This window comes from Thiorhodovibrio litoralis (assembly GCF_033954455.1).
GTDB lineage: Bacteria > Pseudomonadota > Gammaproteobacteria > Chromatiales > Chromatiaceae > Thiorhodovibrio > Thiorhodovibrio litoralis.
Map to the genome: position 1 here is coordinate 2,495,900 of NZ_CP121473.1, position 115,343 is coordinate 2,611,242.

Annotated in this window: 95 protein-coding genes, 1 tRNA gene and 4 pseudogenes (1 of these 100 cut by a window edge); 59 read left to right on the top strand and 41 right to left on the bottom strand. The window is 61.3% G+C overall.

Annotation, left to right across the window (positions count from 1 at the left end):
- Window positions 1–78 precede the first annotated feature (78 nt).
- From hisB to Thiosp_RS11120, 4 genes and pseudogenes are all read left to right on the top strand, one after another.
- A complete protein-coding gene (gene hisB / locus Thiosp_RS11105; protein ID WP_201068544.1) occupies window positions 79–705 on the top strand; it encodes an imidazoleglycerol-phosphate dehydratase HisB in 627 nt (208 codons plus the stop codon).
- 51 nt (window positions 706–756) lie between these two features.
- Entirely contained in the window at window positions 757–1,242 is a 486-nt protein-coding gene (locus Thiosp_RS11110; protein ID WP_201068558.1) for a cyclic nucleotide-binding domain-containing protein, read from the top strand.
- A gap of 63 nt (window positions 1,243–1,305) precedes the next feature.
- Window positions 1,306–2,718 (top strand): glycosyltransferase, encoded by a 1,413-nt coding sequence (locus tag Thiosp_RS11115; protein WP_201068543.1) that lies wholly within the window; start codon window positions 1,306–1,308, stop codon window positions 2,716–2,718.
- Window positions 2,679–2,855 (top strand): annotated as a pseudogene (locus tag Thiosp_RS11120) (IS4 family transposase); the annotation flags it as partial. The gene Thiosp_RS11115 and the pseudogene Thiosp_RS11120, both read left to right, overlap by 40 nt.
- A gap of 209 nt (window positions 2,856–3,064) precedes the next feature.
- On the opposite strand, the gene Thiosp_RS11125 reads toward Thiosp_RS11120, so the two are convergent.
- The 3 genes and pseudogenes from Thiosp_RS11125 to Thiosp_RS24715 form a co-directional block, all read right to left on the bottom strand.
- Entirely contained in the window at window positions 3,065–3,517 is a 453-nt protein-coding gene (locus tag Thiosp_RS11125) for a CBS domain-containing protein (RefSeq protein WP_323697063.1), read from the bottom strand.
- 2 nt (window positions 3,518–3,519) lie between these two features.
- A complete protein-coding gene (locus tag Thiosp_RS11130) occupies window positions 3,520–3,870 on the bottom strand; it encodes a P-II family nitrogen regulator (RefSeq protein WP_201068542.1) in 351 nt (116 codons plus the stop codon).
- Window positions 3,871–4,006: 136 nt separating this feature from the next.
- Window positions 4,007–5,526 (bottom strand): annotated as a pseudogene (locus tag Thiosp_RS24715) (DUF1538 domain-containing protein).
- Window positions 5,527–5,695: 169 nt separating this feature from the next.
- On the opposite strand from Thiosp_RS24715, the gene nadC reads away from it, so the two are divergent.
- Window positions 5,696–6,583 carry a carboxylating nicotinate-nucleotide diphosphorylase gene (gene nadC, locus Thiosp_RS11145; RefSeq protein ID WP_201068541.1) on the top strand — a complete coding sequence of 296 codons (888 nt, stop codon included), beginning with the start codon at window positions 5,696–5,698 and terminating at the stop codon, window positions 6,581–6,583.
- An 81-nt stretch (window positions 6,584–6,664) separates the two neighbouring features.
- Here nadC and Thiosp_RS11150 read toward each other — a convergent pair whose 3' ends face one another.
- The 3 genes from Thiosp_RS11150 to Thiosp_RS11160 form a co-directional block, all read right to left on the bottom strand.
- On the bottom strand, window positions 6,665–7,024 hold the full coding sequence (locus Thiosp_RS11150; protein WP_201068540.1) for a chaperone modulator CbpM: 360 nt from the start codon (window positions 7,022–7,024) through the stop codon (window positions 6,665–6,667).
- A gap of 2 nt (window positions 7,025–7,026) precedes the next feature.
- Entirely contained in the window at window positions 7,027–7,992 is a 966-nt protein-coding gene (locus Thiosp_RS11155; protein WP_201068539.1) for a DnaJ C-terminal domain-containing protein, read from the bottom strand.
- A gap of 107 nt (window positions 7,993–8,099) precedes the next feature.
- Window positions 8,100–9,572, bottom strand: a complete 1,473-nt coding sequence (locus Thiosp_RS11160) for an AAA family ATPase (RefSeq protein WP_201068538.1) — start codon at window positions 9,570–9,572, stop codon at window positions 8,100–8,102.
- A 335-nt stretch (window positions 9,573–9,907) separates the two neighbouring features.
- Here Thiosp_RS11160 and Thiosp_RS11165 point away from each other — a divergent pair, with 335 nt between their 5' ends.
- The 3 genes from Thiosp_RS11165 to Thiosp_RS11175 all read left to right on the top strand — a co-directional run bounded on the left by Thiosp_RS11165 (window position 9,908) and on the right by Thiosp_RS11175 (window position 16,166).
- Window positions 9,908–11,524, top strand: coding sequence for an NADH-quinone oxidoreductase subunit L (locus Thiosp_RS11165; RefSeq protein WP_201068537.1), 1,617 nt, complete (start codon window positions 9,908–9,910; stop codon window positions 11,522–11,524).
- 22 nt (window positions 11,525–11,546) lie between these two features.
- Window positions 11,547–14,249 carry a YbcC family protein gene (locus tag Thiosp_RS11170; RefSeq protein ID WP_242518876.1) on the top strand — a complete coding sequence of 901 codons (2,703 nt, stop codon included), beginning with the start codon at window positions 11,547–11,549 and terminating at the stop codon, window positions 14,247–14,249.
- Window positions 14,250–14,549: 300 nt separating this feature from the next.
- Complete coding sequence (locus Thiosp_RS11175) at window positions 14,550–16,166, top strand: methyl-accepting chemotaxis protein (RefSeq protein ID WP_201068536.1); 1,617 nt, start codon at window positions 14,550–14,552, stop codon at window positions 16,164–16,166.
- 89 nt (window positions 16,167–16,255) lie between these two features.
- Here Thiosp_RS11175 and Thiosp_RS11180 read toward each other — a convergent pair whose 3' ends face one another.
- Complete coding sequence (locus Thiosp_RS11180) at window positions 16,256–17,185, bottom strand: exopolyphosphatase (protein WP_201068535.1); 930 nt, start codon at window positions 17,183–17,185, stop codon at window positions 16,256–16,258.
- Window positions 17,186–17,572: 387 nt separating this feature from the next.
- Here Thiosp_RS11180 and Thiosp_RS11185 point away from each other — a divergent pair, with 387 nt between their 5' ends.
- From Thiosp_RS11185 to Thiosp_RS11200, 4 genes are all read left to right on the top strand, one after another.
- The gene (locus tag Thiosp_RS11185; RefSeq protein ID WP_323697064.1) at window positions 17,573–18,193 is read left to right on the top strand and encodes a DUF2796 domain-containing protein; all 621 of its coding nucleotides are present in this window, start codon (window positions 17,573–17,575) and stop codon (window positions 18,191–18,193) included.
- Between the two features lie 40 nt (window positions 18,194–18,233).
- The gene (locus Thiosp_RS11190) at window positions 18,234–18,962 is read left to right on the top strand and encodes an ABC transporter ATP-binding protein (protein ID WP_201068533.1); all 729 of its coding nucleotides are present in this window, start codon (window positions 18,234–18,236) and stop codon (window positions 18,960–18,962) included.
- Between the two features lie 3 nt (window positions 18,963–18,965).
- Complete coding sequence (locus tag Thiosp_RS11195; protein WP_201068532.1) at window positions 18,966–20,225, top strand: ABC transporter permease; 1,260 nt, start codon at window positions 18,966–18,968, stop codon at window positions 20,223–20,225.
- Window positions 20,226–20,314: 89 nt separating this feature from the next.
- Window positions 20,315–21,450 (top strand): IS630 family transposase gene (locus Thiosp_RS11200; RefSeq protein WP_323697065.1). Its coding sequence is split into 2 segments (ribosomal slippage): window positions 20,315–20,741 and window positions 20,741–21,450, totalling 1,137 coding nucleotides; the frame shifts between segments, so codons are not numbered across the junction.
- Window positions 21,451–21,559: 109 nt separating this feature from the next.
- Here Thiosp_RS11200 and Thiosp_RS11205 read toward each other — a convergent pair.
- The 9 genes and pseudogenes from Thiosp_RS11205 to Thiosp_RS11245 all read right to left on the bottom strand — a co-directional run bounded on the left by Thiosp_RS11205 (window position 21,560) and on the right by Thiosp_RS11245 (window position 28,963).
- Window positions 21,560–21,904: a hypothetical protein gene (locus Thiosp_RS11205; protein ID WP_323697066.1), complete on the bottom strand. Its 345-nt coding sequence runs from the start codon at window positions 21,902–21,904 to the stop codon at window positions 21,560–21,562.
- Window positions 21,905–21,949: 45 nt separating this feature from the next.
- The gene (locus Thiosp_RS11210) at window positions 21,950–22,432 is read right to left on the bottom strand and encodes a hypothetical protein (RefSeq protein ID WP_323697067.1); all 483 of its coding nucleotides are present in this window, start codon (window positions 22,430–22,432) and stop codon (window positions 21,950–21,952) included.
- Between the two features lie 262 nt (window positions 22,433–22,694).
- Window positions 22,695–23,900 (bottom strand): TMEM43 family protein, encoded by a 1,206-nt coding sequence (locus Thiosp_RS11215; protein WP_323697068.1) that lies wholly within the window; start codon window positions 23,898–23,900, stop codon window positions 22,695–22,697.
- Between the two features lie 189 nt (window positions 23,901–24,089).
- Window positions 24,090–25,253 (bottom strand): annotated as a pseudogene (locus Thiosp_RS11220) (IS4 family transposase).
- Between the two features lie 140 nt (window positions 25,254–25,393).
- The gene (locus Thiosp_RS11225; protein WP_323697069.1) at window positions 25,394–25,882 is read right to left on the bottom strand and encodes a YbjN domain-containing protein; all 489 of its coding nucleotides are present in this window, start codon (window positions 25,880–25,882) and stop codon (window positions 25,394–25,396) included.
- Between the two features lie 134 nt (window positions 25,883–26,016).
- Window positions 26,017–26,325, bottom strand: coding sequence for a hypothetical protein (locus Thiosp_RS11230; RefSeq protein WP_323697070.1), 309 nt, complete (start codon window positions 26,323–26,325; stop codon window positions 26,017–26,019).
- A 69-nt stretch (window positions 26,326–26,394) separates the two neighbouring features.
- On the bottom strand, window positions 26,395–26,874 hold the full coding sequence (locus tag Thiosp_RS11235) for a hypothetical protein (RefSeq protein ID WP_323697071.1): 480 nt from the start codon (window positions 26,872–26,874) through the stop codon (window positions 26,395–26,397).
- A gap of 37 nt (window positions 26,875–26,911) precedes the next feature.
- Window positions 26,912–27,697, bottom strand: coding sequence for a hypothetical protein (locus Thiosp_RS11240; protein WP_323697072.1), 786 nt, complete (start codon window positions 27,695–27,697; stop codon window positions 26,912–26,914).
- A gap of 51 nt (window positions 27,698–27,748) precedes the next feature.
- Window positions 27,749–28,963: an IS110 family RNA-guided transposase gene (locus Thiosp_RS11245; RefSeq protein ID WP_323697073.1), complete on the bottom strand. Its 1,215-nt coding sequence runs from the start codon at window positions 28,961–28,963 to the stop codon at window positions 27,749–27,751.
- Window positions 28,964–29,901: 938 nt separating this feature from the next.
- Between Thiosp_RS11245 and Thiosp_RS11250 the strand changes: the two are divergent.
- A pseudogene (locus Thiosp_RS11250) lies at window positions 29,902–31,038 on the top strand (IS630 family transposase).
- Window positions 31,039–31,255: 217 nt separating this feature from the next.
- Here the strand turns inward: Thiosp_RS11250 and Thiosp_RS11255 are convergent.
- A tRNA-Leu gene (locus Thiosp_RS11255) sits at window positions 31,256–31,342 on the bottom strand.
- A 232-nt stretch (window positions 31,343–31,574) separates the two neighbouring features.
- Between Thiosp_RS11255 and recD2 the strand changes: the two genes are divergently transcribed.
- Window positions 31,575–33,848, top strand: coding sequence for an SF1B family DNA helicase RecD2 (gene recD2, locus Thiosp_RS11260; protein ID WP_201063125.1), 2,274 nt, complete (start codon window positions 31,575–31,577; stop codon window positions 33,846–33,848).
- Window positions 33,849–33,952: 104 nt separating this feature from the next.
- Window positions 33,953–34,996, top strand: coding sequence for a tRNA preQ1(34) S-adenosylmethionine ribosyltransferase-isomerase QueA (gene queA / locus Thiosp_RS11265; protein ID WP_201063184.1), 1,044 nt, complete (start codon window positions 33,953–33,955; stop codon window positions 34,994–34,996).
- A gap of 11 nt (window positions 34,997–35,007) precedes the next feature.
- Here queA and Thiosp_RS11270 read toward each other — a convergent pair whose 3' ends face one another.
- Entirely contained in the window at window positions 35,008–36,075 is a 1,068-nt protein-coding gene (locus Thiosp_RS11270; protein ID WP_201063126.1) for a trypsin-like serine protease, read from the bottom strand.
- Window positions 36,076–36,489: 414 nt separating this feature from the next.
- Between Thiosp_RS11270 and Thiosp_RS11275 the strand changes: the two genes are divergently transcribed.
- Both Thiosp_RS11275 and Thiosp_RS11280 read left to right on the top strand, forming a co-directional pair.
- Window positions 36,490–37,755: an efflux RND transporter periplasmic adaptor subunit gene (locus tag Thiosp_RS11275; RefSeq protein ID WP_201063127.1), complete on the top strand. Its 1,266-nt coding sequence runs from the start codon at window positions 36,490–36,492 to the stop codon at window positions 37,753–37,755.
- Between the two features lie 68 nt (window positions 37,756–37,823).
- Entirely contained in the window at window positions 37,824–40,940 is a 3,117-nt protein-coding gene (locus Thiosp_RS11280; RefSeq protein WP_242518177.1) for an efflux RND transporter permease subunit, read from the top strand.
- 74 nt (window positions 40,941–41,014) lie between these two features.
- Here Thiosp_RS11280 and Thiosp_RS11285 read toward each other — a convergent pair whose 3' ends face one another.
- Window positions 41,015–42,280 carry a nickel-dependent hydrogenase large subunit gene (locus Thiosp_RS11285; protein WP_201063128.1) on the bottom strand — a complete coding sequence of 422 codons (1,266 nt, stop codon included), beginning with the start codon at window positions 42,278–42,280 and terminating at the stop codon, window positions 41,015–41,017.
- A gap of 136 nt (window positions 42,281–42,416) precedes the next feature.
- Entirely contained in the window at window positions 42,417–43,853 is a 1,437-nt protein-coding gene (locus Thiosp_RS11290) for a DUF4139 domain-containing protein (RefSeq protein WP_242518178.1), read from the bottom strand.
- 274 nt (window positions 43,854–44,127) lie between these two features.
- Here Thiosp_RS11290 and Thiosp_RS11295 point away from each other — a divergent pair, with 274 nt between their 5' ends.
- The 8 genes from Thiosp_RS11295 to truD all read left to right on the top strand — a co-directional run bounded on the left by Thiosp_RS11295 (window position 44,128) and on the right by truD (window position 52,601).
- Window positions 44,128–45,705, top strand: coding sequence for a lipopolysaccharide biosynthesis protein (locus Thiosp_RS11295; protein WP_201063130.1), 1,578 nt, complete (start codon window positions 44,128–44,130; stop codon window positions 45,703–45,705).
- 159 nt (window positions 45,706–45,864) lie between these two features.
- Entirely contained in the window at window positions 45,865–47,526 is a 1,662-nt protein-coding gene (locus Thiosp_RS11300; protein WP_201063131.1) for a CTP synthase, read from the top strand.
- A gap of 13 nt (window positions 47,527–47,539) precedes the next feature.
- The gene (kdsA, locus tag Thiosp_RS11305; protein ID WP_201063132.1) at window positions 47,540–48,397 is read left to right on the top strand and encodes a 3-deoxy-8-phosphooctulonate synthase; all 858 of its coding nucleotides are present in this window, start codon (window positions 47,540–47,542) and stop codon (window positions 48,395–48,397) included.
- A gap of 46 nt (window positions 48,398–48,443) precedes the next feature.
- Window positions 48,444–49,724 (top strand): phosphopyruvate hydratase, encoded by a 1,281-nt coding sequence (gene eno / locus Thiosp_RS11310; protein ID WP_201063133.1) that lies wholly within the window; start codon window positions 48,444–48,446, stop codon window positions 49,722–49,724.
- Between the two features lie 90 nt (window positions 49,725–49,814).
- The gene (gene ftsB, locus Thiosp_RS11315) at window positions 49,815–50,159 is read left to right on the top strand and encodes a cell division protein FtsB (protein ID WP_201063134.1); all 345 of its coding nucleotides are present in this window, start codon (window positions 49,815–49,817) and stop codon (window positions 50,157–50,159) included.
- Window positions 50,159–50,914 (top strand): 2-C-methyl-D-erythritol 4-phosphate cytidylyltransferase, encoded by a 756-nt coding sequence (gene ispD, locus Thiosp_RS11320; protein ID WP_201063186.1) that lies wholly within the window; start codon window positions 50,159–50,161, stop codon window positions 50,912–50,914. The genes ftsB and ispD overlap by 1 nt, the downstream gene beginning before the upstream one ends.
- Complete coding sequence (ispF, locus tag Thiosp_RS11325; protein WP_201063135.1) at window positions 50,908–51,396, top strand: 2-C-methyl-D-erythritol 2,4-cyclodiphosphate synthase; 489 nt, start codon at window positions 50,908–50,910, stop codon at window positions 51,394–51,396. Before ispD ends, ispF begins: the two co-directional genes overlap by 7 nt.
- Window positions 51,384–52,601: a tRNA pseudouridine(13) synthase TruD gene (gene truD / locus Thiosp_RS11330; RefSeq protein ID WP_242518179.1), complete on the top strand. Its 1,218-nt coding sequence runs from the start codon at window positions 51,384–51,386 to the stop codon at window positions 52,599–52,601. The genes ispF and truD overlap by 13 nt, the downstream gene beginning before the upstream one ends.
- 73 nt (window positions 52,602–52,674) lie before the next feature.
- On the opposite strand, the gene Thiosp_RS11335 is transcribed toward truD, so the two are convergent.
- Window positions 52,675–53,232 (bottom strand): Smr/MutS family protein, encoded by a 558-nt coding sequence (locus tag Thiosp_RS11335; RefSeq protein ID WP_201063136.1) that lies wholly within the window; start codon window positions 53,230–53,232, stop codon window positions 52,675–52,677.
- A 103-nt stretch (window positions 53,233–53,335) separates the two neighbouring features.
- On the opposite strand from Thiosp_RS11335, the gene surE reads away from it, so the two are divergent.
- The 5 genes from surE to rpoS all read left to right on the top strand — a co-directional run bounded on the left by surE (window position 53,336) and on the right by rpoS (window position 57,362).
- Window positions 53,336–54,118, top strand: a complete 783-nt coding sequence (gene surE / locus Thiosp_RS11340; RefSeq protein ID WP_201063137.1) for a 5'/3'-nucleotidase SurE — start codon at window positions 53,336–53,338, stop codon at window positions 54,116–54,118.
- An 11-nt stretch (window positions 54,119–54,129) separates the two neighbouring features.
- On the top strand, window positions 54,130–54,786 hold the full coding sequence (locus tag Thiosp_RS11345) for a protein-L-isoaspartate(D-aspartate) O-methyltransferase (protein ID WP_201063138.1): 657 nt from the start codon (window positions 54,130–54,132) through the stop codon (window positions 54,784–54,786).
- Entirely contained in the window at window positions 54,786–55,364 is a 579-nt protein-coding gene (locus Thiosp_RS11350; protein ID WP_201063139.1) for a YqaA family protein, read from the top strand. The genes Thiosp_RS11345 and Thiosp_RS11350 overlap by 1 nt, the downstream gene beginning before the upstream one ends.
- Before the next feature lie 3 nt (window positions 55,365–55,367).
- The gene (locus Thiosp_RS11355) at window positions 55,368–56,282 is read left to right on the top strand and encodes a peptidoglycan DD-metalloendopeptidase family protein (RefSeq protein WP_242518180.1); all 915 of its coding nucleotides are present in this window, start codon (window positions 55,368–55,370) and stop codon (window positions 56,280–56,282) included.
- A gap of 78 nt (window positions 56,283–56,360) precedes the next feature.
- Window positions 56,361–57,362, top strand: a complete 1,002-nt coding sequence (rpoS, locus tag Thiosp_RS11360; protein WP_201063140.1) for an RNA polymerase sigma factor RpoS — start codon at window positions 56,361–56,363, stop codon at window positions 57,360–57,362.
- Window positions 57,363–57,577: 215 nt separating this feature from the next.
- Here rpoS and Thiosp_RS11365 read toward each other — a convergent pair whose 3' ends face one another.
- The 4 genes from Thiosp_RS11365 to Thiosp_RS11380 all read right to left on the bottom strand — a co-directional run bounded on the left by Thiosp_RS11365 (window position 57,578) and on the right by Thiosp_RS11380 (window position 61,758).
- A complete protein-coding gene (locus Thiosp_RS11365) occupies window positions 57,578–59,110 on the bottom strand; it encodes an ATP-binding protein (protein ID WP_201063141.1) in 1,533 nt (510 codons plus the stop codon).
- Window positions 59,100–60,449, bottom strand: coding sequence for a KGGVGR-motif variant AAA ATPase (locus tag Thiosp_RS11370; protein ID WP_201063142.1), 1,350 nt, complete (start codon window positions 60,447–60,449; stop codon window positions 59,100–59,102). The genes Thiosp_RS11365 and Thiosp_RS11370 overlap by 11 nt, the downstream gene beginning before the upstream one ends.
- 2 nt (window positions 60,450–60,451) lie before the next feature.
- The gene (locus Thiosp_RS11375) at window positions 60,452–60,835 is read right to left on the bottom strand and encodes a hypothetical protein (RefSeq protein ID WP_201063143.1); all 384 of its coding nucleotides are present in this window, start codon (window positions 60,833–60,835) and stop codon (window positions 60,452–60,454) included.
- 527 nt (window positions 60,836–61,362) lie between these two features.
- Entirely contained in the window at window positions 61,363–61,758 is a 396-nt protein-coding gene (locus Thiosp_RS11380) for a transposase (protein WP_201063144.1), read from the bottom strand.
- Window positions 61,759–62,384: 626 nt separating this feature from the next.
- On the opposite strand from Thiosp_RS11380, the gene Thiosp_RS11385 reads away from it, so the two are divergent.
- The 11 genes from Thiosp_RS11385 to Thiosp_RS11435 all read left to right on the top strand — a co-directional run bounded on the left by Thiosp_RS11385 (window position 62,385) and on the right by Thiosp_RS11435 (window position 80,156).
- A complete protein-coding gene (locus Thiosp_RS11385) occupies window positions 62,385–62,726 on the top strand; it encodes an EAL domain-containing protein (RefSeq protein ID WP_242518184.1) in 342 nt (113 codons plus the stop codon).
- 918 nt (window positions 62,727–63,644) lie between these two features.
- Window positions 63,645–65,846, top strand: a complete 2,202-nt coding sequence (locus tag Thiosp_RS11390) for a putative bifunctional diguanylate cyclase/phosphodiesterase (protein ID WP_201063145.1) — start codon at window positions 63,645–63,647, stop codon at window positions 65,844–65,846.
- Window positions 65,822–66,736: a response regulator gene (locus Thiosp_RS11395; protein WP_201063146.1), complete on the top strand. Its 915-nt coding sequence runs from the start codon at window positions 65,822–65,824 to the stop codon at window positions 66,734–66,736. Before Thiosp_RS11390 ends, Thiosp_RS11395 begins: the two co-directional genes overlap by 25 nt.
- 280 nt (window positions 66,737–67,016) lie before the next feature.
- Window positions 67,017–71,558, top strand: a complete 4,542-nt coding sequence (locus Thiosp_RS11400) for a PAS domain S-box protein (RefSeq protein WP_201063147.1) — start codon at window positions 67,017–67,019, stop codon at window positions 71,556–71,558.
- 375 nt (window positions 71,559–71,933) lie between these two features.
- Window positions 71,934–73,385, top strand: coding sequence for a cytochrome-c oxidase, cbb3-type subunit I (gene ccoN / locus Thiosp_RS11405; protein ID WP_201063148.1), 1,452 nt, complete (start codon window positions 71,934–71,936; stop codon window positions 73,383–73,385).
- 27 nt (window positions 73,386–73,412) lie between these two features.
- The gene (gene ccoO / locus Thiosp_RS11410) at window positions 73,413–74,153 is read left to right on the top strand and encodes a cytochrome-c oxidase, cbb3-type subunit II (protein WP_201063149.1); all 741 of its coding nucleotides are present in this window, start codon (window positions 73,413–73,415) and stop codon (window positions 74,151–74,153) included.
- Window positions 74,146–74,370: a cbb3-type cytochrome c oxidase subunit 3 gene (locus tag Thiosp_RS11415; protein ID WP_201063150.1), complete on the top strand. Its 225-nt coding sequence runs from the start codon at window positions 74,146–74,148 to the stop codon at window positions 74,368–74,370. Before ccoO ends, Thiosp_RS11415 begins: the two co-directional genes overlap by 8 nt.
- Entirely contained in the window at window positions 74,363–75,289 is a 927-nt protein-coding gene (ccoP, locus tag Thiosp_RS11420; protein WP_201063151.1) for a cytochrome-c oxidase, cbb3-type subunit III, read from the top strand. Before Thiosp_RS11415 ends, ccoP begins: the two co-directional genes overlap by 8 nt.
- A gap of 21 nt (window positions 75,290–75,310) precedes the next feature.
- Complete coding sequence (gene ccoG, locus Thiosp_RS11425; protein ID WP_201063152.1) at window positions 75,311–76,771, top strand: cytochrome c oxidase accessory protein CcoG; 1,461 nt, start codon at window positions 75,311–75,313, stop codon at window positions 76,769–76,771.
- A 256-nt stretch (window positions 76,772–77,027) separates the two neighbouring features.
- Complete coding sequence (locus Thiosp_RS11430; protein ID WP_201063153.1) at window positions 77,028–77,567, top strand: FixH family protein; 540 nt, start codon at window positions 77,028–77,030, stop codon at window positions 77,565–77,567.
- 30 nt (window positions 77,568–77,597) lie between these two features.
- Window positions 77,598–80,156 (top strand): heavy metal translocating P-type ATPase, encoded by a 2,559-nt coding sequence (locus tag Thiosp_RS11435; protein ID WP_201063154.1) that lies wholly within the window; start codon window positions 77,598–77,600, stop codon window positions 80,154–80,156.
- 30 nt (window positions 80,157–80,186) lie between these two features.
- On the opposite strand, the gene Thiosp_RS11440 is transcribed toward Thiosp_RS11435, so the two are convergent.
- Entirely contained in the window at window positions 80,187–81,155 is a 969-nt protein-coding gene (locus Thiosp_RS11440; protein WP_201063155.1) for an MBL fold metallo-hydrolase, read from the bottom strand.
- Between the two features lie 98 nt (window positions 81,156–81,253).
- On the opposite strand from Thiosp_RS11440, the gene ccoS reads away from it, so the two are divergent.
- Window positions 81,254–81,445 (top strand): cbb3-type cytochrome oxidase assembly protein CcoS, encoded by a 192-nt coding sequence (ccoS, locus tag Thiosp_RS11445; RefSeq protein WP_201063156.1) that lies wholly within the window; start codon window positions 81,254–81,256, stop codon window positions 81,443–81,445.
- Window positions 81,446–81,497: 52 nt separating this feature from the next.
- On the opposite strand, the gene Thiosp_RS11450 is transcribed toward ccoS, so the two are convergent.
- From Thiosp_RS11450 to Thiosp_RS11460, 3 genes are all read right to left on the bottom strand, one after another.
- A complete protein-coding gene (locus Thiosp_RS11450) occupies window positions 81,498–81,962 on the bottom strand; it encodes a peroxiredoxin (RefSeq protein WP_201063157.1) in 465 nt (154 codons plus the stop codon).
- 176 nt (window positions 81,963–82,138) lie between these two features.
- The gene (locus Thiosp_RS11455; protein WP_201063158.1) at window positions 82,139–83,590 is read right to left on the bottom strand and encodes an ATP-binding protein; all 1,452 of its coding nucleotides are present in this window, start codon (window positions 83,588–83,590) and stop codon (window positions 82,139–82,141) included.
- Complete coding sequence (locus Thiosp_RS11460; protein WP_201063159.1) at window positions 83,587–84,324, bottom strand: response regulator; 738 nt, start codon at window positions 84,322–84,324, stop codon at window positions 83,587–83,589. The genes Thiosp_RS11455 and Thiosp_RS11460 overlap by 4 nt, the downstream gene beginning before the upstream one ends.
- Before the next feature lie 356 nt (window positions 84,325–84,680).
- Between Thiosp_RS11460 and Thiosp_RS11465 the strand changes: the two genes are divergently transcribed.
- The 3 genes from Thiosp_RS11465 to nhaD all read left to right on the top strand — a co-directional run bounded on the left by Thiosp_RS11465 (window position 84,681) and on the right by nhaD (window position 88,889).
- Window positions 84,681–84,818 carry a hypothetical protein gene (locus tag Thiosp_RS11465; RefSeq protein ID WP_201063160.1) on the top strand — a complete coding sequence of 46 codons (138 nt, stop codon included), beginning with the start codon at window positions 84,681–84,683 and terminating at the stop codon, window positions 84,816–84,818.
- A gap of 547 nt (window positions 84,819–85,365) precedes the next feature.
- Complete coding sequence (locus Thiosp_RS11470) at window positions 85,366–87,324, top strand: SLC13 family permease (RefSeq protein WP_201063161.1); 1,959 nt, start codon at window positions 85,366–85,368, stop codon at window positions 87,322–87,324.
- A gap of 98 nt (window positions 87,325–87,422) precedes the next feature.
- Window positions 87,423–88,889 carry a sodium:proton antiporter NhaD gene (gene nhaD / locus Thiosp_RS11475; protein ID WP_201063162.1) on the top strand — a complete coding sequence of 489 codons (1,467 nt, stop codon included), beginning with the start codon at window positions 87,423–87,425 and terminating at the stop codon, window positions 88,887–88,889.
- Between the two features lie 168 nt (window positions 88,890–89,057).
- On the opposite strand, the gene Thiosp_RS11480 is transcribed toward nhaD, so the two are convergent.
- The 9 genes from Thiosp_RS11480 to Thiosp_RS11520 form a co-directional block, all read right to left on the bottom strand.
- Window positions 89,058–91,796, bottom strand: a complete 2,739-nt coding sequence (locus tag Thiosp_RS11480; protein WP_201063163.1) for a cation-translocating P-type ATPase — start codon at window positions 91,794–91,796, stop codon at window positions 89,058–89,060.
- Window positions 91,797–91,971: 175 nt separating this feature from the next.
- Window positions 91,972–92,622 (bottom strand): hypothetical protein, encoded by a 651-nt coding sequence (locus Thiosp_RS11485; protein ID WP_201063164.1) that lies wholly within the window; start codon window positions 92,620–92,622, stop codon window positions 91,972–91,974.
- A 108-nt stretch (window positions 92,623–92,730) separates the two neighbouring features.
- On the bottom strand, window positions 92,731–94,209 hold the full coding sequence (locus Thiosp_RS11490) for a cryptochrome/photolyase family protein (RefSeq protein ID WP_201063165.1): 1,479 nt from the start codon (window positions 94,207–94,209) through the stop codon (window positions 92,731–92,733).
- An 89-nt stretch (window positions 94,210–94,298) separates the two neighbouring features.
- Entirely contained in the window at window positions 94,299–94,541 is a 243-nt protein-coding gene (locus Thiosp_RS11495) for a dienelactone hydrolase family protein (protein WP_323697074.1), read from the bottom strand.
- An 8-nt stretch (window positions 94,542–94,549) separates the two neighbouring features.
- Complete coding sequence (locus Thiosp_RS11500) at window positions 94,550–95,122, bottom strand: dienelactone hydrolase family protein (RefSeq protein ID WP_323697075.1); 573 nt, start codon at window positions 95,120–95,122, stop codon at window positions 94,550–94,552.
- Between the two features lie 94 nt (window positions 95,123–95,216).
- Window positions 95,217–96,677: a glycoside hydrolase family protein gene (locus Thiosp_RS11505; RefSeq protein WP_201063167.1), complete on the bottom strand. Its 1,461-nt coding sequence runs from the start codon at window positions 96,675–96,677 to the stop codon at window positions 95,217–95,219.
- A gap of 183 nt (window positions 96,678–96,860) precedes the next feature.
- Window positions 96,861–97,058 (bottom strand): hypothetical protein, encoded by a 198-nt coding sequence (locus Thiosp_RS11510; RefSeq protein WP_201063168.1) that lies wholly within the window; start codon window positions 97,056–97,058, stop codon window positions 96,861–96,863.
- Between the two features lie 77 nt (window positions 97,059–97,135).
- Window positions 97,136–98,596, bottom strand: coding sequence for an NAD(P)/FAD-dependent oxidoreductase (locus Thiosp_RS11515; RefSeq protein ID WP_201063169.1), 1,461 nt, complete (start codon window positions 98,594–98,596; stop codon window positions 97,136–97,138).
- 119 nt (window positions 98,597–98,715) lie between these two features.
- The gene (locus tag Thiosp_RS11520) at window positions 98,716–99,591 is read right to left on the bottom strand and encodes a TauD/TfdA family dioxygenase (protein ID WP_201063170.1); all 876 of its coding nucleotides are present in this window, start codon (window positions 99,589–99,591) and stop codon (window positions 98,716–98,718) included.
- Between the two features lie 135 nt (window positions 99,592–99,726).
- Between Thiosp_RS11520 and Thiosp_RS11525 the strand changes: the two genes are divergently transcribed.
- Window positions 99,727–100,422: a cytochrome b/b6 domain-containing protein gene (locus Thiosp_RS11525; RefSeq protein ID WP_323697076.1), complete on the top strand. Its 696-nt coding sequence runs from the start codon at window positions 99,727–99,729 to the stop codon at window positions 100,420–100,422.
- Window positions 100,423–100,490: 68 nt separating this feature from the next.
- Here the strand turns inward: Thiosp_RS11525 and Thiosp_RS11530 are convergent, their stop codons facing one another.
- Both Thiosp_RS11530 and folD read right to left on the bottom strand, forming a co-directional pair.
- Entirely contained in the window at window positions 100,491–100,958 is a 468-nt protein-coding gene (locus Thiosp_RS11530; RefSeq protein ID WP_201063171.1) for a c-type cytochrome, read from the bottom strand.
- 314 nt (window positions 100,959–101,272) lie between these two features.
- Window positions 101,273–102,130 carry a bifunctional methylenetetrahydrofolate dehydrogenase/methenyltetrahydrofolate cyclohydrolase FolD gene (gene folD, locus Thiosp_RS11535; protein WP_201063172.1) on the bottom strand — a complete coding sequence of 286 codons (858 nt, stop codon included), beginning with the start codon at window positions 102,128–102,130 and terminating at the stop codon, window positions 101,273–101,275.
- 246 nt (window positions 102,131–102,376) lie between these two features.
- Here folD and Thiosp_RS11540 point away from each other — a divergent pair, with 246 nt between their 5' ends.
- The 10 genes from Thiosp_RS11540 to Thiosp_RS11585 all read left to right on the top strand — a co-directional run bounded on the left by Thiosp_RS11540 (window position 102,377) and on the right by Thiosp_RS11585 (window position 112,532).
- The gene (locus Thiosp_RS11540) at window positions 102,377–103,591 is read left to right on the top strand and encodes a glucose-1-phosphate adenylyltransferase family protein (RefSeq protein ID WP_201063173.1); all 1,215 of its coding nucleotides are present in this window, start codon (window positions 102,377–102,379) and stop codon (window positions 103,589–103,591) included.
- A gap of 245 nt (window positions 103,592–103,836) precedes the next feature.
- Window positions 103,837–104,193, top strand: a complete 357-nt coding sequence (locus tag Thiosp_RS11545; protein WP_201063174.1) for a high-potential iron-sulfur protein — start codon at window positions 103,837–103,839, stop codon at window positions 104,191–104,193.
- 327 nt (window positions 104,194–104,520) lie between these two features.
- Window positions 104,521–105,312, top strand: coding sequence for a hypothetical protein (locus Thiosp_RS11550; RefSeq protein ID WP_201063175.1), 792 nt, complete (start codon window positions 104,521–104,523; stop codon window positions 105,310–105,312).
- A gap of 29 nt (window positions 105,313–105,341) precedes the next feature.
- Window positions 105,342–105,989, top strand: coding sequence for a 23S rRNA (uridine(2552)-2'-O)-methyltransferase RlmE (gene rlmE, locus Thiosp_RS11555; RefSeq protein ID WP_201063176.1), 648 nt, complete (start codon window positions 105,342–105,344; stop codon window positions 105,987–105,989).
- A gap of 92 nt (window positions 105,990–106,081) precedes the next feature.
- Window positions 106,082–108,013 carry an ATP-dependent zinc metalloprotease FtsH gene (gene ftsH / locus Thiosp_RS11560; RefSeq protein WP_201063177.1) on the top strand — a complete coding sequence of 644 codons (1,932 nt, stop codon included), beginning with the start codon at window positions 106,082–106,084 and terminating at the stop codon, window positions 108,011–108,013.
- Window positions 108,010–108,834, top strand: a complete 825-nt coding sequence (gene folP / locus Thiosp_RS11565) for a dihydropteroate synthase (protein ID WP_242518182.1) — start codon at window positions 108,010–108,012, stop codon at window positions 108,832–108,834. Before ftsH ends, folP begins: the two co-directional genes overlap by 4 nt.
- Window positions 108,835–108,909: 75 nt before the next feature.
- Window positions 108,910–110,250, top strand: coding sequence for a phosphoglucosamine mutase (glmM, locus tag Thiosp_RS11570; RefSeq protein ID WP_201063178.1), 1,341 nt, complete (start codon window positions 108,910–108,912; stop codon window positions 110,248–110,250).
- 54 nt (window positions 110,251–110,304) lie between these two features.
- Window positions 110,305–111,672: a sodium-dependent transporter gene (locus Thiosp_RS11575; protein WP_201063179.1), complete on the top strand. Its 1,368-nt coding sequence runs from the start codon at window positions 110,305–110,307 to the stop codon at window positions 111,670–111,672.
- A 49-nt stretch (window positions 111,673–111,721) separates the two neighbouring features.
- Window positions 111,722–112,108, top strand: coding sequence for a type II toxin-antitoxin system RatA family toxin (locus Thiosp_RS11580; RefSeq protein WP_207187970.1), 387 nt, complete (start codon window positions 111,722–111,724; stop codon window positions 112,106–112,108).
- Window positions 112,101–112,532, top strand: coding sequence for an RnfH family protein (locus Thiosp_RS11585; protein ID WP_323697077.1), 432 nt, complete (start codon window positions 112,101–112,103; stop codon window positions 112,530–112,532). Before Thiosp_RS11580 ends, Thiosp_RS11585 begins: the two co-directional genes overlap by 8 nt.
- A gap of 10 nt (window positions 112,533–112,542) precedes the next feature.
- On the opposite strand, the gene Thiosp_RS11590 is transcribed toward Thiosp_RS11585, so the two are convergent.
- On the bottom strand, window positions 112,543–113,049 hold the full coding sequence (locus Thiosp_RS11590) for an outer membrane protein assembly factor BamE (protein WP_201063181.1): 507 nt from the start codon (window positions 113,047–113,049) through the stop codon (window positions 112,543–112,545).
- Window positions 113,050–113,178: 129 nt separating this feature from the next.
- Here Thiosp_RS11590 and fur point away from each other — a divergent pair, with 129 nt between their 5' ends.
- The 3 genes from fur to Thiosp_RS11605 form a co-directional block, all read left to right on the top strand.
- Window positions 113,179–113,637, top strand: a complete 459-nt coding sequence (gene fur, locus Thiosp_RS11595; RefSeq protein ID WP_201063182.1) for a ferric iron uptake transcriptional regulator — start codon at window positions 113,179–113,181, stop codon at window positions 113,635–113,637.
- A gap of 111 nt (window positions 113,638–113,748) precedes the next feature.
- Window positions 113,749–115,230, top strand: coding sequence for an AMP-binding protein (locus Thiosp_RS11600; RefSeq protein ID WP_323697078.1), 1,482 nt, complete (start codon window positions 113,749–113,751; stop codon window positions 115,228–115,230).
- Window positions 115,231–115,294: 64 nt separating this feature from the next.
- Window positions 115,295–115,343 carry the start of an SCO family protein gene (locus Thiosp_RS11605; RefSeq protein WP_201066227.1) on the top strand. The gene runs 563 nt beyond the window's last position, so the window shows 49 of its 612 coding nt (coding positions 1–49); it begins with the start codon at window positions 115,295–115,297; its stop codon lies off the right edge, out of view.

Sequence of the window (115,343 nt, forward strand, 5' to 3'; positions counted from 1 at the left end):
GAATGGCTATTGGCCTAAGCGCTCACAATCTCCACCGCGCAATTCGTCGCACGAGCACCGTCCTCTGGAAATCTTGTCATGAGCGAGTCCGATCCCTCCAAAGCCCTGATCACCGCCCCGCGCACCGCCGAGGTCACGCGTCAAACGGCCGAGACCGAGGTGCGCATCGCGCTCAACCTCGACGGCGTCGGGCAGTCCGCCATCGCCACAGGCGTGCCATTTCTCGATCACATGCTCGATCAGGTCGCCCGGCATGGCCTGATTGACCTTAGCATTGCCGCGCGCGGCGACCTGCACATCGACGCCCACCACACGGTCGAGGACGTCGGCATTACGCTCGGCCAAGCGCTGAAACAAGCCCTGGGCGACAAGCGCGGCATCAACCGCTACGGCCACTCCTATGCGCCCTTGGACGAAGCCCTGTCGCGCGTGGTGATCGACCTGTCCGGCCGGCCCGGCCTGACCTATCAAGTGGCTTTCACCCGCGCGCGCATCGGCGACTTCGACGTGGATCTGTTTCAGGAATTCTTCCAGGGCCTGGTGAATCATGCCGCCCTGACGCTGCACATCGACAACCTGCGCGGCATTAACGCCCATCATCAGGCGGAGACGGTGTTCAAAGCCCTCGGGCGCGCCCTGCGCATGGCGCTCGAGCCCGACCCGCGTATGGCGGGAAGGCTGCCGTCGACCAAAGAGCAGCTTTAGCCCGATGCCGCGGCTAACCGGTTTTTGTTGTTAAAGATTGAGGTATCTATGATGACTGCGAAAGACGACTTCGCCTCCCTGCGCCGCTCGCCGCTGACGGCCAATCTCGACGACGATCAGGTGCGCGCCCTCGCTGGCATTGCCTGTTGTCGGCGGCTTGAGGACCAGGAGATTCTGATTCAGGAGGGTCGCGTCGACAACAGCCTGCATATCATCACCGCGGGTGCGCTGGCCGTCACCCGTGATCTCGGCCGCGGCGAGTTCACCACCATCCATGTGCTGCGCGCCGGCGACATGGCAGGCGAGATGGGCTTTATCAGCGGGCGGCCCCACACCGCCTCGCTGCGCTCGCTCGGCATGACGCAGGTGTGCAGCATCGAGCGCGAGGCCTTCGAGTCCCTGCTGCTTGACTATCCGTGGATGGTCTACCGGGTGATGCAGAACATCGTCCAGGTCGGCCAGGACATTCTGCGGCGCATGAACTCGCAATATGTGGAGCTGACCAAGTACATCCATACCTCTCATGCCCTCTATTGAGTTTGCGGATGTTGATTGTCAGACGAGCGTCCATCATGGCAGCAGAGGGGCCGGTTGCTCTCAATGAGAATTCTGATTGTTTCGGCGTATTTCCCGCCGCTCAATTCCATTGCCTCTCTGCGACCCTACACCTGGGCGAAATACTGGTCACAAGCCGGTCATGATGTCAGCGTATTGACGACGGAAAAAGCGCCATCAGTCTCAGACCTCCAGCTGGTTCTCGATGATTCAGTCAAGTGCCTTGAAGTACCGATTCCCGAACTGGCCTTATTGAAGCGATTCAAAGCTCCGGAAGACACGCGCCGTGCGGTCACTCAAGGCGCCGCGGAAGAACATAGCAACAGCGTTCCCGCTGAAAAAGCGCATTTGTGGAGAAGCCTCAAAGTTTCCGTTACCCGCCCGCTTGACAGATTCCGTAAGTCTCGCGGCATATTCCTGACCGCTCGGATGCCGGACCACCATGATTTATGGATCAAACCGGCATTCAGGGCGGTCGCTCAGACGCATTGGGATCTGGTGGTCAGCACCTATGGTCCATACGCCTGTCACCTTGTGGCAATGCGACTTAAGCAACGCCGGCGCGCGAATTACTGGATCGCCGACTTCCGCGATATGTGGACGCAGAATCATATCTTTCCCGGTCTTTGGCCTTTTACTCACGTGGAGGAATGGCTAGAGCGGCGAGTGTTACGAACCGCCGATGCCGTGACAACAGTCAGCGCTGGGCTCGCCCGCCAGATAGAAAGTAAGCACGGGTGCAAAGCGCATGTCATCGAAAATGGCTTTGACCCGGATGATTATCGGGAATTGTCGCCAGTGCGAGCTTTTCCGCAGGACGAAAAATTTCGGATTCTCTATACCGGAACCCTCTATCCTGGCAGGCAGGATCCGGCCCCGCTTTTCCAAGCAATCAACGAGCTAAGACGCGAGGGCTTCGCGCAGGCAAATCGGTTGCGTGTGATTTTTGCCGGTTCACGGCTGGATAATATCGATTCTCTCGCAAAGCAGAACCAAGTATCCGATCTGGTCGAGTGCAATGGGCTAGTCCCACGGGACCGTGCGCTAAGAATGCAGCGCGACGCTGACCTGCTGCTATTCCCTGAGTTCGACGCCGGCAGGCGTGAAGGCATACTCACTGGAAAGCTGTTTGAATACCTTGCATCAGGAACTGACATTCTCGGAATCGGCATCGAACCGCATTCAGAGGTTGGCCTCATTATCCGGAAATATGACAGCGGTGATTTTTTTGGAGCAGATTCTTCAGCGATTGGAGCTTTCTTGATAGGCAGGTTAAGTAATAGCAATCAAGAGATTAAACGCGACCTTAACCAACGTCGCGCCGAGCTTGCGCAAGAATACGGGCGGGATGTGCTTGCGGCAAGGATGTTAGCGCTGTGCCCTGTCACGACCAATGAATTGGGGTCATTGGCGAGTCTAAATCGCAAATTTGGATGGCGATCTCGACATATGTATTAGTAGCAATTGTAAAGAAACGATTGAATATCAATGAAAGTCTGTATAATTTGCTACAGGTTCTGAGCCTGACGTTGTTCGAGCGTGTGCATATAAATCAATTACTTAACCATGTTTCCGTCAAATACACGGATCAGTAAAACGCTAAGCAATTGAATTTAATCGATTAAACGTTGGGGCACTTGTGACTATTAGTACTAATGACATTGCTTTGATGGCAAGCTTGATTTTCTCGCCGAAGAAGCGTTGAAAGAATGTAAAGCCGGCCAGGCAAGAGAAATTTGAAGCATTACGCATCAAGCCTGTTTTGGCATTGCTTTACCTAGTTTGCTCTGCGTGCGACTGGTTCTCAGTCGGGCGTCAGCATGCCTTTCACCACCAGGTCAGTCAGGCTGACGATGCCAATGACTTCGCTGTTTTCGACCACCGGTGCGCGGGAGAGGTTGAAGCGGTCTAGCAGGCGCGCGCAATAGCGGATGTCCATCTCGGGTGGGACGCTCAGCAGAGGTTTGGACATGATCTCGTAGATGTTCACCCGCTCGGCGGAGCGATCTTGGGCGAGGACTTTGCGGGCGATGTCTGACATCAGCACCATGCCGTATTCGTCATCGGGGTGGCGCTTTTTGACGATCAGGCATTTGGTTTCGACATGGAGCATCTGTGCCAGGGCATCGGCGACGGTTTCCATGCCGTCGACGATATCGAACTGACGTTTCATGACGTCGCGCACGCGTATCGTGGCCATGCCAGGGGGACGCGAGTCGGGTTCCAGCGGGAGGGGATCGGTGTTGGTATCTGTCACGGTCAAATCTCTTTTTCGACGGTTTCAATCAGACGCTCGACCTGATGTCGAACGCCAACGGCGTCCTCGACATCGATCTGGAAGGCGATGCCGCAGCCGGGTTTGTCCTCAAAGCGGGCGACCTCGCTAATGGTTTCGAGAATCTTGCGGCTCAGATGTTCTTCAACCAAGAGGAGCAGCAGGTCGCGGGGGGCATCGAGCGTCAGCCCGAAAAAGGTCTTCTGCTGCTCGACGCCTTCGCCGCGCGCCTGGCTGATGACAGTCGAGCCAGTGGCCCCGGCATGGCGTGCGGCTTTTAGCACTTTTTCGGTTTCGGCGCTCTGTACCAGGGCGATGATCAGTTTGAAATGCATGGCTGTTGGACTCGCATTGTCATTGGGGCTTAGTGTTTGTTGAGTTGCCTGCGCCAGTCAAGTAGCTTCAGTCAAGCAACGCCAGTCAAGCAGCGCCAGTTAAAAGGCTGCGCATTGTGGTGAAGCACAAGAGGCATCAGTCGGGATGCTCCTGGCGATGGGCCTTGGCGGCCAGCCGCTGGCGGCGATGAATCAGCCATTGGCTGATTTGAGCGTAGCCGATCACGGCAATGATCGGAAAAAGGCTTGCGAAGGCAATCAGGCCAAAGCCATCGAGCAGCGGGTTTCGCCCGGGGATGCTTGATGACAGCCCGAGCCCGAGTGCGGTCACCAGGGGCACGGTGACGGTGGATGTGGTGACGCCGCCGGAGTCGTATGCCAGCGCGATGATGGCTTTGGGCGCAAAGGCGGTCTGAATCAGCACGATGACATAACCGCTGATGATGTAGTAATGCAGCGGCGTGCCCGCGACGATGCGATGGGTGCCGAGCGCAATGCCAACAGCGACCCCGAAGGCGACGGCCATGCGCAGCGCGAAGGGCTTAATTGCCCCGGCAGAGACTTGCTCGGCCTTGAGCGCGACGGCGATGAGCGAGGGCTCGGCGACTGTGGTGGCAAAGCCGAGTGCGAAGGCGAACAGATACACCCACAGATAGGTATGCCAGTCCGCGCCGGCCTGGTGGGCCTGGCTGTCGAGACCGAGAAAGGCCGGTGCGGTGAGCTGCTCGGCCATCAGCTTGCCGAGCGGAAACAGAGCCCGCTCCAGCCCGGCGATGAAGAACGCAAGGCCCAGGAGCACCATGCCAAAGCCCAGCGCCAAGCGGCCGGGGTTCGGAATAGGCCGCCGCAGCACCAACACCTGAAAGACAATCAACACGGCCAGAATTGGCAGCACGTCGGTGAAGGTGGCGCACAGCGGTACCACCTGCTCGAAGGGGCAGAGAATCTCGATCATTGCAGCAGGCCGTAAGTCATCACCCCATAGCCCATCACGAAAATCATCGGGGTCAGAGAGGCGAAGGCGATCAGCCCGAAGCCGTCTGTCAACGGATTGCGCCCCTCGATGCTGGAGGCGAGTCCGACGCCCAGTGCAGCGACCAGTGGCACGGTGATGGTGGAGGTGGTCACGCCGCCGGAGTCGTAAGCGATGCCGATAATTTCGCGCGGTGCGATTAGCGTCATCAGCAGCACGCCCATGTAGCCGCCGATGATCAGATATTGAATCGGCCAGCCGCGCAGAATGCGCAGCACGCCAATCATGATGGCGATGCCGACAGCGAATGCGACGCTGTAGCGCAGGCCATCGGAGTAGCTGGCGCGGGTGTCAGCATTGTCTGTAATCATGCCGCCATCGGCGGCGATTGCGGCGGCTTCATCGGCGACGGCGATTAAGGCCGGCTCGGCCACGGTGGTACCGAAGCCGAGCGCGAAGGCAAAGCACAGCAGCCACGGCAGGCTGCCTTTGCGCGCGAGGCCCCAGGCCATCATCTCCCCCAGCGGAAAGAGCCCGAGTTTAAGGCCCTGCACGAAGAGCGTGAGCCCCAGCACGATAAAGACCATTCCTTCGAGCAGGCCGGCGAGGTCGGGTATCGGCTGTTTCAGGATGGCGAGCTGAAAGAAGGCGATGACTAGCACAATAGGTGCCAGGTCAAGCAGGCTTTCAGCAAAGGGGCGCCATAGCCGGGTCAGTAAAGTTTTGAACAAGTGGCGCCAATGCTCGGGTGCGGGGGTCGCGGCGGCTGCGCGCGTGCGACCCGGGGTGAAAACAACGGGTGATAATAATGGAGTATAGTCAGGCTTTCAGTCACGCCGCATTGAGAAGGCCATGTCGCTGAGCGATCTCGCAACCCCTGATTCTGAATTTTTGGCGCAGCATCTGCCGCCGCAGGAGACCATTGCGCAACTGGTGCAAACCGCGCTGCGCGAAGATCTTGGCAGCGGCGACATCACCGCAGCGCTGCTGCCGGCTGAGCAGCGCGGACGGGCGGAACTCATCACCCGCGAGGCTGCGGTGCTTTGCGGTCAGGCCTGGTTCGATGGCGTCTTTCGCGCGCTGGACCCGAGTTACGGCGTCACCTGGGAGGCACGGGACGGAGATCGCCTGGCGGCGGGGCAGCGCCTGTGCGTGATCGAAGGCCGGCTGCGTGAGCTGTTGAGCGGCGAGCGCACGGCAATGAATTTCTTGCAGAGCCTGTCTGGCACCGCGACCCGCGCGCGCCGCTATGCCGATGCCGTGGCCGGCTTGCCGACGCGCATTCTGGACACCCGCAAGACGCTGCCGGGTTTGCGCGCGGCGCAGAAGTACGCGGTGCTCTGCGGCGGCTGCGACAATCACCGCATGGGGCTGTTTGATGCGATCCTGATCAAGGAAAACCACATCATGGCCGCGGGCTCCATCGCCGCCGCGGTGGCAGCTGCGCGCAAAACGGCGGCTGGTGTGCGGGTGGAGGTGGAAGTCGAAAGTCTCGACGAACTGGAGCAAGCGCTGGACGCCGGTGCCGAACGCGTGCTGCTCGATAACTTTGGGCTGCATCTGCTGCGCAATGCGGTGGCGCTGAATGCCGGTCGCGCGCGCTTGGAGGCCTCCGGAGGGATTTCGCTAAACGCGCTGCGCGCCATTGCCGAGACGGGGGTGGACGATATCTCCGTCGGTGACTTGACCAAGAGCGTGGAGGCGGTGGATCTGTCCCTGCGCTTGCAGACTGATCCGTAAAGCCTCCGGCTGCCAATTTCGCCGGGTCCAGGGCTTGAGCGCCTCATCTGGCAACGCGCGCGGCATGTCGATGGCGTGCGCTTAGGTCTCCGCGTCGCTCAGGCGGCCAAGGTGTTGCTCCAGGCGGCGCACGCGGCTGCGTAGCTGCTCGATCTCATCGAGCAGGTCGAGTGCCAGGGCGGCGCCGGCCAGGTTAAGCTCCAAGTCTTGCTGTAGGCGCTGGGCGCGACGGGCGCGCTTGATCTCCAAGCCGGTAAAAGACCAGTGCTCCGGCTGGCTGCCGCGTGGGTGCAGCATGCCTTCACCCACCATCAGCTCGACCTGCGCGCGACTCAGTTGGCAGACCTCGGTCAGCTCGGTGACTGTGATCACCACGCCTTCATCGAGCAGGGTGCCTTCGATGCCGGGTGCTCGTTCGCTGTCCCTGATTCTCTGTGCCATGTCTAAACCCCCAGCTTTACGCGCGGGTTGAAGTCTTCGAACTGCTCGGCGAGCTTGCGATACGCTTTCTTGGCTTTGTCGCTGTCTGCCGGTGGGCTGACGATTTCAAGCTGCACAAAGGCGTCGCCCGCCGTCTTGCCGGGCAGTCCGCGGCCTTTTAGGCGCAAACGCTGGTTGCTCTGGGAGCCGGCCGGAATGCGCAGGCTCACCGGACCACCGAGCGTCGGCACCTGCACGGTGGCGCCCAGTGCCGCCTCCCAGGGTGCCATTGGCAGGGTGAGATGAATGTCCTTGCCCTCGGCGCGATAGATCGCGTGCGGGGCGAAGTCGACCTCCAGAAACAGGTCGCCGCTTCCGCCAGGTCCGGCGGCGCCCTGACCGGCGAGGCGTATCTGCTGGCCTTGGGTGACGCCGGCTGGAATGCGCACATTGAGCGTGCGGCTGGAGTCGGCGCCACCCTCGGCGCGCATGCGCGGATCTTCCAGACGGATTTGCTTGGTTGTTCCCTGATAGGCGTCTTCCAGAGAGATCTGGATGCGAGTGTTCTGGTCCATGCCACGCTGCCGTTGCTGAGGGCGTTCGCGGCGGAAGCCGCTGCCGAAAATGCTGGAGAAGAAGTCGCTGAACTGATCGATGTCCTCAGGGCTGAACTCCCGTTTGAAACCGCCAGTGCCGCCACCAAAGCCGCTCTCGAAGCCTCCGGGGCCGCCCCTAAAGCCACCTGGTGGTGGTCGGAACTCCTGCCCGGCGCGCCAGTTGTTGCCAAGGGCATCGTAGGCGGCGCGCTTTTCCCGGTCTTTCAGCACTTCATTGGCCTCGTTCACCTCCTTGAAGCGCTTTTCAGCTTCCTGCTCCTTGCTGACGTCAGGGTGATACTTGCGCGCCATTTTGCGATAGGCGCTCTTGATCTGGTCCTTACTGGCATCACGCGGGACGCCGAGGATTTTGTAGTAGTCCTTGTATTCCATACTGTCTGGCTTGGCTGTGTGACTGGCCTGTCGGGCTGTGCTGGGCTGACTGGGCTGGGTTCTTAGGATTTAATGCAATTGCGCCGACTTGGCAAGTGCCGCGCGCGTCAGGCTGGCACGGTGCGCTTGCGCGCCCAGGCGCGCAGACGGGCGATTTGCTCGTCCATCACCACCGACAGCGGCTGGGTGCGCTGCAGCTCGGCAGCAATGGCGCGGGTGTTCACACCGCTGCTGTCCCGGGAGCGCGCGGCATAGAGGGCGGAGACCACTGCTTGCTCAATGCCGGCGCCGGAGAAACCCTCGGACATGGCGGCGAGCTGGTCGAGATCGAAATTGTCCGGGTTGAGGCCGCGTTTGCCCAGATGGATGCGGAAGATTTCGCGTCGCACATTGGTGTCGGGCAGATCGACGAAGAATATCTCATCGAAGCGGCCCTTGCGCACCAACTCGGGTGGGAGCTGCTTGATGTCGTTGGAGGTGGCGACCAGAAACACCGGCGCCTTGCGCTCGGCCATCCAGGTGAGCAGGGTGCCGATGATACGCCGCCCAGTGCCTTCGTCGCCGCTGCCGCCGGCCAGGCCTTTCTCGATCTCATCCAGCCACAGCACGCAGGGTGCCATGACCTCAGAGGTTCTGAGCGACTCGCGCAGATTGCGCTCGGTCTCGCCGATGTACTTGTTGTAGAGCGCGCCGAAATCCAGCCGCAGCAGCGGCACGCCGAAGCGCCCGGCCACGGCCTTGGCCGCGAGGCTCTTGCCGCCGCCCTGCACGCCAAGCAACATGATGCCGCGCGGGCGCTCGGCGTCCGGCTCGTCGGACAGGAAAGGCGCGCGGCGCAGATCAATCCAGGCTTTCAGGTTCTCGAGCCCGGCCACTTCGCCGAAGTTGGCCGTGTCGTACTCAAAGGAGATACTGCCTTCCGCACTCAGCAATTGCGCCTTGGCGCGCGTGATCTCCTCGACGTCGGTCTCGGTGATGGCGCCGTCGCGGTGAATGGCGTTGCGAATCAAGCGCCGCGCGTCGGATTCGGTCACACCAAGCAGGGTGCGGGATAGCCGATCGACCGCCACGCGGTTGGCGCGAAAGGCGCGGCGCGGCCCGGCATGCTGCCAGCTTTGGGCTTCCTCGCGGATGAGCGCCAGCAGCCGGCTGCGGTTGGGCAGGCGCAGGCTGAATCGTGCGCTGAGATGGCGAAACTCGGGCGGACTCTCAAGCGCGTGACTGACCAGCACCATGCGCCGCGCCACTTCGCCGAAGTCCAGCGCGATCTCCTTAATCAGCCGCACATGCAGCGGGTCGTCGAGAAATGGATGGAAGTCGAGCAGCAGATAGATACCGGGCTGGGAGCTGACCTTCACATGCCGCAGCATTTCCGCAGGCTCGGCCAGATCAGCCTGAGGGCGGGCGGCATACTCGGCCCGTCGCAGGCCGTCGGTCATGGTCCAGCAGAACAGCGGCACGCCAAGCTGAATAGCTAGCCGGCTGAACAGCTCGATGATGCGCTTTTCCTCCAGGGACTCGATCAAGAGCACCGGTGTTTCGGAGCGCAGAATCAAGTCGAGGTCGTGCAGATCAGTCATGGCGGCGGCTGCTCGAATCGGTCGCTGGGTGACGAAAGGCCCAGTTTACCCGATCCGCTTTTCGCACCATGCCCCCGATTGCTTCCGCAGCCGGCAGACAGCTGTGATCTTCGGCAAATGGAAGGCATCTTGCGGTGAACGCAAATCAGATCGCTGTCCGCCAACACAGGTGGTTGAGGCCGGTCGGTGAGCAGAGTTGTGGATCAGATATAGATAAAAGGCTATCAATTAACTAATAAAGATCGACTTTTACTGAATAAAAAACGCCCCCACACTCTGCCTGGTACGCATAGATGTTGGTTCATCGTGAGGGAGAAATCTCCCGGGAGGTGTGCATGTCATTCTCGCTGACTACAACTGCCGCGCTGGCGGCGCCGCTCGTGCTCTGGGCCGTCGCACTCGTGCCGGATGCCTGGACGCAGCGTTTCGGGCGGCGCATGGCAGTGCTGACCAACGCGCTGGCTTGGAGTGCCTTCGGCTTGGCGCTGATCGCGCTGGTGCTGCATGGCTTTGGGTCGGCCCAGACGCTGACCTTGCTCTCGATTCCCTTGCCCTTCAACATCGGTAATTTTACCCTCGGCGTCTATGTCGATGCCGTCACCGTCATTATGCTCGCGCTGGTGTCCCTGGTCGGGGCGGTGGTCTCGACCTATTCGCGCAATTACATGGCGGGGGATGCGCGCGAGGGATACTTTCACAAGTGGCTGATGCTGACGCTGGCTGCCATCCTCACGGTGCTGGTGGCGAGCAATCTGCTGATGTTCTCGCTCGCCTGGATGGCGACCAGCCTGTGTCTGCATCGGTTGCTGGTGTTTTATCCGGAGCGTCCGGCGGCGGTGCTGGCCGCGCATAAGAAGTTTGTCTTCAGCCGCATTGGGGATGTGAGCCTGTTCGTCGCCAGTCTGCTGATCGGCGCGACCTTGCACACCATGGAATTCCCCGGAGTCTACGCCGCCCTGGCCGGTCAAACCGGGCCACTGCCGGGCACCCTGCAGACCGCAGCCTGGTTGATCGTGCTGGCGGCAGTGCTGAAATGCGCACAGTTCCCGTTCCATGGCTGGATTCTGCAGCTCATGGAAGCGCCCACGCCGGTCTCGGCGCTGCTGCATGCCGGTATCGTCAATGCTGGGGCCGTTCTCATCATCCGCATGAGCCCGGTGATGTCGCTCTCTGGCCCGGCGCTGGACACCCTGGCCGTGGTCGGGCTGGTAACCCTGGCGATCGCCTCCCTGGTGATGCTGACCCAGACCAGCATCAAGGTGTCCCTGGCCTGGTCGACCTCGGCGCAGATGGGCTTCATGCTGCTTGAGGCCGGTTTGGGTCTCTATAGCTTGGCGCTGCTGCATCTGGTGGCGCACTCGCTCTACAAGGCGCATGCCTTTCTGGCCTCGGGCAGCGGTGTCGACGGCTTTCGCGCGCCTGTTCTGCCGTTCGGGCATGGTGCTCCCCAGGGTTGGCATTGGCTGGTGGCCTTTCAGAGTGCGCTGTTGATGACGCTGATCGCCGGATTCCTGTTCGGCATCGATCCGCGCGAGCAGCCGGCGTTGATCGTCACCGGCGCCGTGGTGGCCATCGCAACCACGCAATTGCTGTTACAGGCCCTGGTGCTGGAAGACAACGCCAAGTTATTGATTCGCGCCACTGCCATTGTCGGCTTTGTCTGTCTGGCCTATTTCGGACTGCACACGGCGTTCGAGCATGCCATTGCTGGCAGTGTTGTGCCCGCGCAACCGGCCAGTGCCGCGTTCGAGATTGCGTTCGGCGCAGGGGTGGTCGTTGTGTTCGTCGGGCTGCTGCTGCTTCAGCATCTGTTTACCCATCTGCAGGGGCCGCTGCGACAGGCCATTCAGGTCCATCTCTACAACGGGCTCTATGTCGACATTCTGGTTACACGTCTGATCACCCGGCTCTGGCCCGCGCCCAAACGCTCTGCCAGTGCCAGCCTGGGTTAACCGCATGCGGAGGAGGAAACTCATGAAGATGAACGATGTCCGCTTTGATGATCCGAAACTGGCGTCCCAGCAAATGATGGACGATTCCCTGAAACAACGCATCCAGACCGCCTGTAACCGCATCGCGCCAGTGTGGCCGTTGGACCGCTTCGTCGCGGTCAACCCCTTCCACGGATTGGTCGATCAGCGCTTTCAGCAGGCGGCTGCGACACTGCGCCGCATCAGCGGGTCGCGCATGTACATGCCGCGGGCGTATTACCGCGAGCAAATCGACGCAGGAAGGATCATCGATGCCGATTTGCAGGCAGCGGCGCGCCACTGTGGCAGTGAGCTGAGCCCGGCAAAGCTGCGCGAGGCGGCCACGGAAGAACCCACGCCCACGCCGCAGGTGCCGCTGCTGACCGCCATGCTCGACGAGCAGGATGCCGATGACTGGTCGAGCTTTGTGGTGGAGCGCATCAGTCACCATTGCGCCGCCTTCTACGACATGGGGCAGGCGACCTGGAAGCGACCCTGGACCGATCAGTCGCTCTATGCCGCCTGGCGCAGCTTTGCCGCGCTCGACTACAGTGCTGCCATGATGGGCCAGCCTGGCATCCGCGCGCGTGTCAAGGCGCTGCCGGAATCACCCTGGGTATGTATCGCCGCAGCGCTGCGTCGACTGGGATTGCCGCGGCAGGCGCAGCTCGACTACATGCACGCGGCTCTGCTCGATATCGGCGGCTGGGCCGCATGGACCCGCCTGCTGCGCTGGGAGGCCGAACTGGGCGGTGAGCAAGACGACAGCATCGTCGAACTGCTGGCCATTCGCCTCGCCTGGGACATGCTGGTATTTGAGCACAAGGCCGGGCCCAAGCTGCTCGCGCGCTGGGGAAATGTCTGCGAACAGCTCCGCTGCGAGGCACAAGCGGATGCCGGGGAACAGGCCTCTGGTTGCGATCCGCACGGCGAGGCCGAGCGCGCTGTCGACCATATGCTGCTCACAGCCTTCGAGATTGGCTATCAACGCCGGCTGCTCGCCGCTTTAGCCGACAACAAGCAGGCCGTCGATGGAACAGCAGCGGCGCGACCAGCCGTGCAGGCCGCCTTCTGCATCGACGTGCGCTCCGAGGTCATCCGCCGCGCGCTCGAGACCATCTGCCCGCAGGGCCAGACGCTCGGGTTCGCTGGATTCTTCGGGCTGCCGCTCGAGCATGTCCCGCTCGGCGCGGTCGCTCCGCGCTCGCATCTGCCGGTGCTGCTAAGCCCCAAGTACCGGGTTTGCTCCACTCTGCAGGGCAGCGATGACGATGACGCTGTTCATGCGCTCGCGACCCAACGGCGGCGAAACGGTCTCACCAAGACCTGGAAGGCGTTCAAAATGGGGGCATCGTCGTGCTTCTCGTTCGTCGAGGCCGCCGGCCTGTTGCTCTACACGCCCAAGATCCTCGCCGACAGCTTCGGCTTTGGTCGACCGGTGCCGGCACCCGATGACCTGCGCCTGGACGCGGAGCAGACCCGGCAGGTTGGGCCGACGCTGAACGCGTCGCCGCATAGCGCCTGCGCCGGCCATGACCACCAGTTGCACGAGCACCGGGGGCATGACCACCAGTTGCATGACCACCCCATTGCTGGTGACCAAGCCCATGATGAGGGTTCCCAGGATGGCTGTACACATGGTCAGGGCGAGCAGGCTATGGCAATCGGCGGCATTCCGGAGGAAGACCGCATCGGTCTGGCCGAGAACATGCTGCGTGGCATGTCGTTGACGACCGGCTTCGCGCGTCTGGTCCTGCTGGTCGGCCACGGCAGCACGGTGGTCAACAACCCGCATGCCGCCGGGCTTGACTGCGGTGCCTGCGGCGGCTTGAGCGGTGAGGTCAGTGCCCGCGTCGGCGCGGCACTGCTCAACGATGCCCAAGTGCGTGCTGGGCTGGCGGAGCGGGGGATTTTTATCCCGGCCGATACCTGGTTCCTGGCCGCGCTGCACGATACCTGCGTCGACGATATTCGGCTATTCGATACGCATATCTTGCCGGGCGAATATGCCGAGGAACTCGCCGAGTTGCAGAGCTGGCTGGCGCAGGCCGGCGAGCTGACGCGGCTGCAGCGGTCCGCCTTGCTGGGGCTCGATGGGCGCTCGCGCCGGGCAATCACGGCCAATATCCGCCATCGCAGCCGCGACTGGTCGCAGGTGCGCCCTGAGTGGGCACTGGCCGGCTGCGCGGCCTTCATCGCCGCGCCGCGCGAGCGCAGCCGTGGGATCGATCTTGGCGGACGGACCTTTCTGCACGACTACGACTGGCAGGCCGATGAAGGCTTCGCGGTGCTGGAGCTGATTATGACCGCGCCCATGGTGGTGGCCGGCTGGATCAACCTGCAGTATTACGGCTCCACCACCGACAACCGGCGCTTCGGCAGTGGCAACAAGGTGCTGCACAATGTCGTCGGCGGCGCCATCGGCGTGCTGGAAGGCAACACTGGCGACTTGCGCGTCGGCCTGCCCATGCAGTCGCTGCATGATGGCAAGCGCTGGGTACACGAGCCAGTGCGCCTGTCGGTGGTGCTCGAAGCCCCGCAGGAGCCCATCGACGCCATCATCGACCGCCATGATCTGGTGCGGCAGATGCTCGACAACGGCTGGTTGCATCTGTTCCGCATCGATGAGCAGGGAGCTGTGACCCAGCGTCTACCCGCAGGCGATGCTGACGCCAGTTGGCAGACACCGCTCGCTGCTGCAGCCTGACCTCTCTCCATCTTGCCCGCAACAGGGCAGTCCCCGAAAGCGCCCGACCGCCGCGGTCGGGCGCGCCTCCAGCCCCGATGGCGACGGGTGCGCAGCGTCCCTCCACGCAAACGATTCTGCAATTGGGGGAAGTAGGTCACTTTCCTCCGCTCAAAGTTTCGCTAGACTTTCGAGAAGGTTTGCGGAAATTGTTGTCCGCGCTTGAATGTTCGACGCGCGTCTGTCAACTTTAGTACCAATGCAATGTCTAGCGCATGGGGGAGTCGCGCCCTTGCGCTACCACAGGGGACACTTTCATCTATGCGCAAGATTCACGATCTTCCCATCTGGCTGCGGCTGATTGCCGCGTTGTGGCTGATTCTCCTGCCGGCTTGGACGGGAATGATTTTCTGGGCCTCGCATGAGCAGCGCGCGACCGCCATTCAGGAAGCAGAAGCCTTTTCCGAGACCCTGCACGAGATCACCATGGCTGGTCTGACCACCCTGATGATCACCGGCATGATCCACCAGCGCGCCGAATTCCTTGACCAGATCATCGAGCTGCGTAACTTAACCGATCTGCGCGTGCTCAGGGGGGAGAATGTCGCCAGCCAATACGGCCCAGGGACTGAGGCCGAGCGACCGCGCGATCGCATCGAGCGCCGGGTGCTGGAGACGGGCGAGCCCTTCGGGGAGCTGTCAGAGGACGGCAACCGATTGCGCAAGGTCATGCCGGTGGTCAGCAGCAAGGATTATCTCGGCAAGAATTGCACCATGTGCCATACGGTGGCGCCGGCGGGGTCGGTGCTCGGGGCGGTGTCGCTCGAAATCAGCCTGGAGGATGTCAATCGCCACGTCAATCGCTTCCGGCTTGAGATTTTCGGGGTCGCCATGGCGCTAAGTGTACCGGTGCTGCTGATGATGTATTTCTTTGTCAAATACTTTGTCACCAAGCCGCTGCACCAAATGACCGAGGGGCTCCAGGGCATTGCCGAGGGCGATGGCGATCTGACTAGGCGGCTGCAGGTGCGCGGTCAGGATGAAATCGGCCGGGCCTCGGCCGCCTTCAATGCGATGATGGATAATTTCCGCGAGCTGATCGCCCGAGTGCTGGAGGCGACCCGGCAGCTTGCCGGTTCCGCGGCGGATCTGGCCAGCATCACCGAGCGCACCAACGAGGGCGTGAGTCGCCAGCGCAACGAGGTTGACCAGCTTGCCACGGCAATGAACGAGATGAGCGCCACCGCGCAGGAGGTTGCTCGCGGCGCGCAGGAAGGTGCTCAGGCAACCGGCGAGGCCAAAACGGCTGCGGATAATGGGACTCAGGTGGTCTCGGGAGCGATGCACAAGATCGAGCAGCTCGCCGCTGAGGTGCAGCGGGCGGCCGACGTGATTGCGGAGCTTGGCAAAGATAGCCAGCAGATCGGCAGCGTGCTCGATGTGATTCGCGCCATTGCCGAGCAGACCAACCTGCTTGCGCTTAATGCGGCGATCGAGGCCGCGCGTGCCGGTGAGGCCGGACGCGGCTTTGCGGTTGTGGCCGACGAGGTGCGCTCGCTGGCAACGCGCACCCAGACGTCCACCGAGGAAATCCAGACCATGATCGAGCGCCTGCAACAGGCAAGCACCCGTGCGGTCAGGGTGATGCAGGAAAGCCAACGCCATGCCCACTCGAGTCTGGAGAGCTCGGCCGAGGCCAATCACTCACTCGAGGCCATCACCAGCTCGGCCACCACCATCAATGACGTCAATCTGCAGCTTGCCAGCTCAGCCGAAGAGCAAAGCGCCGTGGCCGAGGAGATGAACCGCAATGTGACTAGAATCTCGGATGCGGCTGAGGGCAACGCTCGATCCGCCGCCGAGACCAAGGCCGCCTCCGAGCAGTTGACGACCTTGGCCGCGGAGCTCGAGGCCCTGGTCGAGCGCTTCAAAACCTGAAGTTTATCGCGCTTGCAGCGCGGTTTCGGTTTTCGCCCGTCATGAGCGGGGGCGGGTGCGGGTGGTGATCCCCGCCCGCGCAGCGATGCTCAGCCGTCGGCGTTGATGCGAGCGATCAGCTCCTGCAAGACCGCTTCCGCGCGGTCGTTGTCGATCTGACAGGTTCCCGCAGCCTGATGGCCGCCGCCGCCGTGTTCCAGCATCAGCTCCCCGACATTGGTCTTGGAGCCGCGGTCGAAGATCGACTTGCCGGTAGCCATCACGGTGTTCTGCTGTTTGAGACCCCACATCACGTGAATCGAGATGTTGCACTGAGGGTAGAGCGCGTAAATCATGAACCGATTGCCGGCCCAGATGGTTTCCTCGCCGCGCAGGTCGAGCACCACCAGATTGCCGTGGACGCTGGCGCAGCGCTGAATCTGCTCCTTGAATTTCGGCTCCTGCTCGAAGTAAAGATCGACCCGCTCCTTCACGTCCGGCAGCTTCAGGATGTCGTCGATGCCGTGGTTCTTGCAGTAGTCGATCAGGTCCATCATCAGCGCGTAGTTGGAAATGCGGAACTCCCGGAAGCGCCCGAGCCCGGTGCGCGCGTCCATCAGGAAATTCAGCAGCACCCAACCGGTGGGATTCAGCACCTCCTCCTGGTCGAACTTGGCCGCGTCGCCCTTGTCCACCGCCGCCATCATCTCGTCCCATTCGCGCGGAAAGGCGTCATGCCCGCCATAATGGCGCCACACCACGCGCGCGGCTGAGGGTGCGTCCGGGTCGATGATGTGATTCTCGCGCTTCTCATTGCGTAGCGTCTCGGACAGGTGATGGTCGAACGCGAGATTCACGCCCTCGACGTAGGGCAGGTTGGTGGTGATGTCCTGGTCGGTGATCTCGATCTTGCCGTCCTGCATGTCCTTGGGATGGACGAACTTGATGTCGTCGATCAAGTTCAGATGCTTGAGCAAGACCGCGCAGACCAGACCGTCGAAATCGCTGCGGGTGACAAGTCGAAATGGCTGTTGGGGCATGAAGATTCTCCGGCTGCCGCTTATTGGATCGGTAAATATTGCTGGGGATCGCTGGGATGTTGCCGGCAATGATACCCAGTCAGCCGCACCGAGGCGAACGGAGCGCGCCGATCGGCCGTGCGAATCGCGGATAGCTCGTCCATTGGCTGGTTGCTGGCTCGACAGCGGCGTAGTTGATATGGGGAACCAAATGCCAAGCGTGCCCGGGCGCCAAGGCGCACGCGCTGCTGTCCGACTCGGGCCTTGGCTCCTTTAGCCGCGCGCTGGAGGAACTCGCCCCGGTCGTGTAACCTTAAATGTTTTCGGGTTTTCCGCGCTGGAGAATGAGCGATGCACCCCCGCCCAAGCTTGTTATTGCTGCTGTTGGTCGCGCTGTCAGGAACTTCTGTGTCCAATGATTCTCGAGCCGGAGATGATGATGCCGGCCATCGCTATTCAAGCGATGCAGGGCATCACGGCGCGCATCGCCAACACGATGCCCATGTCCATGGCATCGCTCGCTTGAACCTCGTGCTTGAGGTAAACGAACTGCACATGGAATTGCTCAGCCCCGCGGCCAATCTGGTCGGTTTCGAGCATCCGCCTGCGTCCGCGGCCAATCAGGCAGCGCTCGATAACGCCGTCGCTGCGTTGCGCGATGGCGACCAGCTGTTTCGACTGAATGCGGCTGCGCGCTGCGAGTTGCAGACGGTCGAGATCGTCTCGGATTTACTCAAAGCCGATTCTCCCGTGCCCGCCGCGCCTCACGTAGATGTCGGCAAGGACCACAGCCATAATGACGAGAATCACGGCCATGATGGCGAGAATTACGAACATGTCGCCAGCGCCCATGCCGACATTGACGCCCGCTACCAGTTTGCCTGCGTCAAGCCGCAATCGCTAAAGTCCCTCGATGTGGTGCTGTTCGAGGTCTTTCCCGGAACCCAAGAACTTCAGGTTCAATTTGTGATCAATGAACATCAAGGTGGCGAAACCCTGACTCGCGCAGACGACGTTCTCCGGTTCTGACCGCCGTTCTGCAATCATCTTTCGGGCAAATTGCCAAGCTTTGGTCATTGATATTCAGAATCTCGAATTCCGCTGGCACCCGCTCGATGCTCCGGTGCTGCGGATTCCGACGCTGCAGGTGACTGCTGGCGAGCATCTTTTCGTGCGCGGGCCAAGCGGCAGCGGCAAGAGCACGCTGCTGGGGCTGCTCGCCGGGGTGAGCACGGCGGAGACTGGCTCGGTGCGAGTGCTCGACGGTGCGCTCGAGCGGCTCGGGCAGGTTGAGCGCGACCATTTTCGCGCCGACCATATCGGCTACATCTTTCAGATGTTCAATCTGATTCCCTTTCTGTCGGTCATCGACAATGTGCTGCTGCCTTGTCGCTTCTCACGCCGGCGCCGGGAGCGGGCGCTGCAGGCGTCCGGCAGCTTGACGGGCGAGGCACGGCGCCTGCTCGCGCATCTTGACCTGGACCATCCTGAATTGCTCGGCCGCGCGGTCACCACCCTGAGCGTAGGTCAGCAGCAGCGGGTCGCGGCGGCGCGTGCGCTGATGGGCGCGCCCGAGTTGGTGATCGCCGATGAGCCGACCTCGGCACTGGACGCGCATCGGCGTGAGTCCTTCATCGAGTTGCTGTTCGATGAATGCCGTCGCACCGGCGCGACTCTGGTGTTTGTCAGCCACGATGCCGGACTCGAGCCCTTGTTCGATCGCAGCTTTGCGCTGGATGAGCGCCAACCGGGTGGCGCGGTACCAATGGCCGGTGAGCCAGGTGAGCCAGGTCGCTGAGCCATGCCAATCCTGATTCTGGCCTGGAAAAGTCTGCTCAATCGGCGCGTCACTGCCTTGCTGACCATGCTTTCGATCGCACTCAGCGTGACCCTGCTGCTCGGCGTCGAGCGCCTGCGCACCGAGGCCAGAGCGAGCTTTGCCAGCACCATCTCCGGCACCGACCTCATCGTCGGCGCACGCACCGGGCCGGTGCAGCTGCTGTTGTATTCGGTCTTTCGCATCGGCGATGCCACCAACAACATCTCCTGGCGCAGCTATCAAGACATCGCCGAGCTGCCGGGAGTGGCCTGGAGCGTGCCACTGTCACTGGGGGATTCGCATCGCGGTTACCGAGTGCTAGGCACGACTCAGGACTACTTTGAGCGCTATCACTATGGACGCGATCACCCGCTCGCCTTCGCAAAGGGGAAGCCTTTCAGCGATCTGTTCGACGCGGTGCTAGGCGCCGAGGTGGCCACCAAGCTCGGCTATCGTGTTGGGGATGCAATCATCGTCGCGCATGGGGCCGCAGATGTCAGTTTCGCGCGCCACGACGACAAGCCCTTTCGGGTTTCCGGCATCCTTGCACCAACCGGCACGCCCGTGGATCAGACCGTGCATGTCAGCCTGGAGGCGATCGAAGCGATACACCTCGGCTGGGAAGGCGGAGCGCCCACGCCGGGCCAGGCGATTTCGGCCCAAGAAGCCCGCGCTGCGGACCTGACGCCCGAAACTATCACCGCAGCCTTGATCGGGCTCGAGTCCAAGATCGCGACCTTTCAGGTACAGCGCGCCATCAACACCTACCCGCAAGAGCCCCTGCTGGCGATTCTCCCCGGTGTCGCCCTCAGTCAGCTGTGGTCGCTGATCGCTATGGCCGAGAACGCACTGCGGGTGGTTTCCGCCTTTGTTGTGCTGGTGGGTCTGGTCGGCATGCTGACGGCGCTGCTGACCAGCCTGAACGAGCGCCGCCGAGAAATGGCCATCCTGCGTTCCGTCGGCGCCCGTCCCTGGCACATCTTCGCCCTGATCATGGGCGAGACCGGCGCACTGATGCTACTCGGTATGGGGTCTGGCCTAGGCCTGCTCTACGCCATGCTGCTGGCGGCCCAACCCTTGCTGCAAAGCGCCTTCGGCATCTCCATCACCCTCGGCGCGCCGCCGCCCGGCGAATGGCTGCTACTGGCATCCCTGCTCGCAGCCGGCGTGCTAGTCGGCGCGATTCCCGCCTATCTCGCCTATCGCCGCTCGCTTATCGATGGCCTGTCCATCCGCTTATGACGATGACCACTAGTACCTTATTTCGGCTTATGTTGCGAAAACAAGCCGCTAGTGGTATCTCTTAGAGCATTGCAGAAGGAGATACCGCTATGGCAAAGAAATATGTAGTCCGTCTCAGCGATGAAGAGCGTGGTTTGTTGGAAGACCTGGTGAGCAAAGGGCAAGCGGCGGCGCAGAAGATCAAACATGCGAATGTATTGCTCAAGGTCGATGCCGAAGGTGCGAATTGGAGCGATGCACAAGCCGCTGAGGCGTTCGGTTGCGCGCCGCGCACGGTCTTCAGCATTCGCGAGCGGTTCGTCGAACAAGGATTTGAAGCGGCGCTTTCACGCAAGCAACGTGAGCGCCCGAGCTGCGAGCCCCTGCTCGATGGGGAAAAGCAGGCGCGGTTGGTGCAAATTGCCTGTAGCGAGCCGCCTCCCGGATACGCGCGCTGGACGTTGAATTTACTCGCGGGGAAGTTGGTGGAACTGGATGTCGTTGAGAGCATCTCGGCACCCACGGTGATGCGCGCACTAAAAAAAACGCACTCCAACCGCATCGGCGCAAGTGCTGGGTGATTCCCCCCGGGGAAGACGCCGCCTTTGTGGCGCAAATGGAAGATGTCCTGGAGGTCTACCGCCGCCCCTACGACCCCAAGAAGCCAGTTGTCTGCATTGATGAACAACCGACCCAGTTGATTGCCGAGACACGCCAGCCCCTGCCGATGCAACCGGGCCAACCCGAACGCTACGATTATGAATATGAGCGCGCCGGTACGGCGGTGAACTTCATGATCACAGAACCCTTGGGGCAATGGCGCAAAGTCAGTGTGCGCGAAACCAAAACCGCGATCGATTTAGCCCAAGAAATCAAGACATTGCTGGACGTGGACTATCCCGACGCCGAGAAAGTCGTTATCGTCTGGGACAACCTCAATACGCATACGCCCGCCTCTCTGTACAAAGCCTTCCCACCTGAGGAAGCGCGGCGGTTGATCGAGCGCTTGGAAATCCACTACACCCCAAAGCACGGCAGCTGGTTGGACATTGCCGAAATCGAACTCAGTGTCATGACCAAGCAGTGCCTAGACCGCCGCATCGGCGATATCGAAACGCTTCGCCGCGAAACCGCCGCCTGGGCAGAACAACGCAACGAGGCCCAAATCGGCGTCGACTGGCAATTCACCAACGACAAAGCGCGTGTGAAGTTGAAGCACTTATATCCGCAAGTTAAGCTGAAATGAGGTACTAGCCCAAATTGATCTGCCGTGTCTGCGGCCCAGAACGAACCGAAATCTCAAAAGGTTTCGGCTTAGCAGCAGGCTGCGGAGCTTATCCGCATCCATGTCGTGATCAGCCGTTTAGTAGATGTGAAAAGGTGATCACGGGTTTCCAATTCCATCCCGCTTGGGTGATGATCGCGACAAGCGGCTGCTTCATTTCCTGGATATTGAATTTCCAGTGATAGGTGGCGCTGACTGTCGGCTGACCATCGTTAGCAAGAATCAGCCCGCCGATAAAACCGGTGTCGTACTGAGCAAATGCAATCCCTCTGAACCAGGATGCGCTCAGGCGCGCTGAAGCTGTGCTCCCGCTTCCCGCCGCGCCAGTCCAGCGAAGGCGGCACAGAGTGTCTTGAGATCGGACTTTGCAGGATTTCCCATCCAGGCGCAGCTTGATCCGGGCGACGGATTTCAAACCTCCAGCAGCCATGATGCCAACCCACTTGGCGTCAGCGTACTTTCACTCCGCGATCAATTCATTTTGCTGTTTCCCCGGCTGGAGCATAAAAGGCGCGTCGGTTTCATTGATAGCGAGCAGTCGCGCGCGCAGGCTTTCGACAGGCAGGCGTTGAATGCCCGAGGCGCGATCAATGGCTGCGGCCCAACTCGCCATTCTCAGCCATAGCAGGACGAGCAGAGCGCAGTAAATGCCGACGACTCCAAAGAGCATGCCCAGATTGCCTTCCGTCAGCGCTATGAAGCCGCTCTTGGGCTGCTCCTCCAGTACGGCGATTTGTCGAAGCTGCTCATCAATCGCTTGTTTAGTCTTTGCTTCGCTGATCAGAATCCATGGTGCATCATAGAACAATACCCCGAACAAGTCGTTGTCACGGCGGTGGTAAGTCAGATAGCGTCCTAAGACAAGTACTTTTGAGTCAGTCGGGATGCCGGCGGTGATCGCAGAGAACCGCTCGGGCATGTCGGCAAGGGCAGGGAATTCCATCAAAACCACGCGACCGCCGTCGGGAAACTGGACAGAGATCGACTGGACTGGACAGGTACAGAAATATCGGCAGCGCGCAAACTTATCCTCGAGGGGCACGGCCGGCTGCGCGTCGAGGGCGCGGGCAGCCGGTCGAGCCTGGCACCATGATGAATGTGCATGCTTCCTGCGAACATGCGTTTTTTGAGGTCGAGTAAAGCATCACCGCCCTGGCCTTTTTGGGCACTGCGGTTCAGCTTGGCGGGCAGGATGCTTAACCGCCTCAGGCTGGGGGCGGCGGAGGCGGCGGTGGACTTCCCGCTGCCGCTGGCATGTGGGGAGCAGCCGGTGCCTTCGCTTTGCCTGCACGCTTGAGCCCAAACAGAAGAGCCAAACCCAGCACCAGCATGCCGCCGCCGAGCAAGGGTCGATAGAATATCCAGGCCAAGGCGACCGTGACCAAGGAGATGGTGGCGGTCAGAATGCCTGCAACCAGCCCAATTGCCCCGCCAACCAGGCGCCCAAACATGGGAACCACCGCCGCCAGAACCCTCAGGGTACCGAACAACAGCGTGAAGCCGATAAACATCGCCACCACGCCCACCAGCCGCAGTATCCAGGTTAGCTGCCGGTTGCTATCCTGCGCCTTCTGGAACATTTCCTGCGCGGAATAGGTGCCAGATTCAAGCAAGGACACCTCATTGCCGTTCGACGCCTGATAGGGAACGAAACTGTTTCCCTTCTGCACAGCGACCAGACTGATATCTTGAGGTGTTACAACGGCAAACTGAATCCGCGCATCGCCAATTTCGGGCGCGCCCGGATTTTGCCCAAGATAGATTTCCGACCCCGAAAGCTCCGCGCCTGCTGGCAGAGTCAGCCCCGGGGTTGCGTCGTTCAGATCGACAGGATTGAAGTCACTGAGACTTGCCAGTTGATCGCGCGACAGCCGAAAGGCACCAACCTCCACGTTATTCGCTGTCTGACTCCAGTCTTCATAAGGCATGCGCCCCGGATTGGCATGTCCACCGGGCTTTTTGAAGTTGCTCGAACTGATTAAGCTCGATTCCCAGCCGCGATTATAGGTGTAAGTCGTGACTGTCTCGGTCCCACCGCCTAACTTTTCGCGCGTTTCTGATTGACTGTGCTCGCGCCATTGGTACATCTGCACCGCTCGGCGCAACTTGATTGCCTGCTCCGTCACGCCAAAGACCGGATCGGTTAAGCTCTCGTCGGTGTCGGCATGCCCTGACAGATGCACGAGCAAGCCCTGATTGGCCGCGTCAACCCGATCTGCGGCTACCGAAACGACCTGCCCCAGACCTTCCTCCAGTGCGCGGGCACGGTTGACCGCACGCCCCTCGTTCCACCACAGCAGCCCCACGGCCACTGCCACCAGCACGATACCCACAAGCATGCCGGTTAAAGAGCTAACCAGACGGCTGCCCCAGGATTGCGAACTGACTTCTCTATAGCTATTTTCAGACATAAGCAACTCCCCCTCTTAGTGAAACACGCGAGACAAGTCTGGCTGTCAAGTCAGCAGGAGATCATGGACGCAGCAGCTTCTGCTATGCCGAAGGTCGACTGTGACAGATCCCGCTCAAACCCAAAGAACACTCAAAGTCAGGCACGTGGAACTATTTTTCCTCATTTTCGTCCACTAGTGTCCCAACGTTTAATCAAATAAATTCAATTGCTTAGCGGTTTCCAGATCTGTGTATTTGTCGGGAAAATGGTTAAGTAATTGATTTATATGCACACGCTCGAACAACGTCAGGCTCAGAACCTGTAGCAAACTATACAGACTTTCATTGATATTCAATCGTTTCTTTACAATTGCTACTAACATATGTCGAGATCGCTATCCAAATTTGCGATTTGACTGCATTTTCAGTCGTGCCAAAGAAAGCTTTTATGCGCAGGTGTTGCTTGATCCATTTAAAAAACAGTTCTACGTACCAGCGATTCCGATAAAGCTCTGTGATCGTGAATGCGGGCAAAGCAAAGTTGTTTGTTAAGAAAACCAGTTCTTTATTCGTTGCCGGATCGATGAACTTAATGCGGCGAAGATGCTGCGGATAACGCAAGGCCGTATTGACACCTGTTAGAGAGACAGTTTGGTCGCATCTTAATCCGGTTGTCTTGTCGACCGGGCGAGAGTGCAATCTTCGCATCTTTGTATTCGACTTGGCGCGTATAACAAAAAAGGCCCCGGCGAGTTGAAAGCGATAAAGACGCTCAAAATCTAGATACGCACGATCCATGATATAGAAAGCGCCCGGCTCAATAGTCAGCAAATCTAGCGCCTTGACGTCATTCAGTTTTGCGTCGGAAATTGCGATAAAACTCGGTATGTTACCGCGCAGGTCCAGTAATGTATGAAGTTTTATGCCCGCTTTCGTGCGCCGAAAAGGCGCCCATGGGAAAACAGAAAGACAAAGATCGATTGTGGATGAGTCAAAGGCGTAAACTGTCTGCTCAAGGTCAAGCGCGAGTTTTTCGTTGCTATAGAGGTCACGGGCGATTTGAATTAGCGTGCTAGTGAAGTCAGCATAAATCCGCCAGTCACGGACCTGGTTAGCGTTAGCAAGGGTATTCCGCGATATCCCTCCACGAATGCCCATGTGGTAAAGCTTGCTCGAATGCGCACGCAGAGTCGTTTCAATATCTCGAAGGCTTTCCGATAGGTCAGTTGCGCGAACATCATGCTTAGGAACTGATCGAGACACGAGAATGATTTGATCTTATGGTTGCCACGATAACGCGTCACGCACTGCCGAAAAGCCGGCAAAGGAAGATGCTCGGTTAACTGTGAGAAAACGAGTTTGCCGGTATACATTCGCAATTAGCCTCCAGTCAAAGATTCCGGACGGAGGCTGGGCGAAATGAGCCGACGCGTTCAAGTCGATTTTCTCGAAAAATCCTAAATGTATAATAAATCTAGCAACTTACGGATCTCGTGTACGAAACGTTGGGACACTAGTGATTTTCGTCCATGAATTTTTTAAACTTCTTGACGATTACCGCCCACCAATCCATGGTATCTTCCATATTCTCAGAGGTGACACCGTAGCGAATATTCACCGGAAACCTGAGCCCAGGATCTCCCTCCTGATCGATTAATGCCTTGCAAAAGCGTTGAGTTCGATTCCATTCGTTGATCGTCTCCAGCGACAACTTCACACCTGACCAGCCAGATATAAACTGTATATCTTTACATTCTTTTCCTTCCTCGCAGCCGTGAAAGTAAATCCCGTATTTGATGCCGTTAGTCCGACCGATAATCAGTGGGTTTCCAAGGCTATCAGTGTCCAACTCAACTTCACCGAAGCCCTTGGCAAGACTTAGAATGGCATCCACGCTATTTGCGTCAATTATGGTAGGTGAATCAGCCGCAACTGCCGGCGTCACAAAAGCCACCGTTAGAAAGACTGCTCGCAGAACAGCTCTAAACGCATGATTTTTCATGATTTTTAAGTAAGCCCCCTAATATCGCTGTCGCAAATGAGTTTTCTATTTTTTTATGACCGGGTAGCGCTCCCGAGGGCTCGGCGGCAGGGAGGCCGCCGTGAAGCCCCCATGCAACGGTGTCCGGCTCATTTTCATAGGTACGCCGCCAATAATGGCCGCAATTTGGCCTCATAGAGCGCAGGAGACGCTGGCGAGAGAAGCGAGTGTTTGAAAAACCTCAGCACCTGACGGCTGATTTTCGACGTATAGCGGAACAGCGGGACCGTCCAGTCTGGTCGCTCGGTGCCATCTGGCGCACCGGGGGCTTTGCGCTGACGTTGCTCCTGTTTGCGCAAGGCTTTGTGATCACGCGCGCCCTCGGCACCGAACTGGCGGTGCAGCAACAGCGTCACTAACGCATGGGTGATGATCGCCAGGCAGACCTGATTGTCGATGGCCACCGGGCTTTTGCCCCAGGCTTTGGCATGGGCGAAATCATTTTTCCAGGTGCAACGGTGTCCGGCTCATTTTCATAGGTACGCCTCCAATAATGGCCGCAATTTGGCCTCATATAGCGCAGGAGACGCCGGCGAGAGAAACGAGTGTTTGAAAAACCTCAGCGCCTGACGGCTGATTTTCGACGTATAGCGGAACAGCGGGACCGTCCAGTCTGGTCGCTCGGTGCCATCTGGCGCACCGGGGGCTTTGCGCTGACGTTGCTCCTGTTTGCGCAGAGCCTTGTGATCACGCGCGCCCTCGGCACCGAACTGGCGGTGCAGCAACAGCGTCACTAACGCATGGGTGATGATCGCCAGGCAGACCTGATTGTCGATGGCCACCGGGCTTTTACCCCAGGCTTTGGCATGGGCGAACTCATTTTTCCAGGTGTCAAAGCATTTTTCCTCATCCCACCTGCGGGCATAAAGAAACGCGACAACACCGGGCAAGAGACTGAAATCATTGGTCAGAAACTCCAAGCGCCGGCCCTGGCGGGTGCGCAAAGTGATCAACCGCTATTCCTGGGAAGAACTCAACAAGGTGATGCGCTCATCGCGCAGCACCCCGGCGTTCTCCGGTGTCTTGGCAATGGGGCATGGCGGCACGCGAGTCCACCACCAGATTGGACTTCATGCGCGTGATCAGGGTACTGCCCTGGGTGCGTTTCTTCCGATCCCAGAAGGCGGCATCAATGAAGGCGCGATCAACCACCCACAGCGTGCGCGCCTCCTGTGTCTGCGCGCCCGGGCGCGCATCGTAGTCCCGCAATAGGTTGATCTCATGGCGGCTACGCGTCTCCACCAACGCATCCTCGGCCAACCCCAGGCGCAGGTTGTAGAACACCAACTCGCCATGTCCCTTGGGATTGTCCTCCCCGCCTTGCTTGGGCGTGCAACGGCGATAATGCGCACTTTCTTCCTGATAGGTGCCATCCATCGCCCGCACCGGGCGGCCATCCAGTCCAGGAATTCCCGCCAGATGATCAGGCAGCACCGCCCCCACCTCGCGCATCAGCACCGGAATCATCGCTTGCAGCACTGCGCGGCGTTCAGTGGAGGCCAAGGCATTGGACCAGGTCGAGCGCGCCAAGGGCACCACCGACTCTGCCTGCGGGGCCAGCTGATCACGCAGATGATCGAGCGCTTGCACCTGCTCGCGCAGCACCCCCATCCCCTGCAACTGGCGCCACACGCCCAAGGCAATAAAGCGCTCCATGCTCAACACCCGCCCCACCGAGGCTGCCCGGCGCACAAACGCCAGTGCGTGCTGCACGGGCGCCACCAGGTCGGCGAAAACAGTGTCATTACCGTGAAAGATGCAGGTAGCTTGAGGCAAACCACCCCCTGACCGCTTGGCGGCCTGAAAAAAACGGATTGTCGCGGCGGCTCAGGCTGGAATGTAGTGGTACTTCCTGAGCATCCGAATCCAACGCGGTGCGTTGCGTTCAACGCTGATGGCTTCGTAGTTGACCGTGGCATCCCGGTAATAATCGCCACGGTGGATCAACACGAAGACGATTTTCAAAATTTTGTGGGCCAGCGCGAAGATCGCCCGTTTTCGCCCACGACGAACGAGCAAGACCTTGAACTTCTCAGCCAACGCACAGCGGGTGCGGCTGGCCGCATGGGCGGCCTCGCAGAGAATCCGTCGGACATAGGGATTGCCCTTGCGCGCGCGTGCGCTCTTGCGCTTGCCGGCCGATTCGTTGTTGCCTGGACAAACACCCGCCCAGGCGGCGAGCTTCTCGGGAGAGCCGAACGCGTCCATGTCGGTGCCGATTTCCACCAACAGCATGGCCGCGCCGGGCGCGTCGAGCCCGGGAATGGTCTGCAAGGCATGCAGCAGCGACTCATGGGGCTGCAGAGCGCTGAGCAAGTGGTGTCGAAACACCTCGATGCGCGCTTCGAGCTCTTCGATGTGGGTGAGAATCTCCCGTAGAACAAACCGATGGGTGTCGCTGAGTTCCCCATCGAGCGCATCGAGCAATTCCTCTTGCGTGGCCTTCAGCCGCTTGCTTGCGTAGCTCAAGACCTGTTGTGGCGTCTCCCCGGCCAACAGCCCCTTGATCATCGCCCGCGCCGAGGTGCCGTGGATGTCACTGACCACCGCCGAGAGGCGAATGCCCCCGTCAGTGAGCACCTTGTGCAAGCGGTTCTTCTCCCCGGCCAGAATGCCGGTGAATTTCTGCATCTGGCGCGAGACCAAGCGCAGTTCGCGCAGATTCTGCGGCGGCACGAAGCTGCCCGTGAGCAGCCCGCTGCGCGCGAGGATCGCCAACCATTGTGCATCGGCGATGTCGGTCTTGCGCCCAGGCACCTGTTTGACATGACGGGCATTGACCACCAAGGCGGCTATGCCCACCCGTTCCAGGGCCGCATAGGGGCTCTTCCAGTAGATGCCGGTGCTTTCCATGACCACCACCTCGGGCGCGAAGGAGGCCACCCACTCGGCCAGGGCGCGGCGGTCACGTTTGAACCCGCCAAACTCCTTCAACTCAACCCGTACCTCACCATCGGCGTCCGCAATCAACGCACAGGCGGTGATCTTCGCATGATGAATATCCAACGCCACAACGCTGTTAAAGATCGGTGTCAGTTCCATGCGCGCTCCCCAACGATTACACTGACGACAGGGAGCCCGCGCAGGCCGCCACCGACATCCCTCTCAGGCGGTGTGCGCCTGGACCTCTTTACCGTGCGCTCTGTGGCGATGCATTCCGGGGTTCGGAGCAGCGGCGGCGGGTCACGTTAGGAATCAGGATCAAGTCGCCAAATAGTTGACCGACCTCGCTGCGCGGGCTCCCCCTTAGCATCTTTCATTTTCCGGGGTGCCGCTACCCCTGCATGACCGTTAAGCAGGCCATTCATCAGGGCATCGAGTCGGTTGGGGATCATGACAAGCACTCCAGTGTGGTATCTTTGAGACACCCACGTTTTGCGCACACTAAATGTGCTTGTCAAGTCTTTTTTTCAGTTTTCCCCAGCGGTTTTCTATTTCGCGGACCGCTACAGCGGCCCTGTCCAACGAGACAAAAAACGCATTCCAACTGCAACACGCTTGCACAGGACTGCATGGCGCTTCTGTATGGTGGAATTATGCGTCATGGTGGAAATTTGAACCGGACACCGTTGAGTTGAAAGGCACCGTAACCTTTCGCTAAGGTATCTTGGATTCAGCGCCAGCAATTCGTCGTGACCAGAGAGTTGCCGAAAGTATAGTTCAGAGTTTGGCGTGTGGGCAACCTTAAGTTTCCAAGAAATTAGCATCCGTTGCGGATTGTCTAATTTTGCGGTGGGGCTCGGTTGTAGGTTCGGGTATCAAGACGTGGGTGGTCATTACCCGCGTTCTCCAGACGGGTGAGTGGAAACAAAAGCGCGTCACTCTGGGAGCCGATCCGGCGTTGCCATTGTCTGAAGCGCGAGCAAAAGCGAACGAGCCGAAACCTCGGTAGCCTTCCGGCTAGTACCTTATTTCGGCGTATGTTGCGAAAACAAGCCGCTAGTGGTATCTCTTAGAGCATTGCAGAAGGAGATGCCGCTATGACAAAGAAATATGTAGTCCGTCTCAGCGATGAAGAGCGTGGTTTGTTGGAAGACCTGGTGAGCAAAGGGCAAGCGGCGGCGCAGAAGATCAAACATGCGAATGTATTGCTCAAGGTCGATGCCGGAGGGGCGAATTGGAGCGATGCACAAGCCGCTGAGGCGTTCGGTTGCGCGCCGCGCACTGTCTTCAGCATTCGCGAGCGGTTCGTCGAACAAGGATTTGAAGCGGCGCTTTCACGCAAGCAACGTGAGCACCCGAGCTGCGAGCCCCTGCTCGATGGGGAAAAGCAGGCGCGGTTGGTGCAAATTGCCTGTAGCGAGCCGCCTCCCGGATACGCGCGCTGGACGTTGAATTTACTCGCGGGGAAGTTGGTGGAACTGGATGTCGTTGAGAGCATCTCGGCACCCACGGTGATGCGCGCACTAAAAAAAACGCACTCCAACCGCATCGGCGCAAGTGCTGGGTGATTCCCCCCGGGGAAGACGCCGCCTTTGTGGCGCAAATGGAAGATGTCCTGGAGGTCTACCGCCGCCCCTACGACCCCAAGAAGCCAGTTGTCTGCATTGATGAACAACCGACCCAGTTGATTGCCGAGACACGCCAGCCCCTGCCGATGCAACCGGGCCAACCCGAACGCTACGATTATGAATATGAGCGCGCCGGTACGGCGGTGAACTTCATGATCACAGAACCCTTGGGGCAATGGCGCAAAGTCAGTGTGCGCGAAACCAAAACCGCGATCGATTTAGCCCAAGAAATCAAGACATTGCTGGACGTGGACTATCCCGACGCCGAGAAAGTCGTCATCGTCTGGGACAACCTCAATACGCATACGCCCGCCTCTTTTGTACAAAGCCTTCCCACCTGAGGAAGCGCGGCGGTTGATCGAGCGCTTGGAAATCCACTACACCCCAAAGCACGGCAGCTGGTTGGACATTGCCGAAATCGAACTCAGTGCCATGACCAAGCAGTGCCTCGACCGCCGCATCGGTGATATCGAAACGCTTTGCCGCGAAACCACCGCCTGGGCAGACCAACGCAACGAGGCGCAAATCGGCGTCGAGTGGCAATTCACCAACGACAAAGCGCGTGTGAAGTTGAAGCACTTATATCCGCAAGTTAAGCTGAAATGAGGTACTAGTATCCGGCGGCAGGATTTGCAAGGGCATCGGTGAAAGAGAGCGCAGGTGCAAAGATGGCACAATTGAGCGTCAGGGATTGGGTTCAGGGGAAGATTGTGAGGGGCTTGAACGTGCCTTTTTGCGCCCGAGGGCGCCGTCAGTCCATCACAATAGTCTGCAAGCAACAAAAAAGGGGCTGAGCACTATGCTCAACCCCTTGATCTTAAAATGGTACCGGGAGCCGGACTCGAACCGGCACGGTGTTGCCACCGTCAGATTTTGAGTCTGATGCGTCTACCAGTTTCGCCACCCCGGCAAGGAACCTGGCTGTTGGCATCCTCTGAATGGGATGCTGCTTGATCAGCGCTGACAAGCATAGCTCAGGCGGCGTTGGCAGACAATGGGGGGAGAAGGCTGGTGTTGGTTCGTTGGGCCTTTTCGGGGCGAAGGGGTGGCGGAGGGTGGGGCTGTTACACTGGAATCTGGCGTTATTCATTTGGCGTTGAGGGGCCGGAGCGGTGGAGCAGGATCAGAAACGGCTGTCCGGCATGGTTGATCGGTCTGAGACGGTTGCGCTGACCGGCACCGTGGAGAGCATCGGGTTTCACAATCCCGAATCGGGCTTTTGCGTGCTGCGGGTGCGCACGCGCGATGATTGGGAGCCGGCAGCGGTGGTGGGGCAGGCGTTGCGGGTGAATGTCGGCGAGTGGGTCGAGGCGCGCGGGCGCTGGGTAACGGACAGGCGCCATGGCCGGCAGTTCAAAGCCGACGAGCTGCGGCTGAAGCCGCCCGGCACGCGCGCGGGCATTTTGCGCTATCTGAGTTCCGGGTTGGTTGAAGGGATCGGACCACACCTGGCCAAGACCCTGGTGCGGGCTTTCGGCGAGCAGGTGTTCGACGTCATCGAGCACCAGCCCGAGCGCCTGCTTGAGCTGCCGGGTATCGGGCGCAAGCGCCAGCAGCGGGTGGTCAGGGCCTGGCGCGAGCAGCATGGGGTGCGCGACATTATGGTCTTCTTGCAATCCCATGGCGTTGGCACGGCGCGCGCGGTGCGCATTTACAAGACCTATGGCGATCAGGCAATTGAACGGGTGCGAGAGAATCCCTATCGCCTCGCGCTCGACATCAGCGGCATTGGCTTTCAGACCGCCGATCGGCTTGCGAGTTGTTTAGGAATCGCGCGCGATGCGCCGGTGCGCATTCAGGCCGGGGTGCGGCATCTGTTGCAGCAGGGCGCCGCAGGCGGTCATTGTGCCGCCTGGCGCGATGAATTGACCGCTCGCGCATCGGCCTGGCTGGGCGCCAGCGCGGCGGCTGTCGATGCGGCACTCGCTACCGAACTGGACGCTGAGCGCCTGATCAAGGAGACGGTCGCTGGGCGCGAGCTTTTGTTCCTGACCCATCTGCACCGCGCCGAGCTGGGCGTGGCCCGCCATATCCGGCGCCTGCGCGAGGGGCGCCTGCCTTGGGGGATTCTGGGGGGAACCCTGGATGTCGATCAGGCCTGGCCCTGGGTGGAGCAGCGTGCGGGGCTCATGCTGGCGGCGTCACAGCTCGAGGCCATTGCTGCGGTGCTCGGAAACAAGGTCAGCATCATCACCGGCGGCCCTGGTGTCGGCAAGACCACGGTGGTCAATGCGCTGCTGCTGATGCTGCGCGCCAAGCGCATCAGCATTCGCCTGTGCGCGCCGACCGGCCGCGCAGCCAAGCGCCTGGCCGAGACGACCGGGCAGGAAGCCAAGACCATTCATCGCTTGTTGGAGTACGATCCGCGGCGTCAGGGCTTCAAGCACGACGCGAGCGAGCCGCTGGACGCCAACCTGGTCGTCTGCGATGAGGCCTCCATGGTGGATGTGAGCCTGATGCACAAGCTGGTGCAGGCGCTGCCTGATCATGCCGCGCTCTTGCTGGTGGGCGATGTCGATCAGCTGCCGTCGGTCGGCCCGGGTGCCGTGCTGGCCGATCTGATTGCCTCGGGCGCCATTGCGACGGTGCGCCTGCGCGAGATTTTTCGTCAGGGCCAAAGCTCGCGCATCGTGCTGAATGCGCATCGGGTGAATGCGGGCCAGCTGCCCGAGGTGCCCGAGCCTCAGCCGCCGGACGGAGATTTCTTTTTGATCCGTTGCGAAACGCCTGTGCAGATCGGCGAGCGACTGCTACGCACCGTGACCGAGCGCATCCCGCAGCGCTTCGGGCTCGATCCGTTGCAAGACATTCAGGTGCTCACGCCGATGAATCGCGGCGATCTTGGCACCCGCGCGCTCAATGCCAGCCTGCAGCGGGCGCTGAACGGCGCTGCCGAGCCGCGCGTCGAGCGCTTCGGCTGGGTGTTCGCCCCAGGGGATAAGGTGATACAGACGGTCAATAACTATGATAAAGAGGTGTTCAACGGCGATATCGGCCGGATTCTCAGCATCGACACCGACGCACGCGATCTGCGCGTGGCCTTCGACGGTCGGGTGCTGGTCTACGAATTTGGCGAGCTCGACGAGCTGGCGCTGGCCTATGCCATCAGCGTCCATAAAGCGCAAGGCTCGGAGTATCCCGCCGTGGTTATTCCGCTGTCGACCCAGCATTTCATGATGCTCAGGCGCAACCTGCTCTACACCGGCATGACGCGTGGCAAACGCCTGGTGGTGCTGATCGCCCAGCCACAGGCGCTGAGCATGGCTGCTGAGCAGACCGGGGAGGCGCGCTTGACCCGCCTTGCCAAGCGCCTGACAGCTAAAGCCCCGGCTACCCCAGAAGACCAATTTGTGGAATTTTCACCCCCTGCCCAGCAAAGCAACCCAACTGGCGAATCGGGAGAATGCGTATCGTGAGCGGCCCCCATGCAATTGAGCCTGCTGCCGAGCCCGGCGAGCAACCAGTAGTCGCCGGGCCTTGGGATCGACCAGCGACTGAATCCGAAACCAGGCAGCGCCCGCTGCAGCGCTCCGACTTTCATTTCGATTTGCCGCCCGAGCTGATCGCCCAGCGCCCCTTGCCGGAGCGCGGTGCCAGCCGTCTGCTGGCGCTCGATGGCCAGACGGGCGCGCTGCGCGACCTGCACTTTGGCGATCTCCCGAGCCTACTGCGCGCTGGCGATCTGTTGGTGTTCAACAACACCCGCGTTATCCCGGCGCGGCTTTATGGGCAAAAGGAAACCGGCGGCAAGGTCGAGGTGCTGATCGAGCGCCTGACCGGCGTGCGCGAGGCCATCGCGCAGGTGCGCGCTAGCAAACCACCACGGCCCGGCACGCGCATCCGGCTCGCCGATGGCCAGACTCTCATTGTGAGCGCCCGCCAGGACAGCTTCTACCAGCTTCAAGCCGAGCAGGAAGACATCACCACGCTGCTCGCACGCCACGGCCATGTGCCGCTGCCGCCCTATATCGAGCGCGCCGACGACACCAGCGACCTCGAACGCTATCAGACGGTCTACGCGCGTCGAGCCGGTGCCGTGGCGGCGCCGACCGCCGGGCTTCATTTTGATGACGGGATGCTAAAGCAGCTTGAGGCCATGGGCGTCGACTTTGCCGAGCTGACACTGCATGTCGGTGCCGGCACCTTTCAACCGGTGCGGGTGGACAATCTCGACGAACATCAAATGCACGCCGAATGGCTTGAGGTCAGCAGCGAAGTGGTGGACGCGATCACCCGCGCCAAAGCCAGAGGCGGACGAGTAGTCGCGGTCGGCACCACCAGCGTGCGCAGCCTGGAAACTGCTGCCGCCGATGGCCAGCTCAGGCCCTTCTGCGGTGATAGCCGGCTCTTCATCCGCCCCGGCTATCGCTTCCGCGTTATCGATGCCATGGTGACCAACTTTCACCTGCCCGAGTCCACGCTGCTGATGCTGGTGTCCGCCTTTGCTGGATACCGGAATATTCTGGCCGCCTACCAGCACGCCGTCGCCGAGAGGTATCGGTTTTTCAGCTATGGGGATGCGATGTTTCTGACGCCACTGAGGCACTCGTCATCGTCATCCTGAAGCATCTGCCGTTACTGACTTGCCGGTATCCAGCAGGCGTTCATCCATTGCCGCATTTCCTCGCGGGTGTTGCGCAAATTGGCCCTGGCATCCATGCGGGTGATCCGGCCATCGCCATTGACGTCTCCACAGGCCGCTCGGGGCAAGTAGCACTCTTGGATCCAGATGCGATGCTCGTTGATTCGTTCAGCTTTAAACGTGCTGATGTCACTTGAATCGACTTGTCCGTCGCCGTTCACATCGGCGCAGGAAAAGTAGTCCATCGTGATCGTATTATCAATGAAGTCAAGGAAACTGCTCACGCGCGTGTAAACGCCGTACTTTCCGGGTTCGGCGCAGCCAATGCCCCAGCTGGTGATTCCTGCGAGCGTCCAATCGCTTCCCACAGGAATCATCAAGGGTCCGCCGCTGTCGCCTTGACAGGCATCCTTACCCCCGGCTGCGTAGCCCGCGCACAGATTGGACGCGACAATGTCCTCGCCGTAGTAGGCCCTCTGGCAAGTCTGGTTACTCACAACAGGCAATGCGACCTGTTGCAGAATGTCGGGATAAGAGGTGTTCCAATCCCGTGGGTTGGTATCTCCCCATCCGATAACCGTTGCCATTGACCCCGCTGCGATTTCCGGTGCCTGGTAAAGCGGGAGCGCAGGGTAGCCGCTAGCAGGGGTTTCGAGCTCGATCAGAGCAATGTCATTGATGTCACCGTCGTAGTCAGGATGATTGACAATGCGTTTGGCGCCAATTCTGACCCCGATGCCCTGGCTGAGGTCTGTTCGCAGATTATCCACGCCTATAACGACGTCGACCGTCGCCGGGGACTCGCCCTCCGTGCAGTGCGCGGCGGTGACCACCCAGTAGGGATCGATGAGAGTGCCGCCGCAGAAGGCGCCGTCGGCAGGGTTTGCATCGGAAGCGGAGATCAGAGCGGCCATCCAGGGCCAGGTCCCGCGAGGTGCGTCCTGCCCCCCGATAATCCTTGTCTGTGCATTCTGACTGTTGGGTGGCGGATTGTTGGCCGCAGGTGCGGCCGCGGCCAGCGCAACAGAAGCCAAGAAAACCGATAAAGATATTTTCTTCATTTTGTGCCTACACATGTTCACGGTTGAGGCTAACGCGCACCTGGCAGTCAGGGCGACGATTGCGAAACGTACTGATTTGGGCCGACACACCGATGCGCAAGGTGGCCTAAGGCTCTTGCGCAGGCGTTTGCTCTTTGACTATAGCAGAAGCAGTTTGACTTTAGAGCTGAGGTTTCGTTCCTGCTCAATGCGCGGGTTGCACCGCATGCGCCTGAGGTGGATGCGCAGTCGAATCTCACGCGCAAGGCGAATATCATGCCATGCTTGCTATCGGGGAAGGCGCCCGCACCCTGGTGAGTGGCCACGTTGCCCGCCCTAAATTATCCACACCCGAGCCCTCACCCAATCCAACCGCAAGAATTGCTTGCACACGGCGATTAACCGCTCAGATTCCTCGCGTCCACAGGCGTGTCTATGACCATTTCTGTTAGAAAACTCGTGCCATTTCTGCTGCCGGTGCTCATCATCGGCCTGGCGCTCGGTCTGTTTCGCTTTCTCAAGGCGACCAAGCCCGCGCAGACGCCACCGCAGGTGCAGGAGCGGGTGTGGCGGGTCGCGGTCGAGACGATCAACCCGGAGCCGCTCGCCCCCGAGTTGACGCTCTATGGCCAGGTGGGAACGCCCGACCTGCTCAATTTGACCGCCTCCGCCACCGCCTGGGTGGAGCAGGTGGCAGTGCGCGACGGCGACCGGGTGCGCAAGGGCGATCTGCTGCTGGAGCTGGATTCGCGCGACTTCCTGCCGCGCATCGAACAGGCGCGCTCGGAGATTCAGGGGCTCGACGCGGAGATCGAGAGCGAGAACAACCGCCACGAAACCGACCAGCTTGCGCTTGAGCAGGAGCAGGAGCTGCTGGAGCTGGCCGACCAGGGCGTTGCGCGCCAGCAGCGGCTAAAGACGCAAAAGGTCGGGGCCGAGCAGGCGCTCGACGATGCTAAGCAACAGCAGGCGCAGCAGGCGCTGGCGGTATCCAATCGCAAGATGAGCATCGCCGATCATCCCAGCCGTTTGCGCGGTTTGCAGGCCAGGTTGGCCAGCGCTAAGGCGAAGCTCGCGCAGCTTGAGCTGGAATACGAGCGTGCGAGCCTGAAAGCGCCTTACGATGGTGTGATCGCCGATGTGGAGGTGACCGCAGGAGATCAGGTTGCGCGCGGGGAAGTGCTGCTGACACTTTATGCCATTGGTAGTCTGGAGGTGCGTGCGCGCATCCCGGCGACCTATCAGGAGGAGATTCTCGCCGCTCTCAATGCGGGAGAGGTGCTCTCCGCGTCCTCCGAGGTCGCCGGGGCCGACGTTAGTCTGCGCCTTGCGCGGCTCGACGGCGAGGCGCAGGCAAGCGGCATCGACGGGCTCTTTAAGGTTGCGAATCATGCCGAGCTGCTGCGCATCGGTCAGCTCCTGACCCTTCGCATGGCGCGCGAGCCGCAGGCCGATGCAGTGGCTGTGCCCATGGCGGCGGTTTATGGCGGCGAGCGGGTCTATGAGATCGAGGAGAATAAGTCCCCTGAACCGGTGCTGCGCATGCGTGGCGTGGCGGTGGAGATGCTCGGCACCCGTCGCGAACCTGACGGCCGCGAGCTGGCCCTGGTGCGCTCCCCGGAGCTGACCGCGGGTGACCGTCTGGTTATCACTCACCTGCCCAATGCCATCAATGGGCTGCGCGTGGAGGTTGTCGAGTGAGCGCCAGTGACCGGGCTGGACCCGCGGGTCGTCAGACCGTTGCGAAGGGGCCGGGTATGGGGCAGGCGATGGGGCATAAGTCAGACCTGATCGGCCTGTTTGCGCATCACAAGGTCGCGGCCAATCTGCTGATGGTCATCATGCTGATGGCCGGTGCCTTTGCCATCGATCGGCTGAACGTGCAGTTCTTCCCGAGCTTCGATCTTGAGATCGTCACGGTGCGGGTGGTCTGGACCGGCGCCAGTGCCGAGGACATCGAAGACGGCATCACCAATCCGCTCGAGCAGCGACTGCGCACGCTCGACAATCTCGACAAGATGACCTCTACCTCCAGCCAGGGGTTGTCGTCGATCACGCTGGAATTCAAAGAAGACGCCGACCCACTGCTGGCGCTCGATCAAGTCCGTCGCTTTGTCGATGAGTTCCGCAACTTCCCGGCCGATGCCGAGAAGCCCCAAGTGGCGCTGGTCACCCGCTACGAGCAGGTCGCGCGGTTGCTGATTACCGGACCGGATTCGCCCGACGAGCTGCGCCAGTTAGCGCGCCAGCTCGAGACCGAGCTGATTGACCGTGGCATCGACAAGGTCGATATCAACGGGCTGCCGGACGAGGAGATCAGCATCGAGATCGACAACGCTCGGCTCGAGGAACTCGATCTCAGTCTCGGGCAGATCGGTGATCGGGTGGCGGCCTTCAGCCGCGACCTGCCAGCAGGCTCGGTTGGTCGCGGGGAGGGCGCGCGCGAGCTGCGCAGTCTCGACAAGCGGCGCGATCCGCTGGAGTTCGCCAGCCTGCCGGTGCAGACCCAGGCCGAGCTGCGGGTCAACCTCGGCGACATCGCTAAGGTAGAACGGCGCCCCAGCGACGGCAGCGTGGAGCTGAGCTACCGCGAGCAGCCGGCGGTGGAGCTGATCGTGCAGCGCGCCGAGACCGGCGACTCGCTAGCGGCGGCCAAGGTGTTTGACCAGTGGCTCAAGGATACCCGCCCGACGCTGCCGCCGGGCGTCGAGCTGCGGGCCTATGACCAGTCCTGGACCCTGATCCGCGATCGCATCATGCTGCTGGTCGGGAATGGACTCGGCGGTCTGGTGCTGGTGGTGGCCATTCTCTACCTGTTCCTGACGGGGCGGGTGGCCTTCTGGGTCGCTTGGGGTATTCCAGTGTCCTTTGCCGCGACCCTGTTCATCATGCTGCTGACCGGCGGCAGCATTAATATGATCAGCATGCTGGCGCTGATCATGGCGCTCGGCATCATCGTCGACGATGCCATCGTGGTCGGCGAGGACGCACTCGCTCATTACCAAATGGGCGAGGACCCACTATTGGCCGCCGAGGGCGGGGCGCGGCGCATGATGGCGCCGGTCATCGCCTCCTCACTCACCACCATCGCTGCCTTCCTGCCGCTGATGCTGGTCGGCGGGCGCATCGGCAATATCCTGATTGCCATCCCCTCGGTGATCATTGCGGTGATCATCGCCTCCTTGATTGAGAGCTTTTTTGTCCTGCCCGGGCATCTACGCCATGCCTTCGTCCACTCGCACAAGGTGCAGCCGCATTCCATCCGCGCGCGGCTCGATCGCGCGTTCGATGATTTTCGCGACAGGATTTTCCGACCGCTGGCGACCTTTGCGGTGCATCAGCGCTTCGCGACCATCGCCAGTGCCCTGGCGTTGCTGATTCTCGCCGTCGGGCTGGTGGCCGGCGGCCGGGTGAGCTTTACTTTCTTTCCGACACCTGAGCCCCAGGTGCTATACGCCAACGCCACCTTCGCCGCCGGCACGCCGCGCGCGACTGTGGATCGCTTCCTGAACCACCTGGAGGAGCGCCTCTATCAAACCGAGCAGGAGTTCGATCAAGGCCAACTGATCAATCTGGCGGTGACCTATCACGGCTCCAAGGCCGGACCTGGTGGTGGTGCGGCCGATCAACTTGGCGCCATTCAGGTCGAGCTGCTTCCGCCGGACGAACGCTCGGTGCGCAACAACGAATTCATCCGCGATTGGCGCAAGAACCTGAAATTACCTGCCGGGCTTGAGCATCTGACGATTACCTCGCGCCGTGTCGGCCCTCCGGGACGGGATCTGACCATCCGCCTCACCGGCCGCGGCGCAGAGCAGCTCAAGACCGCCGCGCTCGATTTGAGCGAAACCCTGTCCGGCGTCCCTGGCGTGCTCGAGGTCGAGGACGACATGGCCTATGGCCGCGAGCAGCTGATCTACTCCCTCACACCAGCCGGCGAGGCGCTCGGGCTCACGGTGGCTGATCTCGGTAACCAGTTGCGCACCGCCTACGACGGACGGCTGGTGCAGATCTTCCAGGACGGCGCGGATGAAGTCGAAGTGCGCGTGCGCTTGCCCGACGCCGAGCGCGACAGCCTGGCCAGCCTTTACCGGCTCAATATCCGCACCCCGGACGGGCAATCGGTGCCCCTGACCGCGGTAGCCAAATGGCGCTCGCGCCAGGGCTTCGAGGTGCTGCGTCATGCTGACAGCAAGCTGGCGGTGGAAGTGACAGCTGATGTTGACACCAATCAGGCCAACACCGACCGCATCATCGCCGCGCTGCAAGAAGGCCCGCTGCCGGAGCTGGAGCGCACCCACGGCATCAGCTATTCGTTCGAGGGACGCTCGGCCGACCAGCGCGACACACTCTCCGACATGCGCAAGGGCGCACTCCTCGGGCTGACGCTGATCTACATCATCCTCGCCTGGGTGTTCGCCTCCTACGGCTGGCCGCTGGTGGTCATGGCTGCCATTCCCTTCGGCATCAGCGGCGCTTTCTTCGGCCACTGGATCATGGGCATGGATCTCACCATCCTGTCCCTGTTCGGCATGTTCGGCCTGTCGGGTATTGTGGTGAACGACTCTATCATCCTGGTCAGCTTCTACCAGCGCTTGCGCGGCGAGGGTATGGCGGTGCGCGATGCGTTGATCGAAGCCTCCTGCCAACGCCTGCGCGCCGTGCTGCTCACCTCGCTGACCACCATCGCTGGCCTCACCCCGCTGCTGTTCGAGGACTCCTACCAAGCCCAATTCCTCATCCCCATGGCGACCTCCATTGCCTTCGGCCTGGCCTTCTCCACCCTGCTGGTGCTGCTCGGCATCCCGGCGCTCCTGTCCCTGCACGAGAGCATCCACCACCGCCTGCTGTGGCTACGTGAGCGGTTGAGCGCCATGCTGGGTTGAAGCCTACAAGGATGTATTCACGGCATCCCCCGCGAGCGTTACCCGGTCCAAAACCCGAAGCTGATTTGGGCGGGCTAGCGAGTGGTGTTCACGTTTAGCTGGTAATCAACGCAGGGGTCGATGGCGGTTATCAGGAGTTGAGCCAGTCGTTTGATCTCGGCAGGATCATCATCCCTGGCGCTGGGCGGTAGGCTGGTTAGTGCCTGGGCGAGGCTGCCTTGGGGGTGGAAATTCCATTCGGTCGGTGCGAGCACCTGGTGTTGTTCGATGCGCGCTTCGCGCGCAACCAAGCGGTGCACTAGCAGTCCGCGCGCGGCGGGGACGGCGGCGATGCAGGTGTTGGGATTGGCGCGATGCGTCTGAACGGGTGGCGGTGCCTTGGTGCCGGTTGTCGCCAAGTCGGTTAGGGTTTGCGCGAGTTCGCTCAGCAGGGCGGTGAAGCGGGTCAGCAGGCCGTTGCCTTGGGTTTGGATCAGGTCGGCGACAAGCGGGTGGTCAGCCATGCGCGCGAGTGGGGTGGTTTCGTGACAGTGATTGGAGATGGTTGGAGTGGCGATGAACGCCTCTGCGTCCTCGCCGCGCAGTTGCTGCTCGAAAGCGGCGAGATTGGGCGTGGTCAGAAAATGTGTCTGGGCGTGGCCGAGCCGGTCAATGCCTTGGTCCTGGATAATCCGTGAGAGTTTTGCGGCAGGAGCCTGGCTGTCGCGCATCCAGCGCTGCCAGCCAGCGATGGTTTCGCAGCTTGTAAGCCAGTCGGCGGCGGGCATGCCTAGGGTGGCCTGCTCGGCAAACGCGATGAGTTCGCGCGGCGCTTGTTCGCTGGCCTGGGATGGCGATGGAGATGGAGATGGGAAAGGGGATGGGAAAGGGGATGGGAAAGGGGACGGAGAGATTGATGGGGAGGGGAGTGGCTGTATCGACCCTCCTAGGGTGAATGGATCGGCTCTCGCCCGCAGGCGGGCTTTTAACCGCTGATAGCTCTGCATGGCTTGGGCCATGCGGGCATCTTCGCGCGGCTGTTCGAGCAGTGGTGGCCAGTCGAGCAGCAAGCGCCATAGGTGCTCTTTGATCAGCTCCGCCTGCACGAGCTGCTGTCGGACATGTCGGGTGGCTGCATCGGGCGTGATGTTGAGAATCTGCTCGGCGGTGGTCGCAAAGGCCTGGGACTGCGCGGTGGCGCAAAGGCTGTAGAGCAAGGGGATCTGTCGGGCGACCTCGGTGACGGCCTTTCCGGTAAAGACCTGGGATGCCGTCAATGGGCGTGACGAGCGGATATCCACCTGCCAGCGCTCGCCGGTCCAGGCAAGCGCGATCTGCAGGCGTCCGGCAATTGTGTCCATGGCCATTTTGTCCACGTCAGTTGTGCTTTAGCCGCGATCGGGGTTTGGGTGTTGGTGCGCTCGCTTCGGTTGCGCGTTTGCCGGAAAACGGAAAGATCCTTCGAGCTGCGACGAGACCGGATGGCGCGCGACGGGATTAGAGTCGCACTCTGACTCGATAGGTCAGGGTGGTTTCGCCTTCTGCGGGGACTTCGAGTGTCCAGACTGCGGTGCGGGCGTTGCCTTTCTCGTGGGGTGCGCTTTCCTCAAGGATTTTCCAGTCGCCGGGGATGCTTTCCTGCAGGGTAACCTTGGCGGCTTCGGGTTTGGCGTTGCGCATGACGATCTCGAAAGCGCTGTCATACTCATATTGCCAGGGACCGCTGCCGGAGCGCTTGCTGAACTCCGTCTGCTTGCGCTCGGCGGTGAGGTCGAACGACTGGCCGAGCAGGACCTTGACGGTTTCGTTCTTCGGCGTGTGGTCGATGTTGTCCTCGCCGATGAATTGCGCATTGCCTGCTGCGTCGCGCTTGTAGACGCGCAGGGTGCCGGCAGGCAGCGGCATGCCGAGATTGGACGCTTCATCATTGGTGAATTCGATAAAGACCTGCACGTCGAGGTCTTGCGCGAGCTCGCCAAGCGCGCGCTGGTAGGCGCCGGCACCGCCCTGAATTAACAGCTCTTTGCCGACTTTCGCGTCGGGCGCCGCGAGCAGACTGACTTGCTTGGACTGGTTGTCGGCAATGGTGGTCGGCTCCGCCAGACTATAGAGGTGATACTCGAACAGGGCCTCTTCCTGCATGGGCGGCGCGGCCGCGGCCACCATCCGTCGCTGCGCTAACTGGGAGAATTCGGCGACCGGCTCGGGGGCGCGGTTTACATCGCCGGCAACCAGCTGCAACTGGGCGTCGTGGTAGCTGCTGCCGCTGCGGTTCTCGAGGGTGACCCAGCCGGTCAGGTCGAGCCGGGTCTCGTCGCTGCTGAGTTCGCCGACATAGTCCGCCTGCCAGCTTAAGCCCCCTGTCAGGTAGCTGAGCTCGAGGGTCTGCGGCGCGGTGACCTGGTTGTCCAGTCGCATCGACAGCGTCGGGCGGTCGCGCAGATTGCTCGGAATGTCACGATAGACGATGCGGTAGGGCAGGCTGCCGATGCGTCCGGTCTCGATGCGGTCGCCAAGCTTGAGCACCACGCCGTCGTTCGCGGCGAGCACGGTGGCGGTTTCCTCGGTTTCTTCGCCCGTGGTTGGATGGGTGCTGATCAGCCCGACCTCGCGGCCGACGTATTTCTCCAGCAGTTTGCCGGGGGTCAGCAGGTCGAAGTCGAAATTCTGCTCGATGACCCGCGGTGCCTGCTGGCCATCTTCGGTCGCCCGCAGCAGCGCGGTCTGGGGCTTGATCTGCGCGCTGACGTCGCGAAAGGCCAGGTCCAGCCGGCCCTCGGGCAGGCTGATCTGACGCTGGTCTTTGATAAGCGCCAGATTGCTGTTGTAGATGGTCACCGCCATGGCGGTCTGGTCGGCCAGGGTGGTGCTCACCTCGGGCAGGGCGGGGGCGGGCTGATTCGGGTTTTGTTGGGTGTCCGGTGGATTGGCCATGACCGCCTCCGCGAGTAAGAGTCCAAGAGCGGTGGTGAGAAACGGTCTGGGGGCCTTTCGGATGGTGGCTGCTGGCATTGAAGGAAGCTCCGGTCTGGGTGATGCTGCGATCAAGAGTGGCCTTTTCCGCCGGGGGAAGCAACTGTCACATCGAGCATCATCAGCATGAATCTCATGCCTGCATACTCCGAGGTGGCCGGGACCATGGGCGTTCGGTTTAAGATGTCGTTTTTTCCGGCGGCGTTTTCTCGCTGCGTTACCTTGCCGATGGGTCATGAATCCCCTTAAACGTCTTGCCGCGCAGACGGCGATCTATGGCGTCAGCAGCGTCTTCGGGCGCTTTCTGAATTATCTGCTGGTGCCGCTCTTTACCTACAGCTTCGCGCCGGCGGAGTATGGCGTGGTGGCTGAGTTCTACGCCTACATGGGCTTTCTGGCGGTGCTGCTGGTGTTTGGCTTGGAGACGGGGTATTTCCGCTTCCGCGCCGATGATCCGGCCTCGGCTGCGTCGGTGTATGCGACTGTGGTCAGAGCCTTGTTGGTGGCAAACGGGGCCTTTGTGCTGGCGGCCGTGGTTTGGCGCGAACCGGTGGCGGAGTTGCTGCGGCATGGGGCGCATCCGGAATACATCGTTTGGACGGCGGCCATCCTGGCGCTGGACTCGCTTGGCGCGGCGGCCTTCGCCCGGCTGCGGGCGGAGAACCGGGCGATGCGCTTTGCGGTGATCAAGCTCATTGAGATCGGCGTCAATATCGGGCTGAATCTGTTTTTCATCGTGCTGTGCCGCCAGGCCTACCAGGCCGATCCGGGCTCCGCGCTCGGGCAGTTGTGGTTGCCGGAGATCGGCATCGGCTACGTTTTTGTCGCCAATCTAGCGGCGAGCGGTTTGAAACTGCTGTTGCTCAGTCCGCAATTGCTCGGCGCGGTGCGCGGATTCGATCGGCATCTGCTCAAGCGGCTGCTGCGTTATTCACTGCCGTTGGTGGTGGTCGGAATGGCTGGTATCGTCAACGAGATGCTCGATCGCGCAGCGCTCAAGTATCTGCTACCAGGGGACAATGCCGCGAACATGGCGCAGCTTGGCATCTACAGTGCTTGCTACAAGCTGTCGATTTTGATGACGCTGTTTATTCAGGCCTTTCGCTACGCCGGCGAGCCGTTCTTTTTCTCTTACGCCGGGCAGGAGGACGCGCGCGCGACCTATGCCTTGGTGTTGAACTGGTTTGTGGTGTTCTGCGTCGGCATCCTCTTGCTGGTGGGGCTGAATCTCGATATTTTTCAGTATTTTGTCGGCTCAGCGTATCGTGAGGGTCTAACCGTGGTCCCGGTGCTGCTGTTTGCGAATCTGCTGCTCGGCATCTATGTGAACCTTTCCATCTGGTATAAATTGACCGATCGGACGTTGCTCGGAGCAGGTGTGGCCTTGATCGGTGCCCTGGTCACTGTGTTCATGCTGCTCTGGCTGGTGCCGCGTTTTGGCTATCAGGGCGCCGCCTGGGCGCATCTGGCATGCTATACGGTGATGGTGCTGCTGTCTTATCTGCTCGGGCGGCGCTTTTATCCGGTACCCTATGACCTCAAGCGTGTGTTCGGCTATCCGCTGCTGGGGCTGGCCTTGCTTGCGCTCGACCGGGCGCTGTTCGGGCTCCCCCTGTCAGTTGGGCTGCCAGTTGGGCTTCCAGTTGGGCTAACAGCAGGGCCATCAGCCGGACTGGATCCGGGACACTGGCCGGTGGCGTTGTTTTGGCTCGGGCTTTTCGCGACCATTGTGATACTGGTGGACGGGCGCGGGCTCAAGAGCGCTCTGATGGCTGGGCGCCGCGGCCCGGCCCGGCCCGGCATGGATTGCTAAAAATGGCCGCTCGAAGCAGCGGACGTTTGAAACAGGGTATGGTTGAAAACGCCGCTCACGGCTGCGTTGTCGCTGCGGCATGAATTTGTTAACTTGGCTCCTGATCTTGGGGCGGAGCTAGGTTCCGTCCGACGATTTAATCTCCTACATAAGGTTCCCATGAGACCCAAGCTGATTTTCGTCACCGGCGGTGTTGTGTCTTCGCTCGGTAAAGGCATTGCATCGGCTTCCCTTGCTGCCCTGCTTGAGGCGCGCGGGCTTAAGGTCACCATGATCAAGCTGGATCCCTACATCAATGTAGATCCCGGCACCATGAGCCCCTTCCAGCATGGGGAAGTCTATGTCACCGACGATGGCGCGGAGACGGACCTGGACCTCGGCCACTATGAGCGCTTTCTGCGCACCCGCATGGGGCGTAAGAATAATTTCACCACCGGGCAGATTTACGAAAGTGTGATCCGCAAGGAACGCCGCGGTGACTATCTTGGTCGCACCGTGCAGGTGATTCCGCACATCACCGACGAGATCAAGGACAGTATTCGCCTGGGCGCCGGCTGGTGCTTGGATGCTGACGACGGCGAGACCGATGTTGCCTTGGTCGAGATTGGCGGCACCGTGGGCGACATCGAATCCTTGCCATTTCTCGAAGCCATCCGTCAGATGCGCATCGAGCTTGGGCGCGAGCAGGTGCTGTTCATGCACCTCACGCTGGTGCCCTATATCCGCGCGGCGGGAGAGATCAAGACCAAGCCGACCCAGCATTCGGTCAAGGAACTGCGCTCCATCGGTATTCAACCGGACATTCTGCTGTGTCGTGCTGAGCATCACCTGCCGGATGATGAGCGGCGCAAGATCGCGCTCTTCACCAACGTGACCGAGAATGCGGTCATCTCGGCCGTGGATGCTGACAATATTTACCGCATTCCGTCGATTCTGCATGCGCAGGGTCTTGATGAGCTGGTCGTGAAGCAGTTTGGGCTCGAAGTGCCGCCGGCTGATCTGTCTGAGTGGAACAAGGTGCTTGACGGGTTTGAGTCGCCGCGCGATCAGGTCACCATCGGCATGGTCGGCAAGTACATGGACCTGACCGAGGCCTACAAGTCATTGTCCGAGGCCCTGGCCCACGCCGGGGTGCATGCGCAGGCGCAGGTCGAGATCCGTTATCTGGATTCCGAAGACATCGAACGCTCGGGCACCGGCGTGCTTGATGGGCTGGACGCCATTTTGGTGCCGGGCGGTTTCGGCGGGCGCGGCATTGAGGGGAAGATCGCCGCGGTGCGCCATGCGCGCGAGCAGCGCATTCCCTACTTGGGTATTTGTCTCGGCATGCAGGTCGCGGTGATCGAATACGCCCGCGATGTGGCCGAGCTTGAGGGCGCGCACAGCACCGAGTTCGCCGCTGATACCGAGCATCCGGTCATCGCCCTGATCACCGAATGGGAAACCGAGACCGGCGCGCGCGAGCGTCGCGATGCCAGCGCGGACATGGGCGGGACCATGCGCCTGGGCGGGCAGAACTGCCGCCTGGAACCGGGCAGCCTGGCGCGGTCCATCTATAGCCAGCACCAGATCCGCGAGCGCCACCGCCATCGCTTTGAGTTCAATAACCAGTATCTCGACCGCCTGAAGGACGCCGGGCTGCGCTTCTCCGGCTGGTCGCTCGACGGGCGCCTGGTCGAGATCATCGAAATTCCGGATCACCCCTGGTTCGTCGGCTGTCAGTTCCATCCCGAGTTCACCTCGACCCCGCGCGACGGGCATCCGCTGTTCCGCAGCTTTATTGAGGCGGCGCGCGATTACCGGCGCAGCCGCACTGACTGAAGGAGCCGGGCCGATGCGTCTCTGTGGTTTTGAGGTTGGCCTCGACCAACCACTGTTTCTGATCAGCGGCCCTTGTGTGATCGAGAGCGAAGGACTGGTGCTGGAGATGGCCGCCGACCTAAAGGCGATCACCGAGGCACTGGGGGTCCCCTATATCTTCAAGGCCTCTTTTGATAAGGCCAATCGGTCATCGATCGATAGCTTTCGTGGGTTAGGCTTAGAGACTGGGCTGCGCATCCTCGAGCGGGTGCGCACCGAAGTGCGGGTGCCGGTGCTGACCGATGTGCATGAGGATACGCCGGTCAGTGAGGTGGCGGATGTGGTCGATGTGCTGCAAACGCCGGCCTTTTTGTGTCGGCAGACTAACTTCATTCAAGATGTGGCGGCGCAGGGCAAGCCCGTCAATATCAAGAAGGGGCAGTTTTTGGCGCCCTGGGACATGGCGCAAGTGGTGCGCAAAGCGCGCGAGAGCGGCAATGACCAGATCCTGGTGTGCGAGCGCGGCGTGAGCTTCGGCTACAACAATTTGGTCTCGGACATGCGCGCACTGGCGGTGATGCGCGAGACCGGCTGCCCGGTGGTGTTCGATGCGACTCACTCGGTGCAGCTGCCAGGCGGGCAGGGGCATGCCTCGGGCGGACAGCGTGAATTCGTGCCGGTGCTGGCGCGCGCGGCGGTGGCGGCCGGGGTCTCGGGTCTCTTTATGGAGACGCACCCGAACCCGGATCAGGCCAAGAGCGATGGTCCCAATGCCTGGCCGCTGGGGAAGATGCGCGAGTTGCTCGAGACTCTGGTTGGCATTGACCGGCTGGTGAAGGCGGGTGATTTGGCTGAAACGGCTTTGCTGGGAGCGGCTGCTTCGCGGACGTGAACCGGCTTTTCGATTTTTCATCTTTCAACTTTCTGGAGCATTCACCATGTCTGAAATCGTCGAAATTCGTGCGCGGGAGATTCTCGACTCGCGCGGCAATCCGACTGTCGAAGCCGATGTGATCACGGCCGATGGCGCCATTGGTCGTGCCGCGGTGCCCTCGGGAGCCTCGACCGGCTCGCGCGAAGCCTTGGAGCTGCGCGATGGCGACAAATCCCGCTATGGCGGCAAGGGCGTGCTCCATGCCTGCGCCAACATCGGCGGCGAGATTCGCGAGGCAGTGCTGGGCATGGAGGTCTCGGACCAGACTGCAATCGACGAGCGCATGATCGCGCTCGACGGCACCGACAACAAAGGTCGCCTGGGCGCCAATGCCATCCTCGGTGTGTCCATGGCCGCGGCCCATGCTGCTGCGCAGGAAAAGGCTCTGCCGCTCTATCAATACCTCGGCGATGGTAATTACCGCCTGCCGGTGCCGATGATGAACATCATCAACGGCGGTCAGCATGCGGATAACAGCGTCGATTTTCAGGAGTTCATGATTTTGCCGGTGGGCGCCGCCAGCATCCGCGAGGCGGTGCGGTATGGCGCCGAGGTCTTTCATGCGCTGAAAGCGGTGCTCAAAGGTCGCGGGCTGGCGACCTCGGTGGGTGACGAGGGTGGTTTCGCCCCCGATCTCCCGTCGAATGAAGCCGCCATTGAGGTGATTCTGGAAGCTATCGGAAAGGCTGGCTTCAAGGCTGGGCAGGATATTTATCTCGGGATGGACGTGGCCGCGTCTGAGTTCTACGAGAACGGCCGCTACAACCTCGCGGGCGAGGGGCGCACTCTCGATGCTGCTGGCATGACCGACCTGTTGCTCGACTGGTGCGCCAAATACCCCATCATCACCATTGAGGATGGCCTGGCCGAGGGCGACTGGGAGGGCTGGAAAGATCACACCGAACGACTCGGCGCCAAGGTGCAGGTGGTAGGCGATGATCTCTATGTCACCAACACCAAAATCCTGCAGGAAGGCATCGATAAGGGCATTGCTAACTCTATACTCATCAAGGTCAATCAGATCGGCACCCTGACCGAAACTTTGGCTGCGATCAACATGGCCCATGGCGCCGGCTACACCGCCGTGGTATCGCACCGCTCGGGCGAGACCGAGGACACCACCATCGCCGATCTGGCGGTCGCGGCCGCGACTGGGCAGATCAAGACCGGTTCGCTGTCGCGCTCTGATCGCGTCGCCAAGTACAACCAGCTGATGCGCATCGAGGATCAGCTTGGCGATGGCGCCGTCTATGCAGGGCGTTCGGCGTTCAAGCAGCTGGCCTAGGGCGACCAGCATGCGCGTTCGGCCCGGGATAAGCCGGCAATCCATGGTGCTGGGGCAGCGTCAAGCGCACCCATCAGGACGGGGTAGGCAATGACGTCCATGCGCTGGTTTGTGCTGGGCCTGGTGCTCCTGCTCGGGGTGCTGCAGTATCGACTCTGGGTTGGCGAAGGCAGCCTGGCGCAGTTGCACACGCTCAAGCTCCAACTCGCCGATTCCGAGACGGAACTTGAACGCTTGCGAACGCGCAATCAGGCGCTGATTGCCGAGGTCGAAAGCCTGAAAACCGGCCTGGCCGCAATTGAGGAGCGCGCCCGTTTCGATCTCGGCATGATCCGTGACGGCGAGTTTTTCCTGCAGGTGATCGAGAAGCCGCCGGTCGAAGGTGGCCGTTCCCAATCTGGCTCCAAAACTGGCTCCAAATCGGGCGAGCCATGATGTCCGCGCCCGGTGCCGATGCCAAGACTCGCACACGGCTAGACTGCTGGGGGCTGATTCCCGCCGCGGGCGTCGGGCGCCGTTTCGGTGCCGCGGTGCCCAAGCAGTACCTAAAGCTTGATGGGCGCCGCGTCATTGATCATGCGCTGGATCGGTTTCTCGCACATCCAGGCATTCGTGGCTGCGCCGTGGTGCTGCATCCGGATGACCCCTATTGGCCGGAAGGCCCGCACGCGTCCAATCCGGCAGTGCTGCGCGCCGACGGCGGGGCAGAGCGCTGCCATTCGGTGCGCAACGGCCTGGACGCTTTGGCGGCGGTGGCCGATGAGCAGGACTGGGTGCTGGTGCATGATGCCGCGCGCCCCTGTCTCAGGCGCGCGGATCTCGACGCCCTGCTTGCCGTGCTGGCCGACGACGAGCCGGTTGGCGCCTTGCTCGCGGTTCCAGTGCATGACACCGTCAAACGGGCGAGGACTGCTGAAATGGCCGAACGCACCCTGGTGGCCGAGACGGTGCCGCGCGCCGATCTCTGGCGCGCCTATACACCTCAGGCGTTTCGGCTCGGGGAGCTGCGCGAGGCGCTCGATCGCGCACTCGAGAATGGCCAGCTGGTAACTGACGATGCCAGCGCCATGGAACTGCTCGGGCGCTCACCACGCCTGGTCGAAGGCCACAGTGACAACATCAAGATCACGCGCCCGGAGGATCTCGCCCTGGCGCGATTTTTTCTTTCTCAACAGGAGTCAGCATGCTGATTGGTCAGGGGATTGACGTGCACCGCTTCGCCTCCGGGAGGCGGCTGGTGCTGGGCGGGGTCGAGATTCCGCACGAGCTTGGGTTGGAGGCGCACTCCGACGGCGACGTGGTGATTCACGCGCTCTGCGACGCACTGCTCGGTGCTGGCGGCTTCGGCGACATCGGGCATCATTTCCCGGACAACGATCCTGCCTTCAAGGACATCGACAGCCGCGTGCTGCTGCGTCGTGTGATGGCGACCCTTGCAGAGCATCAGCTGTCGCTGGTCAATGCCGATCTCACCATCGTCGCCCAAGCACCCAAGCTTGCGCCTCACATTCAGGCAATGCTCGAATGTCTTGCCGGCGACATCGGCTGCAAGCCCGCGCGGATCAATGTCAAGGCCACCACCAGCGAGCGGCTGGGCTTCACCGGACGCGGGGAGGGGATCGCCACCTTCGCGGTAGTGCTGCTTGATCATCCGCCCGGATGGCTGGACTGACACGCGCTGACAGCATGGACGGTCTCTCAGCTCAGCCAAGCGCCTCGGCGGAAACCCAGGATTTCGTCCGGGATTTCGTGCCCTTCGACGCCTTGCCGCGCGCGCATGGCCCGGCGCTCGTGCAATGTCTGCTGCGCGCCGCGCCCGAGGACTTTCTCGTCGAGGAGACCCTGAGCTTCTCGCCCGACGACGAGGGTTCGCACTGGTTGCTGCAGGTGCGCAAGACGGGCGCTAATACCGAGTGGGTGGCGCGTCAACTGGCGCGGATCGCGGATGTGCCGGTTAGGGATATCGGCTACGCCGGCCTGAAGGACCGCCACGCGGTGGCCATCCAGTGGTTTTCCCTGCCCTTGGGCGAGGGGCCGGCGCCGGACTGGTCACCGTTGGTGGATGATGGCGTCGAGGTCCTTGGCTGTCACCGCCATGGGCGCAAGCTGCGTCGCGGGGCGATTGCCTCAAACAGCTTCGCGCTGCGCCTGCGCGAGTTATCCGGCGATGTAGCAGCTCTGGCAACGCAGCTGGAAGCCATCGCCCGCTACGGCGTGCCGAACTACTTCGGGCCCCAGCGCTTCGGTCGCGACGGCGGTAATCTGGCGGAAGCTGGGGCGCTCTTGGTTGGGACCGGAACTGGGACTGGAAGTAGGACCGCAACCGGGGCACGCGCCGGGATTGAAGCCGGAGCTTCGGGCGGCAAGGGCAGGGGACGGCGCCTGTCCCGTCATCGCCGCGGTTTGTTGCTGTCTGCCGCGCGCTCGGCCTTGTTCAATCAGGTACTGGCGCGACGCGTCGCGCTTGGCAACTGGAACCAGGCTTTACCGGGCGAACGACTACAGCTGGCGGGGAGTCATTCGCATTTTCTGGCGGAAACGCTTGATGAAACTATCATCGAGCGCCTTGCCAGTGGCGATATATCGCCCACCGGCCCGCTGTGCGGGGCAGGAGAATCCCTGACAACCGGCGTGGCCGCGGAGTTGGAAGCTCAAGCGCTGGCTCCGTGGACGGATTGGATCGATGGACTCGCGCGCGCGGGTTTGCGCGCGGAGCGCCGTGCGCTGATACTGAGGCCCCTGGACCTGACTCACCAGCTTGAGGCCGAAGACTGCCTGATGCTGCGGTTTCGGCTGCCGGCGGGTGCTTATGCGACCTCCGTGCTCAGAGAGTTGGCAGACTGGAGCGAGCCGGCGCCGATTGGGCGGGAGCAGTGAACTCACTCGGGCAAGATCCCGGAGCCATGCTGGCTGACCTCCTGCACAAAGGCCGTTGGGATTGCCGGCGGGCTCAGCGATCACGCCCCCGGCGGCGCTGGGACTTGGCCGGGTTGCGCAGCAGCACATAGAGGGCGCCGGTGCCGCCATCGCGCTGGGGGGTGGAGCAGAAGGCCAGCACCTCTGGGCGCAGTCGCAGCCAGTAGTTGAGCTTGCGCTTCAGCACCGGCTGGCGATCTGGGGAGCGCGCGCCTTTGCCGTGGATGATCCGGGCGCAGCGCAGATGGCGCTCGCGGCAGTGGGCAAGAAATTCGCGCAGGATCGCTTCGGCGTGTGCGGCGGTCAGGCCATGGAGGTCAAGCTCCAGGTCGATGGCGATGCGCCCGCGTTGTAGTTCGGCCAGGACGCGGCGCTGCACCCCGGGCTGGGTGTAGAGCAAATAGTCAGGCGTTTCGACTTCGTGCTCAGAAAGCTTCCGCGGCGCGTCCTCGTCGATTTCCGGCGGGCGCGGTCGGGGGATTGGTGGTGGGCGCTCACGGTAATGGACCGGAGCCTCGAGCTCGAGCGGCTCGGCATCATCAACGGCTTGCCGAAAAAGCTCGGAATCAGACTCTTGAACCCTTTTTTTCATCCAATGTGTGATAGATTGCAGCTCTCGGCTGGGGCAGTATAGCAAGGGACGCCAAAATGGCTCAGGCGCATCCTGCATCAGGGTTCGCCGAAGATGTGTCTACATGAAGATTCTTCTCAGCAACGATGATGGTTATCGCTCGCCCGGCTTGCATGCGCTGGCCGGTGCGCTGTCGCGGTATGCCGAGGTTGTCGTGGTGGCGCCCGATCGGGACCGCAGCGGTGCCAGTCATTCGCTGACATTGGATACACCCATCCGCGCGGAGGAGGTCGAGCCTGGCCTGTACCGCGTCTTTGGCACCCCGACGGACTGCGTGCATCTGGCCTTGTCTGCCTTGCTCGATGCGGAGCCGGACCTGGTCGTGGCGGGGATCAATCACGGTCCCAATTTGGGCGATGATGTGATTTACTCTGGCACCGTGGCCGCCGCGACTGAAGGACGCTTTCTTGGCCTGCCGGCGGTGGCTGTGTCGAGCACCGCTTACGAGCCGCGACATCTGGACACCGCTGCCGATTTCGCTGCGCGCCTGGTGGTGCGGCTGTGCGAACGCCGGGGGGCGGACCAGACGGATTTGCAAGCCGCGCTCTTCGCCGGTCAGATGATTTTGAACCTCAACATCCCGGATCTCCCGGAGGCCGACATTAAGGGCTTGCTCGCCACCCGACTCGGCAATCGCCATAAATCGGAGCCCGTGATCCCGGCCCAGGACCCGCGCGGGCGCCCGGTCTATTGGGTCGGGCCGCCAGGGCCGGAGCAGGACGCCGGAGACGGGACGGATTTCGCCGCCGTGCGCGACGGTTATGTCTCGGTGACGCCTTTGCAGGTGGATTTGACCCGCCATGGCGCAGTTGCCGCGCTGGATGCGTGGCTGGAGGACATGCGGTAATGGGAACAAACATGGACACGGCATTCGAACGCGAGCCACTTGCATTGCGCGGACGTGAGCAACTGCTGACGCGCTTGGAGGAAAGCGGTATCAGCAACCCTGAGGTGCTCGCCGTGCTGGCGGAAATCCCGCGGCACCTGTTCATCGACGAGGCGCTGGGTACGCGCGCTTATGAGGATTCGGCGCTGCCGATCGGGCATGGACAGACCATCTCGCAGCCCTACATCGTGGCACGCATGACCGAGTTGTTGTTGCAGAGCGGTCCCTGCTCGACCGTTCTTGAGATCGGCACCGGCTCGGGGTTTCAGACCGCCGTGCTGGCCATGCTGGTGCGCCGGGTCTACACCATCGAGCGGCTCGGAGCGCTCTGGGGTCTGGCCGAGCCACGGCTGCGATCGCTCAAACTGCGTAATGTTCGCTACCGCCATGGCGACGGGCGTCTGGGTTGGCCGGAGATGGCGCCGTTCGACGGCATTCTCATCACCGCCGCGTCCGAGGGCATCCCGCGCGGTCTTGCCGAGCAGTTAGCGCCTGGGGGGAGCATGCTGCTGCCGTTGGTAGTGGGGGCCGAGCAGCGATTGGTGCGTCTGACTCGAACACGGGGCGGTTTTCGTCATGAGGACTTGGAGCAGGTGATGTTTGTTCCCTTGCTTGGAGGTGTCGGCTGATGCGGCTGTTCTCGGCGCTTTACGACCGGGTGATCCGGTGGTCGGGACATCGACACGCACCCTGGTATCTTGGTGCCCTAAGTTTCGCGGAATCGTCCTTTTTTCCGATTCCGCCCGATGTCATGCTCGCGCCGATGTGCCTGACGCGCCCGCAGCGCGCCTGGTTTTTTGCAGGTCTGACGACGCTGACTTCGGTCGCCGGCGGTCTGCTCGGGTATCTGATCGGTCGCCTTGCGTTCGGTCTGGTCGAGCCCATCGTCGGCCCCGGCGGCCACTATGCCGAGGCCTTTGGCCAAGCGCGGGATTGGTTCGAGCACTGGGGCATCTGGGCGGTATTCCTGGCCGGTTTCTCCCCCATTCCCTACAAGGTTTTCACCATTAGCGCAGGCGTGCTGGGGATGGCGTTGATTCCGTTCGTGCTCGCCTCGAGTATCGGACGAGGGATGCGGTTTTTTATGGTCGCGGGGCTAATGGTGTGGGGCGGGGCCCCGATGGAGGCGCAGCTGCGGCGCTACGTCGATGTGATCGGCTGGCTGGTGGTGGCGGCGATTGCGGTCTTCGTGATTATCAAGGTCTGAGTCATGGCGCTGGTTGTTTGCGCAAAAGACAATGACATCCTCGCTTCCCGCTGGGCCGTGAACTGGCGTGACCTCGCGTATTCTCGGCACTTCGCGGTACTGCGGATGCTTGGCCTGTTGTGCCTCGCGACCGGTGTTATCGGGCTGATGAGCGGTTGCGCGGGAGGAGTCCTTGCGCCGGTCGAGAGCCGCGATGGCTATGGACCGGCACCGCCCGGCTACTACCGCATTCTGCGTGGCGACACCCTGATGGCGGTCTCCCGACGCACCGGGCGTTCGGTCTCAACGCTGGCGGCCTGGAACAACTTGCGACCGCCTTATCAGATTTATTCCGGCAGTCTGCTGCGGGTGGCCCCGCCGCGCGGGGCGGGGAGGCGACCAACAGTGGCGCAAATAACCCCGGGCGGGAGCACGACGCCGGCGTCAGCGGACCGGGGCTCCCGCAGCGGGTCATCCGCCAAATCAACGACTGGACCATCCACCGGATCATCCAAGGCGGCGCCGGCAACCAAGGTGAGCTCAAGTGGTGGCAGTGCGCGTGCCGGCGGCGTGACCTGGCAATGGCCGGTGCAGGGCAAGGTGGAGCAGACCTACCGCTCGGGAGACCGCACCCGTCAGGGTATCCGAATTGCGACATCCGCAGGCGCTAAGATTGAGGCAGCGGCCAAAGGCACAGTGGTTTATAGCGGCAGTGGACTCAAGGGCTATGGCAACCTTATTATCGTGAAGCACAACGACCATTTCCTGAGCGTCTATGGCTTCAATCGCCAACTGCTTGCCAAACAGGGTGACAAGGTTCGCGCCGGGCAGGTAATTGCTGAGGCCGGGCAAATTCCCAATGGGAAGTATCTGCTGCATTTCGAAATCCGCCGCGACGGAGCCACCGTCGATCCACTCGGCTACTTGCCGAAGCGCTAAGCCAGGCCGATGCTGACAGGGCATTCATGACTGCTCGGCAAACTCTATTGGTTCGTGATGTGGGCGCTGGAGGCCCCGATGGTCGCAAAAAAAATCGAGGACGACTTTACCGAAGACATCCCCGCGGGCGAGGACCAGGACGAGCTAATCGACGCGCAGGACGAAATGGAGGACGAGGATTTGCTCGTCGAAGACCAAAATAAGGGTGATGAGCCCAGCGGAAGCACTGGTTTCGCAGTGGGCGGCGGAGACTTCGACGCCACCCGGCTGTACCTGAATGAAATCGGCGGCTCGCGCCTGCTGACCGCCGAGGAAGAAATTCACTACTCGCGCCTGGCCAATCAGGGCGACGAGGCCGCGCGCCGCTGCATGATCGTGAGCAATCTGCGGCTAGTGGTCAAAATCGCCCGCCGTTATCTCAATCGCGGCCTGCCGCTGCTCGATCTGATCGAAGAGGGCAATCTTGGCCTGATCCGGGCAGTGGAAAAGTTCGATCCCGAGCGCGGTTTTCGCTTCTCGACCTATGCCACCTGGTGGATTCGCCAGACCATTGAGCGCGCGATCATGAATCAAACGCGCACCGTGCGTTTGCCGATTCATGTGGTCAAGGAGATCAACATCTATCTGAAAGCCGCGCGGGTGCTCTCGCAACAACTCGACCACGAGCCGACCAACGAAGAGGTCGCCGACCTGCTCGACAAGCCCATTTTCGAGGTGAAGCGCATGCTTGGGCTGAACGAGCGCATTGCCTCGGTCGACACCCCGCTGGGCAAGGAGGCCGACAAGCCGCTAGTCGACATGCTGCAGGACGAGTCACTCGACGATCTCAGCGACTACATCCAGGACGACGACGTCCATGACAAGCTCGAGCGCTGGCTCGACAAGCTGACCGACAAGCAGCGCGAAGTGATCGAACGGCGCTTCGGCTTGCATGGCTACGATCACTCCACGCTCGAGCGGGTCGCGCAAGAACTCGGCGTGACGCGTGAGCGGGTGCGCCAAATTCAAATGGACGCCCTGCGCCGCCTGCGCCAGACGCTTGAGCGCGAAGGCTTCTCCTCCGAGGCCTTTTTTCGCTAACTGCCTATTTTCTCATCTCCATTTTTCTCGGTGCCGGGTCGTTTCCAGATGGCTTCGATGGGGTGCTATAGCAGCAGCGTGTCCGGGTTTCAATCTCCCTTCTGAAAATGATCGACATCGCGATCGACCGGGGCAGAAGAGGCATAGCCCCTTGAAAAAAAAGGATAAGGGATACGGATACGGATACGGACAGTCGAGCAGCACCGACAGATCGATTATCGAATTGGTCGAACGCCGCCCCGGCGGCCAATGGCCGCCGCCACCCGGAACAGGTCCGGGATATCGACACGGTCGTCGTCGACACGACGAATCACGCCGATACGCTGCAACTCCTGGATCAGCGCCTTTTCGGGAGTATCGGAAGACCTGTCAGCCAGCGCATGCGGCGGAAGATAGAAGCGCTCGTCATCAATCTCTGCGCTGCCGAAAGGCTCCGGGGACAGCGTCACCGTCCGATCACGCTCAATCGCCTGCACCGTGTGCGCATTCTCCCAGCGCTGCATGATGTCCTCGTCCCGGCAGGGCACAGTCTGACCATTCAGTGGCGTCAATACTGTCTGAATCCACGGATAATCCTCTCGCAGTTCCTGCACGCGAACCGATGAGGCGCTCTGCACACCGCGCTTGATGCCCTCCCAGTGCAACACCTCCCCGTGTCCCCTGGCCTGGGTTTCGCGCTGTGCATCGCGCACCGCGATCAAAAAGCTGCGCGGGCTGACCTGCCCCTTGGCATCCGCCAGGTGATTCGGCAGCCATGTATAGGTGCGTCCACGCCGCCGGTTGGCGCCCATGTAGCGGGTCGCCATGTCATGCAGCACCGCCTGTTGCAGGTCTTCGTCCTGGCGCAGCTTCGCCGGAATCGGGTAGACCTGCGCACCATCCGCCTCCGTTGCCGTGAAGGACAAGTGATGCTTCGATTGAAGCCAACGGCGATACATCTTGGCGCCTTCACCATGGTTGCACAGCCAATGCCACAACAGTCCATAAAGATCAGTCCGGCGCCATTCCAGGATGACGCGGCCGTGGTGCAGCTTGGACGAGTCCGGAAACTGCCAGATGGACCGATCCTCCCACATGTCCGGGCGGAGAAAGACCTTCGCCTGTATGCCCGTTTGTCCTTTCAGATCAAGGCAAACCTGAAGCAGTCCGCGCACCAACGCACGGATGGCTTTCCAGTCGGAGCCGGTGCGGTCCAGGGCATCGAAAATCACTAGGTGACGCTTCCCGTCCGCCGCAAGTCGGCCAGCGATTCGGCTCAGCAGCCGCTCCTCGCGCTCGGGGTTGTCCGCGACATAGGCCACGATCTCGGCCCAGTCCTTGCCAGGCAGTTCCTCGTCGTAACGGCTTGTGAGCTGGCGCAGCACCACCGCGCGCCAGATGTCCTCGGCAGCGTGGCTTCCGTGCAAACACTGAAGCACCCGCCGGGAGGGGTGATCGGCATTGCGTGTAGACACCGAGAAGCCCCAGCTCGTCTCCACCCGATCCAGCTGCAGCCTGGGTAACTGGGCGTGGATCAGCGCCCGGGACACGGGGCTGTTGAGGGCTGCGCTCCAGAAGCTCTTGCCGCTACCGCGATCCCCGACAACGAGCGTACTGTTTGGGTCCAGCGCGCGCTCGTGGCCGAGCACCACGTATAGATCGTTTGGGTCGGGCGGGTTGGTGCTCGCATCCATGGTATCCGGCAACTCGTCGAGGGAGCGCCGAACCTGATCGGTCGGGAAGGCTCCGTCTTTGATCTTAATCGGCATGGTCGACGGCCTCGAGATCCTCGTTACCGAGAACGCGCTCATCCAGCGCTGCCATGAACGGCCCGAAGCTTGATGCGATGGCGGCGGCGCCCACGGTGCTCAGGTGTTCCAGCGGATTGAACTGCTCGAAGCGCGGGTCATTCAGGATCTGCAACGGGTAATGCGGCGCCGCATCATCCGTCTCGGCAAAGCTGAAGGCCTCCTCGGCGCCTCCGGCCGGCTGCTCGTCGTACAGGCCGTCGAGCCAGAGCTCATAGGCCCGCGAGCGGAAACCCTCCAGCGCACCCTGTTTCTCCGAAGCACGCGCGTAGACCATCTTTAGCCGCAGGCGCCAATCGTCGTCGCCCGCCGGATGGATATGCGCCATCTGCGCCAGTTGCGCCAAAAGATAGCGATACCCTTCCCAAACCGTGGGCTGGTCGGTGGCGAACAGCAGCACGTCCGCATCCAAGTGCAGGATGGCGGCCGCCGCCGTCTCGTGCAGACCGGCACGGCTGTCGATGAGCACCAGGTCCGGCTCCAAGGCCCGCTCCAGCGTCCCCAGCAGCCGCCTCACCCTCACCGCGAAATCCTCGCCACCGCCGCGGTCATTGTCCAGGTAGGCGCGTGCGAGCTTGGCGATGAAGCCGGCCGGATGCTGCGCAGTGCGCTTGCCCGTGGCCGGTGCCACGTACAGATAGCCCGGATCGGCCAGTGGTGATCTGGCCACCAGCATGCGCTCCACGAGCATTGCCTCCGCCATCGGGCTACCAACCAGATCCTCCGCCAGCCAATCGACAACGCCGAACTCCGGTCGGGCGTCGTCCGGCAGCAGTTGTGCGCCCAGCCCAGGCGCCTCCAGGTCCAGGTCCAGCAACAGCACCCGTTTTCCCTGTGCCGCCAGCTCGCGGCCCCAAAGGAATAAGGCCGTGCTGCGCCCAACGCCACCCTTGAGACTGAAGAAGGAAACCCGCGGCGGATGTACGACCGATGCACCCGCCTCGGTACCCGGTGCCAGCGCCCAGTCTTGTCCGACCACGCGGCGCTCGATCAGACGGATCAGCGTGCCATTGATGTCCTGTACCAGGAAGGGCTCGTCCATCAGCGCCCCACCGAAGAGGGTATCGGAGAGGCGCACCAAACCGGTCTCCGAGCCGGGGCTGTAGGCTCCCAGCGCATCCGCGAGATGCGGACGCGCGGCGACCACCTCGGCTTGGTCTGCGGAGTCCGGCAGTACCAGATGCACCCGCCCGTTCATGTCGCGGATGAAACGGACATCGGCAAAGTCGATGCCGGCAAAGGTGCCTCGGATCTGCTCCAGGGCGCGGGGCAGGGCGTCGTCGAAGGTGCATGGACTCATAATCAGTTCCCGAGGCTGGCCGCGCCCAACGTGCGCAAGCAATGACTTTGGTGCAGTTTACAGCGCTCCTCGGAGAACGCCGCGTCCGGCCAGTAGCGGTTGTCAATGCGCCAGCCAAGCATGTAGGAATCACTGTTCAGCAATTGCTGAACAGCCCCATCCCGCCGACGACGCAAGGACTTCAATGCATGGTCGCGCAGCTCCGGCAGATGCGACAGCTTGACATCCGCCCCTTGGTGGCCCTCCAGCAACAGCTTCAGCGCACACTCGGCACCCAGCCCAAAAAGATGACTGGCGTTGGCAAGACGCCCTTGCTCCAGCAGCAGCGTGCCGTCCTTGTGGCAGCGACGCGCCGCCGCCCGATAGTCCGGTTCTGATTCGGTCATCGGACTCGTGATCCTTGCATAGGCCAATCTCAGTTGTTGCGCCGCCGCCGTGTGACCGTCAGCGCCGAGGCGCGGATCTGGTCCGGGGTGATGCAGAGTTCGCGGGCTTCGTCGAGGACGAAGCTCGCCGGATAGCAAATCCAAGCCACCCTGAGGATCTAGAACAGGTGTCAGGGCGCAAGTTATCGGTTGTTGGGAGGGAGGTCAACGGCGGAAATACGCCTGCTCGACCATCGTGAGGAGCGCGGGACGGACTCAGTTGCGCGTTCTGAAGGAATTTGGGCGCGGACGGGCGAACTGAAGACAAACGCCCTTGGCACCGTGTCTGTCGGGAACAAGCGCGGCTTCCAAGCGACGCGTTGACCGAACTCCGGCTCCGGCTCCGGCTCCGGCTGATTAAAGTTGTCCCACTCCGGTGCCGCTGGACCGGGCGCTCTGGAATGCGCAATCAATCCCCGGCGGACAAACCAGCGTATTACCCGCATGCGCACCCGCTCAGTGATGGTGGCGAGATCTTCGGCGCTCATTTAAGCGGCGGGGAGAAAACGCCGGAATCCCGTGGCTTCAGCGTCCTGCTCAAGCGGATCGAAGACGCCGTCGATGACACAGCAGTGGTAATGGACGTAACGATTGAGAGACGAGCCAAACCGGTGAATATAGCTCACCGCAACGAAACGTGCCTGAGCACTGACGGAACGGCCACTAACGGAACTGCTCTCACGCAGATGCAGCTCAATAATGCGCATGAGAATCCTGAGCACCGCGCTCGGCGCTCGCGGCACGCGCAGCGCATCCCAATCCTTCTTTCGTGCAAATGCGAGATAGGTCTCCAGATGCTGTTGCACGATCTGGTAGAGCGCGGTGTGCTCTGAACAGCGGAGACGATAGGCCTCCGTCGGGCAGCGAGACACGGCGACGGCCATGATGGAGTGCTGGTGGGTTCACGAACCAAGACTGTCTTTATAGACAGTATCGTTGCAGTGTTGCGGAAGGATTGACAGCTGCAGACCAGCCGATGTGCGCCGACGGATTGTTGATCAGTCAATTTTTTTTGCGCATAGGTTGCCGCAGTAGAGGTGAAAAAATGCCGTATTCAGAAAACACAGGCTATTCAAGTAAAGCGCCTAACGTAGGCCACGTTGTGTTATATCTCGCCTAGCTTACGAGTTCATTTGTAGGGATTTTCCCTACAAGAAAACGCAATATTCTCGGATTTTTCCACAATACTAAATTGCGGTTTTCGGCCATATATACTCTAATGTGACCCTTATTCGCTTGGAAGTGTTCTAGTGATGTTCTAAACTCGGATTCTAGGCGGTCGCGCGGTGTCACACACAAGTCGGCTAGTAAGCACAATAGCCAGCATTGAAATCAGGTAATTTCAAAAATGCCGCGGCAGCAAGGCACAGTCTTACCCTAAATTGAAGCATTTTCTGATCTATACGCACATTATGTTTACAACACGGCTCGCCACAGTTCGACAAGTCCGTCGCGGCGCGTCCTGGCCGTTGATGACGATCCGGTTAGCACGCTCATTATTGAGAATGCACTGGCTGACCAGTTTTTGGTCGATACGGCGCATAGTGGCGAAGAAACGCTGGAGCGCATTGAGCCTGTAATGCCCGACATTATTCTGCTCGATGTGGTTATAGGCGGAATGGATGGTTACGCGGTCTGCTCGGCGTTGCGCGCGCAGATCGCGGTCGCTTTTCCGCTCGACACGCTCAAGATCGACCGCTCCTTCGTGACCGCCCTAGGCACGGGTGCGACGGGCAAGAGCGTGGTGCACGCCATCGTCGCCCTGGTGCAGGGACTGAAACTCAAGGTGAGCGCCGAGGGCATCAAGACCCAAGCGCGGGCCGACAGGCTGCGGCGCAACGACAGGAAATAGAGAAATGAAAGAAACATTTGCGTTTATTACAATCTTTGCCCTATCTATCATACTATTCAGCGGAATGATTGCAGTATACGGATACAATAATCCTTATGAGGATTGCAAAAAATACGCTGGATCAATCCCAGCAGGCCAACGATATACCTGCGAACGGATGAACATTGACACTGGCATAGCCCCTTGAAAACCGCACTTCAAATAGCGGCGAAACTCCCGTTCCACATAAGTCGGCACGCGCGGTACCGCCCAGTCTTTCTCTCGTGCAAGAGCGAGATAGGTCTCAAGATGCTTCTTCACGATCTGGTAGAGCGCGGTGTGCTCTGGACAGCGGCGGCGACAGGCCACCGTCGGGCAGCGAGATACGGCGACGGGCATGATGGAGTGCTGGTGAGGTCACGACCCGGTACTGTACATATATACAGTATCGTTGCTGCATTGCGGAAGGATTGATAGCTGCAGACCAGCCGATGTGCGCCAGCGGAGTGTTGATCAGGCAAATATTTTTGCGCATACCTTGCCGCAGTGGAGTTGAAAAGTGGCCGTATTCACCAAACACAGACTCTTCAAGAAAACTGCCTGCTGAAGGTCACGCAGTGATATATCCAGGCGGATTTTTGAGTCCGTTTGTAGGGAATTTCCCTACAAAACACGGTAATCGTCTCGGTTTTTTTCCACAATACTAAATTGCGAATTTTGGCTGAACCTACTCTAATGTGACCGATGCTCGCTGTTAAGTGCTCTAGTTATGTTCTAAACTCGGATTTCAAGCGGTCGTGCAGGGCCACACAAAAGACGGCTAGCAGCACAATAACCGGTATTGAAATCAGGTAATTTCAAAAATGCCGCGACAGCACGGCACAGCCTTACGCTAACTTGAAGGATTTTTTGATCCGTGTGTATTAAGGAGTAGACAGCATGGCTCACCACGGTTCAACAAGTCCGCCGCGACGCGTCCTGGCCGTTGATGACGATCCGGTTAGCACGCTCATTATTGAGAATGCACTGGCTGACCAGTTTTTGGTCGACACGGCGCATAGTGGCGAGGAAGCGCTGGAGCGCATTGAGCGTGTAATGCCCGACATTATTCTGCTTGATGTGATTATGGGCGGAATGGATGGTTTCGCGGTCTGCTCGGCGTTGCGCGCGCAGCCGTGGGGCAGGACTCTGCCGGTGGTGATGCTGACCTCGCAGGACGATACGGCGTCCATCGCGGAGGCTTTTCGGGTCGGCACGACCGACTTTATCGGCAAGCCCATCAATGCGGCACTGCTGCCTTATCGGGTGAAGTGTCTGCTGCGAGCGTGGGATACGCTCCAAGCACTCGGCCTGCGCGAGCGTCAGTTGGCCGCCGCGCAGCGCATTGCCGAGCTCGGGCATTGGGAGATCAAGCCGGCGCAAGGGCGCTTTCAGCTCTCGGAGTCGGCGCGTGAGCTGCTGAAACTGCCCGACCCGCCCCAACGCCAGGCTGCCGACCCCGCACTTGTGGCATCTCCCAAGCTGTCGTCCGAGCCATCAATCGAGCAGGTGCTAGCGGCTGTGCTCGATCAGGTGCTTGAGGAGGAGCGGGAGAGCGTTCAGCGCGTTTTCTCTGGCTTTTTTACCCAGGGTGGCAAGCCGACTCGCTTCGAGCATCGGCTGAGGGACGGACGCGTGCTGCGCCAATGCGCCGAATACTCGCGCGAAACCGGCGGCTGGCTGGGCACGGTGCAGGATGTCACGGCCATGCACCGCTCGGCCCAGCGCATCGTCAAGCTCGCCTACTATGATCAAGCCACCGGCCTGCCGAATCGGGATTTCCTCATCGAGTTCCTGCAGTGTCGGCTCGCTGAAGATCAGAGCGCGGAGATCAGCATTCTGGCGGTCGAGATCGAGGCGCTCAAACGTGTCGGCCGTGGCTGGGGACAGGCGGTCACCAAGCCCCTGGCGCGCGACCTTGCTGAGCGGCTGAGCGCCGCGACCGGGTTCCCCCGGCCCCAGCCTCCGTTCAAGTCCCCGCTGGACTGGACGGCCGACCAATCAGGGCTGCTGGCGTGCGTCAGCGACTCGGCCTTTGCCATCTTGACCGAGGCGGACGCGGCACAAACCCTGGCGCTGGGCCAACGGCTGCTCGCAGATCTTGCGCAGCCAATCGAGGTCGCCGGTATCAAGTTGTCGATTAGAGCCGCCCTTGGTATCGCGCATCGCTCAACTCCGCAGACAGAGGCCGAAGACCTGCTGCGCCATGCCCTGAGCGCAGCTGCGGCTTGTCCCGCGCCGGATCGGGTGCAGCGCTACCAGCACCAGTTCGACACCGAGGAGCGTGATCGCCTGTCGCTTGAGGCCCGGCTGCGCCGCGCCATCGACCGGGACGAGCTCGAGCTTTGGTATCAGCCCAAGGTCGACAGCAATCGCAATACCCTGGTCGCGGCGGAGGGCCTGGTGCGGTGGCGCGATCCGCACGAAGGGCTGATTCCACCCGGGCGCTTTATTCCCTTGGCCGAGGAGACCGGCCTGATCGTGCCCCTAACCGACAGGGTTCTGGACATCGCTTGCAAGGATCTTCGGCGCATGCGCGCACCCGGTCTCACCCCAGTCGAGATCTCGGTCAACATCAGCGCCGCCCAGCTCGATGATAGGCGACTGCCGCAGGAAATCGCTGCACGCCTGAGCAAAGCCGGCCTGCCGCCGAGCTGCCTGGAGCTGGAAATCACCGAGCAGGCGCTGATGTCGCGCGTCGACAGCGTGATCGACACCCTCACCGAGCTGCACGCCTTGGGCATCAGCCTGTCCCTTGACGATTTCGGCACCGGCTACTCCTCTCTGGGTTATCTCGGTCGCTTTCCACTCGACACGCTCAAGATCGACCGCTCCTTCGTAACCGCCCTGGGCACGGGTGCGGCGGGCGAGAGCGTGGTGCACGCCATCGTCGCCCTGGCGCAGGGACTGAAGCTCAAGGTGATCGCCGAGGGCATCGAAACCCAAGCGCAGGCCGACTGGCTACGGCGCAACGGCTGTAGCCTGCACCAAGGTTTCTTCTACTCCCGTCCGCTCGAGTTTGACGCCTTTCTGCGCCTGCTTGATACCCGCTCATCGCCACCCTGGAGGCCTTCGACATGTGTGCCGCAAGCCGTTTGTTAGTGGTCGACGATGATCCGGTAGATACCGAGATCATCCGCGAATTCCTGCACAACACCCCCTATGAGGCGGACTATGCCGCCGATGGCGCCACCGCCTGGGCGCGGCTCAATGCCGATCCGGAGCACTTCGATGCCCTGATCCTGGACCGCATCATGCCCGAGCTGAGTGGCATAGATCTGCTGGCGCGTCTGGTAGCGGACAAGCGCTTTTTCGCCCTGCCAATCATCATGCAAACTGCGGCCAACACGCCCGACCAAGTCGCCGAGGGGCTGGCGGCTGGCGCCTGGTACTATCTGGCCAAGCCCTATAGCGGCGACAACCTACGCCAGATTGTGCACGCCGCGCTCAATGAGCGTTTCCACCGTCTAGAACTGCAACGGCTCGAACAGGAGCTTGATGCGACCTGGACCCTGTTGCACGAAGGCCATTTCCAGTTCCGCACCCCGGAGCAGGCGCGCTTGCTGTCGTCGCGCCTTGGTAGCTTCTGCGCGGAGCACTCGCCGGTGACCATGGGCCTGTCCGAGTTGATGCTCAATGCCGTGGAGCACGGCAATCTCGGCATCGGCTATGCCGCCAAGAGCGAGCTGCTCGCCGAAGGCCGGCTGCGCGAGGAGATCGAGGAAAGGCTGCGCACGCCCGAGCAACAGGAGCGCTGGGCGCAGGTGCGCTTTCAGCGCGATGCCAGCGAAATCCACTTCCACATCCAGGACTGCGGCGAGGGGTTCGACTGGCAGCGCTATCTGGACTTCGAACCTGAGCGCATGTTCGACGCCCACGGCCGCGGCATCGCCATGGCGCGGCAGATGGCCTTTACCCGGCTCGACTATCAGGGCCGCGGCAATTGCGTCGACGCCAGCGCCCGGCTGCACCAGCCTCCCAGTTCAGAGTAGGCCCAAGTTAGACGCAAAGGAGACCCGGAAGAGTCCCGGGCGGCAAGTATCGCCTTGAGTCATGCGCATGTTGAAGCAAAAGGATGACTGTCCACATTTTAGGGGAATCACTGCAACTCAAAGGTGCAGCTCACGCCGACCGGCGCGCCTGGCAGTGCTGGCATGCTGTCTCTTGTTCGGCGTAATCTTACCCGCCGCAGCAGAACCCGAGACAGCCGCGACTGAGACGCAGACTGACGCGCCAAACGCACCACAGTCGGCAGCACAGACTGAGCCGCCTTTGGCCAACAGCAACGAGCTGGTGCTGGGCATGTTCGCCTATCGCCCGAGCGAGATTCTGCGCAAGCGCTGGGAACCGCTGGCCGAGTATCTGTCGGCGCAGCTGCCGAATCACCAGGTGCGCCTGCGGTTGCTCGAGATCGAAGCGCTAAAGCACGCACTGGCTCAGGATCAGCTCGACCTCGTCTTCACCAACCCGGTGCATTACATCCGCCTGCGCGAGCAGTTTGAGATGACAGGCGCGCTCGCCACCCTGATGCGGCGCGAGCAGGGGCAGATCGTCAGTCGACTTGGCGGTGTCATCATCACCCAGGCCGGGCGCGACGACATCCAGACGCTGCAAGATTTGAAAGGTCGCAGCATCCTGGCGGCTGGCCCGGATTTTCTCGGCGGCTATATCGCCCCGCTCGAGGCGCTCCAAGCGGTCGGGCTGCGGCCCGAACAAATCAAGTTCAACTTCGATCCGGCCACGCACGATGCCGTGGTCTTCGCCGTCCTCAACGGTCAGGCCGATGCAGGTTTTGTGCGCACCGGCATTCTCGAACAACTCCAGACCGAAGGGCAGGTCGATCTGGCCGACCTCACAATCCTCGGCGCGCGGGATTATCCCAATTTTCCCTTCCTGGTCTCTTCCCGGCTCTATCCGGAGTGGCCCATCATGGCACTGCCCGGACTCGACCCCGAGATCGGCCGCCAGCTCGCTGCCGCCCTGATTCAGCTCAGCCCCGAGCATCCGATCGCACACGCCGTTGGGATCGCCGGCTTCGATCTGCCGGCGGACTACAGGACGCTGGAAGCGGTGATGCGTACCCTGCAAGTCCAGCCATTCGACCAGGAAGCCAAGCCGGGCTATCAGCACATCTGGTCGGTGCACTACCGCGAAATCTCCGTCCTTGGCGGGCTCGCGTTCTTGTCGATCATGCTGATTCTGGCGCTTGCGCTCAACAACAGACGCCTGCGACAGGCCCAACGCCAAATCGCCACTTCGGAACAGCGTTGGCTTGCGGCACTGGACGGCGCAGGACATGGTGTTTGGGACTGGGACAGGCGCACGGATAAGGTCATCTACTCCCGGCGCTGGAAGGAAATGCTCGGCTATCGCGAGAAGGAGATCGCCTCGCACCTCAATGAATGGGGCCGACGCATTCATCCGGACGATCTCGCAGAAACGCTCAAACAGGTCGAAGCGCATCGCAAGGGCGATCAGGACCAGCTGAGTATCCTGCATCGCCTGCGCGCCAAGGATGGCTCCTATCGCTGGATGCTCGGTCTCGGCTACGCACTCGAGCGCGACGAGGATGGTCAAGCCTTGCGCGTGATCGGCACCAATACCGACTTGACCCGCTATCACGGCGCAGAGATCGCGCTCGCGGACAAGGAAAGCCTGTTCCTCGCCCTAGTCAACCAGGCACCTAACGGCATGGCGTTGGTCGACCCTGAATCAATGAAGTTCGCTCAGTTCAATCCCGCCCTGTCCGCGATGCTCGGTTACACCAAGGAGGAATTCGACCAACTGACCATCACTGATCTCGACGTCGTGCATTCGCTGCCCGAGCAAAAAGCGCAGTTGGCGGAAATCCAACGCTTGGGGCTATTGGTTTTCGACACCCAATTGCGGCGTAAAGGCGGCCAAATACGCGACGTGCGGATCAGCGCACGTTGTGTCACCCAAAACGGCAAACCCTACATCGCGACGGTGTTCAATGATCTGACAGATCTTTACCGGGCTCAGCGCGACCAACTCGCCAGCCAGCAAGACTTTCAGGCCACCTTCGAGCAAGCGGCGGTCGGCATGGCCCATCTTGCCCCGGATGGCCGCTACTTGCGGGTGAATACCAAGCTCTCGGAGACACTCGGCTATTCCAGCGAAACACTCTGCCAACGCAATTTTCAAAGCATCACCCACCCCGATGACTTGGGCAAGAACCTCAATCTGGTCGCCCAACTGATCGCCGGCGACATCGCCAATTATCAGCTCGAAAAGCGCTATTTCCATCAAAGCGGCGAGATTGTCTGGGTCCTGGTGACCATGTCGCTGGTGCGCACCGATCAGGGCACACCAAGCTATTTCATCGCCGTGATCGAGGACATCCGCGCGCGCAAGCAGGCTGAGGAGCAACTGCATGTCGCCGCGCAAATGGTCGATCTCGCCGCCTATGCAATTATTGCCACCGACATGGGCGGGGTGATCCGCCAGTTCAATCCTGCCGCCGAGCGCCTGCTTGGGTACACCGCCGAAAACATGATCGGCCATGCAACCCCTCTAAGCTTCCATCTTGACAGCGAGGTGCAAGACCGCGCCGCTGAGCTATCGGCCACCTTTGGTGAAGAGATCAAACCCGGCTTCCAGGTCTTTACCGAGCCTGCGCTGCGCGAGGGCCATGAAACCCGCGAATGGAGGCTGCGCCGGCAAGACGGCGAGACCTTGAACGTGCTGCTGTCCACCACGGTGCTGCGCGATAGCGCGGGCCATCCCCAAGGCATTCTCGGCAACATCGCTGACATCTCGCCCTTGCGCCGCGCCACCGAGGAACTGCGTGGGGAACGCAATCGGGCGCAATGGTATCTGGAGACAGTCAGCACCATGATCGTCTCGGTCGATCTTAACGGCCGCATCACCCTGGCTAACAGCTACACCTGCGCGCTGCTCGGTCGCACGGAGTCCGAACTGCTGGGCCAGGATTGGTTCGAGACCTGCGTGCCCGAGGCTAGTCGATCCAGGATGCGTGAACTCTTTGAGGGGTGTACCCAGGATGATGGCGAAAACCCCGGCTGTGTCGAAAGTCTGGTGCAATGCGCCGACGGCTCCGAGCGCCTGATCGCTTGGCGCAACCGCCTGCTGCACGACCCCAGCAGCGGCCAGCTCATTGGCGTACTGGCCGCTGGCAGTGACATCACCGAGCGACAGGCACTGGAGAACGCCCGTGCCGCCGCCCTGACGGCAGCCGAACGTCTGACCAGACTCAAAAACAACTTCTTGGCCAACATGAGCCATGAAATCCGCACGCCACTGAACGGGATTCTCGGCCTCACCGAGATTGGCCGGCGTGACTACGACACCGGCAAGGCCGGGCGGCTGTTCCGCCAGATCCAGCGCGCCGGCGAGCATCTGATGGTGCTGTTAAACGACATTCTCGATCTGTCCAAGCTCGAGGCCGGCAAGCTCAGCATTCATCCCGAACCCGTGCGCCTGAGCGAGACGCTCGCCGAGATCCAGTCGCTGCTCAACCCCCAAGTCCGTGCCAAGGGATTCGATCTGATTATCAATCAGGCGCAAGATCTGCCCGAGTATATCCTGATGGACGCCATGCGCCTGCGCCAGATTCTGCTCAATCTGCTCGGCAACGCGGTCAAGTTCACCCAGGCCGGCGAGGTGCGACTGACTGTCTCGCGCGACGATCAACAACTGCTTTTCACGGTTAAAGACACCGGCATCGGTATGAGCGAGGCGCAGATGGCGCGGATTTTCCAGCCCTTCGAGCAGGCCGATGCCGGCACCACCCGCACCCACGGCGGCACCGGCCTGGGGCTGGCGATCAGCCGGTCTTTGGCAGATATGATGGGCGGCAACATCAAGGTGGATAGCCAACCCAACATCGGCAGTTGCTTCGAACTGCGACTCCCGCTGCAACAAGCGCAGGTGCCGAAAGACGCCACACCCCGGCGAACAACCGGCGGCGCGCCAGATCAATCCCTGGCCGACCTCCACATTCTTGCCGTGGACGATGTCGAGCTCAACCTGCTGGTGCTGACCGACCTGCTCGGCCACAGAGGCGCTCAGGTCACCACCGCCGTGAATGGCGAGGACGCGCTCGCACAACTGAGCGCGGCACCAGGGACTTTTGACCTGGTTCTGATGGACGTGCAAATGCCGGTGATGGACGGCTACGAAGCGGCCCGCCGCATCCGCGAACGCTGGCCCAAGCTGCCAGTCATCGGCCTGACGGCCCACGCGATGAGCGAGGAACGCGAGCGCTGCCTGAACGCCGGCATGGTGGCGCACCTGACCAAACCCATCAACATGGACGCCCTGGTGGCAGCCATCGGCAACTGCCGCGCGGATATTGCCCACCAGGACAATAACCCGGTGGCCGCCGAAGCAACTCCTGCGGATGGAACAATCATTGCATCACCAGCGCCCGAGCCAGTTGGCCAGACCCCGGACTCGCAGCCCGACTCGCAACCGGGCACGCAGCTGCCATTAGTCGACTGGGACGCGCTGCATCAGCGCTTTGAGCACTCGCCCGGTTTTATCCCAAGGCTCATCCAAACCGCACTCGACAGTCAAAAAGACACTCCGGCGCGGCTGCGTACCATCGCCTCCGAAGGCAACCTCGATGAATTCTTCCGCCAGACCCATAGCCTGAAAGGCTTCTCAGGCAATCTCTGCGCCGAGTCGCTGCACCTGCAAGCCGATAAACTATGCGAGCAAGCCCGCGCCGGCGATCAAACGGCGTTGGACAATGCAGACAGCCTGGCTGCTAAGCTTGAGCAGGTGCTAGAGGCGCTAGCGGCTCAAGCAACTCCGCCCGATACTGAGTGACAAGGATGAGGCGCGGGTTCTTTCGCCTCCTTGCTGCGGCGGCAGTACTACCAGCACGGCACGCGCGCCAATCGGGCGATCCCTGAAAGCTTGAGTATTTGACTCGAGTATCTTGACTTTCAGGCGCTGATGAATTGTCATTGCAGCGGCTGAAAATGCGCGGCATGGCTCTGGGTGGCGGGTCATTGGGGGCAGGGGTGGCAGGTCATTGCCCAGCGGTTGATCCCATATGCGACAATTCCGTCGCGCTCCTTCAGCGTCCGACTGGTGATCCCGATGGGGGCTGCGCCAGTCGGTTCCAACCAGTCGGCCCGGCCCCGTTTCGCTGCTGCGGCTTGGCTGTCGTGGCTCGTGTAGCAGTCAGTGGAGGAGTCTATGGAAGTAACGGCGGATAGCGCCGCGGAGCGCAAGTACGACTTCGATGTCGTGCGCTGGTTTACCATCATGGCGGTGGTCTATCTGGTGTTTGGCGCCTCGGTCGGCGTCTATATCGCATCGGAACTCGCCTGGCCCTTTCTGAATTTCGATAATCCCTACATCTCCTTCGGACGGCTGCGTCCGGTCCATACCAACGCTGTCATCTTTGCGTTTGGCGGCTGTACCCTGATGGGCACGGCCTTCTACACGGTGCAGCGCACCTGCGGCGTACCGCTGTGGAGCAACAAGCTCGCCTGGTATACCTTCTGGGGCTGGAACCTGGTCATCGTCCTGGCGGTGCTGACGCTGCCCTTTGGCTTTACTCAGTCCAAAGAATACGCAGAGCTGGAATGGCCGATCGATATCCTGATTGCCGCGGTCTGGCTGGCGTTCACCTTCAATTTCATCATGACCATCGCGCATCGCAAGAGCTCGCACATCTATGTGTCGAACTGGTTCTTTCTCGGCATGATGGTGATGATCGTCTACCTGCATGTGGTCAACAGCCTGGCCATTCCGGTGGGGCTGTTTAAGTCCTACAGCCTGTTCTCCGGCGTGCAGGACGCCATGATCCAATGGTGGTGGGGGCACAATGCGGTCGGCTTTTACCTCACCGCCGGGTTCCTCGGCATCATGTACTACTTTGTGCCCAAACAGGCGAACCGGCCGGTTTACTCGTACCGGCTGTCGGTCATTCACTTTTGGGCGCTGATGTTCGGCTACGTCTGGCTCGGCGCGCACCATCTGCAATACACCGCGTTGCCGGACTGGACCGGCTCGCTGGGCGCGGCCGTATCCATCGCCATGATCATCCCCTCCTGGGGCGGGGCGGTGAATGGGATGATGACGCTCTCGGGTGCCTGGGACAAACTGCGCACCGACTATGTGCTGCGGTTTTTGATCATCGCGCTGGCCTTCTATGCCATGTCGACCTTCGAGGGACCGGTGATGGCACTGAAGACGGTCAATGCCCTGTCGCACTACACCGACTGGACCATTGGGCATGTGCACTCAGGTGCGCTTGGCTGGGTCGCGGGTATTTCCATCGGCGCCATCTATCACCTGATGACACGCCTGTGGCATACCAAGATGTGGTCAGAATCCCTGGTGAATGTCCATTTCTGGGCCGCTACCATCGGCACGGTCATTTACATCGTGGCCATGTGGGTGGCCGGCATCATGCAAGGGCTGATGTGGCGCGCCTACGACGAATACGGCACCCTGGCCTACACCTTTGTCGAGTCAGTCGCGGCCATGCATCCCTACTATGCGATGCGCGCGGTTGGCGGCGGGATTTTCCTGTTCGGCGCCGTGGTGATGCTCTTTAATGTGCTGATGACGGTGTGGAAGTCCGCCTCCGAGGGCAGCCTGCGCGAGGCGCGCGGGCCAATGGTTCCGGTGGCAGTGTGAGCGCGGCCCCGAGCAGGAGAGACCAACATGGCTGATACCAAAGCGCGCGGCGTGCAGGACTTTCTCGAGCGCAACATCTGGGGCCTGCTGATCATGACGGCCATTGTGCTGTCGATTGGTGGCATCGTGGAGATCGTGCCGCTGTTTTATCTCAAGAGTACCGAGGAGTCGAACCGCTTCCCGGAGATCGTCTGGGATCAGGCAGGGCAGACGCCCATCGTCTCCGTGGATGACAGCGGCAAGGAGGTCTGGAACTGGAAGGCGGGCGACGGCATTCGTCCCTACACGGCGCTCGAGCTGGCCGGGCGCGATATCTACCAGCGCGAGGGCTGCTATCTGTGCCACTCCCAGCAGGTGCGCCCGTTCCGCGACGAGCGCGAGCGCTACGGGCATTACTCGCTGGCGTCCGAGTCCATGTTTGACCACCCCTTCCAATGGGGTTCCAAGCGCACCGGGCCGGACTTGGCAAGGGTCGGCGCCAAATACTCCGATGCATGGCAGCGCCAGCATTTGCATGATCCGCGTTCGGTGGTGCCTGAGTCCATCATGCCGAGCTATCCCTGGCTTGAGGAGCGTCTGGTCAATGGCAAACGCCAGGCCTTTCGCATGCGCGGGCTTAGGCTGATTGGCGTGCCCTACGCAGACGCGGACATCGAAACGGCTCCTGCGCTGACCGCCGAGAAAACCGAAATGGATGCCTTGGTGGCCTATCTGCAGGTGCTTGGCACCATGGCCAATCTGCAGCCGGGAGTGGATTACCGTGAATAGCCTTGCCGAGTATTTTCATACCGACTGGGCTGCGATGACGGCGGCCGATTGGTTCGGAACCCTGCTCACGGTTGCCATCACGGTGCTCATGGCGCTGGCCTATTTTCTGGTATTCAGGCCCAAGAACCGCGACGCGCTGGAAGCGAGAAAACACATTCTCTTTGAAGAAGACCCGAGCGACGCGAACGGCGATCGCAACGGAGGTGGGCATGGCTGACGAAAATCCTTTCCCGGGCGAGAACAACACCGGCCACTTCTGGGACGATAACATCCGCGAGCTGAAGAATCCGCCGCCGCGCTGGTGGATGATCGCCTTTTGGTTGTCGATTGCCTGGTGGGTGCTCTATGGGTTGCTCTATCCAATGTGGCCGGCGCCACCCTGGGAGACAGACAAGACCGACCAGGAATTTACCAAAGGAGTGCTCGACTGGACCTCCATCAAGGAGTTTGAGCAAGGCATGGCACAGGTCGACGCGGTGCGCGCCAAGTACGAGGATCGCATCGCTCAGATGTCCGCGGAGGAGATTCTTGCTGATCCTGGCCTGCTCCAGTACACCCTGGCCTCGTCCAAGGTGGTGTTTGGCGACTATTGCGCAGCCTGCCACGGCAGTGGCGGGCAGGGAAATCCCGGCTACCCGGTGCTGGCCGACAACGCCTGGTTGTGGGGCGGTTCGCTCGGGAAGATCGCTGAAACCATCACCGGCGGGCGCAAGGGCAACATGATTGCGCATCAAAATATCTTGAGCAAGCAGGAGGTGGACACCCTGGCCCAGTTCGCCGTTGACCTAAGCGAGGGCAAGGAGGGCAGCCCCGAGGGCTGGAATCTGTTCAATACCAAGGGCTGCTCAGGCTGCCATGGCCCGCAGGCGAATGGCACGCTTGGCACCCTGCCCAATGGGGACCCGATCACCGTCGGCGCGGCCAATCTGACCGATACCCTGTGGCGCTTTCGCCCGGGCGGCTTTGAGAGCGCCAAGCACACCATTCTTTATGGTGTGAATCAGTCCGGGGTCGAGCAAACGCGCAATGCCGTGATGCCGCGGTTTGGCGGCGCGGGCAGCGCGGAGGGCCGGCTTGATGAGCAGCAGATCAAAAAGCTCGCCATCTATGTGCATGAGCTCGGTGGCGGTCAGTAGCCCCGTGACGGAACCCTGTCCTTGACTGATCCCACCAGCAGCGCGCCGGTTGTCGATGGGCTCGATGACCTTTATGCCGAGTCCGAGCACTGGCAGGTCAACGACGGCGGCGAGACTATTCATGCCAAGCGTCTGCCCGGGCGCTGGCGGCGCATCAAATGGTGGGCCGCCTCGGTCTGGCTGATCTTCTTCCTCGGGCCCTATGTCCGTTGGAACGGGGGTCAGGCGGTGCTGTTTGATATTCCCAATCGGCAGTATCACCTCTTTGGCGCCACCGTGCTGCCGCAGGACTTCTGGATGCTGTCCCTGCTGCTACTGTTCTTTGCGATTCTGCTTGCCGTCGCCACGGCGCTGGCTGGGCGGGTCTATTGCGGATTTTTCTGCTTTCAGACGGTCTGGACGGATATCTTCACGCTGATCGAGGAATGGCTCGAGGGCAACCCGCGCGAGCGGCGGTTGCTGGAGCGCGCGCCCTGGACGCCGCGCAAGCTCGGTATCAAGAGCGTCAAGCATCTGTTGTGGATGCTAATTGGCTTTGCCACTGGCTGGAGCTTTGTTGCCTGGTTCTATGGTGTCTTCCCGCTGTGGCGGGATTTCTTCACCGCTCAGGCCAATGGCGCGGTCTATGCCTTTGTGGCGCTCTTTACCGTGGGCACCTATGTACTCGCAGGCTGGCTGCGCGAGCAGGTGTGCTTCTGGCTCTGTCCTTACGCGCGTATTCAGGGGGTGATGCTGGACCGCACCACGCTGGTCCCTGCTTATGATTTGTTGCGCGGTGAGCCGCGCGGGCGCCTTCACAAGGGTGCGGATGCCCGATCGGATGCTGGCTTGGATGCTGGGGCGCAGAAGCAGGGCGATTGTATCGACTGCAATCAATGTGTTGCTGTTTGTCCGACCGGTATCGATATCCGCGCCGGCCAGCAGGAGGGTTGCATCACTTGCGCGCTTTGTATCGATGCCTGTGATCAGGTCATGGACAAGGTCAACCGACCGCGCGGTTTGATTCGCTATGCTTCGCTGGATGAGATCGAGGGCAGGGGGGCGAAGGCGTTACTGAAGCGCGTGCGTGTCTGGGTCTATTTCGCCATCCTGGCGCTCTCGCTGGTGGGTATTGTCTATGGCTTTTCGACGCTGACCAATATTGAGCTTAAAGTCCTGCATGAGCGCTCGCCCTTGTTTGTGCAGTTGAGCGATGGCTCGATTCAGAACAAGTACACGCTAAAGGTGCTGAACAAGGCTAACGATGATTTGACGGCTGAGGTGGCGGTGCGTGCCGATGTGCCGATTGAGGTAAAGGGGATTGAGCATCGCCTTCGCATCAAGCATGGGGAAGTGACGCCGATGATCGTGTTCGTGCGCATTGAGCCTGAGCATTTGACTGGGGAGACGATTCCGATTTTCTTTTCGGCGCGGGCGACTTTGGCCAATGGGACTGAGGCGACGGCTGAGCGTGAGAGTGCGTTTTTTGCTGAGCGGCGTTGAGGTTAGGTTGGCGAGTTTGGTGGGACTTATCTTCGAGAGTGCGGGGGTTGTTCTGGGCCGAGTGACGGTCGCGGGGGACGCCGTAAATACATCCCTGTAGGCTTCCCAGCGGCGTCCTGCCGCTGGAGACCCCCGCGCCCGTCACCCGGCCCAGAACCCGAACAGAACCCCGAACAGAACCCGAAGTTCATCTCTGCTGCTGAATTGCCGGAATCCATTTGTCGTTGTGCGAAGGCTGCATGGAGGAAATTGACTGATGACTGAGATTGCTTCCGTGGCTTCGGGGTCAGCCCAGGGCGCGCAACCGACGCCGGCTTGGCGCAGCCCTTGGGTGCGCGGGTGGATTGGTCTGGTTGTTGTGGTCCTGCTGGTCAACATCACCATGGTCACCCTGGCCTTTGTCACCAGTCCGGGTCTGGTGGTGGATGACTACTATGAGCGCGGCCGGGCGATGGAGGAGAGTATTCGCTCGCGTGCGGCGGCAACGCCGAACTGGATGCTCTCAAGCGATATTCCGGCGGATCTCAGGGTTGGAGAGCCTGTGACTGTGCGCTTCTTTGCGGTCGATAAGGCCGGTCAGCCGGTTACGCCCGATGCGGTGACCTTCTTTGCTTATCGTCCGTCGGATGCAGGGCGGGACTTCTCTGTCCCGATGGTGGAGGAAGCGCCGGGGCGCTATCGCGCTGAGCTGAGTTTTTCGCTGCCCGGCTTGTGGGACAGCCTGATCGCTGTGCGCGATGGCGAGGCTGAGTACCAGCTCGACCAGCGTCTGCATGTCGATCGGGCGCGGCGTTGATGCGCCGCCCTTGATGCAACAGCGATTCGGATGATCGAACAGCCGTCGCGGTGCTTTCACTGCGGCCTTCCTGTCACGCCTGCTACTGTCGTCCATTCCCAGATAGGGGATCAGGCGCGCGATTTCTGCTGCCATGGCTGCGAAGCGGTATGCCAGGCGATTCATCGCGCCGGGCTTGAGGGCTTCTATCAGCGCACGCCGGATGGCGAGGTGTTCGGCCCGCCGCCGGAGCTGCCGCGTCAGCTCGACTTCTATGATCTTGATGAGGTGCAGCAGGAGTTTGCCCAGGTCTCGGGCGATGCGCGCGAGGCGCAGCTTTCGGTTGAGGGTATCCATTGTGCTGCCTGCGTCTGGCTAATCGAGAACGGTCTCGGCGCCATGCCGGGTGTCGCCGAGTCGCGCGTTAATCTGACCGGGCGGCGGCTGACGCTGCGCTGGGATAACGCCCGCCTGCGCTTGTCGCAAATCCTTCGGCGCCTAGGCGAGCTTGGCTATGCCGCGGTGCCCTTCGATCCGCGCTCGGCCGAACTGGGGCTCAAGCGGCGCAATCGCACGCTGCTGTATCGCATGGCCTTCGCTGGTTTCGCGGCCATGAACTTGATGTGGATCTCCATCGCCCTCTATGCCGGGGCGGACCGGGGTGAGTTCCGCGAGCTGTTCCATTGGATTGGCTGCCTGCTCGCCACGCCTGTGCTGATCTACTCGGGCTGGCCCTTCTTTACCGGCGCCTGGCGCGGCTTGCGCCGCGGTCATCTGGACATGGACCTGCCGATCGCTATCGGCGCTGGCATCACCTATCTCTATTCGCTTATCGTGACCCTGACAGGGCAGGGGGATGTCTACTGGGATACGGTAGTCAACTTTCTGTTTGTGATTCTGCTCGGCCGCTATCTGGAGGCCATGTCGCGGCGCCATGCGGTTTCGGCCACTCAGCGCCTGCTCGATCTTCAACCCAAGGCGGCGACTCTACTGCGCGATGGTGAGGAGGCACTGGTGCCGATTCGCGCGTTGCGGCCCGGCGATTTGATTCTTATCCGCCCGGGCGAGGCGGTGCCGGCGGATGGAACGGTCGAGCGCGGCGACAGCCAGCTAGATGAGGCCTTGCTGACTGGTGAATCCAAGCCGGTCGTGCGCGGCCCAGGGCAGTCGGTCGCCGCCGGCACCATGAACGGCGCCGGAGCGCTACAGGTCAGGGTCGCGGGCGTGCTGCGCGACACCCAGCTCGGGCGCATCCTGCATTTGGTCGAGGAGGCCCAGGCCAGCAAAGCGCCGATTCAAAGTCTGGCGGACCGGGTGGTGCCCTGGTTTGTCGGCGCGACTCTGCTGCTGGCGTTGCTGACGGCGCTGCTGTGGTGGCCGGCCGACCCGGCCACCGCCGTGCTGGCGGCGACCTCGGTGCTGATCATTACCTGTCCCTGCGCCTTCGGGTTGGCCACGCCCATGGCTATTGCGGTGGCAACCGGCAGCGCCGCGCGGCAGGGGATATTGATCAAAAACGGCGCCGTGCTCGAGCGGCTCTCCGGTGCCACCCAAGTGGTGTTCGATAAGACCGGCACCCTGACGCTCGGCCAGCCGACCCTTGTCGCGTTAGTGGATAATCTTGGACTCTGGCGCGCCGATGATGCCGCTGGTGAATTCGGTCAACAGGAGGCCCGAGACCGCGCCCGACACTACTCCAGTCCGCTGACCGAGCAACAGCAGCAGTGGCTCGCCGCGGTCGCCGCGCTTGAGCAGCTCTCCGAACACCCACTCGCCCGAGCGCTGACTCGCTTCGTACGCGAGCAGCAACTCGGGTTTGGCGGCTTGACCGTCGAGCAAGTGCGAATTCAGCCCGGACGCGGTCTGGCCGGCGTGGTGGATGGACAATCCCTGGTCCTCGGCTCGGCCGACTGGCTGCGTGAGCAAGGCATTGCGCTGGCAAAAGACATCGAGACCCCGCCCGACTGGCCCGGAGCCACGGTCCTGCATCTGGCCGTTGCGGGCACCGAAGTCGCACGCTTGCTGCTGAGTGACGACCTGCGCCAGGATGCGCAAGCGACGGTGAATGCGTTGCTCGCTCGAGGCTTGCAGGTCTCCCTGCTCAGCGGCGACCGACAGCAAGCCGCCGTCGCAATCGCACAAAGACTGGGCAACATACAGGCCATCGCCGAAGTTCTACCCGAGGGCAAGGCCGAGGTCATCGCTAAGCTGCGCGCGGCCGGGCAGCGGGTCGTCATGGTCGGCGACGGCGTCAACGACGCCCCGGCCCTGGTCAGCGCCGACATCGGTATGGCGCTTGGCAGCGGCACCGACGTCTCCATGGCCAGCGCCGACATCATTCTCACCCGCAACGAGCTAACCCGTGTGCCCCAGGCACTGGCGCTAGCACAACGCACCCTAACAGCCATCCGCCAGAATATCGGCCTGTCGATCGTCTACAATTTGATCATGGTTCCGCTGGCAATGGCCGCGATGATCACCCCACTTGTCGCAGCCATCGCCATGCCCCTAAGCTCCCTTGCCGTCATCGGCAACTCGGCAAGGATTGCTTCAGTGCTGAAAAAGCAGGGCGGTGGGGGTGGTGCGACGACCAACTCGGCCAAGATCTGATATGGCCTGGACTAGCCGCTGGCACATGAACTATTCCACCGACTTGGCCTCAAGCTGCGTGAAGGTGCGACTGATATTGGTGCGATGCCAGTTGTCGAAGTGCTCAAGGTTCTTGAAGCCTGGGGCATCCGAAAGGCGCTCGACGGTGGCCTGCAGGTCGTCGAAATTCTCCACTGCTGCGCTGGTTTCGGTAACCAGAAAGTCCAGATAGTCGCCGGTTTGCGCGCGCGCCTGCGCCAAGTCTGTTGCCTGCCCGTGGCCTGGAACGATGTAGCTTGGCTCAAGGGATTCCATGGCGTGAAACGCATCGCGCCACGCTGTTACGTCTGACCATGGGTGAATTCCCAACATACGATCAACATAGACCATGTCGCCGGTGAAGAGCACCTCCTGCGCGGGTAGCCAGACCACGACATCACCGGGGAAGTGGGCGTCGCCAAACCAGATGAGCTCGAAGCTCAGGCCGCCGATCTCGATCGTCAGGCGGTCACCGTCGGCCGGTGCTTGCGCGTAGTCCGGTTCCGTCCCCGCGAGTCCGTCGCCAAGTACCTGGCGCAAGCTGTCAAGGTGCTGTTCGGCAAACTGCTTTTGCGTCTTCGCCGTGCGCGCGAGCGCGATGATCTGCGCGCCTTGATCGCGGAAGTAACCATTGCCAAGCCAACGGTGATCCTGACTGCCAGTGTTGATCACATGAGTCACCGGCTTGTCGGTCACTTGGTCGATGGCGGCGTCGATCTTTTCGGCTCCTCGTCGCGACGCGCCCGAATCGATCAGGACCACGCCCGCGTCGGTCACGACAAAGCCGAGATTGTTGTTGAGCGCGTCGTTCTCGGCCGTGCGGCCGGAGGTTGGACCGATAATGGCATAGACGTTATCTACCACGCGGGTGGCTTTCGGCTCGTAGGCCTGCGCAGCGCAGGAAATGCCGGCAACGAGCACGGCCAATAGATACACCAGAGTGGTCTTTACTGGGCGTGTCTGTGCTAGGGTTGTCTTCATCGGAAAATTCCTTGGTGCTCTGCACTCATTTGAGAGAGTCCCGGTGCGCGCGATTTAATGTTTTCACTCTCCGCAGACATTCTGCCCAAAACAAAGTTATGGAAGTCATCTACGGTCTGATCCCCGGCATGCTGCTACTTGGGCTTGCCGCCGTTGTGGTGCTGTTCTGGGCCGCGCGCAGCGGGCAGTTTGACGATCTCGAGGGAGACGGGCAGCGTATTTTGATGGATGACGATATCAAGCCGTCCGATCCGCGGCGCTTTCCCGGCGCGGATGTGGATGACGATTGATTGGCGTGATTCGCTCGGATGTTAACGCCTTATCCCTCCCGGTGCGGGCTTCTTATAGGGACTGCACCAGCTCAAGCATCCGTTGCGCGTGCCCCTTGGGCTTGACGTCGTAGAGCGCGTGGCGGATGCGACCGCCTTTTTCGATGATGAAGGTGGTGCGCAGGATGCCCTGGCGGCTGACACCGTTGACGACTTTCTCTCGCAGCACATCGTAGGCGGCGCAAACTTCGGCGTCGGTGTCCGCCAGCAAGAGCAGGCTGAGGCCGTATTTGTCGCGAAAGGCACCGTGGCTGGCGCAGTTGTCGCGGCTGATACCGGCAATGTTGGTGCCGGCTGCCTCGAATTCCGGGTGCAGGTCGGTGAATTCTAGCGCTTCCATGGTGCAGCCGGGGGTGTCGTCCTTGGGGTAGAAGCACAGGATGAGATGCTGGTCGGCCCAGAGCTTGGCGCTCTTGACCACATCCATGTCGGCGTCGGGGAGGGAAAAATCAGGGGCAATGTCGCCAGCTTGCAACATGAACGAAAGGCTCCGGTGGTTTGATGCCATCGCCGCAGCACAGCCTGCAAAAGTCGCTGCGGCGGAGAGTCAGGCGGACAGAGTGGCGCGCGGTGAGAGACCGGCGCTGGAGTCCGCGGCAGGCTGATTGTAGTGTTTCCTGCTGGAGCGGAATTTAGGGTGCCTGGTGGCGCGCGTCAACCGTCTTCGGTGGTGGATTTTGTATCACCGGAACGCGCTGGGACCCCATGGGCCCCATGGTTGCGTTGGGGAATGCGCTCGGGGATGCGTGCGTGGGAATCGCTCTTGGGCGGAACTGGAAGCGGCTCGCCGCTTTCTTCTGGCGGTTTGAGCAGGATGCTGGCGATGGTGCCGCCGCCAGGTCGGGTGCGGAGATGGATCTCGATGTCATTGGCCACGGCGAGCTGGCGCGCTACCGCCAGACCCAGGCCGGTGCCGCCGGTGCCGCGATTGCGCGATTGCTCCAGGCGATAGAACGGACGGAAGACGGCGTCCAGCGACTCATCGGGGATACCGGGGCCGCGATCAAGCACCTGAATCTCGACGCTTTCGGCGCAGCCTTGCAGGTCGACCTCCACCAGGTGGTCGCTATAGCGCAGCGCGTTTTCGATCAGGTTGCCGAGAATTCGCCGAAGTGCCATGGGGTTGACATGGGCGGGGCAGGGCGCGGCCAGACGGCAGCGAATGCGCTGACGCTGGCCGACGACCTCCCTGATCAGGACGCTCACCTCAAGATTTTGCTGCTCGCCTGCGCCCAGACTCTGGCCCAGCTCGACGGCGTGGCGAATGAGCTCGTCCATTTCTTCGATATCTTGCGTCATGCGCGCGCGCTGAGCGTCACTGACTGGCTCGGGCAGCATTTCGACCGCCAGACGCAGGCGTGTCAGCGGCGTGCGCAGGTCGTGGGAGATACCGGCGAGAAGCACGGTGCGATCGGCCAACAGCTCGCGCACCTGCTGACTGGTCTCATTAAATCGCCGCGCGAGATTGGCCAGCTCCAGCGGGCCAGTTTCGGGCAGGGGCTCGGGTGAGCGTCCGCGCGCGACTTCCTCTGCAGCGCGCGAGAGGCGTGTCAGTGGGGTGGTGACGCGTCGGGCCAGAATGGTGGCCGTGAGCAGAATCAGCACCAGCGCCATGACCGAGACCAGGGCCACGCCCTGGAGCGGTTTGGTGTTGATGCGGCTGCGCGGAAACCCGACCCAGACCGGGCCGCGCTCGGTATCCATGCGCATCCAGAACCAGCGTTCCCCGTCCACCAGACTGCTTTCGACCTTGATCCGGTGCCCGAGCTGGTTGGCGATGGATTTTGCCAGGCGGTTGGTGTAGGGGAAGAAATAGGGCTCGAGGTTTTCTGGTTGCTCCGGATGCGGTCTCAGCTCGAGTTGGTACTCCTCGCGCAGTCGCTCGCGGTATTCGGCGCGCAGCGGCGCGGGCAACTTGACCAGGGTGCGAGCCGAAAGGTCCATCAGGGCGGCCAGGTCGCTGGTAGCGCGTTCGACCACCGGAAAGAGCGCATAGTGCAGGATGGCGAAAAATGTCACCAGCGCGAAGCTGCCGAAGGTCAGCACCAGTGTCAGCAGTGCGCGGCTGAACAGCGAGCTTGGCAGCCAGCGCCGGCGTCGGGTCATGCCTGGCCCTTGGGCGTGAAGATGTAGCCGCGGCCCCAGACGGTGCGGATGTAGCGCGGGTTTTTCTTATCGGGCTCGATCTTGGCGCGCAGGCGCGCGACCTGCACGTCGATGCTGCGATCGAAGGGGTTGCGCTCGTAGCCCTTGAGCAGGTCCAGCAGCTGGTCGCGGTGGAGCAGGCGGTTGGGGTGCTCGCAAAAGACGCACAGCAAGTCGAACTCGCCCGAGGTCAGGCTGATTGGCTCGCCGTCGCGCGTGAGCTGACGCATGTCGATATCCAGCCGATAGGGGCCGAAGCTGAGGGTGTCGTTCGCCTCCTCTGCGGGTTCCTCTGCAGGACTGGGGCTTTGGCGGCGCAACACCGCGCGGATTCGGGCAAGCAGCTCGCGCGGATTGAACGGCTTGGGCAGATAGTCATCGGCGCCGACCTCAAGTCCAACGATGCGGTCAACCTCATCTCCGCGCGCCGAGAGCATGATGATCGGCGTGCTGTGGCTTTGGCGCAACCGCCGCGCCAGGCTGAGTCCGTCCTCGCCTGGCAGCATCAGGTCAAGAATGATGATGTCGGGGGATTCTGCCTCAAGATGCCGGAACATCTGCTCGCCATCCTCCACGCCCGCCACCTCAAAGCCTTCGCGTTCCAGATAGTCGAGCAGCAGATCGCGTAGACCCTGGTCATCGTCAACGACCAGTACCTGGGCCTTATCGGCGGATTTGGATGCGGTGATGTCCATGGTGGGGGAGCCGTCTGCTTGGTGGTGGCGGAATGTCAGGTGCCAGACGCCGCGGTTTTGCGGGCCGGTAAGCGACGGATGTTTTGCATTGCGAATAATCAATTAGTTTTCGATGTTGCGAAAATGTGATTTTGTTCTCGCATATTGGTTACAAGTTGTTACAATATTAGTATATAAGGAAATAACAGAGTAACCTGTTTCTCGCACAATAACGACCATCAGCTGAAGGTGATCAATCGCTCTGTTCCAGTGCCTGCGCAGTGCTTAACCGGTTGTTGCACGGTGCTTGGAAGTCTCGAACGCATCTTTGGCCAGGCTTTTTGAATCATTTGCCGAACCAACTCGGAGGAACGAGCATGATCTTTGACGCTTTAACCATCAGCGGTTTGTTGGTTGCGATTGTGTCCGGCGGCTTCCTCGTCGGCGTCGTCAGTCATAACGGTGCGCAGACGCGGGGGACGCGCCGCGGCTCTGCGGTGAAACCCCAGGCGTGAGCCTCCCGGGTTTGAGCCCCAGTTTTGAGGCCCCTGGCGTGAAAACCGGGCCTCAAACTCAGCACCTCAAACTGAGGATTAACAATCCTCGGGCCTGAAGCCCGGGCTTGGGACCCCCAAGCCTGCGGCCCAGCCCTGAAAACAGGCGAGATATTGGGCCCGATTTGTCGGGCCAGTGCCTGCATCGCTTTGGTGCGGTGATTTCTGCAGCTCGGCTTCTACCCAGACGCGTTGCTTGACGATGCCTGATTTTCGGGCGTCGCCTGACTATTGCGCATCGCCTGACTTTAGCCGTCGTGCCTCGGTGGCGCCATCGGGGCTCTGAGCGGTTGTTTTGTGCTTGCGGGTTTTCTTTAGGGTAGCAAGCCTCTTCGCCGTCCCAGCGGTTTTCGAACCGGTGCGACGGCGTTTTTTTGTTTCAGCGCCTAGCCTTTGATCTCAGTATAATGCGCGCATTTTTGCGGTTTGTCGCCAGCCGGATTGGTCCCATAGCATGCCGAGCCGGGGCCTACCGCAACAGAGACCGATCCGCCCCACGGAAGTTTCCATGCGCGCTTTCTCATCGCTGATTTCCCCACGGACTCTGGCGGCGCTCTTCTTCACAGGCGTTGCCCTCTATCTCGCGACCCTGGTGCCGACGCGCGAGATCGCCTGGGTCATGGTCTTTTTGGTATTGACCATCTTCCTGTTCGCGTTTGAGGTGGTTGCGGTCGACGTTGCGGCCGTGACCGTTATGCTGCTATTGGGCCTGACTAGCCTGCTGGCGCCGCTGATGGGGCTGGATACCGGGCTGGTACCGGTCGAGTCCCTGTTCGACGGCTTCGCCTCGAATGCCGTGATTTCCATTATCGCGGTCATGATCATCGGCGCCGGGCTGGATCGCACTGGCATCATGTCCAGGGTGGCGGTCTTCATCATGCGCATCGGCGGTAAGACCGAGGCGCGCATCATCCCGCTGATCTCGGGCACCGTAGGGGTCATTTCCTCCTTCATGCAGAATGTGGGCGCGGCGGCACTCTTTCTGCCGGTGGTCAGCCGCATCTCCGCGCGCACCGGGCTGCCGATGTCGCGGCTGCTGATGCCCATGGGCTTCTGCGCCATTCTCGGCGGCACTATCACGATGGTCGGCTCGAGTCCGCTGATCTTGCTCAATGACCTGATTTTGACCACCAATGAGTCCCTGGCGCCGGAGCAGCGCATGGAGACCTTCAGCCTGTTCTCGGTCGCGCCTATTGGCCTTGCGCTGGTCACAACAGGCATTTTGTATTTCGTGATCGCTGGCCGCTTGGTGCTGCCGGCGCGGGGGACAGATCACCTTGAGGGGCATGATCCCATGGCCTACTTCGCTGACACCTATGGCTTCAGCGATTTCTCGGTTTATGAGGCGGTGGTGCCTGAGGACGGCCCTCTAGTTGGCGTCAGTGTCGATGAGCTTGAACAGCGCTGGCGGGTGCGGGTTATCGCGATGGAGAAGGGTGATGGTGTGCGCCTGGGCTCGGATGGCGTCGATCGCAGTCTGGGCGTGGCGGCCGGCAGTCGGCTCGGGCTGATCGCACCGGCTGAGACCTTCGCCGAGTTTGTCAGCCAGACCCGGATCGCCGTCAAGCCGGAGCTTGAGCTGTTTGCCGAGACGCTTTCCGCTGGCAAGGCCGGTATTGCCGAGATCGTCATCCCTCCCGGCTCCGCTCTGCTTGGCAAGACGGCGCGCGACCTGTGGATGCGCAAGACATACGGTCTGTCGCTGCTAGCGGTTCGCCGCGGCGATGAGACCCTGACCTACCGCACCGGTGGTGTGCGTAATTTGCCGTTCAAGCCGGGCGATACCCTGGTGGTGCATACCACCTGGGCGGACCTGCATCGACTGGAGAGCGACCGCAACTTCGTCGTGGTCACCACCGAGTATCCGCACGAGCAGTTGCGCCCGCACAAGGTGCCGGCGGCACTGCTGTTTTTTGTCCTGACCCTGGCTCTGGTGCTGGTGACCGATCTGCGCCTGTCGGTGGCTTTGCTCACCGGAGCGGTTGGCATGGTGCTCTCCGGGGTGCTGAGCATCGAAGAGGCCTATGAGGCGGTGAGTTGGAAAACGGTGTTTTTGCTCGCCTCCCTGATTCCGCTCGGCATGGCGGTCGAGAGCTCGGGCGCGGCGGCCTGGATTGCTTACGAGAGCCTGCGGCTGCTGGGGGATTTGCCGATCTGGGGCATACAGGCGGCGATCGCGGTGCTGGCGACTTTCTTCACCCTAGTGATGTCGAATGTCGGCGCCACCGTGCTGTTGGTGCCCTTGGCGGTGAATATCGCGCTTGGGGCCGGTGCTAACCCGGCCATCTTCGCGCTGACTGTGGCCATTGCCACATCGAATTCTTTCCTGATTCCAACGCATCAGGTCAATGCCCTGATCATGGGACCCGGCGGCTACCGGGTGCCGGATTATCTGCGCGCCGGTGGCATTATGACGGTGCTCTTCCTGGTGGTCTCACTGACGGTGCTCAATGCGCTTTATGAGTAAAGCCGAGCTGATGAATCAGGCGGACCCGATGAATCATGCCGAACGTTCTCAGCGGCGCGCGCGGCCAGTGTGGGATGTTATCGATAGGAGAGCCACGGATGCACGCTAATACCCAGCGACAGCCATTGTTTTCGGTTGCGCATCCGGCGCTTCGGTTGCTCGTGACAGCCGCGTTGCTGTTATGCACGCCCCTCGCGATGGCCTCGGCCGGTGCGGCACCCGAACCGCAATGGCTGGACTTGACCAGCCACAAGGTCGGCTACGCGGCGCTGATTGTCTTTTTCCTCGCCTATGCCCTGGTCATGGCCGAGGAGTTCCTGCATTTGCGCAAGTCCAAGCCCGTTATCATCGCTGCCGGGCTGATCTGGGGCATGATCGGCTATGTCTATGCGCAGGAGGGGCTGAATCACGCCGCCGAGGAGGCGGTGCGGCACAATCTGCTTGAATACGCCGAGCTGATGCTGTTCCTGCTGGTGGCCATGTCCTATATCAACGCCATGCAGGAGCGCAAGGTCTTCGATGCCCTGCGTGCCTTCTTGATTCGCCGTGGTTTCGGCTTTCGCACCCTGTTTCTGATGACCGGGGGGCTGTCGTTTTTGATCTCGCCCTTGGCGGATAACCTGACAACCGCGCTGCTGATGTGCGCGGTGGTGCTGGCCGTCGGTGCCGGCAACCGGACCTTTATTTCATTGGCCTGTATTAATATCGTGGTGGCGGCCAATGCGGGTGGGGCCTTCAGCCCGTTTGGCGACATTACCACCCTGATGGTGTGGCAGTCAGGGCAGCTCGAGTTCTTTGCCTTCTTCGCGCTGGTGGTACCGTCGGTGGTCAATTACGCCATTCCCGCCGCGTTCATGTATCGCGCGGTGCCCGACGCGCATCCGCAAACCGAGTCCGAGCGCGTCGCCATGAAGCGCGGCGCCAAGCGCATCATTGTGCTGTTTCTGCTCACCATTGCCACGGCGGTCAGTTTCCATCACCACCTGCATTTGCCGCCTGTCATCGGCATGCTGACGGGGCTTGGTTTGCTGAAATTATTCGGCTTTTACCTGCGCATGACACACCACGGGTGGGAGTCCAGAAACTCGGCGCGGGCGCGGGAAATCGGCGACCTGGTGCCCTTTGATGTCTTTCAGAACGTCGCGCGGGCGGAATGGGACACCCTGCTGTTTTTCTACGGCGTGGTGCTGTGCGTCGGCGGGCTGGGTTTCATCGGCTACCTGGGACTGTTGTCGGAGGCCATGTATACCGGCTGGGGGCCGACGCTGGCCAATATTCTGGTGGGTATGATCTCGGCGATCGTCGATAACATCCCGGTGATGTTCGCGGTGCTGACAATGAGTCCGGAGATGTCCAATGCACAGTGGCTGCTGGTGACGCTGACCGCTGGCGTGGGCGGCTCGCTGCTGTCAATCGGCTCGGCGGCCGGGGTAGCGCTGATGGGGCAGGCGCGCGGTGCTTACACCTTCTTTACGCATCTGCGCTGGACGCCGGTGATCGCGCTCGGCTATTTCGCCAGCATACTGATTCACCTGATCATCCAGTTTTTTGCCGGGCTGTTTTAAGTTCGGCCGTTCCGAATCGGGCCGTTTGGAGTCCGGCAAGGGCGCGACCCTCATATACCGGAGGATATAACCAGCGCGCAAATGTCTGCACTTGGTGGGCGAGCGACCCGAAGAATCCTGAATTCGCTCATTTTCAAGAAGGATAAACCAATGAGGGGGCGATTTGGTTCACGCTCGGTTCGGCCGCCTGTTGAGCCTCCACTGGGAGCGCCTCCAAGCCTGACGCAGATACTTGTCGGCCTCAATCGCCAGCAGGCTCGGCAGGAAGCACAGCAGGATCAGCGGCCACCACAGGATGGGAAAATCGGCCGTCTTAAACCAGCTTGAGGTCGCCGGCGCGAAGGTCGGAATCAGCCGGATGGCGATGCTTAAACCCACGCCAGCGAGCAGCCATTTGTTGCTGAAGGGGCTGAAGCTGAACACCGACTGGTCGATGGATCGCGCCGAGAAGACATAGCCAAAATGGGCGAATAAAATAGCCCAAAAGGCGGCGGTCTGGGCCTGCGTCAGCAACAGCGGGTTGATGAGTTCGCCATTGGCCAGGGCGGGAGCTCCAAACAGGTAATAGATACCGAAGCCGGGCAGAGAAATGGCGATGCCAAGCAAAATCACGCGCTGAATGAAAAGCCCGTCGATAATGTTCGCCTTTGAGTCGCGGGGCGGATGCGTCAGCAAGCCGCGTTCTTTGGGTTCCATCATCAACGGCAAGGTCAGTAACAGCGAGTCGAGCAGGTTGATCCACAGAATCTGAATAGGCTCGAGCACAAAGCGCTCGCCAAATAGGGGGACGAACGCGGCCATCAGAATGGCCCCCATGATCAACAGCGCCTGGGCGGCATTGGTTGGCAGGGTGTAGAGAATCGCCTTTTGCAGATTCTTCCAGGCATGGCGGCCTTCTTCGACCGCCGTGACGATGGTGGCGAAGTTGTCATCGGCCAGCACCATGTCGGCGGCCTGACGTGCCACCTCAGTGCCTTCCTGACCCATGGCCACGCCGATGTCGGCCTGCTTGAGCGCCGGGGCATCATTCACGCCATCGCCAGTCATGGCGACAACATGGCCGTTGGCTTGGAAGGCCGCGGCGATTTGCTGCTTGTGCTCAGGCGCGACCCGGGCGAAGACCGAGACTTCTTCGACTTCCCGGCGCAGGCGCTCTGAGTCCATGTCATTGAGTTCGGTGCCGGCGAGCACCCGCTCGGCCGGAATGCCAAGCTGGCCGGCCACCGCCTGGGCGGTCAGCGGATGATCGCCGGTCACCATCACGGTGCGAATCCCGGCCGACTTGCAGTTGGCAACCGCCTGCTTCGCACTTTCCTTAGGCGGGTCGATCATGCCCTGCAGGCCGGCAAAGCAGAGATCATGCAGATCCTCGTGCAGCAGATCGGCGTGATCATTCGCCACCCGCTTGAAGGCAAAGCCCAGGGTTCGCAGCGCCTGCCGGGCGAAGGTCCTGGCGGCCTCAAGGTAGGCCTCGCGGTTCAGATCGGTCTCTTTCGCCTTGGCATCCGTGGCGCTGGCGCACATTTCCAGCAGGATCTCCGGTGCGCCTTTAACAAAGATATAGCGCTCCCCCTCATAGTCAGCCAGCACCGCCATGTACTTGGTGCTCGAGTCGAAGGGGATTTCCTCAATGCGCTGCTGCCGGTCTTTGTTCAGAGCCGCCTTGGCGCCGGAAATCAACAGGGCGATCTCAGTCGGGTCGCCGATGCTGTGGCCCTCATCGTTTAAGTGGGCGTTGTTGCAGAAGAAGCCGATTTCCAGCATTCGGCGCAGTGCTGGATTGGCGGCGGCATCAATGGGCGCACCGTCTTGAGAGAACTGGCCGTGCAGGTCATAGCCAACACCTGACACACCGAAGGCCTGACCGGCGGCGAAAACATCGGTCACCGTCATGCGGTTTTCGGTCAGGGTGCCGGTTTTATCCGAGCAAATGACCGAGGTGGCGCCCAGGGTCTCGGCGGCTGGCAGGTTGGCGACAATGGCGTTCTGGCGCGCCATGGCATTGCCGGACTTGGCCAGCACGGCGGTGACCAGCGCCGGGAGCATTTCCGGAATCGCGGCCACCACCAGCGAGATGGCGCCGAGCAGACTGTAGGAAATCTCGTAGCCAAGGTAGATGCCAACCACGAAATTCACCGTGCCGATGCTCATGATGGCAATGATCAGCGTCTTGATGAAGCGCGCGAGCTTGCGTTGCAGCGGGGTGGAGTGCGCGGCGGCGGCTTTGACCATGCCAGCGATCTCGCCAAAGACCGTTTTGTCGCCAATCTCCACCACCACCGCCTTGGCGGTGCCCTGAGTCAGGTAGGTGCCGGAAAAGCCCATGTTTTTCTGATCACCGGGCACCACCTGATCGCCTTCGATCGCGTTGGTGGTTTTGGTAACGGGCACCGATTCGCCGGTCAGGGAGGATTCATCAACCTGGGCGTTGTGCAACCGGATAAAGCGCACATCGGCGGGGATCTTGTCGCCGCCTTCGAGTTCAACGATGTCGCCGGGCACCAGACCCTTGGAGGGAATCCGCACCAGACCCTGGTCGCGCAGCACCATGCACTCGGGCACCATCATGGACTTGAGTGCCTCAATGGCGTTTTCGGCCTTGCCTTCCAGATAGAAGCCGACACAGGCATTGAGCACCACCACGGAGAGAATCACCATGGTGTCCGGCAGCAGATGGGCGCCAAACAGGGTGAGCAGGCCGGTGACCATGGCCGTGGCCAGCAGGATCAGCGACATGGGGTCCTTGAATTGTTTCAGGAACCGCTCCCAGGCGGGCGTCTTGCGCACGCTGATGGCATTCTCGCCCCAGGTGGCCTGGCGTTTAGTCGCCTCGGCCGATGACAGGCCCTGGTCGTCGGTCTCGAGGGTGGACAGTACGTCTTCTGGTGGGAGTTGATACCAAAGCACCTGTGCAATCTCCTGAAATGGCTGAAGGCTGGATTTCGCGCACCCCACGCGCAGTGCCTTTCGTTGCAGAACGCCCCGGACCTTGACGTGGCGGACTTTCATTGACTCGCATCGCGGTTCAACAACACGCTGTCCTGCTCGGGTGGGTTGGCAATTCCAATTGGTAGCGGCAGCGTCAGGTTGAGAGGTCGCAGATCAGCCGTGCCTTGCCACCGTCGATGACAAGGTCGGTGGTGGCATCCAGGGTGTTGTCCGGGTCCTCTGACATGGCGAGCTTGGAACGGGTGACCAGTGGCTCAAAGACCACGCGGGCCTGTTGCGGGGGGGCGGCGAATTCTACCAGCAGCACATGGATACCGTTTCCCTTGCCCAACCCGAATTGAATCTGACTGACCGGCACCTGGCGCCAGGTTCCACGCACCGGGATTGAGTACATCCGGAAATCCGCTTCGTCGGTGACCTGGATGTCGCCAATTGCGCCCAGCAACTCTTGGTTAAGCACGCCGAGCGCTTTTTCTGGTTCCGAAAGGTTGCGCCAGAAGCGCTCGAGCAGGTCGTTGTATCGGCATTGTTGCTCGACACCGTCAAGCAGAATGCCGAGATCAACGCTCGCATCCGCGATTGCAAGCTGAGTTTGCGCGGACGCAGTTTGGGCTGCCTGAGTTTGGGCGGATTCAGTTGGAGCCGGCTGAGTTTGAGCCGCCTGAGTTTGAGCCGGCTGCATCTGGGCAGGCTGGCGTTGATCGGCCGTGCTCGGTTGGGCAAGGGGAGGCTCGGCAAGCGCAAGCGGCGCGACCACTGCGAGTGCGCTGGTGCACCGGATCATTCGGGTTGCCGATAAGCGGATCGCGGAATCTTGCTTCAGCTTCATAGTGTTTGCCGGCGGCAGTTGGCGAGGTGACAGTCATTACCATTTCTACAACGGTGTATCAGTTTACGCTAAATCTGCTCGAATGTCAGCAGTACGCAACTGTTGCCAAAATGCCAAGGCTTCGCGCCGGGTATCTGCAAGATCGACGATAGGGCGAGGATAGTTGGTGCCGAGTTCGATGCCAGCCTGTTGTAATATTGCAACCGGCGCCTTCCAGGGTTGGTGCAGATGGCGCTTTGGCAGCTGGGCAAGCTCGGGGCACCAGCGGCGGATGTAGTCACCATCGGGGTCGAAGCGCTCGCCCTGACGCACGGGATTGAAGATGCGAAAGTAGGGCGCTGCATCGGCACCGCAGCCGGCGGTCCACTGCCAGCCCTGCGTGTTGTTGGCCAGATCGGCATCCACCAGGGTGTCCCAGAACCAACGTGCGCCGACTTGCCAGGGAATGCGCAGGTTTTTGGTGAGAAAGGAGGCGACGATCATCCGTACCCGGTTATGCATCCAACCGCTGTGCCAGAGCTCGCGCATGCCGGCATCGACCAGCGGGATTCCCGTTTGGCCGCGTTGCCATGCACGCAAGAGCTCGCTCGGAACCGGGTCGCGCCAGGGGAATGCCTCAAACAGAGGATTCAATGGTTCATCTGCCGTGTGCGGAAAATGATACAGCAGACTGGCGCTGAACTCGCGCCAGCCGAGTTGGCGCACAAAGGCTTGGGTGTCGTCGCTTGCGGCCTTGGCGATGGCTAGGATCTGACGCGGTCCGATCTCGCCAAAATGCAGGTGTGGTGAGATTCTCGCCGTGCCGAGGACAGCCGGCAGGTCGCGCGCCTGAGCGTAGTCGGCTGCGGCCTGATCAATAAAGCGGCGAAGCTGAGCTTGAGCACCCGCAGCACCTGGCTGCCATTGGTCGGGAAAGGCGGCATCCCAGCCGATGCGCGGCAGCAGGTCCAATGCATCAAGCGGCTGTTCATGTTCAAGCACGCCGAATGCGGCGGACGGCAGTGCAACCGGCTCTAGTCGCTCGGGTGCCGGCTTTGGTGGGGGCATCTTCGAGAGCCGGGGCTGACAGCGTCGCCAGTAGGCCGTGAAGACCTTGAACGGTTGATCCGCGCCGGTTTTTACGTCCCAGGGCTCGAACAGCAAGCTGGCATTGTGGCTTTCGCAGCGGATGCCATCGGCCCTGAGCTGTTGCTTGATGCGGCTGTCGCGGGCCACCGTGGCCGGCTCGTAGCAGCGATTCCAGAACACTGCGCTTGCCCCGTTCGCCCCGATCTCATTGATGAGCGCGCGCAGGCAGCCGAGGGGGGCGCCGCGCATGATAAGCAATCGCGAACCGCGCTCGCGCAGGCTTTGATCGAGCGCGCTTAGGCTATGGTGTAACCACCAGTTGGAGGCCGCGCCGGGCGCCCAGGGCGCTTCTTCCTCGGGAGCGTGAATATAAAGTGGCAGGATGCGTTCGAAGTGATCAATCGCGGCCATGAGTGCTGGATTGTCTTCCAGACGCAGGTCGCGGCGGAACCACAGGATCGCTGTCGTGGGCACGGGCGTCTCCCGGCGCTGAGATTGGGTTTTAGCCGCAGCGCGTCACGGTGGACGCGCTGGCAGGGAGTCGTCGGTCCGGCAATCAGGCATCAATCGGCGAAGACTTCGTTGAGGAAATCCTGCATCAGCGCCCAGGAACGCTGGTCAGCTTTGGCGTTGTAGGCAACCATCTCGATGCCGTATTCATCCGCATTCGGATTGGTGAAGGCGTGGCGGGCGCCGCTGTAGGCGACGAATTCCCAATCCGCGTTGATGGCATCAAGCGATTTCTGGAAGGCGGCGACCTTTTCGGGTGACACAAAACCGTCGGCTGCGCCATGGGCGGCCAGCACGCTGGGCTTCAGCGTCTCAAGGCCCTCGGGGGCCGCGGCAGGGAGCCGTGGAAGCTCACCACGCCGTCCAGATCAGCGCCAGCGTAGGCCATTTGCATCACGGTCGCACCGCCGAAGCAGTAGCCAACGGCGGCGAGCTTGTCCGCGTCGACGGCCGGGTCGGCGGCCAGTATTTCCAGCCCTTTCAGCGCGCGTGCTTGCCAGGCATCGACATGCTCGGTGATCTGCTGCATCCAGCCCTTGGCATCGGGAGCATGGGAGGTGACCTTGTCATCGCCGTACATATCGATGGCGAAGGCGACATAGCCGAGTTCGGCCAGCATTTGTGCGCGCTTCTTGGCATAGTCGTTCAGCCCCCACCACTCATGTACAACAATGATGCCGGGGCGACGCCCTTCGGTCCCTTCGGGGTAATACAGGTAGCCGGTCAACTCGGTATCACCGTCCTGGTAACGGACGGTCTTGCTTTCGATCTTGGAGGTTCCGGTCTCCGTACTCGTGTTCTCGGATTGATCAGTGGCCGCCTGGGCGTTGACTGCCAGGGCCGAGAGTACGAGGGCGGTCAGCAGGAGTTGGGGCATGCGCATAGCGTAATCCTTCGTGGTTGTTTTGGCCTGGATTAGGAAACCAATTGGCCCTGTGCCTGATTTCAGTGCCTCATTTCAATGTCGGGTTTCATCGGCTGGTGGTACACGAATTTCCCCATTCGACATTGTTGAGCACGATCCACCCATCCTCAAGGGTTCCTGCGGCGACATTGCAGACTAAATCCCAATTTGGTGGATTCAGGATGAACACCTCTTCTGACTGATGCACCCGCACGGCAGTGACACTCGGCGTCCCATCGATGGCATCGTCTAGCGTGGCCAGCGGGCTGCCGTTCTGTACCACCTTCAGGCGCATATCGGCGTAGTTTTTGACGGTGATCTGAATGCTTTCCCCAGGCTCGGGGACAACCGGGTTGAAGTTGGTCGGGCAGTCCACGGTGGCCGGATTAGCGCTTGGCATGGGCACGCTCATGGTGCTTGCCTGCGCGAACTCGCTGCCCAGGGCCTGAGCGCCGCCCCAGGGTGTTTCGGTCAGGCCCGCGTCCTCGGTGTAGAGCCCGAAATTATTGGGCTCGTTGAAGAATTCGTAACCCACCTCTCCCGATAGATTGTCGATGAGCAGTGATCTAGTGTAATTCTGGCCGACGATTTTCCAATCGCGCGTTGTGGGGTTGTTGCTGTTCCCGACAGCACCGGATTCCGTCAGATAGACAGGGATCGGAAAGGCCGCGACTTCCTGTGCGATTCCGTCATAAGAACTCATTGGGCCACCCGGTACATAGCGGTAAGAATTCAGGCCGATGTAGTCCGCCCGCTCGCTCGCGATGCCGCAGGCGTAGTACTGAGCGACGACGTCGGTGCCGATCAAGCCGGGGGGAGTCAGACTGGCTTCCGGCGAATCCTGCATGGCGACACCGACGGGAGTGCTTAAGCCTTTGCTCTGCAAGTGGGCTTTGGCATCGCGGATCACGGCTTTGATCACGGATGCGTCATGCTTTTCAAGATTGACGGCGCGCTCGATACACTCTCGCTGAGTTGAGCATTCGGGTGGTGATTCGATATTGGTGACATAATCGTAAATATTGCCGGGGAAAACGACCTCGTTGCCGACTGAATAGCCGAGGATGTTCTCGTATCCCGAGAAGGCATCGATCACGTCAGTGATGCGCTCCCGCAGTGTGATTGAATAATTCGGATCGACGCGATTGACATTGACTTGCTCCGAGGCCATGCCGATCAAGGCGTAAATACCATTTTGCTTCAGCAGATTCATCGTCGCGTCATGTCCCTGGGACAAATCGACGCTGTAAACCCGCACCGCATTCACATTCAGCTCAAGCAGGCGCGGCAGAATTTTCTGGGCGAAGTAGTCATGCTCGCTATCGCCGAGCAGATCCTTATTGTGGTTATTCGAAGCCAGGGCCACGCCCCGAACGATAAACCTAGCCTGGTCGCTGGCTGTTATCAGAGCTTTGCCCTGGGTGGCGATTGGGCCACGGAAGTCTGCCGCAAGAGCCGTGGTTGCAGCCAAAATTGCACTTGAGGCCAGGGTAATGATGAACGCGTAGCGTGTATATTGGGTATTCATCGGATGAGTTTCCCCCTGAAGGCTCGATCTGAAGGCTGGCTTGAGTGGCGGACCATGCGCGCCATTGGATTTGCCAAGCGCTAGCGGGGAGATTTGGGCATGCGGGCAGTTTGACAACCCAGGTCGCCGGTGGCGGCGGGACGCGGGCGCACCGCGTCCCGTTCTGATAGGGCGCGGGTCGCCCTAGCTTTGCGAGTTGGACAGCAGCTTGAAGATCTTGAAGTTGATGATCCAGAAGCGGAAAAACTGCCAGATGAGCGAGGTGCGGAAATAGCGTGTGAACCTGGTGGGAACCGGCGGGTAGTAAGCCTGCTGATAAGGCTCGCGGTTTTTAACGGGGACCCGAGGGGGCTCAGAGGGGGCTCCAGCTTCGGTGGTCATCAGTATTTGCTCCATATTTTTGTGTTATTTGTAACGCCATGCGATCGGCGTCCAGAGAAGACGTTCATCTGGGTGTATCAATCCGGCAGCAGGTGCCAGCCTGGTCCGAGTTTGGCCTGGTAGATGAAGACATGATGCAGGATGTACTTCATCCAGTGGCCGGCCAAGCCAATCTCGCCGAAGGTCAAATCCATGTCGCGGCCGTATTCCGGGTACTTTTCGTAGTCCGGTACCACTGGATATACGGTCATGGTGGCGGCCGTTCCCTTGAAGATGTCCGAGCCCGTCGATGCGACGCAGGCGGCGCCGGTTTCGCCCATTGAGGCGCGATGGGTTGGCTCCGGGGCGCCATTGACCATGTCGCGGATGCTGGCGGCGACGGCGCGACCCATGGCGGCCGAGGGCATCCCGGTGCGTGGCGGCGTCGGGCTGATCTGCGTGCCTTTAGGGCTTTTCATGACCTTGCTGATCGGATGCGGCGGCGCGAAGGCGATGCCGACCGAGAAGATATTCTTGTAGCTTGGGTTTTGATAGGTGCTCGGCCAGTCCGCCTTGCTCCATTCCTCATAGGGCCGGGGCGTGTAGTCCGCGTCCACTTTCATCATGCCGTTGGCGGCGAACAGCTTGTCGGTGATGTCGCTGCCGTCCTGGCCATAGGCCTTGAGTCCGACGCCGGCGAAGGGCGGAATTAACATGGCGAAGTCAAAATCCAGCTCGGCTTCGGTGCCGTCGAGGGTTTCATAATGGATCTTGCCGGGCTCGACCTTGGTCACATGCGCGCGGGTGATCCACTCCATGTTGCGCTCGACCATCAGTGACTCGGCGAACACCTTACCGTTGGTCATATAGCCGCCGCGCTGGATGTGTACGCCGCCCATGCCGAAGTCGCCGAGCTCGTATTCGTTGCTGATCCACATGATGCGCGCTTTGTCGCGCACCCCGTTTTGGCGCAGCGCGTGGTCGATGTTGTAGATGTACTCGAATGCCGCGCCCTGACAAGTGCACATGCCATGGCCGGTGCCGACGACAAAATTGCGTGTTTCGCCGCGCTTCATGGCGGCAATGTTTTCCTGCAGCTGTTCGTTGGCTTCGATCGCATGATCGGGGGTGCAGACTGAGACCGTGTGCCCGCCTTCTGGCCCCAGACCGGGTGTGGCGCCGAAATTCAGCTTAGGACCGGTGGCGTTGACCAGGTAGTCGTACTCGAGCTTGTCGGTCTGGCCAGCGCGCGACTCGTCGGTGTACTCGATGGTCACATAAGGCTTTGCCTGACCGTCGCCCCCGTCTGGATGCACGGACACTGCCTTGGCCTGGCGAAAGTCAACGCCAAGCTTGCGATAGACGGGGTCGAGCTCGAAGGTCACCTGCTTTTTCGTCATCTCCCCGACACCCACCCAGATGTTGGAGGGAATCCAATTCCACATGGCTTTGGGCGAGACAACGGAAATCTGGTGTTCGCTGCCTTTCAGCCAGCGACCGAGATAGCGGGCCACCGTGTGACCGGAAATACCCGCGCCCAGGATAACAACTCGTGCCATAACAAAGCTCCTGTTGGTGGTTATGAGTTCGTGACTCTTGTGGTTATTTCGATGCGCACCTAGCCGGCAATTTTTGGCCGGTAATTATGGGAGACGCCCGGTGCTTGAGTGTAGCACCATCAGGTGTTGCTGATGCGCTCGTAATAACGTGCGCGGTAGAGCAGACGCGGCTGGTCGCCGTCGCCAAACCCGCTGCGGGTGTGCAGCACATTGTTACTCACCAGCCCCCAGCCGGATTTGAGCCTGCCGTGGAAGTGCCAGGGGCTGGGTGAGCCGAGCAGTTCATTCAAACAATCAACTGCAGCCTTGGTGGCGGAATCCTCGCGCCAGCGGATGTTGCGCGAGCGCTGGGTGAAGCGCATGTGCAGGCGCCCGTCGGCCGCGACCGAGAACACCGGGCCGGTGCGGTCCGGGCGCAAGACCTGGCCATCCTGCGTGTGCGCGGGGATGGTCATGCAGTCCGACTGCATGAGTGCGCGAATGTGCGCGGGATTGCGGTCGCGGATCAGGATATACAGGATCTCATGGTCCAAGAGTGCATTCTCGCCGCCCTCGAGCGCGGGTTGTACGCAATGCAGCAGCAAGGCGCGAATCTGCTTGTCAGCTGTGTTGTAATAACCGTCCGTGTGCCAGGCGATGGGGCGGTTGGAGTAGGGGATGAAGTCACGATGGCGCGCGTCCTCCTGCACGGTGAGGGCCGTGATGGCGTCATCATCGGCGCCGCGATTATGATCGAGACTGTGCAAGCCGAAGGCACGGCCCATGGCCACCGGAATGTCCTTGCTTGGGTCATCCCCGGCGCGGCTGGCGTAAATGGCCATGTTTGCCTGCTGGCAGCGCTCGAGCAGCGCCTGATGCTCGGCTGCGCTAAGCTGCCGTGGGTCTTTGATCTCGACCACCAGCGCGCCGAGATCGCGCGGCGCGCGCGACAGCTTCTCCTCGCGCCAACGCGCATAGGCGCTGTCATGGTCGAGGTCGAACGTGGATTCAGTCATTATTGTGATCCTGCCAGCCGGGGCGGCGAAGGTTTGTGCGCCTGCGGATTATACTTGGCGTAAATCCATCCGGGCTGCCGCCGGGTGCATGCGGTGGGGCAGTCGCAAGAATGTTATATAAGGAGTGATCTGCTGATGCAAATGATCCGTGTCTGGGATGCCCCGACTCGCCTGTTCCACTGGTCCCTGGCGCTGCTGGTGCTGGCGGCTTTCCTGACTGGGCTGCAGGGTGGGAACTGGATGGTCTGGCACGAGCGTGCCGGCCTTGCCATCCTCGCGCTGCTGGTGTTTCGCCTGGTATGGGGAGTTGTCGGCTCCACCTATGCCCGCTTTGCCGAGTTTTTGCCGACCCCTGCGCGCGTGCTGGCCTATGTGCGTGGGGGCTGGCATGGCCTCGGGCACAATCCACTCGGAGCACTGTCGGTATTTGCCCTGCTTGGTGTGCTCTTGTTTCAGGTGCTGACGGGGCTGTTCGCCAACGACGACATTGCCTTTGACGGGCCGCTGTTCGCGCTGGTGTCAAAAGGGCTCAGCAACAGTTTGGCCGGTTTGCACAGGCAGGCCATCTGGCTGATTGGAGGGCTGATTGGGCTGCATGTTGCCGCGGCATTGTTCTACACCCTGGTGCGGCGGCACAACATCATCCGGCCCATGGTGACCGGGGTGAAGCAGGTCGACGCGGGCAGCGACGCAGATTGGGCGCAACCGGCGCGAGGCGGCGGCCTGCCGGCTCTGCTTCTAGCGCTGGCGCTGGCTGGAGCAGTGGTTTGGGTTGCTGCCGGCGGGCTCTTGGCTCCGCCACCACCGCCACCGCCGCCACCTGCCTGGTGACACGCCGTGGCGGGTGCCCGGATAGCCGAGACCCGCCACGGCGCTAAAGCTGTGAAAGGATCGACTGATCAGTCGTCCTTGCGGAACTTCTTATGGCACGCCTTGCAGGATTCGCCAAGTGCGCCAAATGCCTGCTTGACCTCGGCTTCGTCGCCCATGGCGGCGACTTCAGCCATGTTGTTGGCGGCGGCGACAAAATCCCCTGCTACCTTGCCAACCTCGGCCTGATCGGTGAAGAGTTCAGGCTTCACGCGGGTTTCGACACCATTGACGGCCTTGTCGGTGCCTGGGCCATAGAGGGCGCCCATGCCAGAATTGGCGATGCCGGCGATGGCGTCGGCTGCTTTCTGAACTTGCTGCTGGTTGTAGTCGCCGGCGAGGTTGGCTTTGATCTTGCTCATGTTCCATGACATGAAGGTATACCCGGCCTGACGGGTGAGGATTTGCTCCTCGGGCTTCATGTCGGCGGCGATGGCAGCGCCAGCGAGACCAATAGACAGAAGAGCCGTGGCTGAGAAAGAGACAATAGACTTCATGAGAGTTACTCCGTTGGTTGAAAAAATCGGGTTGAAAAAGTTGGGTTGGAATAATCGGGACTCGAAAGGTCGCAGCCAAGAGCCTGACCGGCGGCCGCCAGCAGGGCGTCGGTCAAGACGGATGCCTGCGGGGGGTTCCGGCGGGGGTTCCGGCGGTGATTCCTGCGGTGATTCCGGCGGGAACCCTGGCGGGGGCTTGGTCCGCGATGAACCGCGACCCTATGCGATGTGGGTGATTTTACCTGAAAGTCAACGCTCGGCGTTGCCGGATACAGCATAAACGTGGAAGTGGCGGATTCCCGGTCGCAGTGTTTTCAGCCATCAGTCATGCCTTCGGCCGCTTGCAGGGTGTTTTCGAGCAAGCTGGCGATGGTCATCGGGCCGACGCCGCCCGGGACGGGGGTAATCCAGGCCGCCCGCTCGCGGGCGCTGTCGAAGTCAACATCCCCGCACAAGCGCCCGTCCTGATCGCGATTCATCCCGACGTCAATGACCAGCGCGCCCGGTTTGACCCAATCGCCCGGGACGAAACGCGCGCGGCCGATGGCGACCACCAGCACGTCGGCGGCTTGCGCTTTGGCCGCGAGATCGCGAGTGCGACTGTGGCAGACGCTGATGGTACAGCGCGCGGCGAGCAGTTCAAGCGCCATTGGTCGCCCGACGATATTCGACTGGCCAATCACAACCGCATCCAAGCCTTCAAGTGACTGGCCGGTGTGTGACAATAAGGTCATGACGCCTTTGGGGGTGCAGGGGCGCATCAGCGGCATGCGCAGCGACAGTCGCCCGACATTGTAGGGATGAAAGCCGTCGACATCCTTGGCCGGATCGATGCGCTCGATCACCGCTTCTGGGTCGATCTGCGCTGGCAAAGGCAACTGCACCAGGATGCCGTGAATACGCGCATCCGTGTTGAGTTTGTCGATCAGCGCTAAGAGTTCGGCCTCGCTGGTGTCTTGCGGCAGCTCATGCAACTCGGAGAGAAATCCCACTTCATCGCAGGCTTTGTGCTTGTTGCGCACATAGACCTGAGAGGCGGGATTGGCACCTACGAGCACCACGGCCAACCCGGGCCGCGAGCCGCCCGCCTGCAGGCGGGTTTCAACCTTGGCTTTGAGGTCGGTGCGAATCGTCGCGGCGATTTGCTTGCCGTCGAGAATCTGTGCGCTCATGGGTGAAAGTCTCTGTCTTGGAAAGGGGCGTCTGCAGTTGCAAGGCGCTCGGGGCCGATGAACCAACCCCGCATGATAGCGCCTTGTCGGTGTTGACGGCACCCTTGCGCGCAAAACAGGCATGCTATCCTTGCGCGCCCCGGAAATCGGCTGAGACGATTCGATCTGAAAGTAGATCCTGAGTCTTGGCCTGTGTGACCGTCCCCTGTATGACCTTCCGTAGGGAAAGCCGAAGGAGAATTTGCAGTGCCCAGCGATACCTTGACCTTTCTGGTCGCCACCGAGCGTGGCGCGCCTGCTGAACTGACCGAAGAACGCGCCAAGGCAGCCGTGCCCTTTGGCGGCAAATACCGGGTGATCGACTTCTCGCTTGCCAACTGTTTGCATTCTGGACTGCGGCAAATTCTCGTTCTGACACAATACAAATCCCATTCGCTGCACAAGCATCTGCGCGACGGCTGGGCACTGTTCAATGCGGAACTTGGCGAGTTCATCACCCCGCTACCGCCACAAATGCGCGTCGATGGTGGCTGGTATCTGGGCGTTGTGGATGCCTTGCGGCAAAACCGGTACCTGATTGAGCGCAGTTCCGCGTGGCGTTTGTTGCTGCTCGACGGTGGGGTCGTCTACCGCATGGATTACGCCGAGCTGCTGCGCTGGCACGATGAGCAGGAGGCGCAAATCACTGCCGCATTGCGTCCGATCACGGATGAGTCCGCGGCAAGCGCTTACCGGATTGACTGCGATGATGCTGGCCGGATTCTGGAACTGCATGGTCCTGCTCCAACCCAGCCGCCGACCCAGCCGCCGACAGGTTTGGCGCCGATGGGCGTGGTGGTGGTCAACAAAGACTATCTGCTTAAGCATCTGGACCATCTGATTCGAGTCAGCAATGGTCAGGCCGAGGCGGATTTCGTGGCAACCTTGCTCAAGCATTCCGGTGGCGCGTGCGCGATGGGATATCGCTTTGGCGGAGAGCGTGGGCGGGTATCGCAGGATCGCTACTGGAGCGACCTGGGCTCTGTGGATGCCTACTATCGAGCGCACATGACATTGCTCGAATCGCGCCCGTCAATCGACCTCTATCAACCCGGCTGGAACATTCTTACCTATCAGGGTCAGCACCCGCCGGCGCGCACCGTGCCAGGGCCCAGTTCGGGCAGCGAGGGGGTCTTCGTGAATTCCATGCTGGCGGCGGGGACCCTTATCCGCGGTGGTGCCGTCAATCGCTCGGTGTTTTTTTCCTGTGTCAAGGTTGATGACGGCGCCATCGTCGATGGTGCTATTTTGTTCGATCGCGTTCAGGTCGGCGCAGGTGCAGAGCTTAACCGCTGCATACTCGACAAAGACGTGGTGGTCTCGCCAGGGGCGCGCATCGGCGTTGATCGCAAAGAAGATCGCGCGCGCTTTTTCGTCTCGCCCGAGGGCGTGGTGGTGGTGCCGAAGGGTGCGCGGGTTTAGTGCTTCGCGCGACAGGTCAGCCACCCTCGATGTCGCTCTTTAGCGGCCGTGGCAGATCGGCGTTGGCAAACGGAAACTCGCCTTTTGGTGAACTTTAAGGCAAAATGCCGGGTCGGAGTTAGGCGGCATGGGCCGCTTTACCCGTTTTCATCCAAGCCTTGCGGGCTTTTTGCCCCAACGGCCCATGAAACCCCGTCGCGTTTCACCGCGACCTTTCCGTTTATCGCTAGTTTAGGAGACGACTTATGTCCGATAAGCCAATGAATCAGAGCCGTCGCGATGCCGTCAAGCTCGTTCTCGGTGGTCTTGCCACGGTCCCCCTGATGAATCTGGTCGGCATGGCCGCTGCTCAGGCCGAGGAACTGCCGCACGTCGATCCCGCCACTGATCCGACCGCGCAGGCGCTGAAGTACAGCGAAGACGCGACCCAGTCGGTGCGTGAGCAAGAAGCGCGTCCGGGTCTGCCGGCTAACGAGCAGCACTGTGCGAACTGTCAGTTCGTGCTGGCTGATTCCGGCGACTGGCGTCCGTGCAGCCTGTTCCCGGGCAAGGCTGTCAGCCAGAACGGCTGGTGCGCCTCCTGGACTCTTAAGGCTGGTTGATTCGGTTCGCCGACGTCTAGCTGACTCTCATGCTGAGAGATACGCGGGCAGCATCAGTCTCTGATGCGGCCTGCGTGCTTTTTTGATGGCGAAAGCCGTCCCTGCCGTTCGGTTTGCGTTTTGATCGCTCCGCCCGGCTGAGATTTCCCCAACCCGCTTGTTCAACCCAGGTTCGCCCCAGTTCATGCCGAGTACATGCCGGTCCGATCGTGCTGCGTTTGGCTCGATGCGGGATCTGGTGGCGCCTGAGCTGGCTATGCCGCGCCGGCAATCTGCCCGTGCCGCCAGGCAATCCAGTTCCCTCATATCCCTCAACCAGGCTCCAAAATGACGACTGCTTCCTATGCCGCGCCCGCTACCGAAAAGCGCCACGTGCTGCTGCGGGCGCTGATCTGGGCCATTGTCGGCGTGATCTACGCACCCCTGTTTTTAGCGCTTGAGGATCTGTTCCGCATGGCGGACTTTGGCCCCTGGTCCTTCGTGCCTGCCGCGGCCCTGGCTGGCGGTGCCGGCGCCATGCTCTACGGCGCGCGCCAGGTGGCGATCGCGGCCAGTCTGATTGGCGTGTCGACCGGGTCGATCCTGCTGCTGATCCCTGGGGCCGCCACCGCACTTTGGCAGCCGGCCGTGGTGGGGCTGCTCGCTGGTGTCGCGGGCGGATTGTTCGTGACCTTTCCCGGTGTCTGCACCTCGCATGTGGTGGCCAAGGCCGTTACGGGCATCGTCTCGGGCGCGGTCTGCGGTACCTTTCTGGCGCTGGTGGAGCCTCATCTGCCGTTGGTGCGACTGGAATTTGCCGCGGTCGCCTTTCTGGTGTCGGTCAATGGCGTGATCTATGTGTCGACCCTCAGCCCCTGGATGCGGACTTTGTCCGCCGTCGATGCCCTGGCCAACCGGTGGAAGCAGGCGCTGGTCATCGGCGTTGTCGCCATGGTGACGGCGGCCAGTGTCTGGATTGTATCCAAATCCATTACTGGCGAGGTCTCTACCCCCATGGCGATGGCGCTGATGGGCTTGCCCGATAGTCTGCCGGTCGCGTTAATGGCGGGGGCCGCCGGCGGCGCGATTACCGGCGCTTTGCTCGAGATTTTCCGTTTTCGCTGGGTGCTCGATGTTTGACTTCCACGAGTTCAGCTGAAGTCCAACCCGTGGGCCGCAGCAAAAGCAGTCAGCGCTGGCTTGCGCGTCAGCGCAGCGATCCTTACGTCAAACAGGCGCAAGCCCAGGGTTATCGCTCGCGGGCTGCCTACAAGCTGCTTGAGATCGACGCCAAGGATCGGTTGCTGCGTCCAGGCTTGCGGGCGCTGGACCTTGGCGCTGCCCCTGGTGGCTGGTCGCAGGTGCTCGCCGCGCGAGTGGGAAAGCGCGGTCAGGTCATCGCCTTGGATGTGCTGGCGATGGACCCGGTGCCGGGAGTGGACTTCATCGAAGGGGACTTCACCGAGGATGAAACCCTGACGCGGCTCTGCGCGGTCCTTGGCGAAGCATCGGTGGATCTTGTGCTTTCCGATATGGCCCCTAATGTTTCGGGAATGCGGGCAGTGGATCAGCCGCGATCCATCTATCTGTGCGAGCTGGCACTGGACTTGTCGACCAGAGTGCTGCAATCTGGAGGCCATCTGGTGATGAAGGCCTTCCATGGGGAGGGTTTCGACCAACTGGTGCGTGATCTGCGGCAATGTTTTGAGCGTGTCGCCAGTCGCAAGCCGGAGGCATCGCGCGCAAACAGCCGCGAGACCTACTTGGTCGCCAAGGGATTTCGCCCGGCTTGTCGCAAGGACAGGGAGACAGGCTAGGGATCTCGTGATTCTGTCGAAAGGCAGGGGACGAGAGGCATGGCGTCCGGCACTGCCGGATTATTTTTTGAGAGACTGAGTCTGTGACCGATATGGCAAAGAATCTGCTTCTGTGGGTGGTCATCGCGATTGTGCTGATGTCCGTGTTCAATAACTTTACGACCACGCAAACCTCACCGCGGACCATGGCCTACTCGGATTTTATCGAGCAGGTGCAGCAGGGCCAGGTGAAAGAGGTGGTGGTGAAGGGGCGCACCATTGACGGCGAGAACGTCGATGGCCATAAGTTCACCACCTACAGCCCCGGCGATGACGGTCTGGTTGGCGACCTGCTCAACAACAATGTTGAGATCAAGGCCGCGCCGCCGGAGAAGCAGTCGCTGCTGATGCAGATACTGATCAACTGGTTCCCATTGTTCATTCTGATCGGCTTGTGGATTTTCTTCATGCGTCAGATGCAAGGCGGTGCCGGCGGGCGCGGGGCCATGTCCTTTGGCAAGAGCAAGGCACGCATGCTGAGCGAGGACCAGGTTAAGGTCACCTTTGCCGACATGGCCGGAGCCGAGGAGGCGAAGGACGAGGTTGTCGAGGTGGTCGATTTCCTCAAAGACCCATCCAAATTCCAAAAGCTCGGCGGCAAGATCCCCAAGGGCGTGCTCATGGTCGGCCCGCCTGGCACCGGTAAAACGCTGCTTGCGCGTGCCATTGCCGGCGAGGCCAAGGTGCCCTTCTTCACCATCTCAGGCTCAGATTTTGTCGAGATGTTCGTCGGCGTGGGTGCGTCGCGCGTGCGCGATATGTTCGAGCAGGCTAAAAAACACGCTCCCTGCATCATCTTCATCGACGAGATCGATGCTGTCGGTCGTCATCGCGGCGCCGGTCTCGGCGGCGGCCATGACGAGCGTGAGCAGACGCTGAACCAACTGCTGGTGGAAATGGACGGCTTCGAGGGGACAGAGGGCGTCATTGTCATCGCCGCCACCAATAGGCCCGATGTGCTTGACCCAGCGCTGCTGCGGCCTGGTCGCTTTGATCGTCAGGTGGTGGTGCCCCTACCCGATGTGCGCGGACGCGAGCAAATTCTGAAGGTCCACATGCGCAAGGTGCCAACCGCCGAGGATGTGCAGGCGTCCATCCTCGCACGCGGCACGCCCGGTTTCTCGGGGGCCGATCTGGCCAATCTGGTCAATGAGGCAGCGCTCTTTGCCGCCCGCTCCAACAAGCGTCTGGTGGACATGCAGGACCTTGAAAAGGCCAAGGACAAAATCATGATGGGTGCCGAGCGGCGCTCCATGGTGATGTCCGATGATGAGAAGAAGCTCACTGCGTATCACGAGTCGGGCCACGCCATCGTCGGGCGCCTGGTGCCCCAGCATGATCCGGTGCACAAGGTCAGCATTATTCCGCGCGGACGGGCGCTGGGCGTGACGCTGTTTTTGCCCGAGGATGATCGCTTCAGCTACAGCAAGCAGCGGCTTGAGAGTCAGATCTCCAGTCTGTTCGGCGGGCGCATCGCCGAGGAACTGATCTTTGGACCGGAGATGGTCACCACGGGTGCATCAAACGACATCCAGCGTGCCACTGAACTGGCGCGCAACATGGTCACCCGCTGGGGCCTGTCGGACAGGCTTGGTCCGCTGGCCTATGGTGAGGATGAGCAGGAAGTCTTTCTCGGCCACTCGGTGACGCAGCACAAATCGGTATCCGATGAGACCACGCACGTCATCGACGAGGAAGTGCGCAGTTTCATTGATCGCAACTATGAGCGCGCCAAGAACCTGCTGAACGAGAACATGGAAAAGCTCCACAACATGGCCGCCGCGCTGATCAAGTACGAGACCATCGACCTGGAGCAGATCAACGACATCATGGAAGGCCGTCCGCCGCGTCCGCCCAAGGACTGGGACAAGGAAGATGCTCAGCAGCCACCCGGCGGCAGTGCCGATGCCCCGGTGACCCCAGGCGAGGACGGTAAGCCGGCCAGCGGCGTCGGTCCAATTGGCGGCCCCGCAGGCGAGCATTGACGCTCGATCTCACTCAGCCCTGTGTGATGGGCGTGCTTAATGTCACGCCCGATTCCTTCTCTGACGGCGGGTGCTACGCCCGGGTCGATGCCGCCTGCGCGCACGCGCAGGCAATGGCCGAGGCCGGGGCGAAAATCATCGATATCGGTGGTGAGTCGACCCGGCCCGGTGCCGCCGCTGTCTCCACCGCAGAGCAACTCGACCGCGTCATCCCGGTGATTGAACGTCTGGCGCCCGCGCTGGATGCATCCGGTCTTGGTGCCCTGATTTCCATCGATACCTCCGATCCCGCAGTGATGCGCGAGGCGGTCGGCGCTGGCGCCCATCTCATCAATGACATTCGCGCGCTGCGCGAGCCCGGTGCCCTCGCGGCAGCCGCCGAGCTGCGGGTCCCCGTGGTGCTGATGCACATGCAGGGCAATCCGCAGAGCATGCAGCACAAGCCGGACTACACCGATGTGGTGGCGGAGGTGGCCGAGTTTCTGCGCGTGCGCATGGATGCCGCTGAGGATGCCGGCATTCCGCCCGAGCGCCTGGTGATCGATCCGGGATTTGGCTTCGGCAAGCGCCTGGAGCATAATTTGCAGCTTTTGGCGGGCCTTGAGTCCATTGTTTCGCTTGGCCCGCCCGTGCTGGTCGGCTTGTCGCGCAAGTCCATGCTGGGCGCGGTGACCGGCGCCGAGGTCTCGCAGCGCCTGCCAGCTGGGCTCGCGGCGGCGGTGATGGCGGTTGAACGCGGCGCGGCCATCGTGCGCACCCATGATGTCGCGCCAACGGTGCAAGCGCTGGAAATGGTGCGGGCGGTTGCGCAGGCCGTTTGAGAGGCAGCGGAGCGCTACAAGCGGGGTGTTGCGGACGCTGTCCGCCGCTAGATTTTGCAATCTCGATTCAAGCTTATGCGAAAGTATTTCGGAACCGATGGAATTCGCGGCCGGGTCGGCGATCCGAGCGTCAGTCCGGACTTTGTGCTCAAGCTTGGCTGGGCCGCCGGGCGCGTGCTGGCGCGCCATGGCAGCGGCCGCAAGGTGCTGATTGGCAAGGATACGCGCATTTCCGGCTATATGTTCGAGTCCGCCCTGGAGGCCGGGCTGGTTGCCGCCGGGCTGGATATCCGGCTGCTCGGGCCGATGCCGACGCCGGGTGTGGCGTATCTGACACGAACCCTGCGCGCGGTGGCCGGTATCGTTATTACCGCCTCTCACAATCCTTACGAGGACAACGGCATCAAGTTTTTCTCCGGCGCCGGGGATAAGCTGCCGGATGAAACTGAGCTCGCAATCGAGGACGAACTTGAACTCCCGCTCGAAGCGGTTCCGGCCAGCGCGCTTGGCAAGGCCAAGCGGGTCGAGGATGCCAGCGGGCGCTATATCGAGTTCTGCAAAAGCACAGTCCCTGCCTGGTTTTCGCTAAAAGGTTTGCGGATCGTTGTTGATTGCGCCCATGGCGCGACCTACAACATTGCGCCTTATGTGTTCGATGAGCTTGGCGCTGACATCATTCCTCTGGGCGTGGAACCGGACGGGTTCAATATCAACAAGTCAGTCGGCTCCCTGCATCTGGAAGCTGTGCAACAGGCCGTCGCCCGCGAGCAGGCCGATCTGGGCATCGCTTTCGATGGCGATGGCGACCGGGTACTGATGGTCGATGGCGACGGACGGCTGATCGATGGCGATGTGCTGCTGTATCTGATCGCGAAGTCTCGACGCGAGATGGGTTGCCTGAGCGGCCCCGTGGTCGGTACCCTGATGAGCAATCTCGCGTTGGAGCAAGCGCTGCAGGGCATCGGGATTGACTTTGTCCGGGTCAAGGTGGGGGATCGCTACGTCATGGAACGGCTTAAGGCCGATGAGGGCGTCCTCGGTGGGGAGCCTTCGGGCCATATCATTTGCCGCGATCGGACCTCGACGGGGGACGGCATCGTCGCTGCCCTGCAGGTCTTGGCGGCGCTGGCGGGCTGGAAGCAAAGCCTGGCGGAAGCGGCAACAGCGGTGGTGCATTATCCGCAGGTGCTGATCAACTTGCGCCTGGAACAACAACGCGATGTCATCAACCTGCCCGGGGTGCAACGCGCGGTTCGCGCGGCGGAAGAACGCTTGGGCGACCATGGCCGGGTGCTGCTGCGGCCATCCGGCACCGAGCCCGTCGTGCGGGTGATGGTGGAAGGGCGCGACCGCGATCAGGTCGAGCAGATGGCGGCGGAACTGGCTGAGAGCGTGCGTGCGCAGGCAGCGGCCTAAGCCCTGGCAACAGCATCCAACACCGACCAATCAGGAGTTTCCGGCGGAGCAGACATGGCAACATCCACCTGTATTCATGGTATGTGGTCCTCGCGTTTTGCCTTTATCCTCGCGGCCAGTGGCTCGGCGGTCGGTCTCGGTAATATCTGGCGTTTTCCCTACACTGCCGGTGAGTATGGCGGCGGGGCCTTCGTGCTGGTCTATCTGCTGTGTGTGGCGGTGATTGGTATTCCCATCATGATGGCCGAGGTGATGCTTGGGCGGCGCGGACGCCAGAGCCCGATCAACACCATGCGCGCCCTAGCGCAGGCTCAGCAGGCACCGGCGTTCTGGCAGCTGGTCGGCTGGCTGGGGATTTTGTCTGGTTTTCTGATCCTGTCCTTCTATAGCGTGGTGGCTGGCTGGACCCTGTCGTATATGCTGCGTGCCGGCATGGGGGCCTTCACGGCCATTGACGCGGCCGGCTCGAAGGGGGAATTTTCCGCGCTGCTGGCCGACCCCTGGCAGCTGTTTCTCTGGCACAGTGTTTTCATGGCCATGGTCGGGCTAGTGGTGGCGCATGGCGTGACCAGCGGTCTGGAGCGGGCAGTGCGCCTGCTGATGCCGGCGTTGTTCGTGCTGCTGATCCTGATGGTGGCCTACGCGGCACAGACCGGGGCTTTCATGCAGGGGCTCGATTATCTGTTCCGCCCGGATTTCGCCGAGTTTCAAGGACGCGCCGGCGAGGCGATCCTAAGCGCCATGGGTCAGGCATTTTTCAGCCTGAGCCTCGGCATGGGTGCCATCATGATGTATGGCTCCTATCTCGACAGCCAGGCATCCATCACCGGGAACGTCGTCATTATTGCCGGCATGGATACCCTGGTTGCGCTGATGGCGGGCATGGCGATTTTCCCAATCGTGCTGGCCGATGGCCTCGCACCAGGCAGTGGCCCGGGACTGATTTTCGAGACCCTGCCGATCGCCTTCGGGCAGATGCCGGGAGGTCAATTCTTCGCGGTGGTGTTCTTCCTGCTGCTGTTGTTTGCGGCCTGGACTTCGGCGATTTCTCTGCTTGAGCCGCTGACGGCCTGGTTTGTGGAAAACCGCGGCTGGCGACGCGTGAGCGCGGCCGTAACAGGGACAGTGCTGATCTGGCTGCTTGGCGTCGCCTGCCTGCTGTCGCTCAATGTCTGGTCGGACGTCACTCTGTTCGGCAAGGGTTTCTTCGATCTGTTCGACTACGCCACCTCGAATGTGCTGCTGCCGCTCGGCGGCGTGATGATTGCCATCTTTGCCGGCTGGGTTCTGAACCGGCATGTTTCAGCCGATGAGCTGACGGGCGGTGAAAGCCTTGGCTATCGCTTGTGGCGCTTCCTGATTCGCTATGTCTCGCCAGTCGGCGTGACCATTGTTTTTCTCAATGCGATTGGATTGATTTAACGTGCCTGTCATTAACAAAAGCGCGCTTGTCCGCCATTCGGCCGCTGACATGTTTCAGCTGGTCGCCGATGTGGAGGGCTATCCGAACTTCCTTCCCTGGTGCCACGCGACCCAGTTGCTGTCGCGCACCGAGAACGAGATTTGTGGCCGCATCGAGGTCTCGCGCATGGGGATTCATCAGGCGTTCTCGACCTGCAACCGCATCGACCCGCCGCATCGGATGGACATCGACCTGAAAGACGGTCCGTTTCGCAAGCTCACCGGCGGCTGGGTGTTTACCCCGCTGCGCGAGGATGCCTGCAAGGTGGAGCTACAGCTCGATTTCGAGTTCTCCGGGCGGATGATCGACCGCGCCTTTGGCGCCGTCTTCGGGCAGATTGCCGGCTCGCTGGTGGACGCCTTCTGCAAACGAGCCGATGAGGTGTATCGTGTCTGACAAAACCACGACCGCTGCGAGCGCGGGCGGGTCGCCCGATGCCGGGGTGACCATCAATGGGGCGACCATCAATGGGGCGACCATCAATGGGGCGACCATCAATGGGGTGACCATCAATGTTGAGGTCGTGTATGCGCGCCAGGCAGCGCAGACATTACTGAACGTGAAGGGCGCGCCCGGGCTCACCGCCGGGGAGGCGATTGAGCGCTCGGGCATCTTGAGCGCGCGACCGGAAATCGACCTCAGCGTCAATAAGCTCGGCATTTTCGGTAAGCCGATCAAAGCCGAGCAGGCCTTAGCCAATGGCGACAGAGTCGAGATTTACTCGCCGCTGATTGCCGATCCCAAGCAAGCGAAGCAGAAACAAGCCGCGAGCCGCAGCGCGAAATCCGAGGCAGCCAAGCCAGACGCCGCCTCAGCCTAATCCCCTGAACCTAATCTTTGGTCTTGACGCCGACCGCGTTGAGCGTCTTTCTGACCAAACCGCGATTGTCCTGCCAGTCGGGAACCTCCACGACGATCTCGCGCTCATCTTCCGCGGCGGCGAGACGGTCGGGATTGGGCTCGAAATCACCCAGAATACGCACCAGGGTATCGCCGTCAAACCAGAGCGTGAGCTTGCGCTCCTCGATCGGGCGATGTCCGCGCTTGATGGTGTAGGGGTAGTCCCAGCGGTCGGTATGGAAGATGTCGGTGAGCAGGGGTGTACCGAGCAGATAACGCACCTGCGCCCGGGACATGCCAAGCTCCAGGCGGTCAACCATCTCCTCGGTGATGAGGTTACCCTGCTGCACGGTCATCTTGTAGACGAACGGCAGGTTGGAGAGCTTGGAGCCTTTTTCGTGATCTGGCTTGTTGCGTTTGCCCGCGCAACCGCTCAGGCCTGTTGCAAGCACGCCAACCAGAGCCGTGGTTGTTATAATGATGAGAAGCCTTCGCATTGATCCTTCACTTCAAGGTGCCGCTATTTCAAACTCGAATGATACCCTAGAGACGATGCGTTCGGCATTCCTGATGCACCATTCGCCTGCCTCGGGTTGTAAGACATCGTCCGGTTGGAGCCGGTTTCCATGAACCAGAGTCAGCAAATCAAAGAGGCCGGTTTGAAGGTGACAGTGCCCAGGGTGAAGATCCTGAGCATTCTGCAGACCACCAAACAGCGTCATCTCAGCGCCGAGGATGTTTACAAGGAGCTGCTGGCCGCCGGAGAGGACATCGGTCTGGCCACCGTTTATCGGGTGCTGACGCAGTTCGAGTCTGCGGGAATTCTCGTTCGCCACCACTTTGAAGGCGGGCAGTCGGTGTTCGAGCTCAACCGCGGCGGTCACCACGATCACCTCGTCTGCGTTAAATGTGGGCAGATCCTCGAGTTTGTCGAAGAACTCATCGAGGAACGCCAGCGCGCGATTGCCGAGCAGAAAGGCTTCAAGATCGAGGACCACTCGCTGGTTATCTATGGCATTTGTCCCAAGTGCCAAGGCCATAACGAGAGCCAGAACCAGAACCAGAACAAGAGCCACGCGTCCTAGCAACATCCATCCTAGCATCATCGCGGTTCTCAGACAGGTGTCACCGCTGACACGCATTCTCGAGCCTGATTCGTCGACGTTTGAGAGCGGAATCCGTCGCGGCGGCTACCAATGACGTCTGTCGAGACTTTTCAGACACTGGCCCGGCCGGTTGCTGTCTTGATTTCTCCCGATGGGGAGATCTCGGGCGATGAACTACTCACACGCAGCCATGCGCGCGCCGCCGAGCTGCGCCGTCAGGGGCTGCAATACGGCGATCTGGTCATCTGTCCTGTCGATGCGGCCAGTCCCTCATTGACGCTGATGCAGGCTGCGCTGGCGCTCAACAATGCCGCCTTGCTGCCGGTGCCCGCCGGACTGACGCCCACCGATGAGCGCAATCTCGCGACCCAAACCGGTGCGAACTGGATGTGGGAGCCGGCTGATCGTCCCCGCACGGGATCTGGCTGCAACCCTGGCGGCGGTCAATTGCGTGCGCTCGGCCCGTCAGCCGATTCATCGCGCGGCGAGGATGTGGCGCGCCATGGTTCATTGGCGCTGGTGGTTCAGACCAGCGGCAGCAGCGGCGGTCGCAAGGCGGCCATGCTAAGTGCGCAAGCCTTGTACGCATCTTGCGAGCGCATCAATCAGCGCCTCGGCCTGGCGGCCAATGACCTGTGGCTGTGCGCCTTGCCGCGGCAGCATATCGGTGGGCTGGCGATCGGGTATCGCTGCGCCCTGGCCGGGGCTGGCATGCTGCTGCATCCTGGCTTTGATGCCGGGCGGGTCGCGGCGGACCTGTGGCGGCATCCGGTTACCCACCTGTCGCTGGTGCCGGCAATGCTTGCGCGCCTGCTCGACCAATGCCCGCGGCCACCGCAATGGCTGCGGGTGTTACTGATTGGCGGTCAGGCGCTCGATAGCCGCCTGGCGCAGCGGGCGTTGGCGGCAGGTTGGCCCTTGCATCTTGGCTACGGCATGACCGAAACCTGCTCGTTCATTGCCAGCCGCAAACTTGCGGATCTTGATGAAGCGGGAGATGGCCGGGAAGAGGGGGCGAGGGGGGAGGGGGGACTAGAGCCCTTGCCCGATGTCCAGCTCGAGGCGCCCGCGTGCGCATCTGGGGAATCGCCTTCGCCCTTGCGTCTGCGTGCGCCCATGCTGATGATGGGCTACGCCAACCCGCGGCGCCGCCCCAGGCTCGGGCTGGATGCCGACGGCTGGCTGCGGACCGCCGATCTTGCCTGTCTGAGCGACACATCCGGGCTGCGCGTCCTCGGTCGCGCCGATGATCAATTGGTGATTGGCGGTGTGAATGTGCAGCCGGGGATGATTGAGGCCCAAATCAGCCAGTGCGCTGACGTCTCGCGCTGCGTCCTGGTGGGGCTGCCAGAGCCGGTTTGGGGCCATGTCTTGGTGGCCTTTTACCAGGGAGCGATCAGTGCCGCAGCGCTCGATGCCTGGTGCCGGGAACATTTGTCAAGCCCGCGCCGACCGCGCCTGTTCCTGCCAATGCGCGACTGGCCACTGCTGGCATCTGGCAAGGATAATCGTGCCCGGCTGCGCGAAATCGCCGCCGACGCCTGGTGCAGTCGCAGCGAGAGTTCCCGGTGATGATGTTTAACTTCTATCACTCCGCTCCCCTCAACCTGCCTTGGTCATGCTGATGCGCCTTGGAATGAGACCCCGCAACCGTCGCCGTCCACTGGCGCTGCGCCTGTTCATGG

Excerpts from the sequence above, each read along its gene's own strand:
- folD (WP_201063172.1), bottom strand. The coding sequence starts at position 102,130 with ATGAGCGCACAGATTCTCGACGGCAAGCAAATCGCCGCGACGATTCGC.
- Thiosp_RS11195 (WP_201068532.1), top strand. The coding sequence starts at position 18,966 with ATGCCAATCCTGATTCTGGCCTGGAAAAGTCTGCTCAATCGGCGCGTC.
- nhaD (WP_201063162.1), top strand. The coding sequence starts at position 87,423 with ATGCACGCTAATACCCAGCGACAGCCATTGTTTTCGGTTGCGCATCCG.
- Thiosp_RS11530 (WP_201063171.1), bottom strand. The coding sequence starts at position 100,958 with ATGAAGTCTATTGTCTCTTTCTCAGCCACGGCTCTTCTGTCTATTGGT.
- Thiosp_RS11270 (WP_201063126.1), bottom strand. The coding sequence starts at position 36,075 with ATGAAGAAAATATCTTTATCGGTTTTCTTGGCTTCTGTTGCGCTGGCC.
- Thiosp_RS11485 (WP_201063164.1), bottom strand. The coding sequence starts at position 92,622 with ATGATCCGGTGCACCAGCGCACTCGCAGTGGTCGCGCCGCTTGCGCTT.
- Thiosp_RS11580 (WP_207187970.1), top strand. The coding sequence starts at position 111,722 with ATGTTTCAGCTGGTCGCCGATGTGGAGGGCTATCCGAACTTCCTTCCC.
- Thiosp_RS11175 (WP_201068536.1), top strand. The coding sequence starts at position 14,550 with ATGCGCAAGATTCACGATCTTCCCATCTGGCTGCGGCTGATTGCCGCG.
- Thiosp_RS11280 (WP_242518177.1), top strand. The coding sequence starts at position 37,824 with ATGGGGCATAAGTCAGACCTGATCGGCCTGTTTGCGCATCACAAGGTC.
- Thiosp_RS11435 (WP_201063154.1), top strand. The coding sequence starts at position 77,598 with ATGATCGAACAGCCGTCGCGGTGCTTTCACTGCGGCCTTCCTGTCACG.
- Thiosp_RS11275 (WP_201063127.1), top strand. The coding sequence starts at position 36,490 with ATGACCATTTCTGTTAGAAAACTCGTGCCATTTCTGCTGCCGGTGCTC.
- Thiosp_RS11575 (WP_201063179.1), top strand. The coding sequence starts at position 110,305 with ATGGCAACATCCACCTGTATTCATGGTATGTGGTCCTCGCGTTTTGCC.
- ispF (WP_201063135.1), top strand. The coding sequence starts at position 50,908 with ATGCTGATTGGTCAGGGGATTGACGTGCACCGCTTCGCCTCCGGGAGG.
- Thiosp_RS11390 (WP_201063145.1), top strand. The coding sequence starts at position 63,645 with ATGGCTCACCACGGTTCAACAAGTCCGCCGCGACGCGTCCTGGCCGTT.
- surE (WP_201063137.1), top strand. The coding sequence starts at position 53,336 with ATGAAGATTCTTCTCAGCAACGATGATGGTTATCGCTCGCCCGGCTTG.
- Thiosp_RS11510 (WP_201063168.1), bottom strand. The coding sequence starts at position 97,058 with ATGACCACCGAAGCTGGAGCCCCCTCTGAGCCCCCTCGGGTCCCCGTT.
- Thiosp_RS11430 (WP_201063153.1), top strand. The coding sequence starts at position 77,028 with ATGACTGAGATTGCTTCCGTGGCTTCGGGGTCAGCCCAGGGCGCGCAA.
- ftsB (WP_201063134.1), top strand. The coding sequence starts at position 49,815 with ATGACGTCCATGCGCTGGTTTGTGCTGGGCCTGGTGCTCCTGCTCGGG.
- Thiosp_RS11345 (WP_201063138.1), top strand. The coding sequence starts at position 54,130 with ATGGACACGGCATTCGAACGCGAGCCACTTGCATTGCGCGGACGTGAG.
- Thiosp_RS11130 (WP_201068542.1), bottom strand. The coding sequence starts at position 3,870 with ATGCATTTCAAACTGATCATCGCCCTGGTACAGAGCGCCGAAACCGAA.
- Thiosp_RS11380 (WP_201063144.1), bottom strand. The coding sequence starts at position 61,758 with ATGGCCGTCGCCGTGTCTCGCTGCCCGACGGAGGCCTATCGTCTCCGC.
- Thiosp_RS11450 (WP_201063157.1), bottom strand. The coding sequence starts at position 81,962 with ATGTTGCAAGCTGGCGACATTGCCCCTGATTTTTCCCTCCCCGACGCC.
- Thiosp_RS11545 (WP_201063174.1), top strand. The coding sequence starts at position 103,837 with ATGTCCGATAAGCCAATGAATCAGAGCCGTCGCGATGCCGTCAAGCTC.
- Thiosp_RS11600 (WP_323697078.1), top strand. The coding sequence starts at position 113,749 with ATGACGTCTGTCGAGACTTTTCAGACACTGGCCCGGCCGGTTGCTGTC.
- Thiosp_RS11150 (WP_201068540.1), bottom strand. The coding sequence starts at position 7,024 with ATGGCACAGAGAATCAGGGACAGCGAACGAGCACCCGGCATCGAAGGC.
- Thiosp_RS11180 (WP_201068535.1), bottom strand. The coding sequence starts at position 17,185 with ATGCCCCAACAGCCATTTCGACTTGTCACCCGCAGCGATTTCGACGGT.
- Thiosp_RS11210 (WP_323697067.1), bottom strand. The coding sequence starts at position 22,432 with ATGGAATTCCCTGCCCTTGCCGACATGCCCGAGCGGTTCTCTGCGATC.
- Thiosp_RS11160 (WP_201068538.1), bottom strand. The coding sequence starts at position 9,572 with ATGACTGATCTGCACGACCTCGACTTGATTCTGCGCTCCGAAACACCG.
- nadC (WP_201068541.1), top strand. The coding sequence starts at position 5,696 with ATGTCGCTGAGCGATCTCGCAACCCCTGATTCTGAATTTTTGGCGCAG.
- Thiosp_RS11520 (WP_201063170.1), bottom strand. The coding sequence starts at position 99,591 with ATGACTGAATCCACGTTCGACCTCGACCATGACAGCGCCTATGCGCGT.
- ccoO (WP_201063149.1), top strand. The coding sequence starts at position 73,413 with ATGGCTGATACCAAAGCGCGCGGCGTGCAGGACTTTCTCGAGCGCAAC.
- Thiosp_RS11365 (WP_201063141.1), bottom strand. The coding sequence starts at position 59,110 with ATGCCGATTAAGATCAAAGACGGAGCCTTCCCGACCGATCAGGTTCGG.
- Thiosp_RS11245 (WP_323697073.1), bottom strand. The coding sequence starts at position 28,963 with ATGGAACTGACACCGATCTTTAACAGCGTTGTGGCGTTGGATATTCAT.
- ccoP (WP_201063151.1), top strand. The coding sequence starts at position 74,363 with ATGGCTGACGAAAATCCTTTCCCGGGCGAGAACAACACCGGCCACTTC.
- hisB (WP_201068544.1), top strand. The coding sequence starts at position 79 with ATGAGCGAGTCCGATCCCTCCAAAGCCCTGATCACCGCCCCGCGCACC.
- Thiosp_RS11395 (WP_201063146.1), top strand. The coding sequence starts at position 65,822 with ATGTGTGCCGCAAGCCGTTTGTTAGTGGTCGACGATGATCCGGTAGAT.
- Thiosp_RS11515 (WP_201063169.1), bottom strand. The coding sequence starts at position 98,596 with ATGGCACGAGTTGTTATCCTGGGCGCGGGTATTTCCGGTCACACGGTG.
- Thiosp_RS11285 (WP_201063128.1), bottom strand. The coding sequence starts at position 42,280 with ATGGACACAATTGCCGGACGCCTGCAGATCGCGCTTGCCTGGACCGGC.
- Thiosp_RS11215 (WP_323697068.1), bottom strand. The coding sequence starts at position 23,900 with ATGTCTGAAAATAGCTATAGAGAAGTCAGTTCGCAATCCTGGGGCAGC.
- Thiosp_RS11225 (WP_323697069.1), bottom strand. The coding sequence starts at position 25,882 with ATGAAAAATCATGCGTTTAGAGCTGTTCTGCGAGCAGTCTTTCTAACG.
- Thiosp_RS11165 (WP_201068537.1), top strand. The coding sequence starts at position 9,908 with ATGTCATTCTCGCTGACTACAACTGCCGCGCTGGCGGCGCCGCTCGTG.
- fur (WP_201063182.1), top strand. The coding sequence starts at position 113,179 with ATGAACCAGAGTCAGCAAATCAAAGAGGCCGGTTTGAAGGTGACAGTG.
- Thiosp_RS11525 (WP_323697076.1), top strand. The coding sequence starts at position 99,727 with ATGCAAATGATCCGTGTCTGGGATGCCCCGACTCGCCTGTTCCACTGG.
- Thiosp_RS11500 (WP_323697075.1), bottom strand. The coding sequence starts at position 95,122 with ATGCCCCAACTCCTGCTGACCGCCCTCGTACTCTCGGCCCTGGCAGTC.
- Thiosp_RS11295 (WP_201063130.1), top strand. The coding sequence starts at position 44,128 with ATGAATCCCCTTAAACGTCTTGCCGCGCAGACGGCGATCTATGGCGTC.
- glmM (WP_201063178.1), top strand. The coding sequence starts at position 108,910 with ATGCGAAAGTATTTCGGAACCGATGGAATTCGCGGCCGGGTCGGCGAT.
- rpoS (WP_201063140.1), top strand. The coding sequence starts at position 56,361 with ATGGTCGCAAAAAAAATCGAGGACGACTTTACCGAAGACATCCCCGCG.
- Thiosp_RS11470 (WP_201063161.1), top strand. The coding sequence starts at position 85,366 with ATGCGCGCTTTCTCATCGCTGATTTCCCCACGGACTCTGGCGGCGCTC.
- Thiosp_RS11590 (WP_201063181.1), bottom strand. The coding sequence starts at position 113,049 with ATGCGAAGGCTTCTCATCATTATAACAACCACGGCTCTGGTTGGCGTG.
- Thiosp_RS11440 (WP_201063155.1), bottom strand. The coding sequence starts at position 81,155 with ATGAAGACAACCCTAGCACAGACACGCCCAGTAAAGACCACTCTGGTG.
- ftsH (WP_201063177.1), top strand. The coding sequence starts at position 106,082 with ATGGCAAAGAATCTGCTTCTGTGGGTGGTCATCGCGATTGTGCTGATG.
- Thiosp_RS11300 (WP_201063131.1), top strand. The coding sequence starts at position 45,865 with ATGAGACCCAAGCTGATTTTCGTCACCGGCGGTGTTGTGTCTTCGCTC.
- Thiosp_RS11290 (WP_242518178.1), bottom strand. The coding sequence starts at position 43,853 with ATGGCCAATCCACCGGACACCCAACAAAACCCGAATCAGCCCGCCCCC.
- ccoS (WP_201063156.1), top strand. The coding sequence starts at position 81,254 with ATGGAAGTCATCTACGGTCTGATCCCCGGCATGCTGCTACTTGGGCTT.
- Thiosp_RS11155 (WP_201068539.1), bottom strand. The coding sequence starts at position 7,992 with ATGGAATACAAGGACTACTACAAAATCCTCGGCGTCCCGCGTGATGCC.
- Thiosp_RS11335 (WP_201063136.1), bottom strand. The coding sequence starts at position 53,232 with ATGAAAAAAAGGGTTCAAGAGTCTGATTCCGAGCTTTTTCGGCAAGCC.
- Thiosp_RS11375 (WP_201063143.1), bottom strand. The coding sequence starts at position 60,835 with ATGACCGAATCAGAACCGGACTATCGGGCGGCGGCGCGTCGCTGCCAC.
- ispD (WP_201063186.1), top strand. The coding sequence starts at position 50,159 with ATGTCCGCGCCCGGTGCCGATGCCAAGACTCGCACACGGCTAGACTGC.
- ccoN (WP_201063148.1), top strand. The coding sequence starts at position 71,934 with ATGGAAGTAACGGCGGATAGCGCCGCGGAGCGCAAGTACGACTTCGAT.
- Thiosp_RS11455 (WP_201063158.1), bottom strand. The coding sequence starts at position 83,590 with ATGACCCGACGCCGGCGCTGGCTGCCAAGCTCGCTGTTCAGCCGCGCA.
- Thiosp_RS11110 (WP_201068558.1), top strand. The coding sequence starts at position 757 with ATGACTGCGAAAGACGACTTCGCCTCCCTGCGCCGCTCGCCGCTGACG.
- truD (WP_242518179.1), top strand. The coding sequence starts at position 51,384 with ATGGCTGGACTGACACGCGCTGACAGCATGGACGGTCTCTCAGCTCAG.
- Thiosp_RS11465 (WP_201063160.1), top strand. The coding sequence starts at position 84,681 with ATGATCTTTGACGCTTTAACCATCAGCGGTTTGTTGGTTGCGATTGTG.
- Thiosp_RS11460 (WP_201063159.1), bottom strand. The coding sequence starts at position 84,324 with ATGGACATCACCGCATCCAAATCCGCCGATAAGGCCCAGGTACTGGTC.
- Thiosp_RS11505 (WP_201063167.1), bottom strand. The coding sequence starts at position 96,677 with ATGAATACCCAATATACACGCTACGCGTTCATCATTACCCTGGCCTCA.
- kdsA (WP_201063132.1), top strand. The coding sequence starts at position 47,540 with ATGCGTCTCTGTGGTTTTGAGGTTGGCCTCGACCAACCACTGTTTCTG.
- recD2 (WP_201063125.1), top strand. The coding sequence starts at position 31,575 with ATGGTTGATCGGTCTGAGACGGTTGCGCTGACCGGCACCGTGGAGAGC.
- eno (WP_201063133.1), top strand. The coding sequence starts at position 48,444 with ATGTCTGAAATCGTCGAAATTCGTGCGCGGGAGATTCTCGACTCGCGC.
- Thiosp_RS11370 (WP_201063142.1), bottom strand. The coding sequence starts at position 60,449 with ATGAGTCCATGCACCTTCGACGACGCCCTGCCCCGCGCCCTGGAGCAG.
- Thiosp_RS11350 (WP_201063139.1), top strand. The coding sequence starts at position 54,786 with ATGCGGCTGTTCTCGGCGCTTTACGACCGGGTGATCCGGTGGTCGGGA.
- Thiosp_RS11170 (WP_242518876.1), top strand. The coding sequence starts at position 11,547 with ATGAAGATGAACGATGTCCGCTTTGATGATCCGAAACTGGCGTCCCAG.
- Thiosp_RS11115 (WP_201068543.1), top strand. The coding sequence starts at position 1,306 with ATGAGAATTCTGATTGTTTCGGCGTATTTCCCGCCGCTCAATTCCATT.
- Thiosp_RS11355 (WP_242518180.1), top strand. The coding sequence starts at position 55,368 with ATGGCGCTGGTTGTTTGCGCAAAAGACAATGACATCCTCGCTTCCCGC.
- Thiosp_RS11550 (WP_201063175.1), top strand. The coding sequence starts at position 104,521 with ATGACGACTGCTTCCTATGCCGCGCCCGCTACCGAAAAGCGCCACGTG.